The sequence below is a fragment of the Ancylobacter sonchi genome (genome assembly GCF_018390695.1).
In the GTDB taxonomy this organism is placed as follows: Bacteria; Pseudomonadota; Alphaproteobacteria; order Rhizobiales; family Xanthobacteraceae; genus Ancylobacter; species Ancylobacter sonchi.
Genome location: NZ_JAHBGF010000036.1, coordinates 393,491 through 503,490, shown reverse-complemented (window position 1 = coordinate 503,490; position 110,000 = coordinate 393,491). Strand labels below are relative to the sequence as shown.

108 protein-coding genes (2 of these 108 running past the window's edge) are annotated in these 110,000 nt (G+C 68.5%); 42 read left to right on the top strand and 66 right to left on the bottom strand.

Translation table 11 applies throughout. The features are described 5' to 3' along the window. Nucleotides 1-363, top strand: the 3' portion of a protein-coding gene (locus KHC28_RS23135) for a glycosyltransferase (RefSeq protein WP_214010706.1). The gene continues 483 nt to the left of window position 1, outside the view; only the last 363 of its 846 coding nucleotides appear in the window; the start codon falls outside the window, past its left edge; its stop codon occupies nt 361-363. 34 nt (nt 364-397) lie between these two features. On the opposite strand, the gene hemF is transcribed toward KHC28_RS23135, so the two are convergent. Beyond that, nucleotides 398-1,258: an oxygen-dependent coproporphyrinogen oxidase gene (gene hemF, locus KHC28_RS23130; RefSeq protein ID WP_246565156.1), complete on the bottom strand. Its 861-nt coding sequence runs from the start codon at nt 1,256-1,258 to the stop codon at nt 398-400. Nucleotides 1,259-1,607: 349 nt separating this feature from the next. Between hemF and KHC28_RS23125 the strand changes: the two genes are divergently transcribed. Next, nucleotides 1,608-3,482: an ABC transporter ATP-binding protein gene (locus tag KHC28_RS23125; RefSeq protein WP_214010704.1), complete on the top strand. Its 1,875-nt coding sequence runs from the start codon at nt 1,608-1,610 to the stop codon at nt 3,480-3,482. Nucleotides 3,483-3,485: 3 nt separating this feature from the next. Here the strand turns inward: KHC28_RS23125 and KHC28_RS23120 are convergent, their stop codons facing one another. Continuing rightward, nucleotides 3,486-3,968: a tRNA (cytidine(34)-2'-O)-methyltransferase gene (locus KHC28_RS23120; protein WP_214010703.1), complete on the bottom strand. Its 483-nt coding sequence runs from the start codon at nt 3,966-3,968 to the stop codon at nt 3,486-3,488. A gap of 390 nt (nt 3,969-4,358) precedes the next feature. On the opposite strand from KHC28_RS23120, the gene petA reads away from it, so the two are divergent. The 3 genes from petA to KHC28_RS28110 are packed head-to-tail and all read left to right on the top strand — an operon-like array spanning nt 4,359 to nt 7,117. Further along, entirely contained in the window at nt 4,359-4,919 is a 561-nt protein-coding gene (petA, locus tag KHC28_RS23115; protein WP_214010702.1) for a ubiquinol-cytochrome c reductase iron-sulfur subunit, read from the top strand. A gap of 24 nt (nt 4,920-4,943) precedes the next feature. Continuing rightward, nucleotides 4,944-6,215: a cytochrome b gene (locus KHC28_RS28115; RefSeq protein WP_214010701.1), complete on the top strand. Its 1,272-nt coding sequence runs from the start codon at nt 4,944-4,946 to the stop codon at nt 6,213-6,215. Between the two features lie 14 nt (nt 6,216-6,229). Then, entirely contained in the window at nt 6,230-7,117 is an 888-nt protein-coding gene (locus KHC28_RS28110) for a cytochrome c1 (RefSeq protein ID WP_246565114.1), read from the top strand. A gap of 354 nt (nt 7,118-7,471) precedes the next feature. Here the strand turns inward: KHC28_RS28110 and KHC28_RS23100 are convergent, their stop codons facing one another. The 13 genes from KHC28_RS23100 to lgt form a co-directional block, all read right to left on the bottom strand. Then, nucleotides 7,472-8,230, bottom strand: a complete 759-nt coding sequence (locus KHC28_RS23100; RefSeq protein ID WP_214010700.1) for an endonuclease/exonuclease/phosphatase family protein — start codon at nt 8,228-8,230, stop codon at nt 7,472-7,474. After that, complete coding sequence (locus tag KHC28_RS23095) at nt 8,227-8,703, bottom strand: MaoC/PaaZ C-terminal domain-containing protein (RefSeq protein ID WP_214010698.1); 477 nt, start codon at nt 8,701-8,703, stop codon at nt 8,227-8,229. Before KHC28_RS23095 ends, KHC28_RS23100 begins: the two co-directional genes overlap by 4 nt. Before the next feature lie 11 nt (nt 8,704-8,714). After that, the gene (locus KHC28_RS23090; protein WP_214010697.1) at nt 8,715-9,173 is read right to left on the bottom strand and encodes a MaoC family dehydratase; all 459 of its coding nucleotides are present in this window, start codon (nt 9,171-9,173) and stop codon (nt 8,715-8,717) included. Nucleotides 9,174-9,592: 419 nt separating this feature from the next. Next, the gene (ychF, locus tag KHC28_RS23085) at nt 9,593-10,690 is read right to left on the bottom strand and encodes a redox-regulated ATPase YchF (RefSeq protein ID WP_214010696.1); all 1,098 of its coding nucleotides are present in this window, start codon (nt 10,688-10,690) and stop codon (nt 9,593-9,595) included. Between the two features lie 89 nt (nt 10,691-10,779). Next, nucleotides 10,780-11,394, bottom strand: a complete 615-nt coding sequence (gene pth / locus KHC28_RS23080) for an aminoacyl-tRNA hydrolase (protein WP_214010695.1) — start codon at nt 11,392-11,394, stop codon at nt 10,780-10,782. Between the two features lie 136 nt (nt 11,395-11,530). Beyond that, nucleotides 11,531-12,157 carry a 50S ribosomal protein L25/general stress protein Ctc gene (locus KHC28_RS23075; RefSeq protein WP_214010694.1) on the bottom strand — a complete coding sequence of 209 codons (627 nt, stop codon included), beginning with the start codon at nt 12,155-12,157 and terminating at the stop codon, nt 11,531-11,533. 203 nt (nt 12,158-12,360) lie between these two features. Beyond that, nucleotides 12,361-13,218 carry a hypothetical protein gene (locus KHC28_RS23070; protein ID WP_214010693.1) on the bottom strand — a complete coding sequence of 286 codons (858 nt, stop codon included), beginning with the start codon at nt 13,216-13,218 and terminating at the stop codon, nt 12,361-12,363. Between the two features lie 125 nt (nt 13,219-13,343). Further along, on the bottom strand, nt 13,344-14,297 hold the full coding sequence (locus KHC28_RS23065; RefSeq protein WP_214010692.1) for a ribose-phosphate pyrophosphokinase: 954 nt from the start codon (nt 14,295-14,297) through the stop codon (nt 13,344-13,346). Between the two features lie 200 nt (nt 14,298-14,497). Further along, the gene (locus KHC28_RS23060) at nt 14,498-15,223 is read right to left on the bottom strand and encodes a hypothetical protein (RefSeq protein ID WP_214010691.1); all 726 of its coding nucleotides are present in this window, start codon (nt 15,221-15,223) and stop codon (nt 14,498-14,500) included. A 95-nt stretch (nt 15,224-15,318) separates the two neighbouring features. Further along, the gene (locus tag KHC28_RS23055) at nt 15,319-16,491 is read right to left on the bottom strand and encodes a M24 family metallopeptidase (RefSeq protein WP_214010690.1); all 1,173 of its coding nucleotides are present in this window, start codon (nt 16,489-16,491) and stop codon (nt 15,319-15,321) included. 3 nt (nt 16,492-16,494) lie between these two features. Then, on the bottom strand, nt 16,495-17,259 hold the full coding sequence (gene pgeF, locus KHC28_RS23050; protein ID WP_214010689.1) for a peptidoglycan editing factor PgeF: 765 nt from the start codon (nt 17,257-17,259) through the stop codon (nt 16,495-16,497). Next, the gene (locus tag KHC28_RS23045; protein WP_214010688.1) at nt 17,256-18,392 is read right to left on the bottom strand and encodes a class I SAM-dependent methyltransferase; all 1,137 of its coding nucleotides are present in this window, start codon (nt 18,390-18,392) and stop codon (nt 17,256-17,258) included. Before KHC28_RS23045 ends, pgeF begins: the two co-directional genes overlap by 4 nt. Beyond that, nucleotides 18,389-19,243: a prolipoprotein diacylglyceryl transferase gene (gene lgt, locus KHC28_RS23040; protein ID WP_214010687.1), complete on the bottom strand. Its 855-nt coding sequence runs from the start codon at nt 19,241-19,243 to the stop codon at nt 18,389-18,391. Before lgt ends, KHC28_RS23045 begins: the two co-directional genes overlap by 4 nt. 274 nt (nt 19,244-19,517) lie before the next feature. Between lgt and KHC28_RS23035 the strand changes: the two genes are divergently transcribed. The 5 genes from KHC28_RS23035 to KHC28_RS23015 all read left to right on the top strand — a co-directional run bounded on the left by KHC28_RS23035 (nt 19,518) and on the right by KHC28_RS23015 (nt 22,494). Further along, on the top strand, nt 19,518-19,784 hold the full coding sequence (locus KHC28_RS23035) for an accessory factor UbiK family protein (protein WP_214010686.1): 267 nt from the start codon (nt 19,518-19,520) through the stop codon (nt 19,782-19,784). A 232-nt stretch (nt 19,785-20,016) separates the two neighbouring features. Next, entirely contained in the window at nt 20,017-20,514 is a 498-nt protein-coding gene (locus tag KHC28_RS23030; RefSeq protein WP_214010685.1) for a type III secretion system chaperone family protein, read from the top strand. Nucleotides 20,515-20,646: 132 nt separating this feature from the next. Next, on the top strand, nt 20,647-21,471 hold the full coding sequence (proC, locus tag KHC28_RS23025; protein WP_214010684.1) for a pyrroline-5-carboxylate reductase: 825 nt from the start codon (nt 20,647-20,649) through the stop codon (nt 21,469-21,471). A 38-nt stretch (nt 21,472-21,509) separates the two neighbouring features. Continuing rightward, nucleotides 21,510-21,863, top strand: coding sequence for a tRNA-binding protein (locus KHC28_RS23020; RefSeq protein ID WP_214010683.1), 354 nt, complete (start codon nt 21,510-21,512; stop codon nt 21,861-21,863). A 7-nt stretch (nt 21,864-21,870) separates the two neighbouring features. Continuing rightward, a complete protein-coding gene (locus tag KHC28_RS23015) occupies nt 21,871-22,494 on the top strand; it encodes a LysE family translocator (protein WP_214010682.1) in 624 nt (207 codons plus the stop codon). Nucleotides 22,495-22,500: 6 nt separating this feature from the next. Here the strand turns inward: KHC28_RS23015 and KHC28_RS23010 are convergent, their stop codons facing one another. From KHC28_RS23010 to KHC28_RS23000, 3 genes are all read right to left on the bottom strand, one after another. Then, nucleotides 22,501-23,889 carry an ATP-binding protein gene (locus KHC28_RS23010; RefSeq protein ID WP_214010901.1) on the bottom strand — a complete coding sequence of 463 codons (1,389 nt, stop codon included), beginning with the start codon at nt 23,887-23,889 and terminating at the stop codon, nt 22,501-22,503. A gap of 107 nt (nt 23,890-23,996) precedes the next feature. Continuing rightward, nucleotides 23,997-24,737 carry a response regulator gene (locus tag KHC28_RS23005; protein WP_214010681.1) on the bottom strand — a complete coding sequence of 247 codons (741 nt, stop codon included), beginning with the start codon at nt 24,735-24,737 and terminating at the stop codon, nt 23,997-23,999. A gap of 9 nt (nt 24,738-24,746) precedes the next feature. Continuing rightward, nucleotides 24,747-25,334: a MarR family winged helix-turn-helix transcriptional regulator gene (locus KHC28_RS23000; RefSeq protein WP_214010680.1), complete on the bottom strand. Its 588-nt coding sequence runs from the start codon at nt 25,332-25,334 to the stop codon at nt 24,747-24,749. A 269-nt stretch (nt 25,335-25,603) separates the two neighbouring features. Here KHC28_RS23000 and KHC28_RS22995 point away from each other — a divergent pair, with 269 nt between their 5' ends. Further along, nucleotides 25,604-26,494, top strand: coding sequence for a branched-chain amino acid aminotransferase (locus KHC28_RS22995; protein ID WP_214010679.1), 891 nt, complete (start codon nt 25,604-25,606; stop codon nt 26,492-26,494). A 149-nt stretch (nt 26,495-26,643) separates the two neighbouring features. Further along, nucleotides 26,644-27,108, top strand: coding sequence for an NUDIX hydrolase (locus tag KHC28_RS22990; RefSeq protein WP_214010678.1), 465 nt, complete (start codon nt 26,644-26,646; stop codon nt 27,106-27,108). Nucleotides 27,109-27,129: 21 nt separating this feature from the next. On the opposite strand, the gene KHC28_RS22985 is transcribed toward KHC28_RS22990, so the two are convergent. The 4 genes from KHC28_RS22985 to uvrC all read right to left on the bottom strand — a co-directional run bounded on the left by KHC28_RS22985 (nt 27,130) and on the right by uvrC (nt 30,849). Then, nucleotides 27,130-27,630: a molybdenum cofactor biosynthesis protein MoaE gene (locus tag KHC28_RS22985; protein ID WP_214010677.1), complete on the bottom strand. Its 501-nt coding sequence runs from the start codon at nt 27,628-27,630 to the stop codon at nt 27,130-27,132. 4 nt (nt 27,631-27,634) lie between these two features. Beyond that, on the bottom strand, nt 27,635-27,886 hold the full coding sequence (gene moaD / locus KHC28_RS22980) for a molybdopterin converting factor subunit 1 (protein WP_214010676.1): 252 nt from the start codon (nt 27,884-27,886) through the stop codon (nt 27,635-27,637). Continuing rightward, entirely contained in the window at nt 27,883-28,539 is a 657-nt protein-coding gene (gene pgsA, locus KHC28_RS22975) for a CDP-diacylglycerol--glycerol-3-phosphate 3-phosphatidyltransferase (RefSeq protein ID WP_214010675.1), read from the bottom strand. The genes moaD and pgsA overlap by 4 nt, the downstream gene beginning before the upstream one ends. Nucleotides 28,540-28,653: 114 nt before the next feature. Continuing rightward, the gene (gene uvrC, locus KHC28_RS22970; protein WP_214010674.1) at nt 28,654-30,849 is read right to left on the bottom strand and encodes an excinuclease ABC subunit UvrC; all 2,196 of its coding nucleotides are present in this window, start codon (nt 30,847-30,849) and stop codon (nt 28,654-28,656) included. Between the two features lie 201 nt (nt 30,850-31,050). On the opposite strand from uvrC, the gene KHC28_RS22965 reads away from it, so the two are divergent. Further along, complete coding sequence (locus KHC28_RS22965) at nt 31,051-31,983, top strand: DMT family transporter (protein ID WP_214010673.1); 933 nt, start codon at nt 31,051-31,053, stop codon at nt 31,981-31,983. 18 nt (nt 31,984-32,001) lie between these two features. Here the strand turns inward: KHC28_RS22965 and KHC28_RS22960 are convergent, their stop codons facing one another. Next, on the bottom strand, nt 32,002-32,784 hold the full coding sequence (locus KHC28_RS22960; RefSeq protein ID WP_214010672.1) for an SDR family oxidoreductase: 783 nt from the start codon (nt 32,782-32,784) through the stop codon (nt 32,002-32,004). Between the two features lie 294 nt (nt 32,785-33,078). On the opposite strand from KHC28_RS22960, the gene KHC28_RS22955 reads away from it, so the two are divergent. Then, nucleotides 33,079-33,687 (top strand): outer membrane protein, encoded by a 609-nt coding sequence (locus KHC28_RS22955; protein WP_214010671.1) that lies wholly within the window; start codon nt 33,079-33,081, stop codon nt 33,685-33,687. Nucleotides 33,688-34,043: 356 nt separating this feature from the next. Beyond that, the gene (locus KHC28_RS22950) at nt 34,044-34,688 is read left to right on the top strand and encodes an outer membrane protein (RefSeq protein WP_214010670.1); all 645 of its coding nucleotides are present in this window, start codon (nt 34,044-34,046) and stop codon (nt 34,686-34,688) included. Nucleotides 34,689-34,803: 115 nt separating this feature from the next. Here KHC28_RS22950 and KHC28_RS22945 read toward each other — a convergent pair whose 3' ends face one another. The 11 genes from KHC28_RS22945 to KHC28_RS22895 form a co-directional block, all read right to left on the bottom strand. Beyond that, nucleotides 34,804-35,406: a glutathione S-transferase family protein gene (locus KHC28_RS22945; protein WP_214010669.1), complete on the bottom strand. Its 603-nt coding sequence runs from the start codon at nt 35,404-35,406 to the stop codon at nt 34,804-34,806. A gap of 112 nt (nt 35,407-35,518) precedes the next feature. Then, nucleotides 35,519-35,734 (bottom strand): cold-shock protein, encoded by a 216-nt coding sequence (locus KHC28_RS22940; RefSeq protein WP_214010668.1) that lies wholly within the window; start codon nt 35,732-35,734, stop codon nt 35,519-35,521. A 133-nt stretch (nt 35,735-35,867) separates the two neighbouring features. Further along, a complete protein-coding gene (locus tag KHC28_RS22935) occupies nt 35,868-36,731 on the bottom strand; it encodes a 23S rRNA (adenine(2030)-N(6))-methyltransferase RlmJ (protein WP_214010667.1) in 864 nt (287 codons plus the stop codon). Between the two features lie 14 nt (nt 36,732-36,745). After that, nucleotides 36,746-37,441 (bottom strand): ribonuclease T2 family protein, encoded by a 696-nt coding sequence (locus KHC28_RS22930; RefSeq protein WP_214010666.1) that lies wholly within the window; start codon nt 37,439-37,441, stop codon nt 36,746-36,748. After that, nucleotides 37,438-38,007, bottom strand: a complete 570-nt coding sequence (locus KHC28_RS22925; protein WP_214010665.1) for a hypothetical protein — start codon at nt 38,005-38,007, stop codon at nt 37,438-37,440. The genes KHC28_RS22930 and KHC28_RS22925 overlap by 4 nt, the downstream gene beginning before the upstream one ends. A 113-nt stretch (nt 38,008-38,120) precedes the next feature. Further along, nucleotides 38,121-38,426 (bottom strand): hypothetical protein, encoded by a 306-nt coding sequence (locus KHC28_RS22920; RefSeq protein ID WP_214010664.1) that lies wholly within the window; start codon nt 38,424-38,426, stop codon nt 38,121-38,123. Nucleotides 38,427-38,465: 39 nt separating this feature from the next. Next, complete coding sequence (locus tag KHC28_RS22915) at nt 38,466-38,819, bottom strand: cupin domain-containing protein (RefSeq protein WP_214010663.1); 354 nt, start codon at nt 38,817-38,819, stop codon at nt 38,466-38,468. Nucleotides 38,820-38,873: 54 nt separating this feature from the next. Beyond that, the gene (locus KHC28_RS22910) at nt 38,874-39,380 is read right to left on the bottom strand and encodes a peptidoglycan-binding domain-containing protein (protein ID WP_214010662.1); all 507 of its coding nucleotides are present in this window, start codon (nt 39,378-39,380) and stop codon (nt 38,874-38,876) included. A 203-nt stretch (nt 39,381-39,583) separates the two neighbouring features. Beyond that, a complete protein-coding gene (locus KHC28_RS22905) occupies nt 39,584-41,194 on the bottom strand; it encodes a regulator (RefSeq protein ID WP_214010661.1) in 1,611 nt (536 codons plus the stop codon). A gap of 80 nt (nt 41,195-41,274) precedes the next feature. Next, on the bottom strand, nt 41,275-41,976 hold the full coding sequence (locus tag KHC28_RS22900; RefSeq protein WP_214010660.1) for a cysteine hydrolase family protein: 702 nt from the start codon (nt 41,974-41,976) through the stop codon (nt 41,275-41,277). A 553-nt stretch (nt 41,977-42,529) separates the two neighbouring features. Then, nucleotides 42,530-42,784 carry a hypothetical protein gene (locus KHC28_RS22895; protein WP_214010659.1) on the bottom strand — a complete coding sequence of 85 codons (255 nt, stop codon included), beginning with the start codon at nt 42,782-42,784 and terminating at the stop codon, nt 42,530-42,532. Nucleotides 42,785-42,929: 145 nt separating this feature from the next. On the opposite strand from KHC28_RS22895, the gene uvrB reads away from it, so the two are divergent. From uvrB to KHC28_RS22880, 3 genes are all read left to right on the top strand, one after another. Continuing rightward, a complete protein-coding gene (uvrB, locus tag KHC28_RS22890; RefSeq protein WP_214010658.1) occupies nt 42,930-45,527 on the top strand; it encodes an excinuclease ABC subunit UvrB in 2,598 nt (865 codons plus the stop codon). A 75-nt stretch (nt 45,528-45,602) separates the two neighbouring features. Beyond that, nucleotides 45,603-45,995, top strand: a complete 393-nt coding sequence (locus KHC28_RS22885) for a DUF805 domain-containing protein (protein WP_214010657.1) — start codon at nt 45,603-45,605, stop codon at nt 45,993-45,995. A 138-nt stretch (nt 45,996-46,133) separates the two neighbouring features. Then, nucleotides 46,134-46,526, top strand: a complete 393-nt coding sequence (locus tag KHC28_RS22880) for a DUF805 domain-containing protein (protein ID WP_214010656.1) — start codon at nt 46,134-46,136, stop codon at nt 46,524-46,526. A 91-nt stretch (nt 46,527-46,617) separates the two neighbouring features. Here the strand turns inward: KHC28_RS22880 and KHC28_RS22875 are convergent, their stop codons facing one another. Together KHC28_RS22875 and KHC28_RS22870 are read right to left on the bottom strand one after the other, a co-directional pair. After that, the gene (locus tag KHC28_RS22875; RefSeq protein WP_214010655.1) at nt 46,618-47,631 is read right to left on the bottom strand and encodes a Tim44 domain-containing protein; all 1,014 of its coding nucleotides are present in this window, start codon (nt 47,629-47,631) and stop codon (nt 46,618-46,620) included. 117 nt (nt 47,632-47,748) lie between these two features. Further along, nucleotides 47,749-47,925 (bottom strand): hypothetical protein, encoded by a 177-nt coding sequence (locus tag KHC28_RS22870; protein WP_214010654.1) that lies wholly within the window; start codon nt 47,923-47,925, stop codon nt 47,749-47,751. Nucleotides 47,926-48,203: 278 nt separating this feature from the next. Between KHC28_RS22870 and ppc the strand changes: the two genes are divergently transcribed. Next, nucleotides 48,204-50,999, top strand: coding sequence for a phosphoenolpyruvate carboxylase (gene ppc, locus KHC28_RS22865; protein WP_214010653.1), 2,796 nt, complete (start codon nt 48,204-48,206; stop codon nt 50,997-50,999). Between the two features lie 3 nt (nt 51,000-51,002). Here the strand turns inward: ppc and KHC28_RS22860 are convergent, their stop codons facing one another. Further along, nucleotides 51,003-51,761 (bottom strand): 3-keto-5-aminohexanoate cleavage protein, encoded by a 759-nt coding sequence (locus KHC28_RS22860; protein WP_214010652.1) that lies wholly within the window; start codon nt 51,759-51,761, stop codon nt 51,003-51,005. 35 nt (nt 51,762-51,796) lie between these two features. Beyond that, nucleotides 51,797-52,297: a YaiI/YqxD family protein gene (locus KHC28_RS22855; protein ID WP_214010651.1), complete on the bottom strand. Its 501-nt coding sequence runs from the start codon at nt 52,295-52,297 to the stop codon at nt 51,797-51,799. A gap of 381 nt (nt 52,298-52,678) precedes the next feature. Here KHC28_RS22855 and ggt point away from each other — a divergent pair, with 381 nt between their 5' ends. Further along, nucleotides 52,679-54,460: a gamma-glutamyltransferase gene (gene ggt / locus KHC28_RS22850; RefSeq protein ID WP_214010650.1), complete on the top strand. Its 1,782-nt coding sequence runs from the start codon at nt 52,679-52,681 to the stop codon at nt 54,458-54,460. Nucleotides 54,461-54,490: 30 nt separating this feature from the next. Here the strand turns inward: ggt and KHC28_RS22845 are convergent, their stop codons facing one another. From KHC28_RS22845 to urtA, 7 genes are all read right to left on the bottom strand, one after another. Beyond that, on the bottom strand, nt 54,491-54,859 hold the full coding sequence (locus KHC28_RS22845) for an FmdB family zinc ribbon protein (RefSeq protein WP_214010649.1): 369 nt from the start codon (nt 54,857-54,859) through the stop codon (nt 54,491-54,493). 118 nt (nt 54,860-54,977) lie between these two features. Further along, nucleotides 54,978-56,213 (bottom strand): formamidase, encoded by a 1,236-nt coding sequence (fmdA, locus tag KHC28_RS22840; protein WP_214010648.1) that lies wholly within the window; start codon nt 56,211-56,213, stop codon nt 54,978-54,980. Between the two features lie 77 nt (nt 56,214-56,290). Beyond that, nucleotides 56,291-56,980 (bottom strand): urea ABC transporter ATP-binding subunit UrtE, encoded by a 690-nt coding sequence (gene urtE / locus KHC28_RS22835; RefSeq protein WP_214010647.1) that lies wholly within the window; start codon nt 56,978-56,980, stop codon nt 56,291-56,293. A 13-nt stretch (nt 56,981-56,993) separates the two neighbouring features. After that, nucleotides 56,994-57,761: an urea ABC transporter ATP-binding protein UrtD gene (gene urtD / locus KHC28_RS22830; protein WP_214010646.1), complete on the bottom strand. Its 768-nt coding sequence runs from the start codon at nt 57,759-57,761 to the stop codon at nt 56,994-56,996. 11 nt (nt 57,762-57,772) lie between these two features. Then, on the bottom strand, nt 57,773-58,882 hold the full coding sequence (gene urtC, locus KHC28_RS22825; protein WP_214010900.1) for an urea ABC transporter permease subunit UrtC: 1,110 nt from the start codon (nt 58,880-58,882) through the stop codon (nt 57,773-57,775). A gap of 64 nt (nt 58,883-58,946) precedes the next feature. Then, nucleotides 58,947-59,873, bottom strand: coding sequence for an urea ABC transporter permease subunit UrtB (gene urtB / locus KHC28_RS22820; RefSeq protein WP_214010645.1), 927 nt, complete (start codon nt 59,871-59,873; stop codon nt 58,947-58,949). A 95-nt stretch (nt 59,874-59,968) separates the two neighbouring features. Then, nucleotides 59,969-61,249: an urea ABC transporter substrate-binding protein gene (gene urtA / locus KHC28_RS22815; RefSeq protein ID WP_214010644.1), complete on the bottom strand. Its 1,281-nt coding sequence runs from the start codon at nt 61,247-61,249 to the stop codon at nt 59,969-59,971. Between the two features lie 466 nt (nt 61,250-61,715). Between urtA and KHC28_RS22810 the strand changes: the two genes are divergently transcribed. Beyond that, nucleotides 61,716-65,102: a hybrid sensor histidine kinase/response regulator gene (locus KHC28_RS22810; protein WP_214010899.1), complete on the top strand. Its 3,387-nt coding sequence runs from the start codon at nt 61,716-61,718 to the stop codon at nt 65,100-65,102. Beyond that, nucleotides 65,092-66,027, top strand: coding sequence for a response regulator transcription factor (locus KHC28_RS22805; protein WP_214010643.1), 936 nt, complete (start codon nt 65,092-65,094; stop codon nt 66,025-66,027). The genes KHC28_RS22810 and KHC28_RS22805 overlap by 11 nt, the downstream gene beginning before the upstream one ends. A gap of 23 nt (nt 66,028-66,050) precedes the next feature. Here the strand turns inward: KHC28_RS22805 and KHC28_RS22800 are convergent, their stop codons facing one another. From KHC28_RS22800 to adh, 3 genes are all read right to left on the bottom strand, one after another. Next, nucleotides 66,051-66,470, bottom strand: a complete 420-nt coding sequence (locus KHC28_RS22800) for a DUF779 domain-containing protein (protein ID WP_214010642.1) — start codon at nt 66,468-66,470, stop codon at nt 66,051-66,053. Nucleotides 66,471-66,631: 161 nt separating this feature from the next. Beyond that, entirely contained in the window at nt 66,632-67,660 is a 1,029-nt protein-coding gene (gene adhP, locus KHC28_RS22795; protein ID WP_214010641.1) for an alcohol dehydrogenase AdhP, read from the bottom strand. Between the two features lie 129 nt (nt 67,661-67,789). Next, on the bottom strand, nt 67,790-69,307 hold the full coding sequence (gene adh, locus KHC28_RS22790; protein WP_214010640.1) for an aldehyde dehydrogenase: 1,518 nt from the start codon (nt 69,305-69,307) through the stop codon (nt 67,790-67,792). 242 nt (nt 69,308-69,549) lie between these two features. Between adh and KHC28_RS22785 the strand changes: the two genes are divergently transcribed. Continuing rightward, nucleotides 69,550-71,433 (top strand): sigma-54-dependent Fis family transcriptional regulator, encoded by a 1,884-nt coding sequence (locus tag KHC28_RS22785; RefSeq protein WP_214010639.1) that lies wholly within the window; start codon nt 69,550-69,552, stop codon nt 71,431-71,433. 3 nt (nt 71,434-71,436) lie between these two features. Here KHC28_RS22785 and mnhG read toward each other — a convergent pair whose 3' ends face one another. From mnhG to KHC28_RS22755, 6 genes are read right to left on the bottom strand one after another with little or no spacing between them, the layout of a single operon-like run. Further along, on the bottom strand, nt 71,437-71,808 hold the full coding sequence (gene mnhG / locus KHC28_RS22780) for a monovalent cation/H(+) antiporter subunit G (RefSeq protein WP_214010638.1): 372 nt from the start codon (nt 71,806-71,808) through the stop codon (nt 71,437-71,439). Further along, a complete protein-coding gene (locus tag KHC28_RS22775) occupies nt 71,805-72,098 on the bottom strand; it encodes a K+/H+ antiporter subunit F (RefSeq protein WP_214010637.1) in 294 nt (97 codons plus the stop codon). Before KHC28_RS22775 ends, mnhG begins: the two co-directional genes overlap by 4 nt. Further along, complete coding sequence (locus tag KHC28_RS22770) at nt 72,095-72,604, bottom strand: Na+/H+ antiporter subunit E (RefSeq protein WP_246565110.1); 510 nt, start codon at nt 72,602-72,604, stop codon at nt 72,095-72,097. The genes KHC28_RS22775 and KHC28_RS22770 overlap by 4 nt, the downstream gene beginning before the upstream one ends. Then, nucleotides 72,601-74,259 carry a monovalent cation/H+ antiporter subunit D gene (locus KHC28_RS22765; protein WP_214010636.1) on the bottom strand — a complete coding sequence of 553 codons (1,659 nt, stop codon included), beginning with the start codon at nt 74,257-74,259 and terminating at the stop codon, nt 72,601-72,603. Before KHC28_RS22765 ends, KHC28_RS22770 begins: the two co-directional genes overlap by 4 nt. Further along, complete coding sequence (locus KHC28_RS22760; RefSeq protein ID WP_214010635.1) at nt 74,259-74,597, bottom strand: Na+/H+ antiporter subunit C; 339 nt, start codon at nt 74,595-74,597, stop codon at nt 74,259-74,261. The genes KHC28_RS22765 and KHC28_RS22760 overlap by 1 nt, the downstream gene beginning before the upstream one ends. Continuing rightward, entirely contained in the window at nt 74,598-77,504 is a 2,907-nt protein-coding gene (locus KHC28_RS22755) for a monovalent cation/H+ antiporter subunit A (protein ID WP_214010634.1), read from the bottom strand. 96 nt (nt 77,505-77,600) lie between these two features. On the opposite strand from KHC28_RS22755, the gene KHC28_RS22750 reads away from it, so the two are divergent. Together KHC28_RS22750 and KHC28_RS22745 are read left to right on the top strand one after the other, a co-directional pair. Beyond that, complete coding sequence (locus tag KHC28_RS22750) at nt 77,601-77,828, top strand: helix-turn-helix domain-containing protein (RefSeq protein ID WP_214010633.1); 228 nt, start codon at nt 77,601-77,603, stop codon at nt 77,826-77,828. Nucleotides 77,829-77,944: 116 nt separating this feature from the next. Further along, nucleotides 77,945-78,832, top strand: coding sequence for a DMT family transporter (locus KHC28_RS22745; RefSeq protein ID WP_214010632.1), 888 nt, complete (start codon nt 77,945-77,947; stop codon nt 78,830-78,832). A gap of 6 nt (nt 78,833-78,838) precedes the next feature. Here the strand turns inward: KHC28_RS22745 and KHC28_RS22740 are convergent, their stop codons facing one another. Together KHC28_RS22740 and KHC28_RS22735 are read right to left on the bottom strand one after the other, a co-directional pair. Further along, nucleotides 78,839-79,798, bottom strand: coding sequence for a threonine dehydratase (locus tag KHC28_RS22740; RefSeq protein WP_214010631.1), 960 nt, complete (start codon nt 79,796-79,798; stop codon nt 78,839-78,841). A gap of 76 nt (nt 79,799-79,874) precedes the next feature. Continuing rightward, a complete protein-coding gene (locus KHC28_RS22735) occupies nt 79,875-80,999 on the bottom strand; it encodes a mechanosensitive ion channel family protein (protein WP_214010630.1) in 1,125 nt (374 codons plus the stop codon). A gap of 182 nt (nt 81,000-81,181) precedes the next feature. Between KHC28_RS22735 and KHC28_RS22730 the strand changes: the two genes are divergently transcribed. The 4 genes from KHC28_RS22730 to KHC28_RS22715 all read left to right on the top strand — a co-directional run bounded on the left by KHC28_RS22730 (nt 81,182) and on the right by KHC28_RS22715 (nt 85,370). Further along, nucleotides 81,182-82,240 carry a patatin-like phospholipase family protein gene (locus KHC28_RS22730; protein WP_214010629.1) on the top strand — a complete coding sequence of 353 codons (1,059 nt, stop codon included), beginning with the start codon at nt 81,182-81,184 and terminating at the stop codon, nt 82,238-82,240. Nucleotides 82,241-82,243: 3 nt separating this feature from the next. Continuing rightward, complete coding sequence (locus KHC28_RS22725) at nt 82,244-83,698, top strand: GntP family permease (protein WP_214010628.1); 1,455 nt, start codon at nt 82,244-82,246, stop codon at nt 83,696-83,698. Nucleotides 83,699-83,733: 35 nt separating this feature from the next. After that, nucleotides 83,734-84,939, top strand: coding sequence for a sodium/glutamate symporter (gene gltS / locus KHC28_RS22720; RefSeq protein ID WP_214010627.1), 1,206 nt, complete (start codon nt 83,734-83,736; stop codon nt 84,937-84,939). 107 nt (nt 84,940-85,046) lie between these two features. After that, nucleotides 85,047-85,370 (top strand): YXWGXW repeat-containing protein, encoded by a 324-nt coding sequence (locus KHC28_RS22715; RefSeq protein ID WP_214010626.1) that lies wholly within the window; start codon nt 85,047-85,049, stop codon nt 85,368-85,370. A gap of 63 nt (nt 85,371-85,433) precedes the next feature. On the opposite strand, the gene KHC28_RS22710 is transcribed toward KHC28_RS22715, so the two are convergent. From KHC28_RS22710 to KHC28_RS22675, 8 genes are all read right to left on the bottom strand, one after another. Next, nucleotides 85,434-86,675, bottom strand: coding sequence for an alpha/beta hydrolase (locus KHC28_RS22710; RefSeq protein ID WP_214010625.1), 1,242 nt, complete (start codon nt 86,673-86,675; stop codon nt 85,434-85,436). A 132-nt stretch (nt 86,676-86,807) separates the two neighbouring features. Beyond that, nucleotides 86,808-88,484 (bottom strand): complex I subunit 5 family protein, encoded by a 1,677-nt coding sequence (locus KHC28_RS22705; RefSeq protein WP_214010624.1) that lies wholly within the window; start codon nt 88,482-88,484, stop codon nt 86,808-86,810. Further along, on the bottom strand, nt 88,481-89,950 hold the full coding sequence (locus KHC28_RS22700; RefSeq protein ID WP_214010623.1) for a complex I subunit 5 family protein: 1,470 nt from the start codon (nt 89,948-89,950) through the stop codon (nt 88,481-88,483). The genes KHC28_RS22705 and KHC28_RS22700 overlap by 4 nt, the downstream gene beginning before the upstream one ends. Continuing rightward, complete coding sequence (locus KHC28_RS22695; protein WP_214010622.1) at nt 89,947-90,234, bottom strand: NADH-quinone oxidoreductase subunit K; 288 nt, start codon at nt 90,232-90,234, stop codon at nt 89,947-89,949. Before KHC28_RS22695 ends, KHC28_RS22700 begins: the two co-directional genes overlap by 4 nt. After that, nucleotides 90,231-91,166 (bottom strand): hydrogenase subunit MbhD domain-containing protein, encoded by a 936-nt coding sequence (locus KHC28_RS22690; protein WP_214010621.1) that lies wholly within the window; start codon nt 91,164-91,166, stop codon nt 90,231-90,233. Before KHC28_RS22690 ends, KHC28_RS22695 begins: the two co-directional genes overlap by 4 nt. Then, a complete protein-coding gene (locus KHC28_RS22685; protein WP_214010620.1) occupies nt 91,159-91,446 on the bottom strand; it encodes a monovalent cation/H(+) antiporter subunit G in 288 nt (95 codons plus the stop codon). Before KHC28_RS22685 ends, KHC28_RS22690 begins: the two co-directional genes overlap by 8 nt. Continuing rightward, entirely contained in the window at nt 91,443-91,769 is a 327-nt protein-coding gene (locus KHC28_RS22680; protein ID WP_214010619.1) for a monovalent cation/H+ antiporter complex subunit F, read from the bottom strand. The genes KHC28_RS22685 and KHC28_RS22680 overlap by 4 nt, the downstream gene beginning before the upstream one ends. 322 nt (nt 91,770-92,091) lie before the next feature. Next, nucleotides 92,092-92,616: a Na+/H+ antiporter subunit E gene (locus KHC28_RS22675; RefSeq protein WP_214010618.1), complete on the bottom strand. Its 525-nt coding sequence runs from the start codon at nt 92,614-92,616 to the stop codon at nt 92,092-92,094. A gap of 602 nt (nt 92,617-93,218) precedes the next feature. Between KHC28_RS22675 and KHC28_RS22670 the strand changes: the two genes are divergently transcribed. The 3 genes from KHC28_RS22670 to KHC28_RS22660 all read left to right on the top strand — a co-directional run bounded on the left by KHC28_RS22670 (nt 93,219) and on the right by KHC28_RS22660 (nt 97,830). Further along, nucleotides 93,219-94,370 (top strand): efflux RND transporter periplasmic adaptor subunit, encoded by a 1,152-nt coding sequence (locus tag KHC28_RS22670; RefSeq protein ID WP_246565108.1) that lies wholly within the window; start codon nt 93,219-93,221, stop codon nt 94,368-94,370. Beyond that, the gene (locus KHC28_RS22665) at nt 94,370-97,417 is read left to right on the top strand and encodes an efflux RND transporter permease subunit (RefSeq protein WP_214010896.1); all 3,048 of its coding nucleotides are present in this window, start codon (nt 94,370-94,372) and stop codon (nt 97,415-97,417) included. The genes KHC28_RS22670 and KHC28_RS22665 overlap by 1 nt, the downstream gene beginning before the upstream one ends. A 206-nt stretch (nt 97,418-97,623) precedes the next feature. Next, nucleotides 97,624-97,830, top strand: coding sequence for a YMGG-like glycine zipper-containing protein (locus tag KHC28_RS22660; protein WP_214010617.1), 207 nt, complete (start codon nt 97,624-97,626; stop codon nt 97,828-97,830). Between the two features lie 82 nt (nt 97,831-97,912). On the opposite strand, the gene KHC28_RS22655 is transcribed toward KHC28_RS22660, so the two are convergent. Both KHC28_RS22655 and KHC28_RS22650 read right to left on the bottom strand, forming a co-directional pair. Next, a complete protein-coding gene (locus KHC28_RS22655; RefSeq protein ID WP_214010616.1) occupies nt 97,913-99,376 on the bottom strand; it encodes an alpha/beta hydrolase in 1,464 nt (487 codons plus the stop codon). A 53-nt stretch (nt 99,377-99,429) separates the two neighbouring features. Next, nucleotides 99,430-100,455, bottom strand: coding sequence for an AI-2E family transporter (locus KHC28_RS22650; RefSeq protein WP_214010615.1), 1,026 nt, complete (start codon nt 100,453-100,455; stop codon nt 99,430-99,432). Between the two features lie 196 nt (nt 100,456-100,651). Between KHC28_RS22650 and fgd the strand changes: the two genes are divergently transcribed. From fgd to KHC28_RS22600, 10 genes are all read left to right on the top strand, one after another. Further along, the gene (fgd, locus tag KHC28_RS22645; protein ID WP_214010614.1) at nt 100,652-101,656 is read left to right on the top strand and encodes a glucose-6-phosphate dehydrogenase (coenzyme-F420); all 1,005 of its coding nucleotides are present in this window, start codon (nt 100,652-100,654) and stop codon (nt 101,654-101,656) included. A 3-nt stretch (nt 101,657-101,659) separates the two neighbouring features. Next, a complete protein-coding gene (gene cofE, locus KHC28_RS22640; protein ID WP_214010613.1) occupies nt 101,660-102,433 on the top strand; it encodes a coenzyme F420-0:L-glutamate ligase in 774 nt (257 codons plus the stop codon). Beyond that, nucleotides 102,430-103,122: a 2-phospho-L-lactate guanylyltransferase gene (cofC, locus tag KHC28_RS22635; protein ID WP_312893314.1), complete on the top strand. Its 693-nt coding sequence runs from the start codon at nt 102,430-102,432 to the stop codon at nt 103,120-103,122. The genes cofE and cofC overlap by 4 nt, the downstream gene beginning before the upstream one ends. Before the next feature lie 18 nt (nt 103,123-103,140). Beyond that, nucleotides 103,141-103,884 carry an alpha/beta fold hydrolase gene (locus KHC28_RS22630; protein WP_214010611.1) on the top strand — a complete coding sequence of 248 codons (744 nt, stop codon included), beginning with the start codon at nt 103,141-103,143 and terminating at the stop codon, nt 103,882-103,884. Between the two features lie 186 nt (nt 103,885-104,070). Continuing rightward, a complete protein-coding gene (locus tag KHC28_RS22625; RefSeq protein WP_214010610.1) occupies nt 104,071-105,168 on the top strand; it encodes an ABC transporter ATP-binding protein in 1,098 nt (365 codons plus the stop codon). Further along, the gene (locus KHC28_RS22620; protein WP_312893313.1) at nt 105,165-106,334 is read left to right on the top strand and encodes an ABC transporter ATP-binding protein; all 1,170 of its coding nucleotides are present in this window, start codon (nt 105,165-105,167) and stop codon (nt 106,332-106,334) included. The genes KHC28_RS22625 and KHC28_RS22620 overlap by 4 nt, the downstream gene beginning before the upstream one ends. Nucleotides 106,335-106,384: 50 nt before the next feature. Then, nucleotides 106,385-107,806, top strand: coding sequence for an extracellular solute-binding protein (locus KHC28_RS22615; protein WP_214010609.1), 1,422 nt, complete (start codon nt 106,385-106,387; stop codon nt 107,804-107,806). Between the two features lie 150 nt (nt 107,807-107,956). Next, entirely contained in the window at nt 107,957-108,880 is a 924-nt protein-coding gene (locus KHC28_RS22610; protein ID WP_246565106.1) for a carbohydrate ABC transporter permease, read from the top strand. A 13-nt stretch (nt 108,881-108,893) separates the two neighbouring features. Further along, on the top strand, nt 108,894-109,730 hold the full coding sequence (locus tag KHC28_RS22605; protein WP_214010608.1) for a carbohydrate ABC transporter permease: 837 nt from the start codon (nt 108,894-108,896) through the stop codon (nt 109,728-109,730). Between the two features lie 10 nt (nt 109,731-109,740). Continuing rightward, on the top strand, nt 109,741-110,000 hold the start of the coding sequence (locus tag KHC28_RS22600) for an acetamidase/formamidase family protein (protein WP_214010607.1). 694 nt of this gene lie beyond the right edge of the window; 260 of the gene's 954 nt are visible here — the first part of the coding sequence; the start codon lies at nt 109,741-109,743; its stop codon lies off the right edge, out of view.

Genomic DNA, 110,000 nt, shown 5'->3' with positions numbered 1-110,000 from the left:
ACCATCGCGCCGGAACCGGACGAGGTGATCAACCTGCGATCCTGCCGGCACAAATACAACGCGCAGGGAATGGGCGTGGTGAGCGGGCCCGACGACTATCTGACCGCCTTCAGCCTGGGCAGCCATATGCGGGTGAACACGCGCTTCCCGGTCGATCTCGTCACCACCGGCCGGCCGGTCTGGCTGCGCACGCGGCATGCCTCCAACGACAGTCCCGGCCGGCTCGGCGCCCAGCCGGTCTCCCTCGGGCTGCCCGAGGCCCTCGTCCGGCTCAAGGCGGACTTCCCCTTCCTCAACGAGGCGGCGATGCGGGCCCTGTACATGCCGCTCGCGGCGTCCGAGCCCGAGGCGGCAGCCAGCTAGTCCGGCCGGCCTCCGGGCCACATGTCGCGGCCGTTCACGGCCACTTCACCACCGGCGGCATCGAGGACAGGATCGATTCGACATTGCCGCCGGTCTTCAGCCCGAACACCGTTCCACGGTCGTGCAGCAGGTTGAACTCGACATAGCGGCCGCGGCGGACCAGCTGTTCCTCGCGCTCGGCCTCGGTCCACGGGGTGGCGAGGTTGGCGCGCACCAAGCGCGGATAGATGTCGAGGAAGGCGAGCCCGACCTCGCGGGTGAAGGCGAAGTCGGCGTCTCGGTCGCCTGAGTCCAGCCAATCGTAGAAGATGCCGCCGATGCCGCGCGGCTCCTTGCGGTGCGGCAGCCAGAAATACTCGTCGCACCACGCCTTCAGCCGGCCGTGGTCGGCGACCGCATGGGCGTCGCAGGCCGCCTGCATCGCCGCGTGGAAGGCGAGGGCGTCGGAATCCTCCTGCGCGCGGCGGCGGTCGAGCACCGGGGTGAGGTCGGCGCCGCCGCCGAACCAGGCCCGCGAGGTGACGACGAAGCGGGTGTTCATGTGCACCGCCGGCACGTGCGGGTTCGCCAGATGGGCGATCAGAGAAATGCCGGTGGCGTGGAAGCGCGGATCGGCCTCGGCGCCGGGGATCTGCTTGCGGAATTCCGGGGCGAACTCGCCGAACACGGTGGAGCAGTGCACGCCGACCTTCTCGAACAGCCGGCCGCGCATCATCGACATGATCCCGCCGCCGCCGCCGGCGCCGGTGTGATCGGTGCGGGTCCAGGGCGTGCGGACGAAGCGGCCGGGGGCGCCGGGATAGAGCGCAGCGGGCGCCTCGTCCTCCAGTGCCTCGAAGGCGGCGCAGATGCGGTCGCGCAGTCCTTCGAACCAGTCGCGGGCCGCCGTCTTCATCGGCTCGACGCGCGCCGGGTCGAGCGGCGTGCCAGGGGCGTTGCGGGCGGCGTCGGCGATGGTCGAGGCGGACATGAGCGGGCTTCCTCTCTGCGCCGACGCTTCTAGCGCCGCCGACCCCGTGGCGACAAGCGATGCGCGAGGGGCAGGACCGCGACACGCATCGAGGCTCACGATACAGAGGGTTGCGATGCGGAGGCTTCGAGGCGGAGGCTGCGACGCGCGAGGGGTGGGCCGGCGACACGCGATGGTGGCTGGCGCGCGCGGCGCGACTCGTGTCTGTTCACCGTCCGTTCGCGCATCCCCCTCCGACATACTACCGCCGCAACAAGGGCGGAAAAGGCTGCTCATGCTGACGCGCCTGCTCACCTGGTTCGAGAACCGCCTCGATCCCTTCCGTCCCATGCCGCTCGCCCGGCCCCCCGAGGGGCTGTGGGCGTTCTATTGGCATTTCGTGCGGCAGGGCGGGCCGATCTTCATCGCCGCGCTCGGGGCGGCGTTCCTCGTCGCCATCGTCGAGGTGTCGCTGTTCCGCTATGTCGGGCAGATCGTCGACCTGCTGCAGTCCTCCTCGCCGGGCGCCATCTTCACCGACCATGGCGGGCTGCTGCTTTGGATGGGCTTCGTGGTGATGATCGCCCGCCCGGCGACGCAGGCGCTGCACGACTTCCTGGTGCGGCAGTCGATCAACGCCAATTTCTCCAGCCTGATCCGCTGGCAGTCCTATCGCTGGGTGGTGCGCCAGAGCCTCGGCTACTTCCAGAGCGACTTCGCCGGGCGCATCGCCACGCGGGTGCTGCAGGCCGGGCCGTCGCTGCGCGGCTCGGTGGTCGAGGTGATCGACGCGCTCTGGTACGTCTCGGTCTATGCGATCAGCGCGGTGATCCTGTTCGCCGAGGCCGACTGGCGGCTCGCGGTGCCGATCATCGCCTGGATCGCGCTCTACATCCTGTCGCTGTCCTACTTCATCCCGCGGGTGCGGGCGCTCTCCAAGGCGATGTCGGAGACCAACTCCGCGCTGACCGGACGGATCGTCGACAGCTACACCAACATCATGACGGTGAAGCTGTTCGCCCATGCCGACCGCGAGGACGCCTATGTCCGCGAGGCGACCGGCGCGCATAACGACGCCTTCCTGCGCCAGCAGCGGCAGATCACCGCCATGGCGATGAGCGTCAGCTGGCTGAACTCGCTGATGCTCGGCGCCATCGGCGGGCTCGGCGTGTGGCTGTGGTCGACCGGGGCGATCAATCTCGGCGCCATCGCGCTGTCGACCGGCCTCGCCATCCGCATCACCAACATGTCCGGCTGGATCATGTGGGTGGTGACCGGCGTGTTCGAGAATGTCGGCACGGTGCAGGAAGCGATCCTCACCATCGCCCGGCCGCACACGGTGGTCGATCGGGAGAACGCCCCGGCGCTGGCGGTGCCGCGCGGCGAGATCCGCTTCGACAATGTCAGCTTCCACTACGGTAAGGGCTCGGGCGTGATCGAGGGGCTCGACCTCGCGGTGAAGCCGGGCGAGCGCATCGGCCTCGTCGGCCCGTCCGGGGCGGGCAAGTCGACGCTGATGAACCTCCTGCTGCGCTTCTACGACCTCGAGGGCGGGCGCATCGTGATCGACGGCCAGGACATTGCCGGCGTGACGCAGGAGAGCCTGCGCGGCCATGTCGGCGTGGTGACGCAGGACACCTCGCTGATGCACCGCTCGGTGCGCGACAATATCCGCTACGGGCGGCCGGACGCCGACGAGCCGGCGATCTGGCAGGCGGCGCGGCGGGCGCATGCGGCGGAGTTCATCGAGGTGCTGGCCGACCCGCAGGGGCGGCGAGGCCTCGACGCGCAGGTTGGCGAGCGCGGCGTGAAGCTGTCCGGCGGCCAGCGCCAGCGCATCGCCATCGCGCGGGTGCTGTTGAAGGACGCGCCGATCCTGGTGCTGGACGAGGCCACCTCGGCGCTCGATTCGGAGATCGAGGCGGCGATCCAGGCCAATCTCGACGAGCTGATGCAGGGCAAGACGGTGATCGCCATCGCCCACCGGCTCTCCACCATCGCGCGGATGGACCGCTTGGTGGTGATGGACCATGGCCGCATCGTCGAGACCGGCACCCATGCCGAGCTGATCGCCCGCGGCGGGCTCTATGCGCGGCTGTGGCAGCGCCAGTCCGGCGGCTTCATCGACCGCGAGCAGGACGAGGCGCAGAAGGACGTGGCGGCGGAGTGACCCTCAGCCCGCCGCGTCGCCGGGCGTGGGGAAGGCCCCGAGCTGGCGCAGAGCCTCTCCGGCGATCATCGCGCCGGCCACTGCCACATTGAGCGAGCGCGCGCCCGCCGCCAGCGGGATGAGCAGGCGCGCATCCGCTGCGTCGTGCACCACCTCCGGCACGCCGGCGCTCTCGCGGCCGAGCAGCAGCACATCCCCCGCCGCGAATCGGAAATCGACATAGGGCTGCGCCGCGCGGGTGCTGGCGAGGACGAGGCGCGCCCCCTGTTCGGCCCGCCAGACCTCGAAGGCGGCGAAGCTGGCATGGCGGCGGATCGCCGCACGGTCGAGATAGTCCATGCCGGCGCGGCGGAAGCCGGCATCGCCCACCGGGAAGCCGGCGGGCTCGACGATGTGCAGCTCGAGGCCGAGACAGGCGCTTAGCCGGGCCAGGGTGCCGGCATTCTGGGCGATGTCGGGCTGGTAGAGGGCGAGGTGGATCGGCATGGGCGCGGTTCGGGGGCGGTTCGCGGGAGGATCCTGACCAAGCGTCGCCGGTAACGGCGGGATTGTGGCGGCATCATGGCATTCGCGCGGCCTTTTCGCCCGGGGGGCGGGGCGGACTGCCGCACTGCCGTCATCTGGACAAGGCGCCGGTAGGGTGCAATTAGAGGCAGTCGAAGGTAAGCCGACCGCGCGGGCGGCGGCATCGGCGTTGCGTCACGTTGGGGCGGTGACGTTGCGGTCGGTGTCGACGGCGCCGGGTGTCGGCAGCATCAGGTGTCGACGGCATCAGGTGTCGACGCTTGGGATTGCGGCGGCAATCGTCGCGGCGGCGGCAAGCCGTTGGGATGGGCCGTGCATCGTTCGATGGGCGTGAGGGGAAAGGAAACACTCGTGGCATCAACCGAAACGGCGGAAACCACGCGCCGCGACTTCCTCTACATCGCGACCGGCGCCATGGGCGCGGTCGGGGCCGCCGCCATGGTGTGGCCCTTCATCTCGCAATTGCAGCCGGACGCCTCGGTGCTGGCGCTGTCCTCCACCGAGGTCGACCTCGGCCAGATCCAGGAAGGCCAGATCGTCACCGTGAAGTGGCGCGGCAAGCCGGTCTTCGTGTGGAACCGCACGCCCAAGGACATCGAGGAAGCCAAGGCGGTGCAGCTCGGCCAGCTGCTCGACCCGGTCGCCCGCAACGCCAACCTGCCGGCCGACGCCCCCGCCACCGACGCCAACCGCGCCGCCAAGGACCAGGAGAAGTGGCTGGTCGTCATCGGCATCTGCACCCATCTCGGCTGCGTCCCGATCGGCCATATGGGCGAGTATGACGGCTGGTTCTGCCCGTGCCACGGCTCGGAATACGACAGCGCCGGCCGGGTGCGCCGCGGCCCGGCGCCCGAGAACCTCGCCATTCCGCCGTATCATTTCGTGTCCGACACGAAGATCTCCATCGGCTGAGCCGAGCATCCGGGAAAGAGACAGATGAGCGGACACGCAACGTTCGAGCCGAAGAACCCGGCGCTGAAGTGGTTCGAGAGCCGGCTCCCCCTGGTCGGCCTGATCCATTCCTCCTTCGTCGCCTATCCCACGCCGCGCAACCTGAACTACTGGTGGACCTTCGGCGGCATCCTGTCGCTGATGCTGGTCTGCCAGATCGTCTCGGGCGTCGTGCTGGTGATGCACTACACCCCGCATGTGACGCTCGCCTTCGACTCGGTCGAGCACATCATGCGCGACGTCTCCTATGGCTGGCTGATCCGCTACATCCACGCCAACGGCGCCTCGATGTTCTTCATCGCGGTGTACATCCACATGTTCCGCGGCCTGTATTACGGGTCCTACAAGGCGCCGCGCGAGGTGCTGTGGATCCTCGGCTGCATCATCTACCTCCTGATGATGGCCACCGCCTTCATGGGCTACGTGCTGCCGTGGGGCCAGATGAGCTTCTGGGGCGCCACCGTCATCACCAACCTGTTCTCGGCCTTCCCGGTGGTCGGCCCGACCATCGTCGAGTGGCTGTGGGGCGGCTTCGCGGTCGACAACCCGACGCTGAACCGCTTCTTCTCGCTGCACTATCTGCTGCCCTTCATGATCGCCGGCGTCGTCGTGCTGCACGTCTGGGCGCTGCACGTGGTCGGCCAGAACAACCCGACCGGCGTCGAGCCGAAGACCCCGAAGGACACCGTGCCCTTCACGCCCTACGCGACCATCAAGGATTCGCTGGGCATGGTGGTGTTCCTGATCTTCTTCTCGTGGTTCCTGTTCTACATCCCGAACTATCTCGGCCACGCCGACAACTACATCCCGGCCAACCCGCTGGTGACGCCGGCCCACATCGTGCCGGAATGGTACTACCTGCCGTTCTACGCGATGCTGCGCGCCATTCCCTCGAAGCTCGGCGGCGTGCTGACCATGTTCAGCGCCATCATCGTGCTGTTCTTCGTGCCGTGGCTGGATACCTCGAAGGTGCGCTCGGGCGTCTACCGCCCGCTGTTCAAGCAGTTCTTCTGGATCTGGGTGGCGGTGTGCATCGGGCTCGGCTGGCTCGGCGCCAAGCCGGCCGAGGGTGGCTACATCATCGCCGGCCGCATCCTCACCTTCTGGTACTTCGCGCACTTCCTGATCATCCTGCCGCTGCTCGGCCTGTTCGAGAAGCCGAAGGCGGTGCCGGCCTCGATCACCGAGTCGGTGCTGGGCAAGAAGGGCAGCGCGCCTGCTTCCGTCGGCGCCCAGGCGCCGCAGACCAAGGGCTGAGCGGGAACCGAACGATGAACAAGCTGATGTCCTCGCTCTCCTCGATCGCCCCCCTGGCGCTGCGGCGCGGCCTGATCGGCGCCGCCGTCGCCGGTGCCCTCGTGCTCGCGGGCGGCCTCGCCCCGGCGAGCGCCCAGGAGCATGGCGGCACCAAGCCGCACCGCGAAAGCTGGAGCTTCGCCGGCCCGTTCGGCAAGTATGACCGCGCGCAGCTGCAGCGCGGCTTCCAGGTGTTCAAGGAGGTCTGCTCTTCCTGCCACTCGGCGCATCTCCTCGCCTTCCGCAACCTCGCCCAGCCGGGCGGGCCGCAGTTCAGCGAAGAGCAGGCCAAGGTGGTGGCCGAGGGCTACCAGATCCAGGACGGGCCGAACGACGCCGGCGACATGTTCGACCGTCCCGGCCGGCTGTCCGACCACTGGCCCTCGCCGTTCCCGAACGAGCAGGCGGCGCGCGCCTCCAATGGCGGCGCCTACCCGCCGGACTTCTCGACGCTCGCCAAGGCGCGCACCTATGAGGTCGGCTTCCCCGGCTTCCTGATCGACATCTTCACCCAGTATCAGGAGCAGGGGCCGGACTACATCCACGCGCTGCTGAACGGATATGTCGATCCGCCGGAAGGCGTCACCGTGCCGGAAGGCGCGCATTACAACGCCTATTTCCCTGGTCACGCCATCAAGATGCCGCAGCCGATCTCGGCCGACCAGGTGACCTATACCGACGGCACGCCGCAGACGGTCGACCAGTATTCGCGCGACGTCACTGCCTTCATGATGTGGGTGGCCGAGCCGCATCTCGAGGCGCGCAAGCGCATCGGCTTCCAGGTGATGGTCTTCCTGATCATCTTCGCCGGGCTGCTCTACTTCACCAAGAAGAAGGTGTGGAAGGCCGTCCACGACCACTGAGCGTCGGCGCCTGAGGCCATCTCCACCTACCTGTTGAAGGGCCCCTTGCGGGGCCCTTCTGCATTTGGGGCTGGGCGACGGATGGGCCGGATGGCGGCGGGAGGGGAGATCGTGCGGCGGCAGGCGGCGGCGGAAGCATGGCGGGGTGCGCGGAGAGCGGGAACGGCGGAGCTGTCCGGCCGGCCCGGAGAACGTGTCAGGTGACGCTGTGCCCCGGGGGAGCGGAGGTGGATCGGGGAGGGGGGATGGCGCCCATCCTGTCAGGGCCTTTGGCTCCAGAGCCGCGCCGGGCGATCGAGCACCCTCAGGCGGCTGTCATCGTGATGAGCGGCCGATGACGTTGCGGTCGGCCGCTTAGTCGTCGCCGCCCGATGCAGGGCGGGCGAGGCGGATCAGCAGGCCGGTATGGTCGGAGATGCGGCCGCCATCCGCCAGCGCGTTGGGCAGTGCCGCGATGCCGCGCGTTGCAAGATCGGCTGTCGTCGCCAGATGGTCGATGGACGGGCGTTCCAGGCCGGCGATCTCGCCGGCGGTGGCGACCTCGAGCGTCGGCCCCAGTGCTTCCGCGAGGGTCGTGGCGACGTCCCTCGGCGCGCGCCGGCGCGGGATGGCCTGGTTGAAGTCGCCGAGCAACAGCGTGTCGGCCTGTGGCGGCTGCTCGGCCAACCAGTGGCCGAGCGCGCGCAGATAGCGGCGATGATCCTCCCAGGGGGCCCGGTCGCGTCGGCCATTGCCGACATGCGCCATCGACCAGGGAATGCAGACGCCGATGACGGCGAGCCGGCCGAGCGGTGTCGCGGTCACTCCGCGCACGAAGCGGCCGGACGGCAGGTCGGGATGGCCGAGCGCGTCCACCTGTTCCCAGGGATGCCGGCTCCACAGCAGCACCTTGCGGCGACCGGGCTTCATCGGCATGCCGTAGTAGGGATCGGAAGCGATGACGTGGCCGCCGACCGGCAGGTCGAGCGACGTCTCGGTGAGGCAGGCGATATCGGGCGCATGCCGGGCGAGGAGGTCGCGTATCACCGCGCCGGCGGGCGAGGCCGGGCGGCGCCAGGCGACGTTCCACAGCAGCACGCCGAGCTCGCCGTCGTCGCCGGGTAGTGGGCTCACGCCTCGACGCGCTCGACGAAGACGCAGTCGTCGAGCGCGAAGACCTCGCGGCCATGCTGGTCGGTGCCGGTCTCGTGGGTGAAGACCAGCCCCCATTCCGGGCGGCTGGCGCTCGGCTTCTTGGAGGTGATCTCGCTCACGAAGGTGACGGTGTCGCCGGCGAGCACCGGGCGCAGCCATTTCATGTTCTTGAAGCCGGGGGAGGGGCCGATGCGCGGCACCCGCTTGCCCTGGCCGCGCAGCTCGGCGTGATGGCGGGCGATCGCCTGGGCGCGCAGCCGAGCGGCGATGGCGGCGGTGTGCCAGCCGGACGCGGCGAGGCCGCCGAAATGCATGCGCGCGCCCACCACCGCATCGAGATGGAAGGGCTGCGGATCGAAGGTGCGGGCGAAGGAGATGATCTCCTCGGCGAAGAAGCTGTGCGAGCCGAGCGGGGTGGAGGTGCCGACGAGAATGTCCTCGAAGAAATCCATACGCGCCTCCCTCACGCCGGCCGGAAGCCGGGATTGCGCCGGCCGAACATGATCGGACCGGCGAGCTCGAAGACCGGCCGGCCCTCGGCGTCGAGCAACTCCAGCTTGAGCTTGACGATGCCCATGTCCGGCCGGCTCTTGGAGGAGCGGGTCTCCAGAACGTGGCGGCGCAGCTTCAGCACCATGCCGGGACGGACAGGCGCCAGGAAGCGCACCTCGTCTATGCCCGGCGAGCCGAGGCAATCGGCATTGGCGAGCAGGCCGTCCACCAGCAGCCGCATGGCGATGGAGCAGATGTGCCAGCCCGAGGCGCACAGCCCGCCGACCGCGCTCGCCTCGGCGGCGGCATCGTCGAGATGCAGCGGATTGGGATCGTATTTCAGCGCGAAGGCGACGATTTCTTCGCGGCCGACCACATAGCGCCCGCTGACCGCGACGTGTCCCTCGTGGAAGTCTTCCCAGAAGAGCATCGACGCTCCGCTCCGTTACGCGACTCTCGCCTTTATGACAGGCGACGGGCGCGCCGAGGTCAAGCCGGTCCAGCGAAAACAGCCATGCAACGCAACGTCACATCGCGGCCGGCGCCGCTCCGCGTGCCGGTCCGGTCCTCGCGGCGATGGGGAGCGCCTGTGGGGAGGGGGAGAGCCGGCAGGGGGCGAGTGGCAGAGGCCGGGCGGCACGGTCTCGACGTGGCCGGCGCTGGTCGCTAGCCGGTCGGTGTGCCGAGGGACGCGAGCGCGACATTGCCGCAGGGCTTCCCGTCGTGCCGTAACGGCGGATAGGTGCCTCGTAGGGGGAGGGACGGGCGGGGCTGCCGCAGCCCGTCGCTGACCGAAGCGCGGCGGAGTGCAACGCCCTCGCCGCGCCGATGCCGGATGAGGCCGTCGTCTCAGTTGGCGAAGCGGAAATGCAGCACGTCGCCATCGGCGACGACGTATTCCTTGCCTTCCAGCCGCAGCCGACCGGCGTCGCGGGCACCGGCCTCGCCCTTGCCCTTGACGTAGTCGTCATAGGCGATGGTCTCGGCGCGGATGAAGCCCTTCTCGAAATCCGAGTGGATGACGCCCGCCGCCGCCGGCGCCTTGGTGCCGGCGGTGATGGTCCAGGCGCGGGCTTCCTTGGGGCCGACGGTGAAATAGGTCACCAGCTTCAGCAATTCATAGCCGGTGCGGATGATGCGGTTGAGGCCGGGTTCGTCGAGGTCGATGGCCTCGAGATAGTCCTTCTGCTCCTCGGCGGGCAGCACGGCGATCTCGCTCTCGATCTTGGCCGAGACCACCACCGCCTTGGCGCCTTCCTCGGCGGCGCGGCCGAACACTTCCGCCGACAGCGCATTGCCGGCCTTGGCCGAGGCCTCCTCAACGTTGCAGACGTAAAGCACTGGCTTGGACGACAGCAGGCCGAGCATGCGGAAGGCCTTCTCCTCCTCCGGCTTGACGTCGACCAGGCGGGCCGGCTTGCCGTCGCGCAGCAGCACGAGGGCGCGGTTCATCAGCTCAAGCTGTTCCTTGGCATCCTTGTCGCCGCCCTTGGCCTTCTTCTCCAGCGCGCCGGCGCGCTTCTCCAGGCTGTCGAGATCGGCCAGCATCAGCTCGGTCTCGATGGTGTCGATGTCGGAGATGGGCGCGAGCTTGCCCTCGACATGGGTGACGTCGGAATCCTCGAAGCAGCGCACCACATGGGCGATGGCGTCGCATTCGCGGATATTGGCGAGGAACTGGTTGCCGAGGCCTTCACCCTTCGAGGCGCCGCGCACCAGCCCGGCAATGTCGACGAAGGTCAGCCGGGTCGGGATGATCTGCGCCGAGGAGGCGATCCCGGCCAGCGTGTCGAGGCGCGGGTCCGGCACCGCGACGTCGCCGACATTCGGCTCGATGGTGCAGAACGGGTAGTTCGCCGCCTGCGCCGCCGCCGTCTGCGTCAGCGCGTTGAAGAGGGTCGACTTGCCGACGTTCGGCAGGCCGACGATGCCGCATTTGAAGCCCATGGTGCTCTGCTCTTTAAGGATCTGGTCTGGTTGCCGACGTGGTTAGGCAAGGCGGGGCGCCAGCGCAAGCCCGGCAACCGCCCCGGCGGTCATTTCGCCGCCGCTGCGCCCGGCGGCCTGACCGCGCCGAAGCCCTGCGCCTCGAGGAACAGATGCAGCCGGCTCTGGAACTCGTCGAGCCGGTGGGCGAGCAGCAGCTCGGCGCAATCGGCGCAGCCATCGGCCACCGCCTCCACCCAGGAGCGCTCCGACTTGGCGAAATCGCCGAGCACGAAGGGCATGACCAGGTTCTTGTCGCCGGGATGGCCGATGCCGAGCCGCACCCGGCCGTAGTCGTTGCCGCTATGGGCGGTGATCGAGCGCAGGCCGTTATGCCCGGCATTGCCGCCGCCGAACTTGGCGCGCACCTTGGCGGGCGGCAGGTCGAGCTCGTCGTGGAAGACGAAGATGTCCTTCAGCTCGATCTTGTAGAAGCGCTGCGCCTCGGCGACCGCGCGGCCGCTCTCGTTCATATAGGTCTCGGGCAGCAAGGCGAGCACCTTCTGCCCGGCGATCTCGCCCTCGCAGGCCGCGCCCTGGAAGCGGCGGCGCCACGGCGAGAAGCGATGGCGGCGGGCGATGGCGTCCACCACCATGAAGCCGATATTGTGCCGGTTGCCGGCATATTTCGGCCCGGGATTTCCGAGCCCGGCGAAGAGGAACATTCCTGGCCTCGTACCGCTGACGATCAAGCTGCGTGCGCGCGTCCTGAAACGCAAAGGAGCCGGAAGCAGGCTTCCGGCTCCAGATCTGCCTATCGCGCTTTCATCACGCGACGATGCAAGGGGCTGTCCCGGCCGATCAGGCCTTGGGAGCCGCCGCGGCCGCGGCCGCCGCAGCTTCGTCGGCCTCGGCTTCCTTGAGGCCCGACGGCGCCACCACGGTGGCCAGCGTGTCGTCGCCATGGCCGGCCCAGGTGACGCCCGCCGGCAGCTGCACCGACGACAGGTGGATGGACGCGCCCAGGGCGTAGCTGGACACGTCGACCTCGATCGCCTCGGGGATGGCGTCGGCGGGGACGTTCAGCTCCACGGAGTGGCTGACGATGTTCAGCGTCGCGCCCTGCTTGAAGGCCGGGGCGGTGTCGACGTTGAGGAAGTGCACGGGCACGTCGACGGTGAGGCTGGCGCCGACGGCGACGCGCAGGAAGTCGACATGCAGCGGCTGGTCCTTGACCACGTCCAGCTGGTAGTCGCGCGGGATCACGCGGTGCTTCTCGCCATCCACCTCGACGCTGAACAGCGTGGTGAGGAAGTGGCCCGCATAGATGGTGCGGGTGATCTCGGTGTAATCGAGGGTGATGCCGACGGGGGCCTTCCCGTCGCCATAGATCACGGCGGGCACGCGACCGGCGCGACGCTCGGCACGGGCGGCCCCCTTGCCGCTCTTCGTGCGGGCCTGCGCCTTCAGTTCCTTGATGGCGGTCATGGCTTGAATTCCTTGGTTTGCAAAAGGAGAGGGCCGCTCGCGCGGCCCGGTCCCTTCAGGCTGGGTCTGGTGGTGCCGCAGCGCGCCTCCAGGGGTGCGGAATGGCTACGGCGAGCGGGTCAATAGCAGCAAAAGCCTTCTGCGGCAATGCCGCGTGTCGCGTGAGGCGGTCGAAGCGTGGGGCCGGGGAGCCGGCCGGGGGCTCAGAACTTGCCGAGCACGCCGGCCTTCACCACGCCACTGGCGTCCGAATCCATCGGCGCGGAGCGCTGCACCGAGATGAAGCGCTCATAGCTGCCCATCGGCGCGCGCAATTCGACGCCGGTATTGACGGTGGAGGAACTGTCCATCTCCACCGTGGCGCCGAGCTTGTCGCCCTTGCCGAGGCCGAGGCTGTCCAGCGGCACGCTGTAGGTGCTGCCAACCGTGTAGCCGTCATAGACCGACGGGCTGCCGGTGGAGGCCGAGGCGCCGAGCTGGCTGGTGCCATAGACCGACAGATTGTCCATGGAGTAGCCGACGCGGCCCTTTACCTCGCCGCTGCCGCTGCCGGTCTGCCGGTTGGTGAGCGAGGAGACCGGGGCGCTCGCCGACATGCTGGTGGACACGCCGATGCTGACCGGCCCCCGATCGACGAACTGCACGCTGGTCGGCAATTTGGAGCCCTTCGGCGCCGCCACCGACTTGCGCGCCGGCAGAAGCTGGTTCGGCGCGGGCTTCTCGGGTTCGGGCTGCGGCTCGCCACCGAGGCCAAGCTCGATGGATTCGTAGAGCGATGGCGGCCAGTGGCCGGCCGGTGCGTCGGCGATCGCTGGCGCGGCCGGCTCGGGTATGTCGGCCGGGCGTGGCGGCGGAACCGCCGGTGCGTCAGCGGTGTCGGGTTCCGGCGCGGGGGTGACGATGACGGTGACGCCGGCCCAGGGGTTGACCGGATCATAGGGCAGCGGGCCGCCCATGGACTGGGCGAAGGCGGCAGCGGGCAGCAAGGCGGCAAAGACCCCGGCGCCGGCAAGGAATGGCAGGCGAGTCGGCCTATGGCCGCGCAAGAAGGCGCGTAGCATCGGGTCGTCCCGTTCGATTCGACGAGCCCGTTCTATGCAGCCGAAAAGTGGACGCACGATGGCGCAGCGCACGCGAGAGCGTGCGTTGCGGTAAGGGAGGGTCGGAAGGCCCGAAAAAAAGCGCCTCAGTTGAACAGGCTGGAGACGCTTTCCTCGTGCGCGGTGCGCCCGATCGCCTCGGCCAGCAGGCTGGCGATGGAGATGACGCGGATGTTGCGCGCCACCCGGACCGCCTCGGTCGGCTGGATGGAATCGGTGATCACTAGCTCCTTGAGGTTGGAGGCGGTGACGCGCGCCACCGCGCCGCCGGAGAGCACGCCGTGGCTGATATAGGCGTGCACCTCGGTGGCGCCGCGCTCCAAGAGCGCATCGGCGGCGTTCACCAGCGTGCCGCCGGAATCGATGATGTCGTCGACGAGAATGCAGCGCTTGCCCTTCACGTCGCCGATGACGTTCATCACTTCGCTCTCGCCCGGCCGCTCGCGACGCTTGTCGACGATGGCGAGCTGGGCGTCGATGCGCTTGGCCAGCGCGCGGGCGCGCACCACGCCGCCGACGTCCGGCGACACCACGGTGATGTCGTTGAGGTCGAAGCGCGACTTCACGTCCTGCACCATCACCGGCGCGGCGAAGAGGTTGTCAGTCGGGATGTCGAAGAAGCCCTGGATCTGGCCGGCATGCAGGTCGACGGTCAGCACGCGGTCGGCACCGGCATGGGTGATCAGGTTGGCGACCAGCTTGGCGGAGATCGGCGTGCGGCCGGAAGAGCGGCGGTCCTGCCGCGCATAGCCGAAATAGGGCAGCACCGCGGTGATGCGGCGGGCGGAGGAGCGGCGCAGCGCATCGATGATGATGAGCAGCTCCATCAGATGGTCGTTGGTCGGGAACGAGGTCGACTGCAGGACGAACACATCCTTGCCGCGCACATTCTCCTGGATCTCGACGAAGATCTCCATATCGGCGAAACGCCGGACCACCGCCCTGCTGAGCGGGGTGGAGAGATAGGCGCCGATCGCTTCGGCGAGGGGGCGGTTGCTGTTGCCCGCGACCAGTTTGATCGACCCGTTATTGCTGGACATTCCGGCACGCGCTCCAAGCCGTAAATTCACCGCGTAAGATCACTTCGCGGCCGTCGCACGACCGTCGCGAGGCTCTGATAGGCGGGCCGGCCTGCCCTGTAAAGCCTCACCGGCACAGGATTTGAGCAAGGCATGCACCAAAATCGCAGCTCGGCGGCGCGGTCGGCACCCCGTGGGCGGACGCGCTGCCGTACCGGCAATCAGTGGCTCGCGGTGAGGGCGAGGGTCGAGGACGGCTCGGGCGCCGGGGCCTCGCCGCCGGCATCGGCGATCGGCGGGCCGTCATCGGTCCGAACCGGCTCGTAGGGATCCTCCGCCGCCGCCGGCTCGGCGGTCTCGGCCGGCGCGCTTACAGGCTTGCGCGGCGCCGTCGGGTTCTGCGCGAGGCGGGAGGTGATCTCGGAGAGGCTCTGGGAGGCGATGCGATCCAGCATGGCCTGATCGACATTGGCCCAGACGTCGCCGCCGGAGCCGGTCTGCTCGACGCCGGAGACGCGCAGCACCCGCTCGCGGTCCTGGTCGTAGACGTCCCATGCCCAATCGACGCTGCCCTTGCCGTTCTCGACGACGGCGAGCAGGTAGCCGCGTACGCGATAGGGGGCGTTGCTGTCGCGCGAGGCCACCGGGATGCGCTGGGCGCCGGCCTCGGCGGACAGGCTGGAGACCAGCTTGTCGAATACCGGTTCCGGCGGGCCATCGATGGATTCGAAGGCGAGGGCGCGGGGGGCGGCAGAGCGCGAGGCCACTGCGCGGGAAGAGGAGGACGGGGCAGCGGAGGTCTGCACGGACGCGCCGTCCGGGCCCGTGGCGCTCGCGACCGGCTTGTTGGCTCCGCCGGTCTGGCAGGCCGCCAGGCCGAGGGCGACGACGGTGGCCGCCGCTGCCGGTGCGAACTGGCGAAGTCGCCGGCCGAGCTGTTCGATCATCAAGCGCCGTCCCCTTGAGGGCCGGTCGCTGCGCGTGTCCGTGCCGAATCAGACCGGCGCGGCCGCGCCGTCGCCGGCACATCCGGGGCAAATCGTTAACGGTTATTAACGATGAGGTCCAGAGGGGCGCCCGTTAACGGCTCGTTACCGTTAACGGTGACCAGATAGGTCCGGCCGAGGCACATGGCCGTCTCGCTGGCGCTGTCCATCAGGATCATGTGGGCGAACATCACCATGCCCGGCTCCAGCACCCAGGGATTGGCCTCGTAGAACATCGGCGGGTCCATCCAGGAGGGAGTGAACTTGGCGCCCAGCGAATAGCCGCAGGCGGCCAGCCGGTGCTCGGCGAGGCCGTGGCCGTCCATCACCTCGCTATGGGCGGCGAACACCTCGCCGGCGGTGCGGCCGGGGACGATGTGGCGCGCGCAGGCCTCCAGCGCCAGCCTCGCGGCGTTGAACAGGTCGATATGACGGTCATAGGGCTCGCCGACCAGCACGGTCTCCATCATCGCCGCATGGTAGCGGCGGTAGGCGCCGGCCCATTCGAGGGTGATCTGGTCGCGGGCGTCGAGGCGGCGTCGGCCGGACTTGTAGCGGCAGAGCAGGGCGTCGCGGGCGGAGCCGATGATGAATTCGTTGCCGGGATAGTCGCCGCCGCCCTTGAAGACGGCGCCCTGCATGGCGGCGAGTACCTCGCCCTCGTCGACGCCGGGGGCGACCAGCTCGATGGCGGCCTGCCGGGCGTCGAGCGCCAGCTGGCCGGCCTTGCGGACGTAGAAGATCTCCTCTTCCGACTTCACGGCGCGCAGATAGTCGACGAGGCCGGAGGTGTCGGACAGCACGGCGAAGCCGTCGAAGGCAGCGTCGAGCTTGCGGCCATTGGCGGCGGTGAGGCCGTAGCTGTCATATTCGACGCCGATGCGGGGGGAGGGGCGGCCGACCTCTGAGCCCGCGAGGTCGGCGACCATGTCGCGCAATTGCTGCTGCGGGGTCGAATGGGCGGAATCGCGCCAGACGCGGATATCCTCGATCAGCGAGGTATGCTGCGCCTGCCTGAGGTCCGCCGAGCGGGTGAGCAGGGCGATCCGGCCGTCGATGCCGAGCCACAGCGACTGGAAGAAGCAGAAGCCGAACGTGTCGTAGCCGGTGAGCCAGTACATCGATTCCTGCTGGAACATCAGCATTCCGTCGAGCTGGCGCTCGGCCATCTCCGCCAGCAGGCGGTTCTTGCGGCGCGCAAATTCCAGGGCGGTGAAATGCAGGCTCATGGCTCAGGGCACCAGGGTGATGGCGGCGATCAGCCGGCCGTAATCGGGCTCGCCGCGATGGGTGGCGCGACGATAGGAATAGAAGCGGTCGGCGTCGGAATAGGTGTCGAGGCCGAGATCGTCGACGGTGCCGACGCCGAGGCGGGTGAGCCGGGCGGCGATGTAGCCGGGCAGGTCGAACATGGCGTGGCCGTCCCGCTCGGACGGCGCGAGGAAGCGGGCATTGCCGGCGTCGAGGGCGGTGAGGTTGGCGACGAATTCCGGGCCGACCTCGTAGCTCGGCTGGCGGATCAGCGGGCCGATGGCGGCGACGACGCGCTCGCGCCGGGCGCCGAGTTCCTCCATGCGGGCGAGGGTCGCATCCAGCACGCCGCCGACCGCGCCCTTCCAGCCGGCATGGGCGGCGCCGACGACGCCGGCCTGCGCATCCGCAAACAGCACCGGGCCGCAATCGGCGATGGCGACGCCGACGGCGATGCCGGGCGTATCGGTCGCCACGGCGTCGGCCTTGGGGCGCTCCTGCCACGGCACGCGGGCGACGAGGCAATCCGGCGAGTGGATCTGCCAGCAGGTGAGCAGGTGCGTTGCCGGCACGCCGAGCGCTCCGGCCATGCGGGCGCGGTTCTCGACGACGTTCTCCGGCACGTCGTTGGAGCCGGTGCCGCCGTTGAGACCGGCATAGATGCCCTCCGACACGCCGCCCTCGCGGGTGAAGAAGGCGTGGCGGATGCCGGGCAGCGCCTTGAGCGCGGGGGATTCGACCTTCATGCGGAACCTCCGAATTCGTCTTCCGGCGCGAATCCCGCCGGGGCGCCAAGCGCAGGATGCACCAGCGCGAGCGCCTTGAAGAGGGTGCCCATCTCGTTCTCGCCGGTGCCGGCGAGGCGGCGCGCGGCGGCATCGACGGCGGCTGCCGCTTCCGGCGCGGCGTTGCGCTTCAGCCGCTCCGCGCGGGCATGGAGGCCGAGCCGTTCCAGCAGGATGCCCTGACCGATGGGGCCAAAGGCGCGCGCGCCGTGGCGTCGCGCGGCGCTGGCCAGGGCGGCAAAATCGACATGGGCGGTGAGGTCGGCCTCGCCGGGATGGGCGAGCGGCGGATCATAGGCATGGGCGCGCAGCGCCTGCAGCGTGTCGCCAAAGCCGCCGGCGGGCTCATTCGCGCCGGCATGTCCGTAGTCGACGAACAGCGCCGCACCGCCGTCACGGGCAAGGCGGGCGCCGAGATGGGCGGCGATGCTCTGGCCGAGCGGGCAGATTTCCAGCAGGGCACCGGGCGGGGCGGCGAGCAGCCGGCGCTCGTCGGCGGTGTCGAGGCGGGCGCCGGGGCGCAGGCCGAAGGCGAGGGCGTCCTCGGCATCGAGCCCGACCATGCGCTCGGCGATGCCCTCCGGCGTGCGGACGAACTGGCGGATCGGCAGCGCGTCGACGAGTTCATTGGCGACGAGGACGAGCGGCCCGGCCGGCAGGTCCTCGACGCGGTCGGCCCATTCGACCGCGTGGCCGGGGAGCGCCGCTTTCTGGATCTCGCGCAGGCGGGGCGAGGCCTCGACCAGCACGAGGCGGGCGGCGTCGAGGAAGCCGGGGACGATGCGGGTGGCGCGCAGGGCATCGGCCATCAGCGTGCCGCGGCCGGGACCGAGCTCGGCGAACACGAAGGAGGAGGGCGCGCCGAAGCGCATCCATGTGTCGGCGGCCCACAGCCCGATCAGTTCGCCGAACATCTGGCTGATCTCCGGCGCGGTGACGAAGTCGCCTTGGCTGCCGAAGGGCTCGCGGGTGGAGTAGTAGCCATGGTGCGGATGGAACAGGCATTCGGCCATGTAATCGGCGACGGTCAGCGGGCCGTCGGCGGCGATGCGGGCGGCGAGCTTCGGGACGAGCGGGGTCGGCGCCTCGCTCATGCGCGGGCGCGCTGGTTCAGCGGCGGGCGGCGCGCCGAATGCCAGGCGAGCCAGGCGCCGAACAGCACCATGGGCAGCGACAGCAGCATGCCCATGGTCAGCCAGCCACCATAGAGATAGCCGAGCTGGGCATCGGGCTCGCGGACGAACTCCACGATGATGCGCGAGACGCCGTAGAGCATGACGAACAGGCCACCGACGATGCCCGGCCGGGCCAGCGCCTTATAGGCATGGATGGCGATCTGCAGGACGACGAAGATGATGACGCCTTCCAGCGCCGCCTCGTAGAGCTGGCTGGGATGGCGCGGCTCCGGGCCGCCGGTCGGGAACACCATGGCCCAGGGCACGTCGGTGACCCGGCCCCACAGCTCGCCATTGATGAAATTGGCGAGGCGGCCAAGAAACAGGCCGATCGGCACTACCGCGGCGGCGATGTCCAGCATCGACATCAGCGGCAGGCCGCGGCGGCGGCAGAACAGCGCCATGGCGAGGATGGAGCCTAGGAAGCCGCCATGAAACGACATGCCGCCGTGCCAGACGGTGAGCGCCTCCATGGGGTGGGACGCGTAATAGGGCAGGTTGTAGAACAGCACATAGCCGATGCGCCCGCCGAGGATGACGCCGAACGCCACCCACACCACGGCATCGTCGAACTCCTCCGGCGCGATGGCCGCCTTGCCGCCCCACAAGGCCGGCGTGGCGCAGAGCTTCTTGGCCAGCCACCAGCCCAGCAGCAGGCCGGCGACATAGGCGAGCGCGTACCAGCGGATCGCGAAGGGACCGAGCTGGACCAGCACCGGATCGATGGCCGGGAAGGGAAGGGCGAGGAGCGGCGGCGTCGCGATCAGCATGAAGTGTCCGGACTCGGGGACCCGTGGCGGCGCGACCGGCCGCGACACGACTCGCACGGCTCCGGCACCGTCACGGTCTTGCCCCCCTCGCGTGACAGGATCAAGGCCGGCGATGCGACGTCGAGACCGGCGAACGGTGCGGACGCCGCCAAGGCTTGCCGGACAATGGCCTCCCGACATGTGGAACACGGGCGAGACGGCGGCCGCGCCCTTGCGGTGTGGGGCCTTGCGCCCCATTGTTCATTGAGAGGCGTCAAGCCGGGAGAGAAGTGACATGACCCAGACCACGAGCCGCATCTTTGATGACTTCGCGAAGCTGATGAACGATGCCGCCGGCGTCGCCACCGGCGTGCGGCGCGAGGCCGAGACGGTGATGCGCGCCCAGGCCGAGCGCATCCTGCGCGAGCTCGACGTGGTGACGCGCGAGGAGTTCGACACGGTGAAGGACCTCGCCGCCGCCGCCCGCGAGGAGAACGAGGCGCTTGAAGCGCGCATCGCCGCGCTGGAAGCCCGGCTCGCCAAGCTCGAAACCCCCGAGTGAGGGCGCTGTGGACGCCGGGCCACCATGCTTGCGGCGCCCGGCGAATCCCTGACACCTTACTAGCTATTGGCCGTCGAGAGGCGGTCACCCACGAACGGTCGTAGCGAGGTACGGATTCAGCGCGATATAGTCGGATCACGGCGATTCGTTCTCAGGACGAGAGAGCCGCCGCCTGATAGTCGCGTTGCGTGCGTTCGACCCCCTCCCGCGTCCCAGCCTCGCGAGGTCGAGCATGACCTATACCGATTTCGAAGCCGACACCCGGGCCAACCCGCTCGATCTCGTCGAGCGGATGGCCGCGCTGAACGAATGGTCGTTCGAGCGTTCCGCCGAGGACGAGATCACCATCTCGGTGGAGGGGCGGTGGACCGATTGCCACGTCTCCTTCCAGTGGATGGACGAGGTGGAGGCGCTGCACATCGCCTGCGCCTTCGACCTCAAGGTCCCGGAGAAGCGCAAGAACGAGGTGCTGCGCCTGCTCTCGCTGATCAACGAGCAGATGTGGGTCGGTCATTTCGATCTGTGGTCGAAGGAGGGCGTGATCATGTTCCGCCACGCGCTGCTGCTCGCCGGCGCCGAGGCGACCGACCGCCAGTGCGAAGTGCTGATGGAAGTCGCGGTGGAGGCGGTGGAGCGCTATTTCCCGGCGTTCCAGTTCGTGGTCTGGGCCGGCAAGTCGGCGCGCGAGGCGATGGACGCCACGCTGTTCGAGACCATCGGCGAGGCGTAGCCTAGCGGCATCCCGCCGTCGGCGCGTAACGGCGGCGGGGCGGGCCGCGAGGACGGGGCAGCATCCCGCGCGCGAATCCGCTAAACCGTCGCGCGATACCGCTCGGGCGGTGCAGAGGTGCGAGGCGAAGCGATGGCAGTTCTTTCCGATATTCCCGGCCGGGTCCTGCTGGTGGGCGCCGGCAAGATGGGCGGCGCCATGCTCGAAGGCTGGGTCGGCCTCGGGCTGGAGCCGGCGCGCATCGCGGTGCTCGATCCCGGCCCGCCACCGGAAGTGGCCGCCATGCTGGAAGCGCGCGGCGTGGCGCTGAACCCGCTCAATGGCGGCGTGCCGGCGGTGATGCTGCTCGCCGTGAAGCCGCAGGTGGCTCCGGACGTGCTCGCCAAGGTGCAGCCGCTCGCCGGGCCGGACACGCTGGTGGTCTCGGTGATGGCGGGGCGCACGCTGGCCTTCCTCGAAAGCCATTTCGCGCCGGGCACGGCGGTGGTGCGCTCGATCCCCAATACCCCGGCGGCGATCGGGCGCGGCGTGACGGTGGCGGTGCCGAACGGCTCCGTCTCGCCCGAGCAGATGCGCATCGCCGATGCGCTGCTCAAGGCCACCGGCGGCTGCGAATGGGTGGAGCGCGAGGAACTGATCGACGTCGCCACCGCGGTGTCGGGCTCCGGGCCGGCCTATGTGTTCCTGCTCGCCGAGGCGCTGGCGGAGGCGGGTGCCCGGGCCGGGCTGCCGGCCGACATGGCCGATCGGCTGGCGCGCGCCACCGTCGCCGGTGCCGGCGAGCTGATCGCCCGCACCGGCATCGACCCGGCGCAACTGCGCAAGAACGTCACCTCGCCGAACGGCACCACGGCGGCGGCGCTGGCGGTGCTGATGGACGAAGCGAAGGGGTTCGGCCCGTTGCTCACCGAGGCGGTCGCCGCCGCTGCCCGCCGCTCGCGCGAGCTGGCGGGCTGAACCCGCCGCCGCCACGATCGATCCCGAGGGAGGACGTCATGAGCCTTGCACCCGCCGCGACCATCGACATCGGCGATTTCCTGAAGGTCGACGTCCGGGTCGGCACCATCATCCAGGCCGAGGCCTTCCCGGAGGCGCGCAAGCCGGCGCTGAAGCTGATCATCGACTTCGGCCCGCATGTCGGGGTGAGGAAGTCCACGGCGCAGATCACCGTGCACTATGCGCCGGAGGATCTCGTCGGCCGGCAGGTGGCGGCGGTGGTGAACTTCCCGCCGCGCCAGATCGGGCCGGTCATGTCGGAGGTGCTGACCCTCGGCTTCCCGGACGAGAACGGCGCGGTGGTGCTATTCGCCCCCGATCGCGAGGTGCCGAACGGCGCCCGGCTGTTCTGAGGCCGGCATGCCCCCGGCGGAGGTGCTGCTCGCCTTCCTCGCCGCCGCGGCGATCTACGCCTATGTGCCCGGCCCGGCCATGCTCTACGCCTCGGCGCAGACATTGGCGCGCGGCCGGCGTGCCGGGCTGATGGCGGCGCTGGGCATCCATCTCGGCGGCTATGCGCATGTGATCGCCGCATCGCTCGGGCTTTCCGTGCTGTTCGAGGCGGTGCCGCCGCTCTATCTGGCGGTGAAGCTCGCCGGCGCCGCCTATCTCGTCTGGCTCGGCCTGCGGATGATGTTCCGGCGCGAGACGGCAGACGGGGTGGTCCCGGAAGCCTCGGGGCGGCGGGCCTTCCTGCAGAGCGTGACCGTCGAGGTGCTCAACCCCAAGACGGCGATCTTCTTTCTCGCCTTTCTGCCGCAGTTCACCGATGCGGCCGCCGCCTTTCCGTTGTGGCTGCAATTGCTGGTGCTCGGCACGGCGGTCAACCTCATGTTCACCTCGGCCGACCTCGTCTGCGTGGGACTGGCGGGCGCGATCACGCGGCGGTTGAGCCGGTCCGGCCGGCTGCGGGCCTGGGCGGGGCGGATCGGCGGCACACTGCTGATCGGGCTCGGCGCCCGCCTCGCCTTGCAGCGCGGCTGAGAGGCTTCACACCGGAATGCGGATGGTCGCCCGCAGCCCGCCGAGCGGGCTGTCGCCGAGCGTGACGTCGCCGCCATGCGCGCGCGCCGCGTCGCGCGCGATGGTGAGGCCGAGGCCGGACCCGCCGGCATCCTGGTTGCGCGCCTCGTCCAGCCGGAAGAACGGCCGGAACACTTCCTCGCGCCGCTCCGGCGGGATGCCCGGCCCGTCATCGTCCACCGCGACGATCAGCCAGCGCTCGGCGCGGGTGCCGTTGATGTCGATGCGGCCGGCATAGCGCCAGCCATTGGCGACGAGATTGGCGAGGCAGCGGCGGAAGGCATCCGGCCGCAGTGTCACCATCGGGTCGCCGGCGAAGGAGCTGGCGACGGCGGCGCCATGGCGCTCGCCATTGACGCGGGCTTCCTCGATGAGGCGGGCGATGTCGGTGAGCACCGGCGGTTCGCCCATGTCGTCGCGCGCGAAGGCGAGATAGGCCTCGAGCATGCTCTGCAGCTCGTCGACATCCTTGCGCAGCGCCTCGGTCTCCCGCTCGTCCATGAAGGCGAGTTCCAGCTTGAAGCGGGTGAGGATGGTGCGCATGTCGTGGCTGACGCCGGCCAGCATGGTGGTGCGCTGCTCGATCTGCCGCTCGATGCGCCGCCGCATCTCCAGGAAGGCCAGCGCCGCGCCGCGCACCTCGCGGGCGCCGCGTGGCCGGAAGCCGGTGACGTCGCGGCCCTTGCCAAAGGCGATGGCGGCGTCGGCCAACGCCTCGATCGGCTTGATCTGGTTGCGCAGGAACAGGATGGCGACCGCCAGCAGCACCAGCGAGGTGCCGACCATCCACACCAGGAAGATGTGCGAGTTCGACAGATAGGCCTGGCTGCGGCGGGCGAAGATCCGCATTACCATGTCGTCGAACTGGATGCGCACCTCGATGAGGCTGGAATTGCCGACCGTGTCGGTCCAGAACGGCCGGCGCAGCCGCTTGCTCAACTCGCCGGTGAAGTTGGAATCGAGGATCGAGAAGAACGGCTTCGGCCCCGGCGGCGGCAGGTGCTCGTCCGGCAGGAAGTCGACCGACAGGCCCATGGTCGACTGGGCGATCTGCCGCACGCGCTCGCGGCCCTCCGCGGTGGGGAAGGCGACGGCGAGGTCGGCGACGGCGGAGATGTCCTGCGACACCGCGGCGGAGAGCCGCCGGGTGACGGTGTTGTAGTGGCGCTCCATGAACACGAAGGCCAGAACCGATTGCAGGATCACCATCGGCGTGACGATGATGATCAGCGAGCGGGCATAGAGCCCCTTCGGCATGACCCGGTTGAACCACGAGCCGAAGCGGGCGTTGCTCTCGCGCATGCGGGCATTGGCGCCGCACAGGGCACCCCAGGCGGAATGGGCGCTGCCGGGCATGACCCGGCTGATGCCGGCGGCGAGGCGCGCATTGTTCGCCCGCAGGCGCGCGCCGAGATCGCGCAGGAAGTGCCGGGCGGCGCCGAGCCGCTGATCGTCGAGCAGGCTCAAGGCGCCACGACCAGCCGGTAGCCGAGGCCGCGCACCGTCTGCAGATAGGCGGGATTGGCCGGGTCGCGCTCGATCTTGCGGCGCAGCCGGTTGACCTGCACGTCGACGGCACGGTCGCCGGCGGAGATGCCCGGCGCCACCAGCGCCTGCCGCGGCACCGTCTCGCCGGGGCGCTCGCCGAGCACGCGCAGCATGTCGCGCTCGCGGTCGGTGAGGCGGACGAGCTCACCGTCGCGGGTCAGCTCGCCGCGCTCCAGATGGAACACGAACGGCCCGAAGCGCAGAGATTCGATGGCCTGCGCCGGCGGGACCGAGGCGCGCTTCAGGATGTTGTTGATGCGCAGCAGCAGCTCGCGCGGCTCGAACGGCTTGGCGAGATAGTCGTCGGCGCCGATCTCCAGCCCCTTGATGCGGTCCTCGGTCTCCGAACGGGCGGTGAGCATGAGGATCGGCACGCCGGATTCGGTGCGCACCAGCCGGGCGAGGTCGAGCCCGCTCATGCCGGGCATCATCACGTCGAGGATCAGCAGGTCGAAGGTGAGGCCGGCGAGGCGGCCGCGGGCGTCGTCCGCCGATTCGGCCGTCGTCACCCGGTAGCCATGCTCGGACAGGAAGCGCGAGAGCAGGTCGCGGATGCGGCGGTCGTCGTCGACGATGAGCAGGTGGACGGCGTCGTCGGCCGGCGTCGCCATGCGCGGACGGGCGGCGGCGGGGGCAGGATTGGCGGCGTCGAGCATCGAGGTCTCCTAGCGGGGCCGGGCGGGCGCCTTGCCGGGCCGCTGCCCGCCGGACAGGGCGGCCTGGTCGGCGCGGGCGATGAGCTTCTCGGCCGCCGCCTGATCTTCGGGATCGATCATGGCGACAAGAAAGCGGCGGACATCCTCGCGCGCGCCCGGCGAGCAGGCGGCGAGCGCCCGCTCGATGCGCTGCGACTGGATGGCGACGAAATCGCGCGCCAGCGTCGCGCCCTTGGGCGTGAGGTAGAGCAGCCGCTGGCGCCGGTCGGAGGAGCCGGCGCGGCTGTCGACGAAGCCGCCGTCGACCAGCTCGCGCAGCACGCGGCCGAGGCTCTGCTTGGTGATGCGCAATATGTCGAGCAGGTCCGTCACCCGCATGCCGGGATGACGGTTGACGAAGTGCAGCACCCGGTGATGCGCCCGTCCGAAGCCGAAGCCCTGCAGCACCTTGTCGGGATCGCTGACGAAGTTGCGATAGGCGAAGAACAGCAGCTCGATCAGGTCGGTCTGGGGGCGCGGCACAGCGGCGCCCGCTGCCGCGGGATCGGGATCCGCCGCATTGGCGTGGGGCGGTTGAGAGACATTTATGTCAGCCATGTTGACTTTTTTCGTTATGATCGTTACCAAGATGCCCTGTCTGACGAAAGGATCGTTCGGGAAGCCCCCGGATCAACCCTGCGTCAGCCAGCGCGTCGGGGTGCCGGATGGCTGTTCCCTCGACGGCGTTCACGATAGATGTACTTGGCCTGCGAAGCAAAATATGCGCTGAAAACACGCACGCGACCGGGTAGGACAGGCTTTAAGGACAAGATGGGCAACGCCGCCGGATCATGGCGGGCGGCGGGCCCCGTTCGGGAGACAATACCATGGCAAGCGAACCCTTCGACAAACGCAGTGGCTGGATCTGGTATGACGGCGCCTTCGTGCCGTGGTCGGATGCCAAGGTCCATGTTCTGACGCACGGCCTGCACTATGGCAGCTGTGTATTCGAGGGCGAGCGCGCCTATGGCGGCGAGATTTTCAAGCTGGACGAGCACACCGTCCGCCTGAAGGAGAGCGCGCGTCTGCTCGACTTCGAGATTCCCTACAGCGAGGCGGAGATCAACGCCGCCTGCCGCGAGATCCTGGTGAAGCAGAACTTGGCCGACGCCTATCTGCGTCCCGTCGCCTGGCGCGGCTCCGACATGATGGGCGTCTCGGCGCAGAACAACCAGATCCACCTCGCCATCGCGGCGTGGGAATGGCCGAGCTATTTCGACCCGGCGGAACGGCTGAAGGGCATCCGCATCGGCATGGCGAAGTATCGCCGTCCCGATCCGCTGACCGCGCCCTCGACCTCGAAGGCGGCCGGCCTCTACATGATCTGCACCATCTCCAAGCACGCCGCCGAGCGCGAGGGCTATGCCGACGCGCTGATGCTCGACTGGCGCGGCCGTGTCGCCGAGTGCACCGGCGCCAACGTCTTCTTCGTGAAGGATGGCGTGATCCACACGCCGGAGGCGGATGCGTTCCTCAACGGCATCACCCGCCAGACGGTGATCGCGCTGGCCAAGAGCCGCGGCATCGAGGTGCAGGAGCGGGCGATCATGCCGGAGGAGCTGTCGAGCTTCGACGAGTGCTTCATCACCGGCACCGCCGCCGAGGTGACGCCGGTGTCGGAGATCGCCGGCACCCACTTCCAGCCCGGCCCGGTGACCAAGACGCTGTTCGACGACTACACCGCCGAGGTGCAGCCGAAGAAGAAGGCCGCCGCGTAAGCAGCGGCCGCAGCTTCCGATCTTCGGACATGAATGAAATGCCGGCCTCGGGGCCGGCATTTTCGTTTTTGTGCGTGGATCCCCAGGCGGCTACAGGCCGGCCGCGTCTCGGACTTGCCGCGCGCGCCGGATTGGCCTAGCCGGGCGGCATGACCATCTGGCGCCCGGTTTCCCATATTCGCGTTCTCGCCATCGGCCTGCACTGGCGGGGCGGACGGCTGCTCGCCGCCGAGGTGCGGGACGATCTCGGCCAGCTGAAGGGCGTGCGCCCGCTCGGCGGCGGGGTCGAGTTCGGCGAGCGCTGCGAGGCCGCCCTCATGCGCGAGTTCCGCGAGGAACTCGGCGTCGCGATCGAGGTGATCGACGGTCCGGCGGTGCTGGAGAACATCTACACCCATCACGGCGCGACCGGGCATGAGGTCGTGTTCGCCTATGAGGTGGACTTCGCCGCCGACGCCTTCGCCGGGCAGGACACCATCGTCTTCCACGAGGACGATGGCAGCCCGGTGGTGGCGCACTGGTACGATCTGGCCGAACTCGACGTCGCCGGCGGGCCGGCACTCTATCCCGAGGGGTTGAAGCGGCAACTGCTCGCCCGCAGGACCGGGCGCTAGGCGTTTACGCGGCGATGCGGGTCAGCGCCAACGCTCCGCCGCGGCGTCGTCCGCCTCCTTGGCGGCGACCCAATTCTTCACCGTCTCGCGCTCTTCCAGCTTCCAGAACGGGGCGCTGGTCTTCAGCCAGTCCATGAGGAACGCGGCGGCTTCGAAGGCGGCGCCGCGATGCGGCGAGGCGGTGACCACCAGCACGATGTTCTCGCCCGGGACCAGGCGGCCGTGGCGGTGGATCACCGTGGCGCCGAGGAGTGGCCAGCGCGCGCGGGCCTCCTCGACGAGGCGGCCGATCTCCTCTTCCGCCATGCCGGGATAATGTTCGAGGGTCAGCGCGACGAGGCGACCTTCGTCCGTCGTGTCGTCGGCGCGGCACAGGCCGGAGAAGGTGACGACCGCGCCGACATCGCGCCGACCGCCCGACAGGGCGGCGATCTCGGCGGCGGTGTCGAAATCCTCGCGCTGGATGCGGACTGAAAAGCGCCCGTCCGCGGGATGATCATCCGGGGAATGCCCGTCCGGCATGGCGTCAGCCTCCGGTCATCGGCGGGAAGAAGGCGATCTCGCGGGCGCCGGCGATGAGCGCGTCCGGCCGGGCATGCCGGCGGTCGATGGCGGCGCGCACCACCTTCGGGTCGCGGAATGCCTCGGCGTAGCCCTCGCCGCGCGCGGCGAGAAAAGCGGCCAGTTCGGCGACGGTGCGCACGCCGCCGGGGGCCTCGACTTCCTCGGCCTCGCGCCCGATGCGCTCGCGCACCCAGGCGAAATAGAGGATCTTCACGCGTCGTCCTCGATCAGGTGGCGGGCGCCGGCCCGGAAATAGTCCCACCCGGTATAAAGTGTGAGCAGCGCCGCGATCCACAAGAGCACGATGCCGGCGAGCGTGGTGCCGGGCAGCAGCGCATCCGCGGCCGGTCCCGCCAGCAGCACGCCGACCGCGACCAGCTGCGTCGCCGTCTTCCACTTGGCGAGGCGGGTGACGGGCACGCTGACCCGCAGCTCGGCGAGGAATTCGCGCAGGCCGGAAACCAGAATCTCGCGGCACAGGATCACCGCCGCCGCCCACAGCGACCAGCCGCGGATGGTGCCGTCCGACGCCATCATCAAGAGCGAGGCGGCGACCAGCAGCTTGTCGGCGATGGGATCGAGCATGCGGCCGATCGCCGATTGCTGCGACCAGATGCGGGCGAGGTAGCCGTCGAAGAAATCGGTGATGGCGGCAGTGACGTAGATGCCGAGCGCGACCCAGCGCAGCCACAGGCCACCGGCGAGGATATCGGCCCAGAACAGGCAGCCGACCAGCAGCGGCACCGCCACGCAGCGTGCATAGGTGAGCAGGTTGGGCAGCGCATAGGTGTGGGCGCGCCTGCGCCGTCCTGTTCCGGCCTGCGCAGGTTCGGTCACCGTATTCCGGGTGGGCGCGACGTCGACCATGGCTTTGTCCGGTTCCTCGCAAGGGACGTAACCACCCCTCGGGCGCACGTCAATCTACTGCAGGCACTTCACGGCAAAGTAACGACCGGCCGTGACGGCTTCGCTGCGGCCGCATCAGTGCGGCCCGGCGTGGAAGAAGTCGTAGACCGCTCGCGCGGTGGCGGCATTGACCCCCGGCACCGCTTCCAGATCGGCGAGCGAGGCGCGCTCGATGGCTTTCAGCGTGCCGAAATGATGCAGCAGCGCGCGCTTGCGGGTCGGGCCGATGCCGGGAATCTCCTGCAGGCCGCCCTGGGCGATGTCCTTCGAGCGACGGGCGCGGTGCGAGCCGATGGCGAAGCGGTGCGCCTCGTCGCGCAGACGCTGCACGAAGTATAGCACGGGATCGCGCGGCTCCAGCCGGAACGGCTCGCGGCCGGCGATGAAGAAGGTCTCGCGGCCGGCGTCGCGGTCCGGCCCCTTGGCGACGCCGACGAGCGGCACGTCGGTGACGCCGAGTTCGGCCAGCGTCTCCGCCGCCGCCTTCAGCTGTCCGGCGCCGCCGTCGATCAGCACGAGGTCCGGCCAGCCCTCCGGGGTCTGGCGCAGGGCCTCGGGGGCTTCGTCGTCGACGAGAGCGACCTCTTTCCCCTCTTCGGTGGGTAGGGGCAGCCCACGCAGCGCGCCGGCGAGGGGGGAGGGCGGCTGGCCGACCGGCGCGGCGTCCCCCTCTCCCTGACCCTCTGCCTCAGGGAGAGGGATGACCGGTTCCGTTCCTCCCACTCCGTCGGGATGGGGGGGCTTGTCGCCGGCCCGCGGCGATTCGCGCAGCAGGCGGGAGAACCGCCGGCTCAGCACCTCGCGCATCATGCCGTAGTCGTCGCCCGGCGTGAGGTCGGTGCTCTTGATGTTGAACTTGCGGTACTGGCTCTTGGCGAAGCCTTCCGGCCCGGCGACGATCATGCCGCCGACCGCGTTCGATCCCATGATGTGGCTGTTGTCGTAGACCTCGATACGCCGGGGCGAGGTCGGCAGGGCGAAGGCGCGGGCGAGTTCGTCGAGCAGCCGCTGCTGGCTGGCGCTCTCGGCGAGCTTGCGGCCCAGCGCCTCGCGGGCGTTCTGCATGGCGTGCTCGACCAGTTCGCGCTTCTCGCCACGCTGCGGCACCGCGATCTCCACCTTATGGCCGCTGCGCTCGGACAGCGCCTCGGCGAGCAGGTCGCTGTCTTCGGCCGCATGGCTGAGCAGGATGAGGCGTGGCGAGGGCTTGTCCTCGTAGAACTGCGCCAGGAAGGCGCCGAGCACCTCGCCCGGTTCCAGCGTGCGGTCGGCGCGCGGATAGAGCGCGTGGTTGCCCCAGTTCTGCCCGGTGCGGAAGAAAAATACCTGCACGCAGGTGGCGCCGCCCTCCTGGTGGATGGCGAACACGTCGGCCTCTTCCACCGAGCGGGGGTTGATGCCCTGCGAGCCCTGCACCGCGGAGAGCGCGGCGATGCGGTCGCGCAGCGCGGCGGCGCGCTCGAACTCCAGTGCCTCGGACGCGGCCTGCATCTCATGGGCGAGCTGGTCCTTCACCGTGCGGCTCTTGCCGGATAGGAAATCACGCGCCTCGCGGACATATTCGGCATAGTCGCCGTGGCTGACCTCGCCGGTGCAGGGGCCGGAACAGCGCTTGATCTGGAACAAGAGGCAGGGGCGAGTGCGCGCCTCGTAATAGCTGTCGGTGCAGGAGCGGACCAGGAACGCCTTTTGCAGCGCGTTGATGGTGCGGTTCACCGCCCAGACCGAGGCGAAGGGGCCGTAATAGTCGCCCGGCTTCGAGCGCGCGCCACGATGCTTGGTGATCTGCGGCGAGACGTGATCGCGGGTGATCAGGATGTAGGGGAACGACTTGTCGTCGCGCAGCAGCACGTTGAAGCGCGGGCGCAGCTGCTTGATGAGGTTCGCCTCGAGCAGCAGCGCCTCGGTCTCGGTGCCGGTCGAGATGAATTCCATCTCGGCGGTGGCGGCGACCATGCGGAAGATGCGGTTGGTCAGCCCGGTCGGGCGGGTATAGGCGACGATGCGCTTCCGGATGCTCTTCGCCTTGCCGACATAGAGCACCGCGCCTTCCGTATCGAGCATGCGGTAGACGCCGGCGCCGGTCGGCGCGTGCTTCACCGCCCGCAGGATCGCCGCACGGCCGGAGGCGAGCGAGCCGGCGCCGGGCGCGGCCTCGTCGGCCTCGTCGAGCAGCAGCAGGGTCTCGTCCTCGACCTCCGCCATCTCGGCATCGTCGATGTCCGGTTCGGGCGTGTCCTTGGCGGTGTCATGGGGAGTGCGGGCGATCATGGGGGCCTAAAATATGGATTCGGATCGGCCACGAACAGGGGGCGAGCTCGGGAAGCTGGCGCCGGGCCGCCACGACAGCACTCTTCCCGGTGGACAGGCGAGAGGCGCGACCCTCGCCGCGCAAGAAAGCGGCTGTGGCGGGGCTGCCATGCGCAATTTCTTGGCTGTGCCGCTCGCGCAATCGGAGTAAGGGGAGCCATCATGTCCTCCGTCTCCGAAGTCTCCGCGAAACCCGTCGTTCCGCTCGCCGGCTATGCCTATGGCGCGGCGGGAGCCATCCTGTTCGCCTCCAAGGGCATCATCATCAAGCTCGCCTATGGCGAGGGCGTGGACCCGGAGACGCTGCTGGCGCTGCGCATGGCGTTTTCGCTGCCGTTCTACCTGGTGATCGGCGCCATCGCGCTGAAGGCCATGCAGCGGCGCGGCGAAGCGATGCCGAGCCTGCGGATCCTCGCGCAGTCGGCCGGCGTCGGCGCGCTCGGCTACTGGTTCTCCAGCTATGTCGACTTCCTCGGGCTGCAATATATCTCGGCTTCGTTCGAGCGGCTGATCCTGTTCACCTACCCGCTGTTCGTCGTGCTGTTCGGCGCGCTGCTGTTCGGCCAGCCGATCCGGCTCAAGGCGCTGTGGACGTTCCTCATCGCCTATGGCGGCCTGGCGCTGATCTTCATGGAAGGGCTGGCGACGGTCGGCACCGACGTGGCGCGCGGCGCGATGTTCGTCGGCATGGCGGCGGTCAGCTTCGCGCTCTACCAGCTGCTGGCCCGCAAGCTCCTGAACAGCATCGGCTCGGCCCTGTTCACCTGCGTGGCGATGATCTCGGCCTCGGTAATGGCGCTCGGCCAGTTCGCGCTGGTCCGCCCGCTGGCGGGGCTGATGGTGTCGCCGCGCGTGCTGATGCTGTCGGTGCTGATCGCCATCGGCGCCACGGTGGTGCCGACTTTCCTGATGAACGCGGCGCTGAAGCGCATCTCGGCGCAGGCCAATTCGATGATCTCCACCGTTAGCCCGGTGGCGACCATGGTGCTCGCCTTCTTCGTGCTCGGCGAAACCGCCAGCCCGCTGGAATTCGCCGGCGCGGTGCTGGTGATGGCGAGCGTCGGCTGGTTCACTCTCAGCGACCGGCGAGGCTAGGCGGTCCGGGGCGGCCCGCTAGTCGGGCACCTCGGTATCCGGCGTCCGCCAGGCGAGATGCTGGCCGCCATCGACGGTGAGCATCTGGCCGGTGACGCTTTCCGTCCGCGCCAGGAACAGCACCGTCTCGGCGATCTCCTCCGGGCGGGGGCCGCGGCCGAGCGGCACCGCCGCGCCCTGTCGGGCGAAGTCCTCGGCGCTCTGGCGGCTATTGGCGAGGGTCGGCCCCGGCGCCACCGCATTGACCCGCACGCGCGGGGCAAGGCTTTGGGCGAGCAGGCGCGTCGCCGCCCATAGCCCCTGCTTGGTCAGGCTGTAGGACAGATAATGCGGAGTCGGCTTTAGCACCCGCTGGTCGATGAGGTTGACCACCGCGCCGCCCGTGTCCGCCGGCAATTGTGCCGCGAGCGCCTCGGCGAGGAAGACCGGGGCGCGCAGATTGACGGCGAAATGCCGGTCCCACAGCGCCGGGGCCAGCGAGCCGACCTCGTCAGGGTGAAACTCCGAGGCGTTGTTCACCAATAGGCGAACCGTGCCGAAGCGGGCGCAGGCGGGCAGCAGCCCGGCGACCGCTTCGGCATCGGCGAGTTCGGCATGCAGCAGATGGGCGCGGGCGCCGCGCGCCTCAATCTCGGTTCGGACTGTGTCGGCTTCCGGCCCGGGGCGGCGGGTGTGGACGACGAGATCGTAACCCGTCGCGGCGAGGGCGAGGGAAATGGCGCGGCCGATACGGACCGCGCCGCCGGTAACGAGGGCGAGCGGTCGCTCGGCAGCAGATGAAAGCGGTGCGGGAGAGGTCATGTCTCTTCATGAACTGGAGGAAGGTCTGTGTCCAACCCGGCGAACACCGCGGGTCACCGTTCGAAAGGCCCAGTGTCAACGGATCGTTAACCATGATCGACGTGGCGGGAAAGGAAATGCGCTAGCGTTTCCATGGATATTCGCCACATTTACATCATTATCACTTGTATACGCATTGTTAATGATAATATCAGGTTACGAAATGCCATAAGACTTTGCTCATAATCTTATGGGACCGTCGACCCTATCGAATTGAACCCGGGTGCCCTGTGCCCGGATGACTGGGAGACGATCATGAAAGCAGTTCTCGCGGGCCTGGCCCTTGCAGCGGCGATCGCCGTGCCGGCCTCCGCCGCCGACCTCGCCTATCGCGCGCCGGCGGCCTATGCCCCGCCGGTGCCGGTGTTCACCTGGACCGGCTTCTATATCGGCGCCAATGCCGGCTATGGCTGGGGCTCGGCGGATTTCTCCGACGACACCGACGGTTTCCTCGGCGGCATCCAGGCCGGCTATAACTGGCAGTTTGCCGGCAGCCCGCTGGTCGTCGGCATCGAGACCGACATCCAGGCCACCAATATCGAGAGCCCGACCTTCTCTCTCGACTATTTCGGCACGGTGCGCGCCCGCCTCGGCTTCGCGGTCGACCAGTTCCTGATCTACGGCACCGGCGGCTTTGCCTATGGCCGTGGCGATTACGAGCTGGCCGGCCTCACCAACAAGCAGACCAACACCGGCTGGACGATCGGCGCGGGCGGCGAATACGCCTTCTCGCCGAACTGGAGCGTGAAGGCCGAATATCTCTATGTCGACCTCGGCACCGAGACCTACGCCACCGTCGTCGGCCCGCTCGATGTCGGCACCACCGCCAACATCCTGCGCCTGGGCGTGAACTACAAGTTCTGATCCGGCGCACCGGGCTTCCGGTGTCCGATCCTATGCGCGGCGGTCCCATCCCGGGGCCGCCGTTTGCGTTCGCCGCCCGCAGCGGTCGTTTTTGTTGCATTTTTGCTACGCCGCAGATCAATCGCTGCGCAATCGTGGCGGAAATGTAGCTGGGCTTGCCCACGCGCTGGGCCAGCCGCCGCCTCCCGAAATTCAATATTCGTATGGGTTCGAGAGGCATTCACCCTCATCGCCGCAGCAACCGGGTACCGTGCTGTTTCGGTTTTCGCCGCATTCTGGCCCTCGACCTGACAAGCTGCGCTTCTATCTCACCATCAACTGCGTTGTGTTCAGCAGTTTTGCTCGGAGAGTACATTATGAAGAAGATCCTAACCTCGGGCGTTGCCCTCGCCGCCCTCCTGGTCGCGGCCCCGGCCTTCGCTGCCGACATGGCGCAGCCCTACCCGACGAAGGCTCCGGTCGTCGCTCCCGTCCCGGTGTTCTCGTGGACCGGCTTCTATCTCGGCGGCAACACCGGCTACGCCTGGGGCGGCAGCAATGGCGACATCGACAACCTCGGCATCGATCCGTCGGGTTGGTTCGGTGGCGGCCAGATCGGCTTCAACTACCAGCTCGGCAACAACGTCGTGATCGGTATCGAGACCGACCTGCAGGGCGGTAGCATCAAGGACAGCGCTTACGGCTACGAGTCCAAGATGGACTACTTCGGCACCGTGCGCGCTCGCGTCGGCTATGCCTTCGACACCGTGCTGCCCTACGTGACCGGCGGTTTCGCCTATGGCAAGACCAAGATCACCGACCAGGTGCTGAACTGGAGCGAGAGCTCGACCCAGACCGGCTGGACCATCGGCGCCGGCGTGGAATACGCCTTCCTGCCGAACTGGACCGTCAAGGCCGAATATCTCTATGTCGACCTCGGCGACGACTACTACGACAACATCGGCGCGACCGCGGGTACCAACCTGAACATCGCCCGCGTCGGTCTGAACTACAAGTTCTGATCGCGGCCGGCGCCTACGGGCGCCAGCCACGCATGATCAAGGCCCCGGAAGCGATTCCGGGGCCTTTTTCATGCACATTCGCTGCTGGGCACTGCCGGTGGCGGCGCCGCCTGTCTCAGGCGCGGGTTGCCTCGAAAGCGGGCACGCGCGCGGCGAAGGCGTCGAGCCAGTCGACCAGGGCGGGATGATCGGCCCGCCAGGACCCGTGGAAGCGCAGGTCGAGATAGCCGAGCGCGCAGGCGGTGGCGATCTCGGCGACGTCGGTGCCCGAAGCGGTGGCCGCCGGGGCCGGCGGGCTCGCCTCAAGCACCTTCAGGGCGCGCGCCACCTTGCCGGCCTGGTTGTCGATCCAGGCTGGGCTGCGCAGCTCCTCGGCGCGGAAGCGCGCCTCGTAGACCTGCAGCAATGCCGCATCCATCAGGCCGTCCGCCAGCGCCTGGCCGACCAGCGCGGCGATGCGGGCCGCTCCGGGGGCAGGGAGGATGACGCCGCCGCCGGCCTGTCCGTCGAGATATTCCAGGATCACCGGCGAATCGTAGATCGGCGCGCCGCCCTCCGGCAGCAGCACCGGGATCTTGCCGAGCGGGTTCTGCTGGCGCACGGAATCGGCCGGATTGGTGGTGTCGGCCCATTCGATGTCGAGATGGACCCCGCACAGAACGGCGCCGATCTTGACCTTGCGGCCGAAGGGGGAGGGTTTGGACGAGCGGAGGATCATCGCGGGCAACGGGCCTTCGGGGCATGCGACAACCCTCGCCGGCCCTTGCGGGGCCGGACGAGCGTCGCGGCATCCGGCGACGGCGCCATGCCGCCGCTTCGGCGAAGACCTATCAGTCGAGGGCCTGCAGGTCGATGGCCTTGGGGCCCTTGCCGCGCTTGTCGGGCTCGACCTCGAAGCTGACGCGCTGGCCCTCGGCGAGCGCTCCCAGGCCCGAACGGGTGACCGCCGAGACATGCACGAACACATCGCGCCCGCCGTCGTCCGGGCGAATGAAGCCGTAGCCCTTTTCCGTGTTGAAGAATTTGACGGTTCCCGTCATCGCCATCGTGCCTGCTCCTTGCCTCCGCCGGCATTGCTCACCTGCCGCCGGGTCTTACGCATGAACAGGCTAAAGCAAGACCGATGCCGCGATCCGGCGGGGCGGGAAAGCCGGTGTGGACCACGCCGGACGGAGCGGCTCAGCGCTCGGGAATGAGCCAGCCGACGCGGGCGCGGCCGACGCCGTCGCTCGCCATCACCGGCGCCAGCGCGGCGAGCACGGCGCGGATTTCATCGGCGAGGGTGAAGGGTGGATTGACCACGATCAGCCCGCAGCCGGACAGCACGCCGGCCTGACGCACGGCGCGGGTGTCGAATTCGATGCGCAGCGTCTTGGGGATGCCGGCGCGGGCGATTTCGCGCTGGAAGGCGTCGACCGCCCGCACATCCTTGATCGGGTACCACAGTGCGTAGATGCCGGTCGCCCAGCGCTTGTGCGCCTCCGCGAGGGTGGCGGCGAGGCGCTGGAACTCGCCGGCCTCCTCGAAGGGCGGATCGACGAGCACCAGGCCGCGCCGCTCCTTCGGCGGCAGATAGGCGGCGAGCGCCTGCCAGCCGTCGGTCGGCAGCACCTTCGCGCGATGGTCGCGCACCACGTCGTCGAGCGCGGCGCGCACGCCCGGCTCGGTCTCGCAGAACAGCAGACGGTCCTGCGGGCGGGAGAGGGCGAGCGCGACCAGCGGCGAACCGGGATAGTGGCGCAGCGCCGCCGGATCCGCGTCGAGGCCGGGATTGAGGTCGGCGATGATCTGCCGCCAGGGGGCGAGCAGCGCCTCCACCTCCGGCCGGAACCGCGCGCGCAGCACCGCGCCGACGCCGTTCTGCCACTCGCCGGTGCGCTGCGCCTCGTCGCCGGCGAGGTCGTAGAGCCCGGCGCCGGCATGGGTGTCGAGCACGCGGAAGGCGGCATCCTTCTGGCCGAGATAGGCGAGGATGCGCGCCAGCACGACATGCTTGACGACATCGGCGAAATTGCCGGCGTGGAAGGCGTGACGATAGTTCATCGGGGTGGTCCGGTTCAGCCGCCGCGCATCGGCGGCATCACCACCCGCGGTGTGCGGCAGGCGCGTTTGTCGACCTCGGCGCAGGAAGTAAAGCCGAGCGACTTGTTAAGGCAGATGCGCACCTCGCGCAGCCTGCGGGAATCGCAGGTGACGGCGATCATGCCGGTGTCGAGGCCGGGATTGGCGGCGAGAAACGCCGCCTCGACCTCATCCGGCGACACCATCTTGTAGTCGTCGAGTTGCCGGTAGTCCGGCGGAATGGTCACGGCCGCATAGGCCTTGCGCACCGTGTCGAAATAGGCGGTCGCGTCGAGGCCGGCGCAGGTACCGTGCTTGCGCCATTCATGGATCACCAGCCGGCGGCTCGGCATCAGGTCGAGCATGGAACGCACCACGGGCTCGGGCACGAAGGGCGCCGGCTTCTGGCAGTCCTCCGGCCAGCCGGACACGTTCTGCGGCCACAGGCCATGCACCACGAAGGCGAAGGGGCGGCCTATCCGGCACTGGGCGGGGTCGGCCTTGCTGCCGGCGCTTTCGCAATAGGTCGGCGACCAGGAGAGCGACAGCACGTAGTGGTCGAACTGTCCGGGCGTGGCGGCGCGCTGCGCGGCCGCCGGCGTCGTGGCGCCGGTCAGCAGAAGCGCAGAGAGCGCCGTCGCGGACAAGACCAGGGCGGCACGGGCAAGCCGCGCCGCCGCGCGCAGGCTCACGGCAGCGCCATCCGGCAGTTCGGCGCGTAGGTCCAGGAGCGGTCGAAGCCCTGCACGCACCACTCGACGCCCCAGGAGAAGCCGATAAAGCCGCCATCCTCGATGATCGAGTAATAGACCGTGTGGCGGGTGGCGCCGGCCGGCACGGCCTTCACCGCACCCACCTTGCCGCCGGCATACTGGCCACCGGCATAGACATGGCCGGCGGTCGCCGGGGCGCCGGAGACGAAGGCTTCCGCCGCGCAGTAGCGGCGCGGCTGGTATTCCGGCCCCCAGGGTCGGAAGGCGACTTCGTGGATCTTCTCGAAGCTGTCGATGGTGGCCTTCGAGTCCCAGTAGGTGCTCTGGGTTTCCGCGAAATGCTTCTGGATGCGCGACAGCGCCTCCGGCGTGTCGCAGGCCGGCACATTGCCGCTGTAGTTCGGGCCGGAAAGCCAGAAGTTCTTCTCGAGGAAGCTGGCGGCCTGGCCGGCGCCGGCAGAGGCGACGCACAGGGCTGCTCCCGCCAGCAACCCTATTGCGCGGCGCGCCACGACGCCCACCTTCCGGCTACGATCCTTGACCATGTCAACTCTCTCCAATGCGTTGACGCGACGATGCATCCCGTCCCGATACCGGTCAAGGACGGGCATGCAACACATCGGGCAAAATCCACTCGCGGATACCGTGACCCGACCGTTCACCGAAGCGGTGGCAGATGGGTGGCGACGCGCAGGGCCGATGGGCGGGTGGAGACGGCACAGGGCTCGTCGAGGAAGATCCAGCTCGCCACGTTCTGGTCCATGCCGCACACGGCGGTGCGCGGGCCGGTGGAGCCGGAAAGGCAGACGCGCGCGCCGTGCTGGTAGTCGCGCCCGCCGGCGCGGCATTTGCAGTCGGCCACCGCGCTGCCGCCAGCGGCCAGCAGCAGGGCGAACGTCGCGGTGCCGTTCCGGACGGCGCGGGCGGTGAGCTTGGAGGCAGCAGGGATGCGGGCATGCAACATGTGGGCACCCTCCCTTTTCGGCGCGAGGCGCGCCACCGCTCAGATGAGGCGGATCACATAGAGCTTACGCGTTGTCTCCACGACTTCCCACACGCCCTTGAAGCCGGGGCGCAGCACGAAGCTGTCGCCGGCGACGAGGCGGACCGGCTCCTTGCCGTCCTCGTGCAGGATCGAGATGCCTTCGAGCAGGGAGCAGAATTCCCACTCCTCATAATCGACACGCCAGGAGCCCGGCGTCGATTCCCAGACGCCAGCGAACAGCGCGCCATCGGGCAGGGTCTCGAGGTTCCAGGTGCGGTGGCGCGGGTCGCCGTCGACGAGGCGCTCGGGCAGCGGCGCGGTCTCTTCCGGCACGCCGAGATCGGCAAGGTTGAAGGGCAGAAGGAACGACATCGGCAATCCGTGATGGGTAAGCCGCGCGCCACCATCGGCGCGCGGCTTCCGATCCTAGCTGAAGAAGCCCTTGATCGTCGCCCAGATGCTTTTGGCCGGAGCCTCGGCGGCGGCGGACGCCTCCACCGGCGCGGCGTCCTGCGGCGCGATCTGCGACTTGGAGACCACGTCGGGGGTGATCTGGGCGAACAGGCCGAGCTTGGCCAGCGTGGCCGGCCCGGCGAAGCCGTCGGAATCGAGGCCGTTCTTGGCCTGATATTCCTCGACCGCCTTCTTGGTGCCGGCGCCGAACTTGCCGTCGGCCCCGACGCCGAGCGCCGCCTGCAGCTTCTTGACGGTGTCGCCGGAGGTGCCGACCTTCAAGAGGATGAGCTCATAGAGGCCGAGCGTCGCGAAGGTGTCCGGGCCGGCGATGCCGTCGGCGGCCAGGCCGTGTTCCTTCTGGTAGGCCTTCAGAGCTTCCTCCGTCTTGGGTCCGAACTGTCCGTCCGCAGGTAGTCCCAGCTTCTCCTGCAGGATTTTGACCGGCGTACCGGCAAGGCCCTTTTTCAAGATCGACATGGCTCGGTCCTCCTTCTCCGGACGTCCGGCATTCCGCCCATGCATCGGCGTCCACACGGCCCCCGGGCGGGACTTTACGGTATGATTCATGACGGCCAATGCAAAAACGTCGGGCGCGCGACCGAAATCGCACGCCCGACGCTTCCCGTCTCCGATACCGTCGGCGATCCGCCCCCCGCCTCCGGTGCGGGACGGAAGCCGGTCTATTCGGCCGGCGCCGGCTCGGCCTCGATCGCGGCCGGCGGCAGGGCTTCCACCTCGGCATAGCGGGCGCAGACCATGAGGAAGCCCGCCACCACCACATAGGCCAGCGACACGCCGGGGGTGACGGCGATGCCGACCGTCTCGCCATGCATGAAGCCGAAGAAGGTCAGCACCGCGCCGGCAAGGGCGAAGGCGGCGGCTTGGGTGAACTTGCGGTCGATGACGAAGACGCCGATGGCGCCGAGCACCAGGCCGACCAGGATGGCGCCGCCGCCCATGACCTCCAGGCCGTGATAGAGCACGCCGATGCTGGCCATCTTGTCGACGCCGATGGCGTGGGCGGAGCTGCCGGCGAGAACCAGCGAGTTGTCGATCAGCAGCTTTGCCCAGGCGGCGAGATGCGGCGTCAGCGCCAGGATCACCGCCGGCGCGTGGCGGGCCGGCGTGGTCTGGAACGCCTGCGCGCCGATCAGCATGCCGATGTAGAGCAGGATCGGCGAGATGGCGACGACCGGGATCAGCGCCAGCAGCAGGGCGATGATGCCGAACCAGGACAGCACGATCACCATCAGCCCGGTGGCGGCGGAATAGCCGATGCGTCCGCCCATCGACTTCCAGCCGGGATGGCCGATGTAGACGGCGTTGATGAAGGGGTTGCCCATCAGGCAGCCGATGAGGCTGATCACGCCGTCGGCGGTGAGCACGCGGGTGGTGGGGTAGTGGTCGCCGGCCGCCTCGGCGCTCTCCACATTGTCCATCGCCTCGACGAGGTCGTAGATGCCGAAGGGGATGGCGGTGACGAGGATGACGCCGAGATAGTTGAAGCCGTGGAACACGTGGTCGAAGGCTGGCAGCGGGATCGAGAAGCCGAAATTGGCGAAGGCGTCGCCGACCTTGGCGACGCTCATGCCTCCATAGTTGAGGCCGAACAGGTTCGACCCCCAGGCGATGATCATGCCCACCGCGATCGCGACGAGGCCGGCGGGAATGCCCTTGGGGTACTTCACGCCGCCGAACCAGCTGACCATGATGATGGCGAAGCAGGTCAGCCCGATCACCGGGGTCATGAAGATCTCGAAGGCCGGGCGCATCGAGATGAATGCCACCGAGACGCCGGCCAGCGTGCCGAGCAGCGCCGCGCGCGGGGTGATCTTGCGGATATAGGGCGCGACGAAGCCGCCGATCATCAGGATGAAGCTCTGGAAGAACACCCAGACCAGGCCGGCTTCCCAGCCCTGCACCGGGTCGCCCGAGGCGGCGCCGATCGGCAGCATGATGACGAAGACGACGACGAACATGTGCGGCACCGAGATGCCCGAGGGCAGGGCGCAGACATCGTCGCGGCCGGTCTTCTTGGCGAGCTGGTAGCCGAGATAGGCATAGTAGGCGGTGGACAGGAACATCATCAGCCCGACCGCGGGCAGGATGCGGCCGAACACGATCTCGGACGGCATCTTCAGCACGAACTGCAACAGGCCGGTCAGCACCAGCATGTTGACCAGGATGTTGGTGCCGAAGCCGAACAGGGCGTTCCAGTCGCCCTTGGTCCAAAGGGTCGGCCGCATGCCGGTGCGCATGGGCGAAAGTGGGGACATCGACGTCGCAGACATGCTCGGGGCTCCTCGAAGGGGCGTGGCGGAGAGGCGCATGCGCAGGCTGGGGCCGGCCGGGCCGGCGGAAGGCACGGGGATCAGGCGGCCGCGGCGGAGCTTCCGGCGGCTTCGGTGCCGAGCGCGGCGATGAAGGCGGTTGAGTCCGACACCCAGCCGAAAATGCCGCCCTGGGCCTTGATCATCTCGAGGCCGACACGGTGGAACTCGGGGAAGTAGGAGGCGCAGCAATCCGCCAGCGCGACGCAGCGATAGCCACGGTCATTGCCCTCGCGGATGGTGGTGTGGACGCAGACCTCGGTGGTGACGCCGCAGACCAGCAGCGTGTCGATGCCGCGGTTCTTGAGCATGAGCTCGAGGTCGGTCTGGTAGAAGGCGCCCTTGCCGGGCTTGTCGAGCACGGGCTCACCTTCCGCAGGGTACAGCTCGGCGATAATGTCGTGGCCGGCCTCGCCGCGGATCAGGATGCGGCCCATCGGGCCGGCGCAGCCGATGCGGGCGGTGGGCTCGCCACGCTCCACCTTGGCGGGCGGAGCGTCGGCCATGTCCGGGCGGTGCCCCTCGCGGGTGTGGATCACCAGCATGCCGGCGGCGCGGGCGGCGGCGAGGGCGTTCTTGCAGGGGCCGACAGCGGCCTGCAGGAGCGAAACGTCGTTGCCCAGCGTCTCGCCGAAGCCGCCGGGTTCGAGAAAGTCACGCTGCATGTCGATGATGACCAGCGCGGTGCGGGCGGGATTGAAGGGTAGCGGCGTCGGTTCGGCAGCGAGCGTCGGGATGGGCATGGGCGGCTCCGGATGAAACTGGCCATCGTGCATACAAGCTTGTATGCATATGGCGTGCCAATGCCTATTATTTATGCGAAAATAATGTATGGCGTTGATTTCCCTTATTGCGCGGCGTCGAGGTGGTCGCGAGCGATTGCCGCCCATGCACGCAAGCCGGGCGTTTTCGGGCGTTTCTGTTCAGACGTTGATCACTGAAGTGAGCCGTTTCGGGCTTTCCGCCGGCGTCGTCGCCGTGTGGTACGGGCCACGCCCATGGCTGCGTTGGCGCCGCTACTTGGTGGCGGGGTCGCTGCCGGAAGATCGGGGTGTGCGAACCTGCCGGGCCGGCTTTGCGTCGGCGTGGAATGGGCGTGGGCATTGAAGCCGTGACGTACCGGTGGGGCGATCTGCGCGAGTTGGCCAGGGTAGGTCGCTGCGGCGTGAGGACGAATGAGTGCTGTGCGCCGGAGAGAGAGCGCCGGCGCACAGCCTTGCAGGCGATTTTATCGGCAGGCTGGCGGCGCGTGGAAAGTCTTCGCCTCGTGGGTGAAGGATGGGCGCCGGGGATGGATCAGGGGCAGAGCTGTGCGGAAACCTGGTCGCCGACCTTGATCAGGCCGGTGAGCACTCCGGCCGCGATCGGCCCGCCCCCCGGGATGAAGGTGATCAGTCCGGCGATGAATTCCAGGATCGGCTTGGCCTTCGGCCAGATCTTGCAGAACTCGGTCGCCGGGTTGGCACCGCCCAAAGGCTGCGCGTCACCCGGCGATTTCTCCGCGACACCGGCGAAGATGTCCGCGGCAATGCTGTTGGCGTCGATCGTCATGGGACCCCCCAAGGTTGCGATAACGATCGATATGCAACCTTAAGTTAGATGGGCGTGCAAGTGCAATCTTGACGCGGTGTTGCCATGTGACCTTCTCGTATCGACCCCCGTTGGAAGTTGTCCTGAACCGCCCCATATTGGCGCCATGGCCAAAGCTTCTCGTCCCGGCGGATTCGGTGAGCGCTCCCAGCGTGCTTTCGAGCCCGCGCAATCCGCCACGCTTGATCCCGCGCTCGCCGAGAAACTCGGCGTGGCGCCGACCTCGGGCGCCTCCGCCACCGTCGCCGCGTTGTCGGCACTGATCGAGACCGGGCGCCCGGAAGTCGACGGACAGTTGTGGGTGCCCCACCGGCCGCCGCGGCCGGAAAAGTCGGAAGGCGGCGTAAAGTTCGTCATCAAGTCCGACTACACGCCCAATGGCGACCAGCCGCAGGCGATCGCCGAGCTGGTGGATGCCGCCAATCAGGGCGAGCGCGACCAGGTGCTGCTCGGCGTCACCGGCTCGGGCAAGACCTTCACCATGGCCAACGTGATCGAGCGTGTGCAGCGGCCGGCGCTGGTGCTCGCCCCGAACAAGACGCTGGCGGCGCAGCTCTATGGCGAGTTCAAGAGCTTCTTCCCCGACAATGCGGTGGAGTATTTCGTCTCCTATTACGACTACTACCAGCCGGAAGCCTATGTGCCGCGCACCGACACCTTCATCGAGAAGGAATCGTCGATCAACGAGCAGATCGACCGCATGCGCCACTCGGCCACCCGGTCGCTGCTGGAGCGCGACGACGTCATCATCGTCGCCTCGGTGTCCTGCATCTACGGCATCGGCTCGGTCGAGACCTATGCCTCGATGACCTTCAAGATCGCGGTCGGTGACCGCATCGACCAGCGCGGTATCCTCGCCGACCTGGTGGCGCTTCAGTACAAGCGCATCCAGAGCGATTTCGCCCGCGGCACCTTCCGGGTGCGCGGCGACGTCATCGAGATCTTCCCGGCGCATTACGAGGACCGCGCGTGGCGGGTGTCGCTGTTCGGCGACGAGGTGGAGAGCATCCAGGAGTTCGACCCGCTCACCGGCAACAAGTCGCAGGACCTGAAATTCGTGAAGGTCTATGCGAACTCGCACTATGTGACGCCGCGCCCGACGCTGATCCAGGCGATACAGGGCATCAAGGCCGAGCTGAAGATGCGGCTCGACGAGCTCAACGCCATGGGCCGCTATCTGGAAGCGCAGCGGCTGGAGCAGCGCTGCACCTTCGACCTTGAAATGATGGAGGCGACCGGCTCCTGCGCCGGCATCGAGAACTATTCCCGCTGGCTCACCGGCCGCCGCCCCGGCGAGCCGCCGCCGACGCTGTTCGAATATGTGCCCGACAACGCGCTGATCTTCTGCGATGAAAGCCATGTGACCATTCCGCAGATCGGCGCCATGTATCGCGGCGACTTCCGCCGCAAGGCGACGCTGGCGGAATATGGCTTCCGCCTGCCGAGCTGCATGGACAACAGGCCGCTGCGCTTCGAGGAATGGGAGGCGATGCGGCCGCAGACCGTGCATGTCTCCGCCACCCCCGGCCCGTGGGAGATGGAGCGCACGGGCGGCGTGTTCGTCGAGCAGGTGATCCGTCCGACCGGCCTTGTCGATCCGCCGGTCGAGGTGCGCCCGGCCCGTACGCAGGTCGACGACCTGCTCGGCGAGGTGCGGCAGGTGAGTGCCAAGGGCTACCGCACGCTGGTGACCACGCTCACCAAGCGTATGGCCGAGGATCTCACCGAATATCTGCACGAGAACGGCATCCGCGTGCGCTACATGCATTCGGACATCGACACCATCGAACGCATCGAGATCCTGCGCGACCTCCGGCTCGGCGCCTTCGACGTGCTGATCGGCATCAACCTGCTGCGTGAGGGCCTCGACATCCCGGAATGCGGGCTGGTCGCCATTCTCGACGCCGACAAGGAAGGCTTCCTGCGCTCGGAGACCTCGCTGATCCAGACCATCGGCCGCGCCGCGCGAAACGTCGACGGCCGGGTGGTGCTCTATGCCGACAACATCACCGGCTCGATGGAACGGGCGATGGCGGAGACCGAGCGCCGCCGCACCAAGCAGGTGGCGTGGAATGTCGAGCACGGTATCACGCCGGAAAGCGTGAAGAAGGCGATCGGCGACATCCTAAACAGCGTCTATGAGCGAGACCACGTCACGGTGGATTCCGGTCTCGCCGAGGCGCCGGCGGCCTATGGCAACAACCTCGCCGCGGTGATCGCCGATCTCGAGAAGCGCATGCGCGCGGCGGCCGCCGATCTCGATTTCGAGCAGGCGGCGCGGCTGCGCGACGAGATCAAGCGGCTGCAGGCCACCGAGCTGGCGATATCCGACGATCCGCTGGCGCGGCAGGACGCCATCGACGACCGCACCGGCGGCTATCGCGGCGAGCGCAAATATGGCCGCGCCGCCAATCTGCCGGAGACGAAGGGCAAGGGCGGGAAAGCGGGCGGCAAGGGCGGTTCTCGCTCCTCGCCGGGGCACGTCTCCTCCGGCCATCAGGCGCGGGCGGACGAGGCACAGGCGGGCTATGATGCCGGCAATCCTCCGCCGAGTTCGCGAGTGGTCCGGCCCTCGCTCGACGATATGGGGCCGGGCACCGACCGCACCGAGCCGCTAAGCGCCAGCGACTGGACCCGCCCGGAGCGTCCGGACCCGATGACCAAGGGCTATCGCAAGGGCGGACGACGCGCGCCGAAGCGTTGACGGTGGCGGGGTATTGACAGCCATGCTGAGCTCGCCTTCCTTAAGGGGAGGGGAGCTCTTCAAAGGGCTGGTGGCATGACGTTTTTTCAGGCGGTGTCGAGCGTGCTCGGCAAATACGCGACCTTTCAGGGGCGCGCGCCGCGCTCGGAGCTCTGGTGGTTCACGCTGTTCGGGGTGCTGGCGCCGTGGATCGCCGGACTTCTCGACCTGATGTTGTTCCATGGGGTCTATTTCATCCAGCAAGGCGAGACGCAGGCGTTTTCGCCGCTCTATAGCCTTGCTCAGCTGGCGCTGCTGATCCCGTCCTTCGCCGTGGGCGCGCGGCGGTTCCATGACATGGACCGCACCGGCTGGTGGCAATTGCTCATCTTCACCGGCATCTGTGCGGTCGTCGTCCTGATCTGGTTCATGTTCAAGGGAACCGAGGGTCCGAACCGCTTCGGGCCGGATCCGCTCGGCCAATCCTGAAGCAGCACCTGCGGGGTGAGTATGGGGCTGGAGCGCCGCGCCCGCTCCTCGCGATGGTGGCGGATTGCGATCCATCAAGGACTTGACGATGCGACGGGTCTCCCGTCCGTCTACAGACCTGACGGCAGGGAGGATTCCATGGGTTTCACGCAGGCGATCTCCAGCGTGCTGGGCAAATACGCCACCTTCGAGGGGCGGGCGCCGCGTTCGGAATATTGGTGGTGGGTGCTGTTCACCATCCTGCTGAACTGGGCGCTGGGCTTCGTCGATCTCGCTCTGTTCGGCGCGTTCTCGTTCATCGCCACCGGCGACTTCCACGTGTTCACACCGCTCACCACGATTGTCGGCATCGCGTTGATCCTGCCGTCGATCGCGCTGAGCGTGCGCCGCTTCCACGACATGGACCGGACCGGATGGTGGCTGCTGCTCGGACTGACCGGCATCGGCGCGGTGATCGTGACGATCTGGTTCATCTTCAAGGGGACCGACGGGCCGAATCGCTTCGGGCCGGATCCGCTGTCCCGCTTCTGAGGCGCGCAAGAAAAAGCCTCCATGACGGGGCTGTCCGTCATGGAGGCCATCGATGTTTTCCGCTGGCTCCGGCACGTGCCGGAGGGGCGGGCTAGCCGCCCTGCTGGATGGCGCTCACGGTCCACTCGCCGCCATTGGCGGGACGGGTGAAGGTCCAGAACTCCACCACGGATTCGAGTCGGTCCGGGTCGCCCTGCACCAGGCGGCCGGTGGCGCGCTCGAACACCGTGTCCTTGAGCTGGTAGCGCATGGCGACGGTGGCGAAGTCGCGGCCATCCTCGCTCCAGGCCTCGGAGAGGTCGCCCTGAAGCAGCTTCACGTCGCTGAGGCGGTTCTGCAGGCCGTCCCGCGCATAGCCATCGAGTTCCTCGCCGACATAGCCGAGCATTTCCGGCGTCATCAGCTGCGACAGGGCGGCGCGGTCGTCCCGGCTATAGGCTTCCTGCACCTCGCCGAGCTTGCGCTCGAAGGCGTCGAAGTCGGCACCCTGAAGCTGGAGCGGGCGACCACGCGGCCGGCTGGCGAAGCCGGAGCGGCCGGTGGCCGCGCCGCTCGACGCCGGAGCGGAGCCGCCGCCGAGCATGTCGCGCGCCAGCGGGGCGTCGGGCTGCGGGCCCTGCGCGGCGGCCGGAGCGTTGCGCGAGGCGAACCAGCGCATTGCCAGCCGGACGACGATGAAGATCAGCGCGACCTGCAGGATCAGGCCGAGAATGCCGGCAAGGCTGCCGAGACCGGAGAAGAACCCGCCGCCCATCAAGAGGCCGAACAGGCCGGCGCCGAGCAGGCCGCCCATCAACCCGCCCATGAAACCGGGACGGTTGAAGAAGCCACCCTGACGCCCAGGAGCCGCCATGCCGGGATTGGTCGCGGTCGCGCCCGGCTGGGCGGCGGAGCGCTGCATGGTCTGGGCCGAGGGGGAGGTTGGTGTCGGCGCCGGAGCCGACCAGGTGCGCGCGCCGCGGCTGCCCATGCTCTTGCCGCCGCCTACGCGGGCATCGGCATCGGGGACGACGGCGATCAGGCTGCCGGCCACTATCAGGGCCGCCGCACTGACGCGCGCGGCGGTGGCCAGGGTAGGCAGTCGAAACAGGGACGTTATGCGCATGGCCTCTCTCGGAGCTGACACGGGGGTCACGACGTGACGCTACGTCAGCATATGGGGAGGCCATGGCCGTTTGTCACCTCCCCGGTCGATCAAGCCTGCGGGAGGAGAGGCCGAAGCTCAGAATCCGAGCTGGGTCTCGATGGCGGCGATGGAGCCGACCGGCGCGGGGGGTACGTGCTGGGCCTGCTTCTCGGCGGGGGACTCGGTAGCGCGCGAGACCGTCTTGAGGGCGGCGGCGGGCTGGCGGAGCGCGGCGGGAACTCGTTCCTCGGCGCGATTCCTGACGGCGGACATAACTCGTTCCTTTTTGATACGCGATACGCGGTTAGGCGATGCGACATCGAACAACGGTAGGCACGGCACCTTTATAGACCCGCATTCCTGAATGAGGACTGACCGGTCCGTTCATGACAGCCGGTGTTTCGTTCAGAATCACGGCAGGTTCTTGGCAATTAGCGGGTAACTCAACGGCAGCAGCCTAACCGCTGTGGATTTGGGAATGCTGAGGCCAAATGGCCACACCCCGGCATGCTAATTGCTATGTTGTGTCGATCACGGGAGCGAAAAAAGCGATGTCCTTTGCCCTCACCCTCGCCCAGCCGGATTCCGAACCCGAGGTCGACGCCGGCATCGATCAGTCCCTGCGCGACGACATCCGCATGCTGGGCCGCGTGCTCGGCGACACGTTGCGCGACCAGGAGGGCGAGCCGACCTTCGATCTGGTGGAAACCATCCGCCGGGTCTCGACCCGCTTCCATCGCGAGGACGACCAGGGCGCGCGCCGCGAGCTGGAGGACATCCTGCTCGGCCTCGACCCGGACGAGACCATCTCCATCGTCCGCGCCTTCAGCTACTTCTCTCACCTCGCCAATATCGCCGAGGACCAGCACGTGATCCGCCGGGGCCGCGCGCAGGCGGCCGCCGGCCAGGGGCCACGCCCCGGGACATTGGCGAATGCCATCGAGCGGGCGATGGAGGAGGGCGTCTCGACCGAAGGACTGCGCAAGTTCTTCGACACCGCGCTGGCCAGCCCGGTGCTGACCGCGCATCCGACCGAGGTGCGCCGGCGCAGTACCATGACGCATGAAATGCGCATCGCCGAGCTGCTCGCCGAGCGAGAGCGCACCATCGAGCCGACGCCGGAAGAGTTCGCGCTGATCGACGACGAACTGCGTCGGCGGGTGCTGACGCTGTGGCAGACCAACCTGCTGCGCAAGACCAAGCTGACCGTGCTCGACGAGGTGGCCAACGGCCTCGCCTATTACGACTACACGTTCCTGAGGCAATTGCCGCGGCTTTATGCGTCGCTGGAGGATCGGCTCGCCGGCATCGAGGGCGCCGGGACCGACGCCCCGGAGGTCGGCTCGTTCCTGCGCATGGGCAGCTGGATCGGCGGCGACCGCGACGGCAACCCCTTCGTGACCGCCGATGTCACCCGCGAGACCATGCGGATGCAGGGCGCGCTGGCGGTGCGCTTTTATCTTCAGGAACTCGACGAGCTCGGTGCCGAGCTGTCGATCAGCACCATCCGCGTCGCGGTGTCCGAGGAATTGCTGGCGCTGGTGGATTCCTCCCCCGATTTGTCGCCGCACCGGCGCAACGAGCCGTATCGCCTCGCCGTTACCGCCATTATCGGGCGGCTCAAGGCCACGGCGTTCCGCCTCGAGGTCGCCGACCTCGCTGGCGTCAGCGACAAGCCGAATGTGCGGCCCTACGCGTCGGCGGCGGAGCTGCGCACCGATCTCGACGTAATCGACCGCTCGCTCAAGACCCACAAGTCCGGCGCCATCGCCCGCGGCAAGCTGCGCGAGCTGCGCCGCGCGGTGGATTGCTTCGGCTTCCATCTCGCCATCCTGGATTCCCGGCAGAATTCCGACGTGCACGAGCGCTGCGTCGCCGAGCTGTTCGAGGTGGCGGCGCCGGGCACCGGGTATAAGAGTCTGCCGGAAGGCACGCGCGTCGCGCTGCTGCTGCGCGAGCTGGCGACGGCGCGACCGCTGACCTCGCCCTTCGCCAGCTATGCCGACGAGACCGTCGGCGAGATGGAGATGCTGCGCACCTGTGCCCGCATCCACAAGGTCTATGGGCCCGAGGCGATCCAGACCTGCATCATCTCCAAGGCCGAGGGCGTCTCGGACATGCTGGAGCTGGCGCTGCTGCTGAAGGAGGTCGGGCTCGTCGACCCGGCGGGTTCGGCGGCGGTGAACATCGTGCCGCTGTTCGAGACCATCGAGGACCTGCGCAACTCCGCCCGGGTGATGGAGCAGATGTTCCGCCTGCCGGAATACCGCAAGCTGGTCGACAGCCGCGGCGGCATGCAGGAAGTGATGCTCGGCTATTCCGACAGCAACAAGGATGGCGGCTTCGTCACCTCGGGCTGGGAGCTCTACAAGGCCGAGATCGAGCTAATCGAGGTGTTCAAGCGCCATGGCGTGCGGCTGCGGCTGTTCCATGGCCGCGGCGGCTCGGTCGGTCGCGGCGGCGGTCCGAGCTACGACGCCATCCTCGCCCAGCCGGGCGGGGCGGTACAGGGCTTGATCCGCATCACCGAGCAGGGCGAGATCATCTCGTCCAAGTACTCGCACCCGCAGGTCGGGCGCGGCAATCTGGAGATCCTCGCCGCCGCGACGCTGGAGGCGACGCTGCTCTCGGGCGATGCCAAGGCGCCGCGCGAGGAATATCTCACGGTGATGGAGGCGCTGTCGGATTCCGCCTTCAAGGCCTATCGCGGCCTCGTCTACGAGACCCCGCGCTTCGAGGATTATTTCTGGGAATCCACCGTCATCAACGAGATCGCGACGCTGAACATCGGCTCGCGTCCCGCCTCGCGTAAGAAGACGCGGCGGATCGAGGACCTGCGCGCCATTCCGTGGGTGTTCTCCTGGGCGCAGTGCCGCCTGATGTTGCCGGGCTGGTACGGCTTCGGCACCGCCATCCGCGAATGGCTGGCCAAGAACCCCGACGGCCTGCCGCTGCTGCAGGAGATGTACCGCGAATGGCCGTTCTTCCGCACCCAATTGTCCAACATGGACATGGTGCTGTCGAAGAGCTCGATCGCCATCGCCTCGCGCTACGCCAAGCTGGTGGAGGACGCGGAGCTGCGCGAGAGCATCTTCGGGCGCATCCGCGCCGAGCACCAGGCGGCGATCGACGCGCTGCTGGCGATCTCCGAGCAGTCCAAGCTGCTGGGTTCCAACCCGGCGCTGGACCGCTCGATCCGCGCCCGCTTCCCCTATATCGACCCGCTCAACCATGTGCAGGTCGAGCTGCTCCGGAAGTATCGCGCCAACGATACCGACGAGAAGGTACTCCAGGGCATTCAGCTGACGATCAACGGCATCTCGGCCGGGTTGCGAAACTCGGGCTGAGCGTCAGCCGGGCGGTGCCGGCGTCGCCTCGGGCGCGAGGTTCGGCGGCACCCGCGCCATCAGGAACGCCGCCTTGATGAGGTCGGCATTGCCGGCGGCGATCTCGCCGTCCGGCAGGTGCCTGCCGTCTTCCAGCCCGATGCGGCCATCGAGGCCGCGCATCAGCGCGTCGCGATAGAGCGGCCAGACGCTGGCGTCGTAGCCGTGCTGCAGGACCGGCACGTCGAGGCTGGCGCGGGCGAGCACCGTGCGGATGCCGGCGGCCACCGCGAGGCCCTCCGTCTCGTCCTGCTCGTTGATCTCGATGAGGATGCGCAGGCATTTCGGCGCGGTGTCGAGCTTGACGAAGCGCTCGGCGTCCTCGACCGACCATAGGCCGGCCTCGACGCCGATGCCACGCTCGAGGACGAGCGCGATCATCTCGGGCGCGTCCGCCTCGACGAGGTTCACCGACACATAGTCCGGTCGCTCGGTCCAGGCGGCAACAGCGTCGAGTCGTCCCGCACCGCCGGGAGCGATGCCGGCATGGGTGGACAGGCCGACCGGCACGCCCGGCACCCGCTTGCGGATGGCGAGCAAGGCCTCGGCGACATAGGCGGGATCGAGCGTTTCCGCGCCGCTGTCGTCGCGCGGATGCAGGTGCAGTTCGCCGGCGCCGGCCGCGACCACCGTTTCCGCCTGAAAGGCGAGCTCGGTGGGGGTGAAGGGAGTGTCCCGATGGAAGGCCTTGTCGCGTGAACCGTTGAGGCAGGCCTGAAGCATGAGCCGCGTCCCTTTCGACGAGTGATGTCTGCTCCTTAACCCGCTTGGAAGCCCATTCGTTTCAAGCGGGTGACGGTTCTCTCCAGCGCCTGGAGAAATTCCGAGCGGTCGCGGGGCGAAAACGGGCGCGGGCCGCCGGTGACCGCGCCGGCCTCGCGCAGGTCCTGCATCAGGTTGCGGGTGGCGAGTTGCAGGCCGATGGACGAGGCGGTGAAGGCCTTGCCGCCCGGCGCCAGGGCCTCTGCTCCCTTGGCCACCACCCGTGCGGCCAGAGGTACATCGGCGGTGATCACCACGTCGCCGGGCTCCACCCGCTCGACGATCCAGTCGTCGGCGACGTCGGCGCCGGCCGGCACGATCACCCGCTCGATCCAGTCGGTACGCGGCACGTTGACGAAGCTGTTGGCGACCACGAACACCTTGAGCCGGTGGCGCTCGGCGACGCGGTAAGTCTCGTCCTTCACCGGGCAGGCGTCGGCATCGACATAGATGATGATGGATCTGGCCAAGGTATTATGTGCGGATGAAAAGGTCATTGAAAGAAAGAAGGGCTGCCCTTAGGGCAGCCCTTCCCATGTCAGACCGCGGTCCGGTCCGGTAACCGTCCGAAGGACGGTGCGATGTGTCGCATCACGCGGCACGGACCTCGCAAGAGGCAAGCGTCCAGGTCACGGATACCGACGACCGCGGATCAAGACGATCAGACACTGGATCACCTCCTTTCGATTGTTGACGACGATGTGAGCTTAACGTGATTCGCGGCGACGTCATCCTCCCTTGCGGCACGACTGTTCACATCGGGTTGCGGTGTGACATGTTCGGTGAGCGCGGCGGAGCCGATCCGCCGGATGGCCACGATTTGAAGTTCGGGTGCCGCTCCGGTCGAACGGGCAGGGCAGCCGATGCGGGAGGTGACGATGCGCAGTGCCTTTGGCAACGCCCTGAACAGGCCGCTTGGATGGATCCTGGCGCTCGCGCTGACGGCGACGCCCGTCCTCGCGCAGCAGGCGTCGGACGCGCAGGCGCCGGAAGCGCCCAGCGCCATCGCGGCGGAGGCGAAGTCGGCGACCGCCAAGCACTGGATGGTGGCGACGGCCAATCCGCTCGCCACCCGCGCCGGTGCGGCGGCGTTGCGCAATGGCGGCAATGCCATCGACGCGCTGGTGGCGGCGCAGGCGGTGCTCGGGCTGGTCGAGCCGCAATCCTCCGGCCTCGGCGGGGGCGCTTTCCTGGTCTATTGGGACGCGGCGGTCGGTAAACTGACCACCTTCGACGGCCGCGAGACCGCTCCCCGCGCGGCGACGCCGACGCTGTTCCAGGATGCCAAGGGCGAGCCGCTGAAATTCATGTCGGCGGTGGTGGGAGGACGCTCGGTCGGTACGCCCGGCCTGCCGCGCCTGCTCGACTTCGTGCACCGGCGCTACGGCCATATCGCCTGGTCGCATCTGTTCAGTCCGGCGGTCAGGCTCGCCGAGGACGGCTTCCCGGTGTCGCCACGCCTGTCCAAGCTGATCGCCGAGGATGCCGAGACTCTGAAGGCCAACCCGGTCACCGCCGCCTATTTCTTCGATGACAAGGGTGCTCCGCTCGCAGCCGGGACGACGCTGAAGAACCCAGCCTATGGCGACACGCTGCGCCAGATGGCGCGCTACGGCTCGGCCGCCTTCTATCGCGGCCCCATCGCCCGCGACATCGTGCGCACCGTGCGCGGGGCGCAGGGCAATCCCGGCGCGCTGACGCTGGAGGATCTGCGCGCCTACCGGGTGAAGGAACGCGCGCCGGTGTGCGGCGACTATCGCGGGCTCGACGTCTGCGGCATGGGGCCGCCCAGTTCGGGGGCGCTCACGGTCGGCCAGATCCTCGGCATGCTGAACTCCTACGACCTCAAGGCGCTGGGGCCGGATTCGCCGGAATCCTGGCGGCTGATCGCCGATGCCTCGCGGCTCGCCTTCGCCGACCGCGACCGCTACATGGCGGACAAGGACTACGTGCCGATGCCGACCAAGGGGCTGCTGGCGCCGGACTATCTCAAGAGCCGGGCCGAGCTGCTGCGCGGCGACGACGCGCTGCCGGAAGTGGCGCCGGGCACGCCGGGCTGGGACCATGCCATGCTGGCGCCGACGCGCGCCGATGACGAATCCATCGAGCTGCCCTCGACGACGCAGATCACCATCGTCGATGCGAACGGCAACGTCGCCTCGATGACCTCCAGCATCGAGGCCGGCTTCGGTTCGCGGCTGATGGTGCGCGGCTTCCTGCTCAACAATGAGCTGACTGACTTTTCCTTCCGCTCGCAGCGCGACGGGGTGCCGATCGCCAACCGCGTCGAACCCGGCAAGCGTCCGCGCTCCTCCATGGCGCCGACCATCGTGATGAAGGACGGCAAGCCGCTGCTGGCACTGGGTTCGCCGGGCGGCAGCCAGATCATCGGCTATGTAGCGAAGACGCTGATCGCCCATTTCGACTGGGGCATGGACCTGCCCGCCGCCATCGCCGCGCCGAACGTGCTGGCGCGCTTCGACACGGTTGAGGTCGAGCAGGGCACCCCGGCCGAGGCGCTGGAGCCGAAGCTCACGGCGCTGGGCTACAAGGTGAAGAAGGCGCCGATGACCTCGGGCGTCCAGGCGGTGCTGATCGGGCCGGACGGACTGACCGGCGCCGCCGATCCGCGCCGCGAGGGGGCGGTGATCGGCGAGTGAGCGCGCCGCCGGAAGAGGGCGTGCGCGATCCTAGTGGCTGATCATCCACGGGCGCGCCGAGGGGAAGCTCTTGGCGCCGCTGGCCGAGGTGGCGGTGCGGTTCTTCTTCGTGCGGCTCTTCATCCCGCTTGAGCAGCAGGAACAGCCGGCGGCGTGTTTCGCGCGCTCCTGCTTCTCCCGGTAGCCGTCGACGCTCATCGGCGCGTGGCGGGCCTGCTCGTTGCCCGCGTGGGCGGTCAGGTTCGCCCGCGACATCGAGGTGAAGTGCGGAGCGGTGAGCAGCACGCGCGGGGCCATCGTGCCGCAATCGGGGCAGGGTTGCGGGGACTGGTATTCGCTCATGGGGCGCAGGGCGGTGAAGTCGCCGCAGTCGTCGCAGAGATATTCATAGACGGGCATGTGCCGGTTCCTTGAGCGATTCCCTTGGGAGGCTTCCCCGGGATGTTTTCCTTGGGCGTTCCCTCGATGATTGAGCGGGACGATGTCGCCACCGTCCCGCCACCGGACCAAAAGGGGGTCAGAGGTCCGGCGAGATCGGCATGTCGACCGAACCGTCGATGAACTTGGTCGGGCCGGCCGCCGAAGGCTTGATGTCGAAGTCGAAGATCTCGGTCGGCAGCCACAGCGTGGCGCAGGAATTGGGAATGTCGACCACGCCGGAGAAGTGGCCCTGCACCGGCGCGACGCCAAGGATCGAGTGCGCCTGCGCGCCCGAGTAGCCGAACTTCTTCAGGTACTCGATGGCGTTCAGGCAGGCCTGGCGATAGGCGACATTGGCGTCGAGATAGTGCTGGGTGCCGCTCTCGTCGACCGAGATGCCCTCGAAGATCAGGTAGTCCTTGTAGTTCGGCGTGATCGGCGACGGCTTGAAGATCGGGTTCTTGATCCCGTACATCTCCATGCCGTTCTTGATCAGGTCGACCTTGATGTGCAGCCAGGCGCCGAACATCTCGATGGCGCCGCAGAAGGTGATCTCGCCGTCGCCCTGGGAGAAGTGCATGTCGCCCATCGAGAGGCCGGCGCCGTCGACATAGACCGGGAAGTAGATCTTCGAGCCGCGCGACAGGTCCTTGATGTCGCAATTGCCGCCATGCTCGCGCGGCGGCACGGTACGGGCGCCTTCTGCCGCGACCTTGTCCCAGGCGTCGCCCTTGCCGAGCTTGCCGAGATGCGCCGTCTTGGCGAAGGGCGGGTTGGCGAGCGGCGGCACGCGGGTCGGGTTGGTGTCGATCAGCGCCTGCTCGCGAGCGTTCCAGGTGTCGAGCAGCTTCTGCGAGGGCAGGGTGCCGATGAGGCCGGGATGGATCAGCCCGGCGAAGCCGACGCCCGGCACGTGGCGCGAGCGGGTGAACATCCCCTCATAGTGCCAGATCGACTTCTGGGCGAGTGGGAAGTGGTCGGTGAGAAAGCCGCCGCCGTTCTTCTTGGAGAAGAAGCCGTTGAAGCCCCATTCGTGGCCCTTCAGCGTGCCGGCGTCGAGAATGTCGACGACGAGCAGGTCGCCCGGCTTGGCGCCCTTCACCCCGATCGGGCCGGAGAGATAGTGCACGGTGGAGAGGTCGACGTCGCGAATGTCGTCGGCGGAATCGTTGTTGGCGATGGCGCCGCCGGTCCAGTCCACCGTCTCGACGAGGAAGTCGGCGCCGGGCTCCACCCAGGTGGCGATCGGAATGTCCGGGTGCCAGCGATTGTGCAGATATTCGTTCTCCGTGGCCGGCTTCGACAGATCGACCGAGATCAGTGTTTCAGGCATGGCGAACTCCGTTCCCCTTGGGCTGCATGCGGATGGTTTGGAAATTGGGACGCCGGCCACGAGGCCGGGGCCCGGCCTCAGACGGAGAGGAAGCGCGCGACCTTCGCCTCGTCGACGTCGGCGCGCTTGTCCTCGTGGACGATCTCGCCATTCTCGATGACGAGCACCCTGTCGGCGATGTCGAGGGCGAAGGACAGCACCTGCTCCGACACCACGATGGACAGGCCGCGCTCGTCGCGGATGCGCTTCAGCGTGCGGGCCATCTCGCGGATGATGGAGGGCTGGATGCCTTCGGTCGGCTCGTCGAGTAGCAGTACCTTGGGCTTGGTGGCCAGCGCGCGGGCGATGGCGAGCTGCTGCTGCTGGCCGCCGGAGAGGTTGCCGCCACGCCGGCCCTTCATCTCCAAGAGCACCGGGAACAGCTCGTAGAGGTCCGGCGGCACCTTGATTTCGCCGCGCGGGATGAGGCCGGTCTCGATGTTCTCCTGCACCGTCATGGTGGAGAAGATCATGCGGCCCTGCGGCACATAGGCGATGCCGTTGGCGACGCGCTCATAGCTCTTGAGCTTGGTGATGTCGGTCGAGCCGAGCGTGACCGAGCCGGACTTGGTCGGCACGATGCCCATGAGCGACTTCATGAGCGTGGTCTTGCCCATGCCGTTGCGGCCCATGATGGCGACGATCTCGTTCGGCGCGACCTTGACGTCGATGCCGTGCAGCACCTCGCTCTGGCCGTAGGAGACGTGGAGGTCGGCGATGTCGAGCATGGTCCCCGCTCCCTCAATGGCCGAGATAGACTTCGACGACCTTGGGGTCCGCCTGGACCTTGGCCATCGAGCCCTCGGACAGGATCTTGCCCTGGTGCAGCACCGTGACCTTGTGGGCGATGTCCTCGACGAACTTCATGTCGTGCTCGATGACGATCACCGAGCGGTCCTTGATGATGCGGTTGAGCAACTCGGCGGTCTTCTTGCGCTCGGAGACGCTCATGCCGGCCACCGGCTCGTCGAGCATCAAGAGTTCCGGGTCCTGGATCAGCAGCATGCCGATCTCCAGCCACTGCTTCTGGCCGTGCGAGAGATATTCGGCGCGCTGGTCGAGCTGGTCGGCGAGGAAGATGGTCTCGGCCACTTCCTGTACCCGCTCCTTCACGGCCGCATCGCGGCGGAAGGTGAGGGCGCCCAAGACGGTGCGGCCCTTCGGATAGGAGATTTCCAGATTCTCGAAGACGGTCAGGTCCTCGTAGATCGACGGATTCTGGAACTTGCGGCCGACGCCGGCGCGGACGATTTCGTGCTCCTTCATCTTGGTCAGCTCGCGATCCTTGAAGCGGATCGAGCCGGCGGTCGCGCGGGTGCGGCCGCAGATGAGGTCGAGCACCGTGGTCTTGCCGGCACCGTTGGGGCCGATGATCACGCGGATCTCGTTCTCGTCGACATAGAAGGACAGGTCGTTGACCGCCTTGAAGCCGTCGAAGGAGACGGTGAGACCCTCCACCGCGAGCACGAAGTCCTTGTTCATGGAGTCGGTGATGACGTTGGCGTTCATGGCTCCGGCTCCTATTCGGCGACGGCGGGGGCGACCGGCTCGCTCGCCGGCGGAGGGGCGGCGCGCCGGGCTTGCCCGCCGAACAGCGGGCCGAGGCGCGGGGCGACATAGGTCTGCCAGAGGCCGGCGAGGCCGTTCGGGAAGATCAGCACCACGGCGATGAACAGGCCGCCGAGGCCGAACAGCCAGAGCTCCGGGAAGCTCTCCGAGAAGGACGTCTTGGCCCAGTTGACCACCAGCGTGCCGTAGACCGCACCGAGGATGGACAGGCGTCCGCCGACCGCGGTGTAGATCACCATCTCGATCGACGGCACGATGCCGACGAAGGACGGCGACATGAACCCGACCTGCAGGGTGAACATGGCGCCACCGATCGCCGAGAGCGATGCGGCGAGGCAGAACACGAAGATCTTGAAGCTGGAGACGTCGTAGCCGGAGAAGCGGACACGGTCCTCCTTGTCGCGCATCGCGACGAGGAGGCGGCCGAGCTTGGACGACTTCACGTAGTAGGCGAGCAGAATGCAGGCGATGAGCAGCCCAACGCAGACGAAATAGAGGATGGTCTTCGCGCTGTCGGTGCGGATGTCCCATCCGTGCAGGGTGCGCAGGTCGGTGATGCCGTTGATGCCGCCGGTATAGCCCTGCTGGCCGATGATCAGGATGGTCATGATCGCGGCGAGCGCCTGGGTGATGATGGCGAAATAGACGCCGCCCACCCGGCGCTTGAACAGCGCGAAGCCGATGATCAGCGCGAACAGCGCGGGCACTGCGACCACGGCGAGCGTGGTGAAGCCGAAGCTGCGGAACGGCTCCCAGAACCACGGCAGGGCGGTGATCTGGTTCCAGTCCATGAAGTCGGGGATGCCGGGCGTGGTCTGGATCTTGGTGTTCTCGACGCTGGAGGCCTCCAGCTTCAGGAACATCGCCATGCAGTAGCCGCCGAGGCCGAAGAACACGCCCTGGCCGAGCGACAGGATGCCGGCATAGCCCCAGCACAGCGCCAGGCCGAGCGCGACGAAGGCGTAGGTGAGGTACTTGCCGACGAATTGCAGGCGGAAGTTGTCCAGCGTCAGCGGCAGGACCACCATGAGGAGGACCGCGAGGATCGCGATCCCGATCATGTCCTGCCGGCGCAGGAAGAAGGTGCGGCCGGATGTCGGAGCGGGTGTGGTCACGGGCGTCTCCTCAACGACGGACCTTGATGACAAACAGGCCCTGCGGCCGCAGCATCAGGATGACGACCACGCCGATCAGCGTGAGAACCTTGGCCATCGAGCCGGACAGGAAGAATTCAAGCGTCGACTGGGCCTGGGAGATGGTGAAGGCGGAGGCGATGGTGCCGAGCAGGCTCTGCGCGCCGCCGAACACCACGACGAGGAAGGTGTCGACGATGTAGAGCTGGCCCGAGGTCGGGCCGGTCGAGCCGATCATGGTGAAGGCCGAGCCGGCGACGCCGGCGATGCCGCAGCCGAGGCCGAAGGTGTAGCGGTCGACCTTCTCGGTGTTGATGCCCACCGCGCCGGCCATGACGCGGTTCTGCACCACCGCACGCACCTGCTTGCCCCAGCTCGACTTGTACATCAGCAGGGCGACCGCGACGGTGATGGCGATGGTCAGGCCCATGACGAACAGGCCGTTGATCTGCACCTCGACGACGTCGGTGACGGGAAGCGAGCCCATCATCCAGCTCGGAAGCTCGACGCCGACCTCGCGCGGGCCGAACACCGAGCGGTAGACCTGCTGCAGGATCAGGCTGAGGCCCCAGGTGGCGAGCAGCGTGTCGAGCGGTCGCTTGTAGAGATGGCGGATCATCAGCCATTCCGTCGCCATGCCGAGCGCTCCGGAGGCGAGGAAGGCGAGGATCATCGCGATGAAGAAGTAGATGCCGAACAGTGACGGCAGGTAGTTCAGGAAGAACTGTGATGTGAAATAGGTGACATAGGCGCCAAGAATCATGAACTCGCCATGCGCCATGTTGATGACGCCCATCTGGCCGAAGATGATGGCGAGGCCGAGAGCCATGAGCACGAAGACCGAGAACAGGATGAGCCCGGCGAAACCCTGCATCATGAAGATGGAGCTGAGCTCGGCCAGCGAATAGTCGGAAAACATCAGGAATCCCCCGGCGTGCGCCCGATGGCGCGGTCCTCGACAACCGAAAGAGCCCCGGAGAGGGCGAACCCTCTCCGGGCGGAAGCATCAGCCGATCACTGGTAGCCCTTGGGGAACGGATCCGGCTCGATGAGGTCGGGCGTCTCGAACACCACCTTGAACTGGCCGTCGAGTTGCGCCTGGCCGACGCGGGTCTTCGACCACAGATGGTGGTTCGGGTGGATCTTGACGTAGCCTTCCGGCGCCTTGGTGAACTCGATGCCGGGCGAGGCCTCGGCGATCTTGTCGACGTCGAAGGAGCCGGCCTTCTCGACGGTCATTTTCCACAGCCACGGGCCGAGATAGGCGGCCTGCGTCACGTCGCCGATCACGGTCTTCTCGCCCCACATCTTCTTGAAGGCGGCGACGAAGTCCTTGTTGTTCGGATTGTCGAGCGACTGGAAGTACTTCATGCAGCTATACGCGCCGGCGATGTTGTCGCCGCCGATGCCGTCGATCTCGTCCTCGGTGACCGAGATGGTGAGCAGCGTCTGCTTGTTGAGGTCGATGCCGGCGGCCTTGAGCTGCTTGTAGAAGGCGACGTTGGAGCCACCGACCACCGCGCAGTAGATCACGTCCGGCTTGGTCAGCTTGATCTTGTTGATCACCGAGTTGAACTGGGTGTGGCCGAGCGGGAAATATTCCTCGCCCGCCACCTTGCCGCCGAGATGCGCCTCGATGTGCTTGCGGGCGATCTTCATCGAGGTGCGCGGCCAGATATAGTCCGAGCCGATGAGGTAGAAGCTCTTGGCACCCTTGGTCTTGTTGACCCAGTCGAGGCCGGCGAGGATCTGCTGGGTGGCTTCCTGGCCGGTGTAGATGACGTTCTTCGACTGCTCCAGGCCTTCATAGAAGGTCGGGTAGTAGAGCATGCCGTTATACTGCTCGAACACCGGCAGCACCGCCTTGCGCGAGGCCGAGGTCCAGCAGCCCATGACGGCGGCGACCTTGTCGTTGACCAGCAGCTTCTTGGCCTTCTCGGCGAAGGTCGGCCAGTCGGACGCGCCGTCCTCCTGGATGAACTTGATCTTGCGGCCGAGCACGCCGCCCATGGCGTTGATCTGCTCGATGGCGAGCTTCTCGGCCTGCACCGAGCCGGTCTCCGAGATCGCCATGGTACCGGTGACGGAGTGCAGGATGCCGACGGTAACTTCCGTGTCGGTCACGGCAAGGCCAGTGGTGTTGACGGCCGAGGTTGCCGGCGCCTGGGCGAAGGCTTGGGAAGAAAACAGCGCCGTCGATGAAAGCAGAGGCGCGGCGGGAAGGGCCGCGAGACCTTTCAGAAGTCTACGGCGCGTCGAAGAAAAATTATCCGATCCGTCATTATGCGAAGACATGCGATCCCCTCCACGGGTTTGACGTGGCCTTAACAAGCTTCCCGATGTGCTTGTGTTGGCCTGATCGTGGGGAGTGATCAGCTGCGGCAGCAATACGTCGATTGACGTATAGGGGTTTGCGGGCACCAGCCTCACCATGTCTGCGAGCTTGGTGGAACAGGTTCCGACGAACCGGACGTTCTTTTTTACGCGCGCGCGCAGGAGTGCGCGCGGGAGGTGTGGAGGTTCTACTTTTCGGATGGTGGGAAAAGGCAGATGTCGGCATGGCCTGCCGGCGTTTTCATTTTCCATTTCGGCACGAGTTCATGGATCGCGTTCACGGAGTGCGTGAGTGCGCGATGCAATCCATGCGTGCGTGGTGCGTTTCTTGCTGGCGTGCGACCGGCCCGGACGAGGCCGGCGGCAGAACGTGGCGTGGGAGGAAGCAGGAGGCATGTCGGGCGTCGAGGCGGCGAGGCGGGAAACCATGGCGGCCGAGCAGAAGATCGTGCGCGTGCGACGCCGCTACAACCAGTGGGTCGTCAACGAGACGCTGGAAGACTACGCGCTGCGCTTCACCGCCAAGAGCGCGCGGCGCTGGTCGGCGCTGCGCGTCGCCAACACCGCGCTCGGGGCGGTGTCGTTCCTGGCGCTGGAGGCGATCGGCGGTGCGGTGACGCTCACCTATGGCTTCCACAATGCCGTGGCGGCCATCCTGGTCGTCTGCGCGCTGATCTTCGCCACCGGCCTGCCGATCAGCTACTACGCGGCGAAATACGGCGTTGACATCGACCTGCTCACCCGCGGAGCCGGCTTCGGCTATATCGGCTCGACGCTGACCTCGCTGATCTACGCCTCCTTCACCTATCTGTTCTTCGCCATCGAGGCGGCGATCATGGCGCTGGCGCTGGAGATGTGCTTCGGCGTGCCACTGATGGTCGGCTATTTCGTCAGCGCGCTGGCGGTGATTCCGTTGGTGACGCACGGCATCACCTTCATCAGCCGCTTCCAGCTCTGGACCCAGCCGGCCTGGGTCCTGCTCAACATCGTGCCGCTTGCCTTCGTGATCTATGCCGGCGGGGATTCGCTGGATGCATGGACGCGCTATGCCGGCCGGCTCGGCGCGGCGGACGGTTCCTTCGATCCGCTGCTGTTCGGTGGGGCGGCGACGGTGATCTTCGCGCTGGTGGCGCAGATCGGCGAGCAGGTGGATTTCCTGCGCTTCCTGCCCCGGCGGGCGCCCGGGCGTAGCGCGGCGGCCCGTAACATGGTGTGGTGGCTCGCGCTGTTGTCGGCCGGTCCGGGCTGGATCGTCGTCGGCGGGCTGAAGATGCTGGCGGGCTCCTTCCTCGCCTATTTCGCGCTGACCCATGGCGTGCCCTTCGTCCACGCGGCCGAGCCGACGCAGATGTATCTCGTCGCCTTCGAGATCGGGCTGTCGCCGCAGGCGGCGCTGGTGGCCACCGGGTTGTTCGTCATCCTCGCCCAGCTGAAGATCAACGTGACGAATTCCTATGCGGGCTCGATCGCCTGGTCGAACTTCTTCTCGCGGCTGACCCACAGCCATCCCGGCCGGGTGGTGTGGCTGGTGTTCAACGTCACCATCGCGCTGATGCTGATGGCGCTTGGCATCTACAAGGTGCTGGAGCAGATCCTCGGCCTCTACGCCATCGTGGCGGTGGCGTGGGTGGCGGCGCTGGTAGCCGACCTGGTCGTCAACAAGCCGATGGGCTGGAGCCCGCCCGGCATCGAGTTCAAGCGGGCGCATCTCTACGACATCAACCCGGTGGGCGTCGCGGCGGTGATGGCCGGCACCGGCATCGCGGTGCTCGCCTTTGCCGGCCTGTTCGGCGCGGCGCTGCAGGCCTTCGCCCCCTTCGTCGCGCTGGTGGTCTCCTTCGTCACCGCCTGCGGCGTCGCCTGGGGCACCGGCGGGCGCTACTACCTCGCCCGCCAGGCGTCCAAGAAGTGGGAGGGGCGCAGCACGCTGAAGTGCTGCATCTGCGAGCACAAGTTCGAGCCGGAGGACATGGCGCACTGCCCGGTCTATGCCGGGCCGATCTGCTCGCTGTGCTGCTCGCTCGATGCGCGCTGTCACGACCGCTGCAAGGAAGAGGCGCGCTTCCCCGACCAGATCCTCGCCATGCTGCGGGCAACGCTGCCGGTCTGGGCGGTGGCGCGCATCAATTCGCGGCTCGGCCACTATATCGGCGTGCTGTCGCTGCTGGCGGTGGTGATCGGCGCCATTCTCGGGGTGATCTATTTCCAGGCCGCGCTGTCGCCGCCCGCCGAGCGCGAGGCGATCGGCGGCATGCTGTTCACCCTCTATTTCATCCTCCTGATCATCGCCGGCGTCGCCGCCTGGCTGTTCGTGCTGGCGCAGGAGAGCCGGCGCGTCGCGCAGGAGGAAAGCAACCGGCAGACCGCTCTGCTGATGCGCGAGATCGAGGCGCACAAGCGCACCGATGCCAAGTTGCAGAAGGCCAAGGAGGTGGCGGAGGCGGCAAACCTCGCCAAGAGCCGTTATGTCGTCGGCATCAGCCATGAACTGCGCACGCCGCTCAACGCCATTCTCGGCTATGCGCAGCTACTGGAGCGCGACGCGGCCATTCCCTCGCACCGGCGCGACTCGATCCGGGTGATGCGGCGTTCGGCCGAGCATCTCTCCGGGCTCATCGACGGGCTGCTCGACATTTCCAAGATCGAGGCCGGGCGGCTGCACCTCACCCGCGACGAGGTGCGCATCGGCGATTTCCTCGACCAACTGGTCGACATGTTCCGCCTGCAGGCGACCGCCAAGGGCATCGATTTCGTCTATGTCCGGCCGGAGCGGCTGCCGATGGTGGTCTACACCGACGAGAAGCGGCTGCGGCAGATCCTCATCAACCTGTTGTCCAACGCCATCAAGTTCACCCATTCCGGCCGGGTGGCGCTGCGCATCACCTATCGCAACCAGGTGGCCGAATTCGAGGTCGAGGACACCGGCATCGGCATTCCCGAGGCCGACCACAAGCGCATCTTCGAACCTTTCGAGCGCGGCGAGCGGGCCGGCACCTATTCCACCGCCGGCATCGGCCTTGGCCTGACCATCACCAAGCTGCTCACCGAGATCATGGGCGGCGAGATCTCGCTGACCTCCGTGCCGGGGGCCGGCAGCGTCTTCCGGGTGAAGCTCATGCTGTCGGAGGTGCCGCGGCCGAGCCGGAACACCGCCATCCCGCATCGGCGGATCGCCGGCTATGCCGGGCGGCGGCGCACCGTGCTGGTGGCCGACGATGACAGCGCGCATCGCGACCTGATGCACGAGGTGCTGGTGCCGCTCGGCTTCACCGTGCTCGCCGCCGCCGACGGCGTGGCGGCGCTGCAGATGGTGCGGCAGTGGGAGCCGGACCTCGTGCTGCTGGACATTTCCATGCCGGGCCTGAACGGCTGGGAGGTGGTGCGTCAGCTGCGCGACGAAGGCTTCGTGCGGCTGCGCGTGCTGATGATTTCCGCCAATGCCGGCGAGATCATCGGCGAGGGGCTCGACGCGCGGCGCCATGACGACCAGATGGCCAAGCCCGTGCAACTCGCCGCGTTGCTGGAGAAACTGGAGAGGCTGCTGGAGCTCACATGGATCGTCGAAGGCCAGGTCGTGCCGCCGGCGCCGGTGGCCCCGGCCTCGCTGCGCCCGCCGGCGGGCGGACATATCGAGGACCTGATGAAGCTCGGCGAGATCGGCTACGTGCGCGGCATCCAGGCCAAGCTGGCCGAGATCGAGGCCGCCTCGCCGGAAAACGGCGCCTTCGTCTCGCATATGCGGGACCTCATGGACACGTTCGACCTCAAGCAATACATGGCCGTACTGGAGGCGTTGCGCAGCGATGATGCATAGCGTGGAGCGCCGCGACATCGTCCTTGTGGTGGACGATTCGCCCGAAACCCTGAGCCTGTTGACCGATGCGCTGGAAGCCGCCGGCGCCACCGTGCTGGTCGCGGTGGAGGGAGCCAACGCGCTCGCCCTCGTCGAGCGCATCACCCCCGACGTCATCCTGATGGACGCGATGATGCCGGGCATGGACGGTTTCGAGACCTGTCGCCGGTTGAAGGCCAACAAGGCGATCGCCCATGTGCCGGTGATCTTCATGACCGGCCTGTCGGAAACCGAGCAGATCGTGAAGGGGCTGGAGGCCGGCGGCGTCGACTACGTCACCAAGCCGATCTCACCCTTCGAGCTGATCGCCCGCATCCGCGTGCACCTCGCCAATGCGCGGCAGACGCACAGCGCGCGGGCGGCGCTCGACGCGTCCGGCCGCTTCCTCATGTCGTCCACCGCGCAGGGGCGGGTGCTGTGGAGCACGCCGCAGGCGACCGCTCTGCTCACCGCCATCACCGTCTCGCCGCCCGGCGACGCCTTTCTGCTGCCGGAAGCGGTGCGCCGCTGGCTGGCCAACCGGCGCAGCGACGGCGCGCCGGGGGCTGGCCGCGAGGCGATCGACCTGCCGGTGGAGGGCTCGGCCCGGCGACTGCGCCTGTCCTATGTCGGGCAGATCGGGCCGGACGAATTGCTGCTGCGCATCGTCGAGGATGAAGGACTGGCGCCCGAACAGGTGCTCAAGGCCAGGCTCAACCTCACGCTGCGCGAGGCGGAGGTGCTGATGTGGCTGGCGCGCGGCAAGGCGAATCGCGATATCGGCGAGATCCTCGGCCTGTCGCCGCGCACGGTGAACAAGCATCTGGAGCAGATCTATTCGAAGATCGGCGTCGAGAACCGCGCGGCGGCGACGGCGCTGGCGGTCACCGCGCTGACGCCGCGCTGAGGGATCGGCGGTGCCTGCGCCGGCTACGCCGCGGCGCCGCGACCGAGGGGCGCGAGGTGGTCGAGGTCGGCGTCGGTGAACAGGCGGGAGCGGGTGAGGAAGCGCACGCCGCGTCCATTCTCCAGGCTGAACATGCCGCCGCGCCCGGGCACGACGTCGATGATCAGCTGGGTGTGCTGCCAATAGTCGAATTGCGACGGGCTCATGTAGAAGGGCGCGCCGCCAATCTCGCCGAGCCGCACATCCTCGTCGCCGACGATGTAGTCGCCTTGTGGGTAACACATCGGCGAGGAGCCGTCGCAGCAGCCGCCGGACTGATGGAACAGCACCGGCCCGTATTCGCCGCGCAGTTCTGCGATGAGCGCCAGAGCCGCATCGGTGGCGAGGACGCGCGGGATCATGTCGGCGGCAACCGGCGGATCGGCGGTGAGGGCGTCGGTCATGGTCTCCTCCCGTTCATCGCCGCGGGCGTCTTGTTAGTGTGGCGCGGCGGCTGGTCCTGCGAAGATGGGCCTCGAACGCTCCGCCGGCAAGCGCGAGGCCGGGTGCGGGCCGTCGCTGCGAGAAGCCGGGCAGCGGGATGCCGCCCGGCATCCCGGTCTGCTCAGGCGGCGATGTCGAGCACGATGCGGCCGTCGATCTTGCCAGCATGCATGCGGGCGAAGATGTCGTTGATGTCCTCGAGCTTGCCCCGCTCCACCGTCGCCTTCACCTTGCCCTCGGCAGCGAATTCGAGCGATTCCTGAAGGTCGAGCCGGGTGCCGACGATGGAGCCGCGCACCGTGGTGCCGTTCAGCACCATGTCGAAGATCGGCAGGTCGAAGGCGCCGGGCGGCAGCCCGTTCGCCACCAGCGTGCCGCCGCGACGCATCATGCCGAGCGCCTGGCTGAACGCCTTGGGCGAGACGGCGGTGACGAGCACGCCATGAGCGCCGCCGATCTCCTTCTTCAGCACCGCGACCGGATCCTGCTCCCGCACGTTGACGGTTACGGCGGCGCCGAGCTTGCGGGCGAGGTCGAGCTTGTCGTCGGCGATGTCGACCGCCGCGACGTTGAGGCCCATGGCCCGGGCATATTGCACGGCCATGTGGCCGAGGCCGCCGACGCCGGAGATCACCACCCAGTCGCCCGGCTTGGTGTCGGTCATCTTCAGGCCCTTATAGACCGTGACGCCGGCGCACAGCACCGGGGCGATGTCGACGAAGCCGACATTGGCCGGCAGATGGCCAACATAATTGGGATCGGCGATCACATAGTCGGCGAAGCCGCCATTCACCGAATAGCCGGTGTTCTGCTGCTCCTCGCACAGCGTCTCCCAGCCACCGAGGCAGTGGGGGCAATGACCGCAGGCGGTGTAGAGCCAGGGCACGCCGACACGGTCGCCTTCCTTCACATGCTTGACGCCGGCGCCCACGCCGGAGACGTAGCCCACGCCCTCATGGCCGGGGATGAAGGGCGGGTTCGGCTTCACCGGCCAGTCGCCTTCGGCGGCATGAAGATCGGTGTGGCACACGCCCGACGCCTGGATTCGGACCTGGATCTGGCCCGGGCCGGGCTCGGGAACCGGCACCTCCTCGATGACGAGGGGCTTGCCGAATGCGCGGACTACCGCCGCTTTCATCGTCTTTGCCATGAACGCTCTCATCTCCGTTTGCGCCGGCACCGGATGCGCCGGCCACCATGGTTCCGGCGGGATGGAAGCGCATTCCATCCCGCCGATCCTTGATCTGACCCCGCGTGACGGGCGGTCAGAAAATCAGGCTCAGAAGAAGCCGAGCTTCTTCGGCGAGTAGCTGACCAGCAGGTTCTTGGTCTGCTGGTAGTGGTCGAGCATCATCTTGTGGGTCTCGCGCCCGATGCCGGACTGCTTGTAGCCGCCGAAGGCCGCATGGGCCGGATAGGCGTGGTAGCAGTTGGTCCACACGCGCCCGGCCTGGATGGCGCGGCCGAAGCGATAGGCGCGGTTACCGTCGCGGCTCCACACGCCGGCGCCGAGGCCGTAGAGCGTGTCGTTGGCGATGGAGAGCGCCTCGTCCTCGTCCTTGAAGGTGGTCACGGACACGACCGGCCCGAAGATCTCCTCCTGGAAGATGCGCATCTTGTTGTGACCCTTGAACACGGTCGGCTTCACATAGTAGCCGCCGGCCAGGTCGCCGCCGAGCTCGTTGCGCCCGCCGCCGGTGAGCACCTGCGCGCCCTCCTGCTTGCCGATGTCGATATAGGAGAGGATCTTCTCCAGCTGCTCGGAGGAGGCCTGCGCCCCGATCATCGTCGCCGGATCGAGCGGCGAGCCCTGCACGATGGCCTCGACACGCTTCAGCGCCCGCTCCATGAAGCGGTCATAGATGCTCTCGTGGATGAGCGCGCGCGAGGGACAGGTGCAGACTTCGCCCTGGTTCAGCGCGAACATCACGAAGCCTTCGATCGCCTTGTCGAAGAAGTCGTCGTCCTCGGCGGTGACGTCCTTGTGGAAGATGTTCGGCGACTTGCCGCCGAGCTCCAGCGTCACCGGGATCAGGTTCTGGCTGGCATACTGCATGATCAGCCGGCCCGTCGTGGTCTCGCCGGTGAAGGCGATCTTGGCGATGCGCGGGTTGGAGGCGAGCGGCTTGCCGGCCTCGAGGCCGAAGCCGTTGACGACATTGAGGACGCCGGGCGGGAGGAGGTCGCCGACCAGTTCCAGCAGCAGCAGGATGCTGGCGGGGGTCTGCTCGGCGGGCTTCAGCACCACGCAATTGCCGGCCGCGAGAGCGGGGGCGAGCTTCCACACCGCCATCAGGATCGGGAAGTTCCACGGGATGATCTGGCCGACCACGCCGAGCGGCTCATGATAGTGATAGGCGACGGTGTCGTGATCGATCTCGGACAGCGCGCCTTCCTGCGCACGCACGCAGGCGGCGAAGTAGCGGAAATGATCGATGGCGAGCGGGATGTCGGCCGCGGTGGTCTCGCGGATCGGCTTGCCGTTATCCCAGGTCTCGGCGAGCGCGATGGTGTCGAGGTTCTCCTCCATGCGGTCGGCGATCAGGTTGAGGATACGGGCGCGCTCGGCGGCCGAGGTCTTGCCCCAGGCGTCCTTGGCCTTGTGGGCGGCGTCGAGGGCGAGCTCGATGTCGTCCTTGTCGGAGCGGGCGATCTCGCAGATCTTGCCGCCGGTGATCGGCGAGGTGTTGTCGAAATAGCGGCCGTTCACCGGTTCGACGAACCGGCCATCGATATAGTTGCCGTAGCGGGCCTTGAAGGGCGACTGGCGGGTGATGGCGATTTCTGGCTTGTTCATTTGGATTCCTCCCGGGTTGGGTGGACCCTTGATTGCACCGCCTGTGCCAGAGCTTTGTCGCGGCGCACAAAATCGTTGACGCGACACGGCAAAATATTGAAACCATTGGCCTAAGAATTCAGTTCACATTGGTTTCAAAACAATGGGTGTGGACCGCGCGCCGGAACTTTGCCACAACTGTCGGAGAGAACGACAATAACTAAGAACATGTGTTGCACAATGCGACACTCCGGGAGGAGCCTATGCGAGCCGACACGGTTTCGAGAGCGGTTTCCACCGCCCGCCGGCAGTTCTTCAATGAGGGGCGGCCGCCGCAATCGCTGGTCGCCGAACCGATCCTGCGCTCGTGGCGGCGATGCGCCGATCTCGGCCTCGACAACCAGGTGCTGCCCTCGCTGGTTCCGCTGACGGCGGGCGAACTGCGCCAGGCGGGCGAGCGCAATGAGCGACTGCGGCAGCTGAGCCGGCCGGAGATCGAGAGCCTCTACGCCGAGGCGATGCAGACCGGCTGCGTCGTCATCCTTACCGACGCGTCCGGGCTGATCCTGGAATCGCGAGGCCATACCGCCTTCGCCTCGCGCGCGGCGCAGGTGGCGCTCCGGCCCGGGGTGGACTGGAGCGAGACGGCGACTGGCACCAATGCGGTGGGCACGGCGCTGCTGGAGGGGCGGCCGATCGCCGTGCATGGCGGCGAGCACTATTTCGACCCGCACGGCATATTGAGCTGCTCGGCCGCGCCGATCATGGACCCGTTCGGTCGCGCGGTGGGCGTGCTCGATCTTTCCGGGCCGGCGGCGGTGGATCATCGCCACGCGCTTGGGCTGGTCCGCCTCGCCGCCGAGCAGATCGAGCACCGTTTCTTCGACGAAGGGTTTTCCGGCCTCAGGGTGCTGCGCCTCGGCGTCGACCGGGCGTTGCTCGGCACCGCACGCGAGGGCGTGCTGGTGTTCGACGGCGAGCGGCTGGTGGCGGCGAACCGCCATGGTCTCGGCCTGTTCGACATCGACTGGTCGGCGCTTGGCCATCGCAGCCTCGACGAACTGGTCGAGAGGCTGCCGCAGGAGGCGGGCATCGCCGAGATCGAGGCGGCGGGCGGACGGGTGCTGTTCGGCCGGCTGGATGGCGAGGCGGCGGTTCCGTCGCGCGGCCCGGTACGTACCAGTGTCGCGCCGCGCGGCTTGCCGCAATTCGGCGAATTGCTGCTGCGCGCGGAAGACGAGCGTGCTCTGCTGCGCGCCGTGAAGATGACCGATGCCGGGGTCCCCGTGCTGATCCAGGGCGAGACCGGCACTGGCAAGGAGATGGCGGCGCGGGAGGTGCATCGCAGGGGCCCCCGCGCGGCCGGGCCCTTCGTGGCGGTGAACTGCGCGGCGATCCCGGAGACGCTGATCGAGGCCGAGCTGTTCGGCTATGAGGAGGGGGCCTTTACCGGCGCCCGCCGCCATGGCCGCAAGGGCCTGCTGCGCGAGGCGGAGGGCGGCGTGCTGTTCCTCGACGAGATCGGCGACATGCCGCTTGCGTTGCAGTCCCGCCTGCTGCGGGTCCTGCAGGATCATCAGGTGCTGCCGCTGGGCGGGGGACGGCCGGTGGGGGTGGATTTCGCACTGGTCTGCGCCACCCATCGCAACCTGAAGAGCCTCGTCGACAGCGGGGCGTTCCGCTCGGACCTGTATTTCCGCATCGCGCACTACACGATCGAGCTGCCGGCGGTGCGGGACCTGCCGGAGCGGCTGGCCACGGTGCGCGCGCTGTGGCGGCGGGCGGCCCGGGACGAGCGGCTGGTCCTTGCCGCCGAATGCGAGCAGCGGCTGGCCGCCTATGATTGGCCGGGCAATTTCCGCCAGCTTGTCGGCGCGCTCCGGATGCTCGCTGCTCTGGCCGAGCCCGGTCAGCTGGTCGGTTCCGATCTGCTGCCGGAGGAAGTCGCAGCCCCAGTGCGCGTGGGGCAGGAGCGCGGGCCTGCGGCGGCGTCTCCCGTCGCAGCCGAGCCGGTCGATCTCGACGCCATCGAACTCGCGGCGATGCGGCGCGCGCTCGATGTCCATGGCGGCAATGTCTCGAAGGCGGCGCGGGCGCTCGGCATCAACCGCTCGACGCTGTATCGCCGGCTGCTCAGCACGCACTGAGCCTCAGCCGTCGCGGCGCTCCAGCGAGGCAAGGTCGCTTTGCGGCACCTCGGGGTTGCCCTCGACGCGGTCGCGGTGAAGGGAGGCGCGGGCGAGCAGCATCAGCGTCACCGGGGTGGTGATGGTGACGAAGAGCGCGATCAGCACCTCATGGATCAGCGGCCGGCTCTGCAGGACGCTGAAGCAAACCATCGAGCCGATCAATATGCCGCCGACGCCGAGGGTGGCGCCGAGGGTGGGGGCGTGGACACGGGCATAGAAGCTGTTCAGCCGCAGCAGGCCGATGGAGCCGATCAGCGCGATCGCGGCGCCGAGAACCACGAGGGTGCCGACGAGGATCGCGGCCCAGAGCGGCAGGAGCGGAGCGTTGCTCATTCGATCACCTCGCCGCGCATGAGGAACTTGGCGAGCGCCACCGTGCCGGAGAAGCCAAGCAGTCCGATCGCCAGTGCCGCCTCGAAATAGAGCGTGGTGCCGGAGCGGATGCCGATGGTGAGCAGCAGCAGCATCGCGTTCACATAGAAGGTGTCGAGCCCGAGGATGCGATCTTGCGCCCGCGGGCCGATGAGAATGCGATAGGCGGCGCAGCTCATGGCGAGGCCGATCAACAGCTGTGCGAGCGTGAGCGACCAGCCGAGGATGAGGATTTCGAGCGGCGGGGTCATTCGAATATCTCCATCAGCAGGCGCTCGTAGCGATGCTTGATGAGGTCGATCCAGCTCTGCTCGTCGACGAGGTCGAGCACATGCAGCAGCAGCGTGCCGCGCGTCGGGTCGTGATTGACCCACAGCGTACCCGGAGTGCAGGTGAGGATGATGGCCAGCACGGCAAGGCCGTACTCGTTGCGCAGGTCGAGCTGCACCGTCATGAAGCCGGCATGGTCGCTGTGCCGGTTGCCGCGCAGGATAATGGTGCCGACGGCGAGATTGGAGCGGAACACGTCGACCAGGACCCGCAGGGCGAGGCGCAGCATCGCCGTCGGCCGCTTCAGCCGGGCAGGCTGGGGATCCAGCGCAGTCATCACCCAGGTGGCGCCGAGGGCGACCAGCGAGCCGAGCACGATGTGCCCGGGCGCCAGTGACTGCTGCAGCAGCAGCCACATGGCGAGCAGCGCCAGGAACAGCAGCGGGAAGGGAACGACCCGGCGCAACAGGCCCGAGGGGCGGTTCATGGCTTGCCTCCCGTCCCGGTGGTGGGTCGCAGCGGTACCGTGCCGGCCGGCGCGATGCCGAGGATGTCGCGGGCATATTCCTGCGGCCAGTAGAGCATCTGCGCGGTGGCATCCATGTAGCGCATCGCCGGGCCGCCGAACACGGTAAGCAGCATGCAGAGCGCCAGCAGCGCGCCGACCGGCGCCGCCTCCACCGCCCGCACGCGCGGGATGGCGCCTTCACCCGGCATCCACAGCGTGCGGATGCCGGTACGGGTCATGGCGATCAGCGTCGCGAAGCCGGTGAACATCAGGAGGGTGATCAGCACCCAGTTGGCGATGGAGATCGATCCCGCCTCGTTGATCAGCGCCGAGAGCATCGCGACCTTGCCGACGAAGCCCGACAGGGGCGGCAGGCCGGCGAGCAGAGCGGTACAGGCGACGAAGGCGCCGCCCAGCAACGCGATGGTGGCCGGGATCGCCACGCCGACCTCGCCCTCGTCGTCGTCCTCCTCCTCGTCGCTCTCGCCGTCGCCATAGGCCTCCATGGTGACCGCCAGCACGTCGGCGCCGGCGTCGCGGCCGCGCTCGATCAGTTCGATCAGCAGGAAGAAGGCGGAGATCGAGAGGGTCGAGGTGATGAGATAGAACAGGGCGCCGGAGATCACCGCGCTGTTGGTGGTGCCGATGGCGGCCAGGATGGTGCCCGACGACACCAGCACGCTGTAGCCCGCGAGGCGGAGCATCGATTGCGACGCCAGCACGCCGATGCCGCCAAAGGCAATGGTCGCCATGCCGCCGAAGAACAGCCAGTCGGCGCCGAAACCGGCCGAGTTGCCCGCCTCGCCGCCGAAGCAGAGCAGGAACAGCCGCAGGATCACATAGATGCCCACCTTCGTCATGATGGCGAACATGGCGGCGATCGGCGCGCAGGCGGCGGCATAGGTGGTCGGCAGCCAGAAGCACAGCGGCCACATGCCGGCCTTGATCAGGAAGGCAATGCCGAGGATGGCCGCGCCGGTCTCGAACAGCGCCCGCTCGTCGATGTTCAGCGAGGGGACCAGCCGGGCGAGGTCGGCCATGTTCAGCGTGCCGGTGACGCCGTAGATGATCGCCACGCCGATGAGGAACAGCGAGGAGGCGACGAGGTTGACCGGGATGTAGTGCAGCCCGGCCTTCACCCGCGCCGTGCCCGAGCCGTGCAGCACCAGCCCGTAGGAGGCGGCGAGCAGCACCTCGAAGAACACGAACAGATTGAACAGGTCACCGGTCAGAAAGGCGCCGTTGAGCCCGGTGAGCAGCAACAGGAACAGCGTGTGGAAGCGCGGCCCGGCCTTGTGCCAGCGGGCGAGCGCGTAGAGCAGGCTGCTCAGGCCGAGCACCGACGTCAGCACCAGCATCAGCGCCGACAGCCGGTCCACCACCAGCACGATGCCGAACGGGGCCGGCCAGTTGCCGAGCGGGTACACGATGACTGTCGCGTCGCCATCGGTGTCGATGGTGGCCGCGCGGATCAGCAGCGTCACCGCGATCACCAGCAGGGCGGTGACGGTGGCGAGGCTCAGCGTCATCTTCAGCCGGCGACGCCGCTCGTCGAACAGCAGCATCGCCGCGCCCACCACCAGCGGCAGCAGGATCGGCACGATCACCAGATGGTCGGCGAGCGAACGGACCATCAATCCTCCCGCCCGTTGACGTGGTCGGTGCCGGTGAGGCCGCGCGCCGCCAGCAGCAGCACGAGGAACAGCGCGGTCATGGCGAAGCCGATGACGATGGCGGTGAGCACCAGCGCCTGCGGGGTGGGATCGGCCATGGTGGCGGGATCGCCGACGCCCGGGCCCGGCAGGATCGGCGGCGCGCCGACCTTCAGCCGGCCCATGCTGAAGATGAACAGGTTCACCGCGTAGGATATCAGCGAAAGGCCGATGATGACCTGATAGGTGCGCGGGCGCAGCAGGAGCCACACGCCCGAGCCGGCGAAGACGCCGATGCCGATGGCGAGCACGATTTCCATCTAGTCTCCCTCCGCCGTGCGGCTCGACCGCGTGCGGCGCAGCGATTGGTGCGCCAGCGCCACCAGCATGAGCACCGTGGCGCCGACCACCACCGCGAAGATGCCGAGATCGAACATCAGCGCGCTCGCCACCGGGAACTTGCCGACGATCGGCCAGTCGAGATAGCGCGCATGGGTGGTGAGGAAGGGATAGCCGAACCACCAGGAGCCGGCGCCGGTCGCGCCGGCGATCAGCAGGCCGAAGCCCATCCAGCGCAGCGGCAGCACGCGCAGATGGTCCTCCACCCAGCGGGTGCCGGCGGCCATGTACTGCACGATGAAGGCGATCGACAGCGTGATGCCGGCGGCAAACCCGCCGCCCGGCAAATCGTGGCCGCGCATGAACAGGTAGACCGCGAAGGTGGCGATCACCGGGAACAGCCACTGCATGACCAGGCGCGGGATCCACAGATAGTCCGCCACCGTGTCGCCCGGCGTGCGGTCGGGCGCGGCCTCGTCATACTCGTCCTGAAGGCGCTGCTGCTCGGGCGCCTCGATGCTTTCCAGCGCTGGGCGGAAGCGGCGCAGCAGCGCATAGACGGTGAGGCCGACCAGGCAGAGCACCACCACTTCGCCCAGCGTGTCGAAGCCGCGGAAATCGACCAGTATGACGTTGACGACATTGGTGCCGCCGCCGCCGATATAGGCGCGCTCGACGAAGTAGCGCGAGACGCTCTCGCCGAGCGGGCGCGTCATCATGGCATAGGAGATGATGGCGATGCCGATGCCGACGAAGGTGGCGATGGCGAGGTCGGCGTAGCGGCGCACCAGCACGGAGGGCGGCGGGCTGGTGGGATAGGTCTCCTCAATGCGCTTGGGCAGCCAGCGCAGGCCGAGCAGCAGCAGCACGGTGGTGACCATCTCGACCAGCAGCTGGGTGAGCGCGAGGTCGGGCGCCGACAGCCAGGCGAAGGTGATGGAGCTCACCAGCCCGGCGCCGCCGAGCAGCACCAGGGCGGCGAAGCGGTGGAATTTCGCCTGCCAGGCAGCGGCGATGGCGCAGCCGGCGCCGACGGCCCAGAGCAGCGCGAAGGCCGGATCGAAGGCGGTGAGCGGCAGCGTGCCGTCCGCGACCATGCCACGCAGCCAGAGAGGCGAGACGGCGGCGAGGAGTGCCACCACCACCACGATGCGCAATTGCGGTTGCAGGCGCCGGCTGCCGAGCGCGCGCTCCAGCGTCCGGGCGAGCTGCCAGGAAATCACGACCAGCATGCGCTCGAAGATGCGCTGGCCCTTCAGTTCGCGCACCAGAGGCGGGCCTTCGACGCCGCTGTCGAGATAGGTCCGCAGCCCGAGGAACAGCGCCACGCCGCCGATCATGGCGATGATGCTCATCACCAGCGCCCAGGTGAGGCCGTGCCAGATGGCGAGGCTGTAATAGGGCAGGTCCGGCCCGATGACGGCGCGCGCGGCATTGGCCAGAAGCGGACCGACCGTGTAGCTCGGCACGATGCCGATCAGCAGGCAGATCAGCACCAGGAACTCGATCGGAAAGCGCATCCAGTGCGGCGGCTCGTGCGGCATGCGCGGCAGGTCGGTAGGCGGCGGGCCGAAGAACACGCCGGTGATGAAGCGCAGCGAATAGGTGACGCTGAAGATGCCGGCCAGCGTCGCCCAATAGGGCAGGCTGTCGTCGAGCAGCGAGCCGGTGTGGTTCTCCACCGCCTCGGCGAAGAACATTTCCTTGGACAGGAAGCCGTTGAGCAGCGGCGTGCCGGCCATTGCCGCCGCCGCGACCATGGCGAGCGTCGCGGTGAACGGCATGTAGCGGAACAGGCCGGACAGCTTGCGCAGGTCGCGGGTGCCGGTCTCGTGGTCGATGATGCCGGCGGCCATGAACAGCGACGCCTTGAAGATAGCGTGGTTCACGGTGTGGAAGATCGCCGCCACCGCCGAGAGCGGGCTGCCGAGGCCGAGCAGCAGGGTGATGAGCCCGAGATGGCTGATGGTGGAATAGGCGAGCAGCCCCTTGAGGTCCTGCTGGAAGATCGCCGAATAGGCGCCGACCAGCAACGTGATCAGGCCGGCGGGGACGACGAGGTAGAACCAGGTGTCGGTTCCGGCCAGCACCGGCCATAGCCGGGTCATCAGGAAGATGCCGGCCTTCACCATGGTCGCCGAATGCAGATAGGCGGAGACCGGGGTCGGCGCCGCCATGGCGTGCGGCAGCCAGAAATGGAACGGGAACTGGGCGCTCTTGGTGAAGGCGCCGAGCAGCACCAGCACCACCACCGGCACGTAGAGCGGGCTGGAGCGGATGAGGCCGCCGGCGTTCAGCACCTCGTCGAGCTCGTAGCTGCCGACGATCCGGCCGATCAGCAGCACGCCCACGAGCAGGCAGAGCCCGCCGGCGCCGGTGACGGTGAGTGCCATGCGCGCGCCGTCGCGGGCCGCTGCCGTATGGTGCCAGTAGCCGATCAGCAGGAAGGAGAAGAGGCTGGTCAGCTCCCAGAAGAACACGATCTGCACGAGGTTGCCCGACAGCACCACGCCCAGCATCGCGCCCATGAAGGCGAGCAGGAAGGAAAAGAAGCGCGGGACCGGGTCCTCGGCCGACATGTAGTAGCGGGCGTAGAGCACCACCAGCGCGCCGATGCCGAAGATGAGCAGCGCGAACAGCCAGGCGAGGCCGTCGAGCCGGAGACTGACATTGATGCCGAGCATCGGCAGCCATTCGAGCACCAGCCGCACCGGCTCGCCGTGCGCAACCGATCCGTACATCAGGACGATGAGGCCGCAGCCGGCGACGGCGATGGCGCCGGCCATGAAACCTGCGGCGTTGCGGGCATGGGTGGGAAGAAAGGCGGCGAGCGCACTCCCCGCGAATGGCAGCAGCAGCGCGAGGAGGAGAAGCTGGCCGTTGGACATGGTTTTGCCGCCTCCTCGCCCGGCCGGGAAACCCTCGATCTTGCGCGATTTCGCCCATTATGGTTGATTTGCTCGGTCCTAGGCAAGGCGGAAACGATGGATCTGTCGCCTGAACAATGCCGCGCCGCACGCGGGCTGCTCGACTGGACGCAGGAGTGTCTTGCGAGCCGCGCCGGAGTTTCACGCTCGACCGTGCGCGATTTCGAGCGGCATCGCCATATGCTGCATCGCGGCACCGAGACCCTGCTGATCCGCACCCTGCAGGAGGCGGGGGTGGTGCTGCTGCCGCCCGGCGAGCACGGGCACGGCGTGCGGATGCGCTGACGTAGCGGCAGACTGACAGCGCGCGGGTTGACAGCGCGAGTGCTTGGCCCTAGCGCCATGGCGCCGACCCGTCCGGACCGGCACCGTTCCCGCGCCTGCCAGCAGCGAGCCTCTCCATGAAGCCGAAGGATCTGACCGCCTACATCGCCCTCGCGGTGATCTGGGGCCTCTCCTTCGTCGTGGTGCTCAGGGTGGTGCAGGCCTTCGGCTGGGTCGGGGCGGTGACGCTGCGCGCCTTCGTCGCTGCCGGCACGCTGCTGATCATTGCCGCGCTGACCCGCCGGCGGCTGGATTTCTCGGTCGGCTGGTCGCGCCTGGCGGTGGTCGGCGCGACCACCGTCGCGCTGCAGCTCGCCGGGCTGAACTATGCGATGCCGATGATCGGCACCGCGATGTCGGCGATCCTGGTCGCCACCATCCCGCTGTTCTCCATGCTGATCGCGCAGGTCGCCGGCGTCGAGCGGCTGAGCACGCCGCGCAAGGCGGGGCTGGCGCTCGGCTTCGCCGGAGTGGTGCTGCTGGTCGGCTTTCCCGCCGTGCCGCCGACAGCCTCGTTCATCCTCGGCTGCCTCTGCTCGCTGGCCTCCGCCTTTTTCGCGGCTCTGGGATCGAACTATGTCGGCCACCAGCTTCGGCATGTCGGCGCCTGGGAGGTGACCATCGGTTCCTTCCTCACCGGCGGCGCCATGCTGCTGCCGCTGCTGGCCCTGGTGCCGGTCCCCGGCTCGCCGCTGCCGCTCGACTACCTCCTGCTGTTCATCGCCGGCGCGCTGATGAGCGGGCTGACCTATCTGCTGTATTTCTGGCTGGTGGGTCGGATCGGTGCCACGCGGGCGGTCAGCGTCGAATTTGCGGTGACGCTGGTCGCGGTCGCGATCGGCGCCGGGCTGCTGGGCGAGCCGCTTTCCCTGCCGCAGATGATCGGCGCGGCGACGGTGGTGTGCGGCTGCATGCTCGTGCTCGGGCTGTTCGGCCGCGGCGGGCCGAAGCTGGCGGCTTCCTGATGCCGATCACCCGCCGGCCAGCACGCGGTTGCGGAACAGCGCGAGGTCGATATTGCCGCCGCTGAGCGGCATCCCCACCCGCCGGCCGGCCATGGCGTCGTTCTCCTTGAGCAGCGCGGCCAGCGGGGCGGCGCCGGCGCCTTCGGCCAGCTGGTGCGTGTCGGTCCAGTAGGCGCGGATGGCGGCGGCGATCTCGTCGTCGCTCACGGTGACGATGCGGGCGGCGCCCTTTTCGATGATGGCGAACGCGGCCGGATCGGGAATGCGCACGGCGAGGCCGTCGGCGAAGGTGTCGGCGCGTTCCGTTTCCACCGGCCGGCCGGCGGCGAGCGAGAGCGCATAGGCCGGCGCGCCGGCGCTTTGCACGCCGACGATCTCCGTATCGAGGCCGAGCAGGTCGCGCACCAGGATCGCCCCGCAGATCGAGGAACCGAGGCCGATCGGCACATAGAGCGTGTCGAGCGGCCCGGCGTGGCGGAACAGTTCGAGCGCCCAGGTCGCGACCCCGCGCACGAGGTCGGCGTGGAAGGACGGCGCGAAATAAAGCCCGTCCTGCCGCGCCAGCCGCATCGCCTCAATGCGCGCCGCGTCGAAATCGGTGCCGTGCTCGATCAGCTTCGCCCCGAGCGCGCGCATGGCGGCGTTCTTCTCGGTGCTGTTGCCCTCTGGCACTACGATGGTGACCGGTAAGCCGTAGCGACGCCCGGCGAAGGCGAGCGACTGCCCGTGATTGCCGCGCGTCGCCGAGATGAGGCCATTCGGCGCGAGGTTTTCCCGCGCCAGCCGCTCGACATGGATGAGACCGCCGCGCACCTTGAAGGCGCCGGTGGGCGTGAGGTTCTCATGCTTGACCCAAAGCTGCGCACCGGTGCGCGCCGCGAGCAGCGGCCAGGCATAGGCCGGTGTCGGCGCGAACACCGCATGGAGCTGTGCGGCGGCGGCTTCCAGTTCGTCGAGGCTGAACATTCCGATCTCCTGTCTCTGCCGGAGGGCATAGACGGGGCGGGGAGGAAGGGAAATCCGATTCTGCCCGAGGCCGCCGTCAGGACGCCAGATGGGCGACGGGCGGGCGATCCGCGGCGAGGGGCGGCGGCCCGGCGATCTCGGCGCGCAGGCGTGGCAGCGCGGCCGGGTAGCTTTCCTGCAGGAAGGCGATCAGCTTCTCGCGCACCTCGCAGCGTATGTCGAAGGTGCGGCCGGAGGTGCTGGCGCTGACCAGGATGCGCACCTCCATCACGCTCTCTTTGAAGTCGGTGACCTGGACGTTCACCACCTTGCGGTCCCAGAGCGGCGAAGCGCGGACGATCTCCTCCACCTTCGCGCGCACCGCATCGACCGGTACGCTGTAGTCGAGATAGATCATCACCGTGCCGATCAGCGCCGAGCCCTCGCGCGTCCAGTTCTGGAACGGCTGCTCGATGAAGTAGCTGAGCGGCAGGATCAGGCGGCGCCAGTCCCAGATGCGGATCACCACGTAAGTCGAGGTGATCTCTTCCACATTTCCCCATTCCCCCTCGACCAGCAGTGCGTCGTCAATGCGGATGGGCTGGGTAACGGCGAGCTGGATGCCGGCGATGAGGTTCTTCAGGAAAGGCTGCAGCGCGAGGCCGACCACCAGGCCGGCGGCGCCGGCGGAGGCGAGCAGCGACACGCCATATTGCTGTACGCTCTCGAAGGTCATCAGCGAGGCGGAGAGCGCGATGGTGAAGATCACCGTCGCCGCCACCCGGCGCAGGATGCGGGTCTGGGTGACGTGCTTGCGCGCCAGCAGGTTGTCCTCGGCATCGAGCTTGAAGCGCCGCAGATAGACCGTCACCCAGATGTGCAGCGCCGTGTGGGCGAGCCAGGCGACGAGGGTGATGAAGCACAGCACCAGTATGTGGCGGACATAGAAGGTCTGCGGCAGGCTGAGCGGCGCCACCGGGGCGGCGATGCCGAGAAAGATCACGATGGCGGCGAGCCGCGTCGGACCCTCGGTGCGCGAGACCAGCGAGCGCCAGAACAGGTCCATGTCGCGCACCAGCCGGGTGATAAGCCGGAAGGCGATGCGGTGGACGATGACGCCGACGCACAGGGCGATGGCGAAGAAGAGCAGGCTGATCAGCCAGTCCGGGGCCCAATAGAGCGTGCTCTCGATCTCGTTCGCCAGACGCCGCACTGTCAGCATGCATCCCCTCCGCGTTCGCCGGGGCTAACGCCCGCTCGCCGGAAGGCGTTCCCCCGCGGTGCGATATTTTTGCTGCGGTGCGGTGGAAAGTTGCGACGGATCATGTTGCGGTCGTCGACGGTAGAATATGGTCGGTCGCGATGGAGGCCGCTCAGGGCTCCGGCACGTCGGGGAGACGGGACATGACCGAGGCGGAACCGACAGACGAAGCTACCGGCGGCACAGCGCGCGTACCGCTGCTCGTCGATCTCGCCTTGCAGGGCGGTGGCTCGCACGGCGCCTTCACCTGGGGGGTGCTCGACCGGCTGCTCGAGGAGCGCTGGCTTACCATAGACGGCATTTCCGGCACCTCCGCCGGCGCGATGAACGCCGCCGTACTGGCCTATGGTTATGCCAAGGGCGGGGCCGAGGGGGCCCGCGAGGCGCTGGCGCATTTCTGGGGCGAGGTCTCGAACGCGGCGCGGTTCAGCCCGTTCCAGCGCGGTCCGCTCGACCGCCTGCTCGGCCGCTGGACGCTGGACAGCTCGCCGGTGTTCATCGCCATGGACCTGATGTCGCGGCTGGTCTCGCCCTACGACCTCAATCCCGGCGGCAGCAACCCGCTGCGCGGCATTCTCGAGCAATTGATCGATTTCGAGCTGCTGAAGACCTCGCCGATCAAGCTGTTCATCACCGCCACCAGCGTGCGCACCGGGCGCGGCCGGGTGTTCCGCAATGGCGAGATCACCCCGGAAGTGCTGCTGGCCTCCGCCTGCCTGCCGACCATGTTCCAGGCAGTGGAGATCGACGGCGAGGCCTATTGGGACGGCGGCTATTCCGGCAACCCGACCATGACGCCGCTGGTGCGCGAACTCGATTCCGACGACACCATTCTGGTGCCTATCAACCCGGTCGAGCGCGAAGGCACGCCGGACAATGCCCGCGACATCCTCAGCCGGCTGAACGAGGTGTCGTTCAACGCCGTGCTGCTGAAGGAGCTGCGCATGATGGCGCTGATGCGCAAGGTCGCCGATCCCGGTAATTCCGAGGGCGCGCAATGGGCGAAGATGCGCATCCACATGGTGCCCAATCCGGTGATGGCGACGCTCGGCTACTCCTCCAAGCTCAACGCCGAGCGGGAATTCCTCGACCTGTTGCGGGAGGAAGGGCGCCAGGCGGCCCAGACCTTCCTCGATACCCATGGCGATGACATCGGCAAGCGTTCCACGCTGGACATCGACCAACTAATCGAAGGGGTGTGAGCGATGGGGCTCCTCGGAATTCTCGTCGGCCTCGGCCTCCTCATCGCGCTGGCCTTCCGCGGCTGGTCGGTGCTGCTGCTGGCGCCGATCGCCGCGCTGGTCGCCGCCGCCTTCGCCGGCGAGCCGCTGCTCGCGCATTGGACGCAGACCTTCATGGGCAGCGCGGCGCGCTTCGTGGCGCAGTTCTTCCCGCTGTTCCTGCTCGGCGCGCTGTTCGGCAAGATCATGGACGACAGCGGTTCCGTCACCGCCATCGCCAATTTCATGACCGAGAAGCTCGGCGCCGAGCGGGCAGTGCTCGCCGTCGTGCTGGCCGGCGCCTTCGTCACCTATGGCGGCGTCAGCCTGTTCGTCGCCTTCTTCGTGCTGGCGCCGATGGGCCTCGCGCTGTTCCGCGCCGCCGGGGTGCCGCGCCGGCTGATGCCGGCGGCCATCGCGCTCGGCACCTCCACCTTCACCATGTCGGCGCTGCCCGGCACCCCCTCGATCCAGAACGCCATTCCGATGCCGTTCTTCGGCACCACGCCCTTCGCGGCGCCGGGGCTCGGCATTCTCGCGTCGGTGATCATGCTCGGCTTCGGCCTGTGGTGGCTGCGGCGCGCCGAGGCCAGGGCGCGCCTTGCCGGCGAGGGCTTCGGCGTCGACGAGCCGGCGCCGGTCGATGCCGCCGCGGAGGATCCGCTGGTGCGCGAACGCGCCACCACCGCGCGCGAGTTCGATCCCGCCGAGATCCATAACGGCGTGCATGCCTATGCCAACCCGCCGATCGCGCTGGCGGCGCTGCCGCTGATCGTCGTGGTGGTGGTCAACCTCATCATGTCGATGGCGGTGCTGCCCAATCTCGACACCGCCTATCTCGCCGAGCCGCGCTGGGGCGAGACCTCGCTGGCGGCGGTCGGCGGCGTTTGGTCGGTGGCGGTGGCGCTCACCGCCGCCATCCTCACCGCGCTCGCCATCAACTGGCGACGGCTGCCGGGGCTGCGCGCCACCATCGATGCCGGCGCCAACGCCTCGGTGCTGCCGGTGTTCAGCGTCGCCAGCCTGGTCGGCTTCGGCGCCGTGGTCGCGGCGCTGCCGGCCTTCGAGCTGGTGCGCGAATGGGTGCTCGGCATCGAGGGCGGCCCGCTGGTGTCGCTGGCGGTGGCCACCAACATCCTCGCCGCGCTGACCGGCTCGGCCTCCGGCGGCCTGACCATCGCGCTCGATGCGCTCGGCCCGACCTTCATGCAGATCGCCGGCCAGACCGGGCTCGACCCGGCGCTGATGCACCGCGTGGCGGTGATCGGCTCCGGCACGCTGGACAGCTTGCCGCATAATGGTGCGGTGGTAACGTTGCTGGCGGTCTGCGGCACGACTCATCGCGAGAGCTATCTCGACATCGTCATGGTTGGTATCGTCGGTGCCGTCGTGGCACTGGTCGCGGTGATCGTGCTGGGCTCGGCGGTCGGATCGTTCTGATCGGGCGGCGATGCCGCCAGCATGCGTGAGGACTGATGTCGACGATTCAGATTTCCGGCCTGCTTACCTTCACCATCTCCATCCTGGTGTTCTTCGCCGGCTCCGGCATCAACAAGGCGTTCGAGCCGCTACGCCGTTTCAACATTCCCGAGGCGGTGACCGGTGGCCTGCTGGCCGCGCTGGCGACGCTGATCGCCTATAGCTTCTTCGACACCGAGATCGTGTTCTCGCTGGCGGCGCGCGACATGCTGCTGCTGTATTTCTTCACCGGCATCGGCCTCAATGCGCGGCTCAGCGACCTGATCTCGGGCGGGCGGCCGCTGCTGATCCTGCTGGCGCTCACGGTGAGTTATCTCGTCATCCAGAACCTGATCGCCGCCGGCAGCGTCGCCCTGCTGGGCCTGCCCGAAGGCGTCACCGTGTTCCTCGGCTCGGCCTCGCTGATCGGCGGCCACGGCACCACCATCGCCTGGGCACCGCTGATCGCCCAGCGCTTCGGCCTCGCCAATGCGATGGAGGTCGGCATCGCCGTGGCGACGCTCGGGCTGGTGGTGGCGAGCCTCGCCGGCGGTCCGATCGCCAAGTACCTGATCGGCCGCTACAAGCTGCACGGTCCGCCGACGGACGAGCTGTTGATCGGTGTGCCGCAGAAGGAAGAGGGGACGCCGCGTGACGAGGTGACCCATGTCAGCCTGCTGCGCACCATACTGGTGATGAACATTGCCATCCTCATCGGCTTCGGCGTCGAGGAACTGATGGAAGAGGTGGCGCTCAAACTGCCCCTATTCGTCATCTGCCTGCTGGTCGGCATCCTGCTCACCAATATCGTGCCGCGCGTGGTGCCGCATGTCGCCTGGCCCACGCGCACCCGTGCGCTGGCGCTGATCTCCGACCTGTCGCTCAACATCTTCCTGGCAATGTCGCTGATGAGCATGCAGCTGTGGACGCTGGACGGGCTCGGCCTCAGCCTCGTCATCGTACTTGCGGTGCAGACGGTGGCGGCGGTCGCCTACATCATCTTCGTCGTCTTCCCGGCGATGGGGAAGAATTACGAGGCGGCGGTGATCTCCTCCGGCTTCACCGGCATCAGCCTCGGCGCGACCCCGACCGCCATCGCCAACATGACGGCGGTGACCAAGGCGCATGGACCGGCAACGCGTGCCTTCATCGTGCTGCCGCTCGTTTCCGCCTTCTTCATCGATATCATCAATGCTGTGGTCATCGGCTTCATGGCCCGCTGAGCGCGGGCGATGGGCTTTCTCTCCATGACCCGCCCTTGGCGGGCGATGGGCTTTAGCCTCCGGGCCCGCCAAGGGCGAGCCGGGGGCCTCGATGCAGGGATGACATGATGATCAATCGACGTTCGCTTCTTGCCGGCCTGTTCTCGGCCGCCGCACTGGCGCCGCTGGCGCTGGGCACCGCGAGCGAGGCCGAGGCGCAGGCCCGCCCGATGGCGCCGCCGCCCCCGCCGCGCCGCGAGCGGCGGCCGCCTCCGCGTCGCGGCTATACCTGGGTGCCGGGCCACTGGAACTGGCGTCGCGGCCCGGGCTGGGTGTGGCAGCCGGGCTATTGGGAGCCGAACCGGCGCGGCTTCACCTATGTCGGCCCGCGCTGGGTGCTGCGGCGCGGTGCCTGGGTCTACGAGCCGGGCCGTTGGGTACGCAGCTGGTGAGCCGACGGCTCCGTTGAGACTGTCCGGCCGGGCGCTTGTGGGCGCCCGGCCGTTCCGCACGGCCTATTGTCGGGCGGGGTTGCCGCCGGTGTTCTTGATTACCTGGCCGAACTGGTCGACCTGTGCCTCGTAGGTACGACGGGTTTCCGGATCGAAGATGGCGATCGGCGCGCTGATGGCGACACTGGCAGCGCTGCCCACCGTCTGGCCGACGCCCATGGCGGCGGCGCCGATGCGGTCGCCCAAGCTTATGTTGGAATCCGTCACGGTCTGGCCGGCGACGAGGCGGGTGCCGATCAGCCGCACCACTTCCGGCGACTCGGCGAAGCGGCCATGGTTGAGCACGTCGCCGGAGCGCATAGCCGTCAGGTCCACCACGGTGATGCCGGCCTTTTCCAGCTCGGCGTAATAGTCGCTCGGATTGATCTGGCCGAGCCGGTCGACGCTGCCGGCGATGCGCCGAGAGACCTGCAGCGCGCGGTCGTCCTGCGAGGTGAACACGGTGAAGCGCGCCGTCGGGTGATGCAGCGCGCGCCATTGCGAGGCGAACACGTCGACATCGACATCCGGCGAGGCGAGGATCACGTCGGTGATCTTCGGCGGCAGCTTGCCGCGGCGGATCGACATCTGCCGCAGGCCCTCCATGGCGAGCCAGGCTCCCATGGAATGCGCCATGATGGTGACGTCCTTCACCTCCGGGTCGTTGGCGATCTCCCAGACAGTCTCCTCGAAGGCGTCGCGCGAATAGATGGTGCTCTCGCGGTCGAACAGATAGTCGAACACCCGGGCGCGCGAGGGCCAGGTGAACAGCACCGGCGTCGCGTCGGCCTTGGAATCGTGGGAGATCTGCGCGAAGCGGTAGACTGCGTCCTCGAAGCGGTTGTTGAAGCCGTGCACGAAGATCAACACCCGCCGGCTGGGCGACAGGTGCTGATGCAGCCAACTGCGCGACGCCTTGAGGCCGTCGAGCGGCTTCGCCTCGAGCGTGGCGAAGTCGGTCTGCGGGTTGGGCGGCAGCCGGCGCGGCCACTGCACTTCGCCGACCCGGCGGTTCTGGTCGGGCGGGATCGACACCACGAAGGAGGTCAGCGCCACCTGCCGGCCGCGCTCGCCGGTGAACAATATGGCCGGATCGTCGGAGGGCGCGCGGGTGGTGGCGACCAGCATGTCGACCTTGGTCGCGTCCGGTGCGGTCTCGACGACCGGCGAAAGCACGCCGACCGGCCGGCTGGAGCAGCCGGCGAGCAGCAGACCGGCGACGGCGACGGCGAGCAGCCGGGCGGTGATCCCTGCCGCCTGCCGCATGGTTCTGGCTCGTCCGATCTGCATACTCGTAACGCTGCCCCGTTCGCCGGCGGGACGATCCGCCAACGCGTCGATCCAGGAGGGCCATCGATATCGAAGCCGGGGACGGTGCTCAAGCACGGGCGGTATCCGTCAACCGCCGGGGATGTGGAATCCCGCCGATAGTTGCATCGCGGCACCAAGGCCGAGCAGCAGCAGGAGCAGCAGCGCGCCGGCGACCGGCCAGCGGCGCAGCGTTTCGTCGGCGCGCTCCAGCCGGTCGGCCAGGCGGAGCACCGCCGGCCATCCGCGCTCGGCGAGCACGATGAGGTCGCCCGGCGGGATCGCCGGCAGGCAGGGCGCGAAGCGGTGCAGCAGCACGGCCAGCGCGCCGCCGAGCAGCACCGGCCAGCAGGCCTTCCACAACGCCTGCGGGGCGAGGGCTGCCGCATAGCTGGCGCCGGTCGCGGGCAGCAGCAGCCCGACGACGAGGAAGGAGGCGGCGGCCATGGCGAGGAAGGGCAGCAGCAGCCCGGCCGGCGGCCGCTTTCCGGCATCGGCGGCGACAAGTCCGGCGAGGCGGCGCAGGAAATGCAGCATCAGCAGGGTGCTGCCGGTTGCCGAGAGGGTGACGGCGAGCGCGGCGGCGCCATCGCCGAACAGATCCTTCACCACATATTTGGCCAGCGCGCCGGAGGTGAAGGGCAGGCCCGCCAGTGACAGCGCCATCACCGCCATCACGGCGAAGACCGGCCCGGCACTGCGTCCGCCGGCCTTGCCGGTCACCCCGACACCGAGGAACAGAGCGCCCTTCACCAGCATGTGGTGCAGGGCATAGAAGGCGGCGAGCACCGGCGTCGCCCGGCTGCCGGAAGCGAGGCCGGCACCGGCGACGGCCGCAACCACGCCCATCTGGCTCACCGTCGAATAGGCGAGCACCACCTTGGGGTGCGGCTGGGTCAGGCCGATGGCGACGGCATAGAAGGCGGTGAACAGGCCGAGGCCGATCAGCGCCTCGCCCCAGCCTCCGAGGCCGCCGCCTTCGAGCCCTCCGCCGAAGGGAAGGAAGCGGATGAGGCCGATGACGCCGGCCTTGACGATGATGCCCGACAGCACGGCGGAGGCCGGCATCGGCGCCACCGGATGGGCGAGCGGCATCCAGACATGCAGCGGCACCAGCCCCATCTTCAGCCCGAAGCCGAGCACCAGCAGCACGAGGATGGCGTCGCGGAACGGCGACGCGGCGAGGTGGGCTACCGCCTCGGCGATGGCCGGGTTGCCGATGCCCGGCGCGCCGATGGCCAGCATGACGAAAGCCAGCAGCAGGAAGGCTTCCCCCAACAGCGCCAGCGCCATGTAGACGAGGCTGGCGCGTCCGGCCGCCGGTGTCGCTTCATGGGCGACGAGGCCGTAGGCGGCGAGGCTGGCGACGGTGAAGAACAGGTAGAAGCTGGTCATATCCGCCACCAGGCAGAGCCCGAGGCTGCCGGCCATGGTGAGCAGCCACCACACCGCGAAGGTGGTGCGTCGCGGCGAGGCGGCGAGATAATGCGCCGCATAGGCGCCGGCGGCGCACCACAGCAGGGCGCTGCCGCCGAGCAGCATGGCGCCGGGCTCGTCGAGCGCCAGCGTCAGGCGCAGGGGATCGGGCGCCAGCATCAGCGAGCCGCCGGGTGCCAGAAGGGCCGCCGCCAGCGCCGGCAGCGGGGCGGCGGGCAGCGCGGCGAGCAGGTGTCGGCGCATCGGCGGCCACAACGCCGCGACGGCGAGGAGGAGCGGCAGGGCGAAGCTCGCCGCCAGAAGGAGACCGTTCATGCTCGCGCCGTTCATGGCAGCGCCTCCAGCGCCTCGAGCGGCCGGCCGATCGCCAGCAGCGCGAAGGGGCGCAGCGGCACGAAACCGATCGCCAGCGCGCACAGTGCCAGCGCCAGCACGGCGCCCTGCCGGTAGAGCGCGACCGGCGCCACCGGCGGGTCGCCATCGGCCAGGGCATGGCCGAGCGCGCGGAACACATAGAAGGCGGCGAGGATACCGCCGGCGAGGATGACCGCCGCGATCCACCAGGCGCCGGCCTCGACGGCGGCGGTGAGCAGCAGCAGCTTGGCGATGAAGCCGCCGCTCGGCGGCAGGCCCATCAGCGACAGGCCGGCAATGGCGAAGGCGGCGAGCGTCACGGGCTGCCGGCGGGCGAGGCCACCCAGCTCCGCGACCCGGTCATGGCCGAGCGCCTCGTAGATCAGCCCGGCGGCAAGGAACATCGCCGCCTTGGCGAAGCCGTGCGAGGCGAGCTGGAGCAGGCCGCCGGTCCAGCCGATGTCCTGCCAGGGGGCCGGGCCGGGCATCAGCGGGAACATCAGGAACAGATAGCCGACCTGCGCCAGCGTCGAATAGGCGATCATCAGCTTAAGCCGTTGCTGGCGCAGCGCTATCACGCTGCATACCAGGATGGCGGCGGCGCCGAGCCCGGCCATGATCTGCTGCGGTGCGGCGGCCGGGAGCGGCAGCAGGTCCACCCAGAGCCTGAGGATGATGAGAAATGGCGCCTTCACCACCAGCGCCGACAGCATGGCGCTGGCCGGCGCCGGGGCGCCGGCATGGGCGGGGGGCAGCCAGAGATGCAGCGGGAACAACGCCGTCTTGGCCATCAGCCCCACCGTCATCAGCGCCAGGGCGGCGAGGGTGACGGTATCCGGCTGGGCGATCTCGCGCAGGCCGGCGAGGTCGAGCACCGCGTAGCGGCCATAGATCAGGCCGACGCCGAGCAGATAGAGGATCGAGCCGGCGAGGGCGAACAGCAGGTAGCGCAGCGCCGCGACGAGCGCGCCGCGCGTGCCGTCGAGGGCGACGAGCGCCACGGCGGCGAAGCTAAGCATCTCCAGCGCCACGAAAAAATTGAACAGGTCCTGCGCGGTGAAGGCGAGGTTGAGTGCCGACCACAGCGCCAGCAGCAGCGCCCAGAAGCTGAAGCGGCCGCGCGAGCTGGCGCCCTCCGACGGTGTCCAGGCGCAGACGGCCACGCCGGTCATGACGAGGGCGGTCAGCGTCATGAGGAAGACACCGACGCCGTCGGCGCGCAGGGTCAGCCCCAGTGGCGGCAGCCAGCCGCCAAGGGCGTAGACGAGCGGCGCCTGGCTCGTCATGACCTGGTAAGTCATTGACAATGAAAGATATAATGAGAGGCCGACAAAGGGGGCGGCCACCCGTTCCGGTCGTATCCACCGCTCGCAGAGGAGGAGGGCGCACAGGCCGAGGACCGGCGTCAGCACCGCCCAGACCGGCAGGAGGCTGACCATCATGGCTCCTCCTCCGGCCCGGACAGCCGCGCCAGCAGCGTGGCGGCCAGCGCCGTGGCGGCGAAGGCGACGACAATGCCAGTGATCACAATGGCTTGCGGGACGGGATCGCCTGCCAGCCCGGCCGCCGCTGCCCGTCGCGCCACCACGCCGAAGACCAGGAACACGCCGGCACCGACAAGGTTGAAGGCCAGCAGCTTGCGCAGGGCAGTGGGGTGGACGATCAGGCCGAAAAGACCGATTCCGACCAGCGCGGCGCCGGCGAGGCCGAACAGGGTGGCGCTCATCGGCCGGTCTCCCTCTCCGGCGGCCCGGCGACCAGCAGGACCAGCGCGACGACGATCGAGACGGCGAGCGCCAGCTCGACGGCGATGATCATCGGCTTGGCCACCGGTTCGGGCCAGGCGAGGAAGCTGCCGGCGGCGGCGATGCCGATGGCGCCGGCGGCGATGAAGGCGAGCGGGCCGATGGCGAGGGCGCGGCCGGTCCACCGCCCGCCGCTGCTCGGTGCCGGCGCCAGCCCGGCCATGATGGCGAGCAGCCACAGGGCGGCGAGGAGGGTGCTCGCCTGGAACTTGCCGCCCGGCGCATCGGCGCCGACCCAGAACAGGTAGGCGGCGAAGACGAGCCCGGCCGGGATGAGCAGGCGGGCGAGGAAGACGAGGGCGGGCGAGGGCCCGCCTTCCGGCCACGGCACCGGCCGGCCGCCCCAGCCCCGATCCGTGCCCAGCGCGCGCAGGCCGACCACGGCGATCAGCAGCACGACGATTTCCAGCAGCGTGTCGAGGGCGCGATAGGCGATGAGCACGGCGGCGACCGGGTTGCCGATGCCGAGCGTCGGCAGCGGCTCGACGGTCGCGGCGGCGAGGCTCGGCGCCGGCTCCGGCAGGGCGAGCAGCAGGGCGCCGAGCGCCAGGGTGACGAGGGCGGCGAGGAGGCCGGCGGCGATCTTCAGGCGCGGGCCCGCCGGTTCGCCGAGCGACACCGGATGGCGCATGCGCCCGTTCAGCCGCAGCAGCAACAGCCCGGTGGCGCCGCCGCCGATGGCCGCCTCGGTGAGGGCGACGTCGACGGCATCGAGCGCCACCCAGGCGAGGGCGAGAAACAGGCCGAAGGCGAAGAAGCCGAACAGCGCGGCGCGGGTCGACGCCGTGGCGACGATGAACAGCGCGCCGGCGAGCAGCGGCAGGGCGAGCGTGAGCGCCAGCAGCTCAGTCATCGGCGGCCTCCGCGCGGTGGAGGCGGGCCAGCATCTGGCCGGCGGCGGTGCTGCCGGCGAGCACCAGCAGCCAGACCAGCAGCAGCTTCAGCGCCATCCAGATGCTGCCGGCCTGCGGGACCAGACCGAGCGCGATCAGCCCGAGGCCAAGCGAATCCGCCTTGGTGAGCGCGTGCAGGCGCGACAGCGGATCGGGAAAGCGCAGCAGCCCCACCGTGCCGGCAAGGAAGAACACCGCGCCGGTGCTTACCAGCACGATGGTGAGGAGATCGGCGATCATCGCTTGCCCCCCGGCGCGGGCGGGGCGGCCGGGCGGCCGGGCGTTGCGCTCGCCGGGATGTCTCCCCGGCCGTTCCGGCGGCCTTTCCGGCTCATGGCGGCGGTGCCGAGCGCCGCCAGCACGGCGAGGGTGAGGGCGACATCGACCAGCGCCGGGCTGGCCTCGCTTGTTGCCAGCAGCAGGCAGACGGCGGCGCCGGCGGTGCCGGCGAGCTGCACCGCCATCATGCGGTCGACGGCGGCCGGCCCGCGCAGCAGCCGGAGCAGGCCGAGCCCGGCAGTGGCGACGACGAAGGCGGCGGCAGCGATGAGGAAAGCGCTCATGCTGCCGCTCCGAGGGCCGGGAAGATGGTTGTCCGGCGCCGGCCCGGCGCGCCCGTGCATCGCGCCGGCGGTGTCCGGAGCCCGGGCGTACCCGAAAGCGGGAGGCGCCGACATTCTGCAGCGGCCGGTCCGCGCAGCAACCGGAGCAGGCCGAGCCCGGCGGTGGCGGTGACGAAGGCGGCAGCGATGCTGAGAAGCGCGATCCTGCCGATCCCCCGGCGGGATCGAATGTCGGCGCGGCGCTCCCGGCTGTCATGGTCGTGCGCTGGTTGGCCAAGCGGGGGGCGTTGGGGGCGGCGGTCGCGGGCCGAGGGCGCACCGTTCAAGATGTCGCCTCCGACCGCAGTGCGCGACACCAGCGCGTCTCGTCCTCGGCAAGGGTGGCGGCGATGGGAGCCTCGGTGTCGAGGCAATGCACCAGCCAGCCGTCGCCATCCTCGGCCTCGAAGGGTAGGGCGCCGGGTTGCAGCCCCATCGCGGCGCGGAAGCCGTCGCGCGCCGGGCCGGGCGGCAGAGCGGGGCGGTAGCGGACCAGGCCGGGCGCCAGCGGCAGCGACGGCGAAAAGGCGCGGCGGGCCACGTCGACGCCGCCGGCCACGGTGGTGGCGGCCAGCCGGAGACCGAGGCGCAGGAGGAGCACCAGATCCGGCCACCTGTCGCCGGGCGGCAGCAGGCGCAGGCTGACCCCTGCGGCGCCGCCGGCGGCGAGCAGGCCGACCGGCAGCTTCGCGACATCGGCGTCGGTCAGTATCAGCCAGAGCAGCAGGAAGCCGGCCGTCCGCACCGCGAAGGGAAGGGCGCCCCCATATCGGTGGCGGCTCCGGTCGGGAGAAGGATGACGCGTCACCGGCCGACGCTCCACGCCTTGCCGGGCACGTATGGCGTGCCGCGGGTGAGAGGGGCGGAGCTGGAGCGCCGTGTGCCACACGCCGGACGGGATTCAGGACTCGCGATGAGGCTGCGCGATCGGCTCTGCATGGTGCGCACGCGTCGCCGGGTGCCGGGCACGTCCCACGTTCCGCCGCCGGGGCGGCCGAAGCCCGAACGTTCTGCCTCGTCGGCGGGGCGGGAGGTCCGCGTCGTGACCAGACGGCACGGGACGCCGGGCCTGATGCTTGCGGCGTGCCGTTCGCCGCACACGCGCCACACCCACCCGAAAAAGCTCCCACATCCGGGATGCCGCGTGCCGCCGGCCGGACGGGAAGTCGCTTCCGCGACGGGGCGGCGCAGGCGGCTGTGCATGTTGCCTCCCCCAGAAGCGTATGGCCGTCACATCATCATGATGCACTTGATGGTGCAACTGCGAACGGCTTATGGCTTATGGTGCTGATCTACCATAGGGTTTTTCCCGGTATAGGCCCGCGCTGCAAAAGCGTGCACCATCCCGCCGCGCCGGCCCCAGCGGTCCGCGCTTCGAATCAGCCGTGCGTCCAAGAGGAACCGAGCATCATGTCGAACCGCACTTCCGGCCGGATATCCTGCCGCGTGCCCTCCCGCATTTCCTGGCCCGGCATGAGCCTCGCACTTGCCCTGGCGCTGGCGACGGCGGCCTGCTCGCAGGAGGAGGCGGCGGCGCCGCCGCAGGTGCGCCCGGTGCGGGTGGTGACGGTCACGGAAGCGCCGGCGAGCCAGTCGGTGTCGATCTCCGGCACCGTCCAGGCGCAGGACGAGGCCTCGCTGGCGTTCCGCATCGGCGGGCGGATGATCGAGCGGCTGGTCAATGTCGGCGACCAGGTGAAGGCCGGGCAGACGGTCGCGCGGCTCGACCCGCAGAACGCGCTCAACACGCTGCGCTCGGCGCAGGCCGGGCTGACGGCGGCGGAAGGCCGGCTGGTGCAGGCCTCCAACCATTTCGACCGGCAGGAACGGCTGCTGCAGAACGGCTTCACCACCCGCGCCATCTATGACGAGGCGCGGCAGGGCCGCCTCGCCGCGCAGGCGCAGGTCGACGACGCGCAGGCGCAGCTGAAGATCGCCGAGGACAATGTCGGCTACACCGAACTGAAGGCGGACGCCTCCGGCGTGGTGACCGCGCGCGGCGCCGAGCCGGGCGAGGTGGTGCAGGCCGGGCAGATGATCGTCCAGCTGGCCCGGCAGGGCGGGCGCGACGCGGTGTTCGACGTCTCCGCGCAGATCCTGCGGCAGGTGCCGGCCGAGCCGGTGATCGCCGTCGCGCTCTCCGACAATCCGGCGGTGACGGCGACCGGCCGGGTGCGCGAGGTGGCGCCGCAGGCCGATCCGGTGACGCGCACCTTCCGGGTGCGGGTCGGGCTCGACAATCCGCCTGAGGCGATGCGCCTCGGCTCCAGCGTGACCGGCCGCGTCGAGATCGAGAGCGGCGCGGGCATGGAGGTGCCGGCCTCGGCGCTGACCGCCGCCAACAACCAGCCGGCGGTATGGGTGGTCGATCCCTCCACCGCCACGGTGGCGCTGCGCAATGTCGAGGTGGCGCGGTTCAACCCGGCGACGGTGACCATTGGCTCCGGCCTCGCGGTCGGCGACGTCGTGGTCACCGCCGGCGTGCAGGCGCTGTATCCGGGCCAGAAGGTCCGGCTGCTCGGCGCCGCGTCGGCGTCCGCCTCGGGGGCTTCGGGTTCGTGATGCGGTTCAATCTGTCGGAATGGGCGATCCGCGAGCGCTCGCTGGTCGTGTTCTTCATGCTGGTGGTGATCGTCGCCGGCATCGGCTCCTATTTCCGCCTCGGGCGGGCGGAGGATCCCACCTTCGTCATCAAGACCATGGTGGTGCAGGCGGGCTGGCCGGGCGCCTCCACCGAGGACATGCTGAAGCAGGTGACCGAGCGGCTGGAGCGCACGCTGCAGGAGACGCCGCATCTCGACCGGCTGCGCTCCTATACGCGGCCCGGAGTCACCACCATCTTCGTCGACCTCGAGGGGGCGACGACGGCGGCGCAGGTGCCGGACGTCTGGTACCATGTGCGCAAGAGCGTCGCCGACATGCGCGGCTCGCTGCCGCAGGGCGTGATCGGGCCGGGCTTCAATGACGAGTTCGGCGACACGTTCGGGCTGATCTACGGCTTCACCGCCGACGGCTTCACCCATCGCGAGCTGCGCGACTATGTCGAGGAGGTGCGCTCCAAGCTCCTGCAGGTGCCGGACGTCTCCAAGATCGACATCCTCGGCGCGCAGGACGAGCGCATCTTCGTCGAGTTCTCGATGGAGGAACTCGCCAATCTCGGCATCAACCGGCAGGCGCTGGTGGCGGCGCTGCGCGCCCAGAACGTCGTGCAGCCCTCCGGCACCATCCAGACCGGCGACGAGACGCTGGCCCTGCAGGTGTCCGGCGCCTTCGACAGCGAGCGCGACATCGCCAACATCAACTTCGCCGTCGACGGCCGCATGCTGCGGCTCTCCGACATCGCCACGGTGCGGCGCGGCTATGCCGAGCCGCCGCAGCCGATGTTCCGCGTCAATGGCGAGCCGGCCATCGGCCTCGCCATCGCCATGCGCGACGGCGGCGACATCCTGCGGCTCGGCGCCAACATCAAGACCGCGATCACCGACATCACCGGCGACCTGCCGGTCGGCGTCAATGTCAGCCTGGTCGCCGACCAGGCGGTGACGGTGCAGCACGCCATCGCCGAGTTCATGGAATCGCTGTGGCAGGCGATCGCCATCATCTTGGTGGTGAGCTTCATCGCGCTCGGCGTGCGGCCGGGACTCGTGGTGGCGCTGTCGATCCCGCTGACGCTGGCGGCGGTGTTCTCCGTCATGGAGCTCACCGGCATCGACATGCAGCGCATCTCGCTCGGCGCGCTGATCATCGCCCTCGCCCTGATGGTCGACGACGCGATGACCACGACGGATGCCACCATCAACCGGCTCGCCATCGGCGAGAAGCCGGCGGTGGCGGCGACCTATGCCTTCAAGACCTACGCCTTCGCCATGCTGGCCGGCACGCTGGTGACCATCGCCGGCTTCGTGCCGATCGGCTTCGCCGCCTCCTCGGCCGGCGAGTACACCTTCTCGCTGTTCGCGGTGGTGTCGATCGCGCTCATCGTGTCGTGGCTGGTGGCGGTGCTGTTCGCGCCGCTGATCGGCATGGCGCTGCTGAAGCCGCCGAAGAACGCCGCCGGAGGCGAGCCGGGGCGGGTGATGAAGCTCTATCGCGGCTTCCTCTCGGCGGCGCTGGCGGCGCGCTGGGTGACGCTCGGCGTGACGGTGGCGCTGTTCGTGGTGGCGGTGCTGCTGCTGCCGCTGATCCCCAGCCAGTTCTTCCCGTCCTCCGACCGGCCGGAACTGCTGGTCGACATGACCCTGCAGCAGAACGCCTCCATCCACGCCACCGAGACCGCCATGGAGCGGCTCGACGCGGCGCTGAAGACCGATCCCGACGTGGAGCGCTGGAGCGGCTATGTCGGGCAGGGCGCCATCCGGTTCTACCTGCCGCTCAACGCCCAGCTGCCCAACGACTTCTTCGGCCAGGCGGTGGTGGTGGCCAAGGACACGCCGGCGCGCATCCGCCTGCAGGCGAAGCTGGAGAAGCTGCTGGCCGAGCAGTTCCCCGGCGTGGTGGCCCGCGTCTCGCCGCTGGAGCTCGGCCCGCCGGTCGGCTGGCCGGTGCAGTACCGCGTGCTCGGACCCGACCTCGCGCAGGTGCGCGACATCGCCTTCAAGCTGGCGCAGGTGGTGGCTTCCAACCCGCAGGCGGTGCAGGTCAACTACGACTGGATCGAGCCGTCCCGCGAGGTGCGGATCACCGTCGACCAGGACGAGGCGCGCCGGCTCGGGCTTTCCACCGAGACCATCGCCAGCGTGCTGAACACGGTGATCTCCGGCGCGCCGGTGACGCAGCTGCGCGACGATATCTACCTCGTCAACGTGGTGCTGCGCGCCACCGACGAGCAGCGGCTGTCGCTCGACAGTCTGCGCACGCTGCAGATGCCGATCCCCGGCGGGCGCACCGTGCCGCTGTCGCAGTTCGCCACCTTCGACTACGCCCAGTCCTACCCGCTGGTGTGGCGGCGCGACCGGGTGCCGAGCCTGACCGTGCAGGCCGACGTGGCGCCGGGCACGCTGCCCGACGAGGTGGTGGGCGCGCTCGCCCCCAAGATCGCGTCGCTGAACGCCGAGCTGCCGCGCGGCTACCGCATCGAGACCGGCGGCACCGTGGAGGAGAGCGCCAAGTCGCAGGCCTCGGTGGTGGCGGTGGTGCCGCTGATGCTGTTCATCATGCTCACCGTGCTGATGTTCCAGCTGCGGCGCTTCTCGCTGATGTTCATCGTGCTGTCGGTGGCGCCGCTGGGGCTGATCGGCGTGGTGGCGGCGCTGCTGCTGTCCAACCGGCCGCTCGGCTTCGTCGCCATTCTCGGCGTGCTCGCCCTGCTCGGCATGATCATCAAGAACGCGGTGATCCTGATCGGCCAGATCGAGGCCGAGCGGGCGGCCGGCAAGAAGGTGCGCGAGGCGGTGCTGGATGCCTCCAGCGCCCGCTTCCGGCCGATCATGCTCACCGCGGTGTCGACGGTGCTCGGCATGATCCCGATCGCGCCGACGGTGTTCTGGGGACCGATGGCGTTCGCCATCATGGGCGGCCTCTTGGTCGCCACCGTGCTGACGCTGATCTTCCTGCCGGCGCTCTATGTGGCGGTGATGCGGGACAAGCCGGCGGACGCCGCCGCTTCCTAGCGCCTGTCGAAACTCGGGCGTTTCCTTATCGATCAGGTGTCCTGCCTGATCGATAAGGGCTCTAGGGGAAGCCGCCGGGCGGAACGCGCCGTCGCGACGGGGGATGCCGCGTCGCGACGGCGCCGGATTCTTCGGGAATGCGCCTATTGTTGGCTGAATCGGCCAGAGGTATGAAGGTGTTGTCGATTCACCCTGGGGGACCCTTCATGATCCGCGTTGCCGCCATTTCTCTCGTCGCTCTTTCGCTCGCCGCCTGCACCACCACCGAGAAGCGGGCCGGTACCGGCGCCCTGATCGGCGGCGGCGCCGGCGCTGTCATCGGCGGCATCGCCGGCGGCGGCACGGGCGCGGCGGTGGGCGCGGCCATCGGCGCCGGCACCGGCGCGGTGATCGGCGCGGCGACCGCGAACTGACCGATCCTTCCGGATTCACATGCAAACGGCCGCGCCTCATGAGAGGCGCGGCCGTTTTGTTTCCGCCGTCTGCCGTCGAGGCTCAGCGGCGCGGCTGGGCGATCAGGCCTTCGACGCGCTCGGCGATATAGGGAAAGAACGGGTTCGACGACATGCGGGTCAGCGCGTCGACGCTGACGATCAGCGCTCCACGCTCGCCGCGCACCGCCATCGCCCCGAGATGCAGGCCGAAATCCTCGGTGCCGTCCGGCTGTGCGCCATAGAGATTGTCGCTGTCCGGGAAGGGCAGGGCGACATGGGAGAGCGAGAACACGTCCAGCGGATAGAACAGGCCGAGCGGGCGCTCGGTGCTCGTGGTGGCGCCGGCCGGGGTGGTGCGCTCCAGCACTTCGCCGGTGTCCGGGCTGACATTGGTGATCATCGACAGCGCGAAACGGCGCGGCGGCGGCGGCACCTGCCGGCCGAGCGCGGCCGCCGAGGTCCAGCCGCGCAGCAGCGGGCCGAGCTTGGTGTTGCGGTTGAGATCGAACAGCACCAGCTCGCTGCCATTGTCCGGCAGCAGGCCGTAGAAGGCGGTGACCACCGCGCGGGTGGAGACGGTGAAGTCCAGCGCCGACTGGAAGGTGAGTGCCGGCGGCAGGTCCTTCAGCCCGCCCGCCCGCGCCCGGCGGGCGATGGAATCCTGCAGCGCCGCGGTGAGCAGGTAGGACTGGCGGGCGCCGTTCACCGGGAAGGAGTTGTACTTGAACGGGTTGAACTCCGGCAGGATGGAGAGCCACGCCGCCTTGGCGAAGCGCGGCAGGAAGGCCGGCAGCCCGGCGAGGCCGGCGAAACGGGCGAAGCGGGTGATGCCGATCATCGGCGACAGCAGCACCAGCCGGTCCGGCCGGGCCTGCGCCGGGTCGTCCAGCGCATCGAGCGCATATTTCAGCGCCAGCGCGCCGCCATTGGAGAAGCCGACCAGATGCAGCGGCTGGGTGGGTGCGAGGCGGTGGGCCTCGCGCACCGCGAGGCGGGTGGCGGCGAGCCAGTCCTCCCAGCTCGCCTCGGCGAGGCCGGCCGGCACGGTGCCGTGGCCGGGCATGCGGATGGCGACCACCGCCCAGCCGGCCTCGGCATAGAGCCGGGCGACGTGGCGCAGGCTGTAGGGCGAATCGGTGAGGCCGTGCAGCAGCACCACCGCGCCCTTGGCCTCGCCCTGGGGCACGATCTCGTAGGAGCGGTTGAAGTCGCGGGTGAGGCGCGGCGGGTAGACGACGCTGCCGGAGAAATAGCGGTTGGAGGGGATGCGCTGCTCCTCGGGCAGCGTCTGCACGACGTTCTCCCACACCTCGTCGAAGGCGCTGTTCTCGGCGGCGAGGAAGCCGCCCCAGTCGGTGCGGTCCATCTCCGCGACCGAGAGCTCGCGCGGCGCATAGGTGTGCCAGGGCTCCAGCGGCGCGCCCGACTGGGAGAACCAGATGCGGGTGGCGAGGAAGGTCGCCAGCATCAGCACCAGCGTGACGCAGAGCCAAAGGGTGAGGCGCTTGAGGCGGCGAATGGCCATGCGAGGCCCTTTCCTTCGATGTCGGACGGCGTCGGGGTATCAGGCTTCGGGCGTCACGCCTCCGGCGCGCGGCCGGAGAGCAGCCGGGCGACCCAGCGGGCGGAGGTGGTGTGGGCGCAGAAGGTGAGGGCGGCGATGGTCAGCGGCACGCCGATGAAGGCGCCGGCGAGGCCCCAGAGGAAGGCGAAGAAGAACACCGCCAGCAGCACCAGGAAGGGCGACATGGCGAGCGCCTTGCCGGCGATGCGCGGCTCGACATAGGAGCCGAGGATGAACTGGATGACGTTCATGCCGGCGAACACCGCCACCGCCATCTGCCAGCTCTCGAACTGCGCGACGGCGAACAGGGTGGGCAGCAGCGTCGCCACCAGCGGGCCGATGAACGGAATGTAGTTGAGCGCGAAGGCGATCACGCCCCAGGCGAAGGCGAGGTCGAGCCCGGCGAAGGCGGCGAAGGCCCAGACCGCGAAGCCGGTGGCGACGCTCATCGCCGTGCGCACCGCCATGTAGCGGCGGAACTTCTCGGCGATGTCGGCGGCAGCGGCGAGCAGGATACGGCCGGGCTCGCCCGCCTCGCCGGCGGCGAGCTTGCGCCGGACGACATCCACCTCCAGGAGGCCGAGCAGCACGAAGATGAAGGTGACGACGGCGAAGCCGACCATGCCGTTGAGCCGCGCCGCCACGCCCTGGAAGAAGCGGATCAGCCAGGAGACGTTGAAGGTCTCCATGAAGGTGCCGGCGGCGTAGAGGCCGTGGCCGTCCAGCCATTCGGCGCCGGAGAGGTAGAGGGTCTGGAAGCGGTTGGCGTTGGCGATCAGCCACTGCGCCGCCCGGCCGAAGCCCCACACCGTCATCGAGGTCAAAGCCAGGATGACGACGAGGCTCACCGCCAGGCTGATGAACAGCGCCGCGAGCTGCGGCAGCCGCGTGGCAAGCGCCTTCTGCAGCGGCCAGACCAGCGCGATGAAGAACAGCGCGAAGGCGACCGGCGCGACGATGGAGGCGGCGAGATAGGCCGCGGCGCATAGAAGGATCCCGGCAATGATGCCGAGAAGGATGAGAATACCGCGCCCGTTCATGTCCCACTCGCCAAAAGCTGCCCCATGCCGGATAAAGCCTCGCCCGGCCGGCGACAAGGGCGTTGCGATTCCGGCGTCACGGCCCTTCCGCTGCGTCGAATTGCGGAAAAATCAGCCTATTGTGATTGCATGATTATTTGTAATAATGTGCTGGACAATAGGAACATTCGAATTGCCGGCCAGAGGGAGTGGTAAGGTGCTGAAGTTCGGCTACAAGGCCTCCGCGGAGCAGTTCGACGCGCGCCAGCTCGTCGATTTCTCGGTGCTCGCGGAACGGAAGGGATTCGATTCCGTCTTCATCAGCGACCATTTCCAGCCCTGGCGCCATACCGGCGGCCATGCGCCGGCCGCCATCGCCTTTCTCGGCGCGCTCGGCTCGGCGACCTCGCGGATCACCATGGGCACCAGCGTGCTCACCCCGACCTTCCGGCATCACCCCTCTATGGTGGCGCAGGCCTTCGGCACGCTCGGCCAGCTGTTCCCCGGCCGGGTGGTCCTCGGCGTCGGCTCCGGCGAGGGGCTGAACGAGGTGCCGGCTACCGGCGCGCCCTGGCCGGAGCTGAAGGAGCGTTTCGCCCGGCTGCGCGAGGCGGTGCGTCTCATCCGCACGCTGTGGACCGAGGACCGGGTGAGCTTCGAGGGCGAGTTCTACCGCACCGAGAACGCGACGATCTACGACAGGCCGGCCGAGCCGGTGCCGATCTACATCGCCGGCGCCGGGCCGCAGGTGGCGAAGTTCGCCGGCCGGGCGGGCGACGGCTTCATCTGCACCTCCGGCAAGAAGTGGGAACTCTACACCGAGACGCTGCTGCCCAACGTCGCGGCCGGGCTGGAAGCTTCCGACGCGCCGGCCCGGCCCTATGAGCGGCTGATCGAGATGAAGGTCTCGTTCGACACCGACCGGGCGCGGGCCATGGCCGATACGAGGCACTGGGCGGCGCTGGCGCTCTCCCCGGAGGAGAAGCACTCGGTGGAGGATCCGCTGGAGATGGAGAAGCTCGCCGACGCGCTGCCGATCGAGCGGGCGGCGTCGCGCTGGATCGTCTCCACCGATCCGGACGAGCATGTCGAGAAGATCGCCGGCTATGTCGCGCTCGGCTTCGACCATCTGGTGTTCCATGCGCCGGGCGAGGACCAGCCGCGCTTCCTCGAACTTTATGCCGAGCAGGTGCTGCCGCGCCTGCGCGCCCGCTTCGGCTGAGCCATGACCTCGACCGCTCCGCGCCTCGATATTCGCGCGCTGCCGGACTTCCCGATGGTGGAGGCCGGCGACGACCTCGCCGGTCTGGTGCTCGACGGGGTGGCGCGGCTGGGGCTGGCGCTGGCGCCGCACGACGTGGTGGTGCTGGCGCAGAAGGTGGTCTCCAAGGCCGAGGGGCGGCTGGTCCGCCTCGCCGACGTGACGCCATCCGAGCGGGCGTTGGCGCTGGCCGGCGAGGTGCGCAAGGACCCGCGCCTCGTCGAGCTGATCCTCACTGAATCCGTGCGGGTGGTGCGGGCCCGGCCGGACGTGCTGATCGTCGAGCACCGGCTGGGGCTGACCATGGCCAATGCCGGCATCGACCAGTCCAATGTGCGCCACGCCGATGGCGAGGTGGCGCTGCTGCTGCCGCTCGACCCCGACGCCAGCGCGGCGCGGCTGCGCGAGGAGATCGCGCGGCGCAGCGGCGTGGCGCCGGGTATCGTGATCAATGACAGCTTCGGCCGGCCGTGGCGGCGCGGCACAACCGGCATCGCCATCGGTGCCGCCGGCCTGCCTTCCATGATCGACCGGCGCGGCGAGACGGACCTTTACGGCCGCACGCTGCGCGCCACCATGATCGCCTATGCCGACGAGATCGCGGCATCCGCCTCGCTGGTGATGGGGCAATCGACCGAGGCGACGCCGGTGGTGCTCATGCGCGGTCTGGCATGGACCGCCGCCGACAACCCGGCCGCAACGCTGATCCGCGCGCCGGAGGAGGATCTGTTCCGGTGAGCGCCGGGCGGGGAGCCGGCGGTATCTGGGCGGTGGTGCCGGTGAAGCCGTTCGGCCTCGCCAAGCAGCGCCTCGCCCCGGCGCTGGGCGCCGAGGCGCGGGCGCGGCTGGCGCGGGCGATGCTGGAGGACGTGCTGGCGGCGCTGCGACAGGCACGGGAACATGCCGACGCACTGGCGGGGACGCTGATCGTCTCGGCCGAGCCGGCGACCGAAGAACTCGCCCGCGTGTTCGGCGCCGAACGGCTCGCCGAGACCGAGGCCACCGGGCTGAACGCGGCGCTGGAGCGGGCGGCACAATACCTCGTGCGGCGCGGCGCCGCCGGCCTTTTGGTGCTGCCCGGCGACCTGCCCGGCCTGTCCGGGGCGGAAGTGGCGCGGCTGATCGGCGCCCATCCCGCCGGCCGCGCGGTGAGCCTCGTCGCCGCCCATGACGGGCAGGGCACCAATGCGCTGCTGGCGACGCCGCCGGATGCCGTTCGCTTCCATTTCGGGCCGGGGAGCCTCGCCGCGCATCGGGCGGCGGCGCGGGAGGCCGGCGTGGCCGCGTTCGTGCATGAGGCCGGCGCGCTGCCGGGGATCGGCTTCGATGTCGACGCGCCGGACGATCTCGCCCGGCTCGGCGGCCTGCCGGCGTCAGGGCGGACGCGGGCGGTTCTGGCCGGTGCCGCGCCGCCCGGCGGGGAATAGGCAGCCTCGGGAGGCGTCATGGCGAACATCGTTCTCGTGCACGGATCGTTTCATGGCGCCTGGTGCTGGCAGAAGCTGCTGCCGCTGCTGGAAGTGCGCGGCCACGCCGTGCTGGCGCCCGACCTGCCGGCGAGCGGCGGCGACGACGCGCCGCCGGAGACCGCCGATCTCGACAGCTACGCGACGCGCATCTGCTGGGCGATCGACCAGATGCCGGACGATGTGCTGCTGGTCGGCCATTCCATGGGCGGCATCGTCAGCGCGCAGGCGAGCGAACGCCGCGCCCACCGGCTAGCGGGCTGCGTCTATGTGAACGGCCTGCTGCTGACCGACGGGGCGAGCCGCTTCAGCTTTCTCGACGCGCATGCCCATCTCGGCATCGCGAGTTCCGTGCAGGCCAGCATGCAGGTCTCGGAAGACGGACTGGCCGCCACCTTCCCGGCCGCGGCAGCCCGCGAGGTGTTCTACAATTGCTGCGCGCCGGAAGACGCCGAATGGGCGGCCGGGCGGCTGACCCCGCAGCGGACGAAGGTGTTCTCCGATCGGCTCGCCCTCAGCTCCGCCGGCTTCGGCCGGGTGCGGCGCTTCTATGTCGAGGGGCTGCAGGACCATGCCATCCCGCTCGCCTATCAGCGCGCCATGACCGCCGAGACGCCCTGCGAAGCGGTGTTCACCCTCGAGGGCGACCACTCGCCCTTCCTCTCGGCGCCGGAAGCGCTCGCCGGGATCATCGACGGGGTGGCGGCGCGGACCGGTGCCTAAGCACGGCGTATCCGGCCTCGACCGGGCGCACATTCTGGCGGCAAGGGCTGCCTCTTGGCTGCTTTTTTAAGCAGATGTTCAACGGCGAAACCGGGTTTCGCGGCCCTGTCGGCTAGAGTGTCTATACACCAGCACACTTTGGCACAGAACTTGGATTGTTCATCGGCATAGCCATTGGAGTGCCGGATGTCGTCCATCGCCTTTGAGTCGGTCTTCAAGCGTTACGGGGAGGTTGATGCCGTAAAGGAACTCAACCTCGCCTGTGGCGCCGGGGAGATGCTCGCTTTGCTGGGGCCTTCGGGCTGCGGCAAGTCGACGACGCTGAAGATGGCGGCGGGCATCGAGAGCGTGTCCTCCGGCGAAATCTGGTTCGGCGACAAGCCGGTGTCGCGCCTCGCGCCCGGCGAGCGCAACATCGCCATGGTGTTCGAGGATTACGCGCTCTACCCGAACATGACGGTGTGGGAGAATGTCGGCTTCCCGCTGAAGGTGCGCGGCATTTCCGGCCAGCCGGCTTCCGAGCGCATCGGCGAGGTGCTGCAGCTGCTCGGGCTGCGGCAGATGGCGGACCAGCCCGTGCGCGGCCTCTCCGGCGGGGCGATGCAGCGCGTCTCCATCGGCCGGGCGCTGGTGCGCGACCCGGAAGTGATCCTGTTCGACGAGCCGCTGTCGCATCTCGACGCCGACCAGAAGGTACAGCTGCGCGCCGAGATCAAGCGGCTGCAGAAGCTGCGGCAGGTGACCTCCATCCTCGTCACCCACGACCAGACCGAGGCCATCGCCATGGCCGACCGGGTGGCGGTGATGAATCACGGCGTGCTGCAGCAGGTGGGGGCGCCGCAGGACCTCTATGAGCGCCCGGCAAACCTGTTCGTCGCCAATTTCATCGGCGAGCCGCCGATGAACCTGATGAAGGCCGCCTATGCCGGCAACCGCATCGTCGGCGAGGGCTGGGAAGTGACGCTGAGCACGGCGCGGCGGGTCAAGCTGCCCGACGGCGCCATCGTCGCCGGCATCCGCCCCGAGCATGTGACGCTGCTGCCGCCGGACGCGGCGGGGAGCGCGGCGGCGCGCGGCACCATCACCTATCGCGAGCCGCGCGGCGATGCCGACGTGCTGACCGTCATGCTCGACGCCGGCACCGGCACCGGCGGCAAGCTGGTGGCGGAGATCGCCGGTCCGTCGGACTGGCGGGCGGGCGACAAGGTGGCGGTCGCGCTCGATGTCAGCCGGCTGCTCGTCTTCGATGCCGCGAGCCAGAAGAACCTGGAGGTGGCCCCGTGAACGCTCCCGTGAACGCCCCCTTGCGCATGTCCACCCATAACGGGCTGATCGCCCGCGGCATTTCCAAGAGCTTCCCGTCCAAGGGGCAGCCGCACAAGGTGCTGGCCGAGATCGGCATCGAGGTGAAGCCGGGCGAACTCCTGGCGCTGACCGGCCCTTCCGGTGCCGGCAAGACCACCTTCTGCCGCATCCTCGCCGGGCTGGAGCGCCCGGATGCCGGAGCGGTCGAGCTCGGCGGGCGGGCCATGGCCGAAGTGCCGGCCGGCCAGCGCGGGGTGGCGCTGATGTTCGAGAGCTACGCGCTCTATCCCCACCTCACCGTGCGCGGCAACGCGCTGTCGCCCTTGCAGGCGCCGGGCGGCCGGCTCTCGCCCGCCGATGCCGAGAAGCGCGTCGACGAGGTGCTGGAGCTCCTGGAGATCCGCCACCTGCACGAGCGGCTCCCCGGCGCGCTGTCCGGCGGGCAGAAGCAGCGCGTGGCGCTGGCCCGCCTGCTGGTGCAGTCGCCCTCGCTCTACCTGCTCGACGAGCCGATCTCGCATCTCGACGCCAAGCTGCGCCACAAGCTGCGCGGCGAGATTCGCCGCCGGCTCTCCGGGCTGCCGGTGCCGACCATCTGGTCGACGCCGGACGGCATGGAGGCGCTGTCGGTCGGCGACCGGGTGGCGGTGATCGACCATGGCCGCCTCGAACAGCTCGGCACGCCGGAGGAGATCTGGCTGAAGCCTGCCAGCACGCGGGTGGCCAAGCTGCTCGGCGATCCGCCGATGAACCTGATCGACGGCGAGCTGAGCCGCGAGAACGGCGCCGTCGTCTTCGCCCGCCGCGCGCTCAAGGTGACGCTGACCGGCGCGCTGGCGCGGGCGGCGGAGCGGGCCAGCGGGGCAGGGGTGACGCTCGGCGTGCGCCCCGACGCCATCGGCTTCGCCGCGCCGGACGCGTCGGATGCGGTGCCGGCCGAGGTCTATTCCAACGAGCCGTTCGGCAAGCACGCGATCGTCACCATCGATCTCGGCAGCCTGCTCGCCAAGGTGAAGACCTCGATGGCGCAATCGCAGGCGCTGGGCGCGGATGGCGGCATCGGCCGGAGCGTCGGCCTCACATTTCCCGTCGAAGGGATGGTGCTCTTCGACGGGGCGACGGGCCGGGCGCTTTCCGGCGACTGACGACGAACCTGCATAAGCCGCTAACGGCAAAACAGAGGGAAAGAGCGACAATGCGTAAAATCTGGTGCTTCGCCGCCGCCTTGGCGGCAACCACGGCACTCACCGTGCCGATGGTGGTCTCCTCCGCCCAGCCCGCCATGGCGCAGGATGCCGGCTTCTATGCGAAGGCGGGCGCGCCCTACAAGGGCACCACCATCCGCGTGCTGGACGAGATCACGCCGCTGCAGGAGACGCTGTCCAAGATCGTGCCGGACTTCGAGAAGGAGACCGGGATCAAGGTCGAGTGGGAGCTGCTCAACCATTTCGAGGTGATCAACAAGGGCCAGGCCGACATGCTGTCCGGCCGTGGCCATTACGACGCCATCATGCTGCACGGCGCCCAGCTCGGCCCGATGCTGTCGGCCGACGTGATCATGCCGCTCGACAAGTTCGTCGCCGATCCCAAGCTGTCGGACCCCGGCCTCAACGCCGCCGACTTCATCCAGGCGCCGTACAAGACCACCGCCTTCAGCGCCGGCAAGCAGTACGGCTTCATCAACTGGAACTACAACCACGTCTACTGGGCGCGCGCCGACCTGCTGAACAACCCGGAGGAGAAGGCGGCGTTCAAGGCCAAGTACGGCTATGAGCTCGCCCCGGCCAAGACCATCGAGCAGATGCGCGACATCGCCGAGTTCTTCACCCGCAAGAAGGGCGAGAAGCTGGCCGGCGTGCCGCTGACCAGCGATTTCTACGGCATCGTTCTCGAAGGCATCAAGGGCGGCTCGACCTTCTCGAACCTCTGGGTGAATTTCATCGAGAACTATGGCGGCGACCTGCTCGACAAGGACGGCAAGCCGGCCTTCGACAGCCCGCAGACCGTCGCCGCGCTGAAGATGTGGCGCGAGCTGTGGACCTTCGCCCCGCCCGGCATCGCCGAATATTCGCTGGTCGACGTGCCGACCGTGATGGGCAACGGCATCGCCGCCCAGTCGCTGGCCTGGTCGGACTTCGTGCTCGGCATCGACAAGCCCGGCGTGTCGCCCTACGCGGGCAAGTTCGTCTACGCCCCGATCCCGGCCAAGGCCGGCAACGAGGCGCACCGCCATGCCGACGCCGAGCCGTCGGTCACCGTGATCAGCGCCGCCTCGAAGAACCCCGAGGCGACCTTCCTGTTCCTGCAGTGGCTTGCCGACAAGAGGCAGCAGGACAAGCTGATCGAGATCGGCCAGGGCGGCGTGCCGATCCGCGAGAGCTCGTGGGCGGCGCCGGCGATCAAGGACAGCACCAACCCGACGCTGTTCGCGGCGATGAAGTCCTCGCTCGACGTCGCCACCGCGCGGCCGAAGATGGAGAAGTACCCGGAGATCATCGACGCCATGAGCGGCATCGCCCAGGAAGTCGGCCTCGGCAAGATGACCCCCGAGCAGGGCGCCAAGCAGGGCCAGGCGGCCCTGGAGAAGCTGTGCGGCGGCAAATCCTGCACGCTCTGATCGCCTGAGCGCCGGGAGCCCTGCGCTTCCGGCGCCCCGTTACGGCCGGCGCCCCCAACCGATCAGCCGGCCGCCTGCCGGGACGCGTGCCCCCGCGTCCCGGCCCTTCTTCCCGACAGGCATGACCACGCAGAAAGACGGACAGGCAGGATGGCGAGCGCAAGCGAGACGATGACGGCGGCCGCGCCGCAGGGTGCGGGGATGCGCGAGCGCGCCTGGTACCCCTACCTGCTGATCGCTCCCTCGATGATCACCCTGGTGGTGGTGTCGCTGGCGCCGTTCATCTACGCCATCTATCTCAGCTTCCACGAGGCGAAGTTCGGCCGGGTGCGCGACTTCGTCGGCTTCGACAACTACATGACGCTGCTCACCGACGAGCGGTTCTGGAACTCCATCGGCGTCGCCACGACCTTCGTGTTCATCGCGGTGCCGATCGAGTTCATGCTCGGCCTGATCGGCGCGCTGGTGCTGAACCAGAATGTGCGCGGGCGCTCGATCCTCATCCCGCTCTTGTTCATGCCGACCATGATGGCGCCGATCGTCGTCGGCCTGCTGTGGAAAATCATGCTCGCCGGCTCGTGGGGGTTCTTCTCCTACAACGTGCTGGAGCGCTTCAACATTCTCGGCGAGACCTCGATCTTCGCCTCGCCGGACCTGGCGCTCTACGCGCTGATCTTCGTCGATATCTGGCAGTGGACGCCGTTCATGATGCTGGCCTTCTTCGCCGGCCTGCAGGCGCTGCCGCTCGGGCCCTACCGCGCCGCGGCGGTGGACGGGGCCAACCCGGTGCAGATGTTCTTCCACATCACGCTGCCGATGATGACGCCGCTGCTCGCGGTGATCGGCCTCCTGCGCTTCATCGACGCCTTCAAGGTGTTCGACACCATCTACATCCTGACCAATGGCGGGCCGGGCATCACCACCGAGACCCCCTCCATCCTCGCCAACAAGATGACCTTCGAGTTCTGGAATATCGGCGAGGCCTCGGCGCTGGCGGTGCTGGTGTGGATCGCCTTCTTCGCCTTCTGCTCGATTTTCTACCAGGTCGCCAAGAAGCGCCTGAACGCGTTCTGAGGGGAGTTTCACCATGGCCGAAGCCGCAAGCCGCCCCGAAGGATCGCGCGGTCTGTTCTGGACCACGCTGGTCATCGTCTACGCCGCCATCATGCTGTTCCCGATCTTCTGGATGGCGTCGATGATGGTGAAGCCGAACGACGCCATGTTCGCGCGCCCGACACAGTGGCTGTTCGTGCCGACGCTCGACCATTTCTCCTATGTGATCGAGCAGGGCTTCCACTGGAGCCTTCTGACCTCCTTCCTGCTGTGCACGGTGTCGACGGCGCTCGTCGTGATCATCGGCACGCCGGCCGCCTACGCGTTCGCGCGCTTCGAGATGAAGGGCAAGGACGATCTGTTCCTGTTCATCCTCGGCTCGCGCATGGCGCCGCCGGTGTGCCTCGTCATCCCGTTCTACCTGATCTACGCCAAGGTCGGGCTGCTCGACAGCTTCCTCGGGCTGACGCTCGCCTACATGACCTTCAACCTGTCCTTCTACGTCTGGGTGCTGCGCTCCTTCTGCCGCGACCTGCCGGTGGAGCTGGAGGAGGCGGCGGCGCTGGAGGGCTGGTCGAAGGTGCAGATCTTCCGCCGGGTGGTGTTCCCGCTGCTGCGCAACGGCATCGTCGCCACCAGCGTGCTGTGCTTCATCTTCGCCTGGAACGAATTCCTGTTCGCCTTCATGCTCGGCGGCAAGTCGGTGACGACGCTGCCGGTCTCCATTCCCAAACTCATCACCAGCCAGGGCGTGCGCTGGGGCGAGATGGCGGTCGTCGGAATGACCGCGCTCATCCCCGTCCTCGCCGTGGTGTTCGTGCTGCAACGTCACATCGTGCGCGGGCTGACGCTCGGCGCCGTCAAGGGCTGAGGAAAACACGATGGCGGAGCATTACCTGCCGGCGCAGCCGGGAACCGTGAACTGGGGCAAGTGGGACGCCACCCTGCCGCCGGCGCTGACCATCAAGTCCGGCGACCGGGTGGTGATCGACACCCTGTCCGGCGAGCCGGAGGACCTGCCCGACTTCGCCGCCACCGGCTTCACCCCGGTGCCGGGGCACGAGGAGGTGATGGCGAGCATCCATCGCGGGCCGGGGCCGCATCTGCTCACCGGGCCGATCTTCGTCGAGGGCGCCGAGCC

What these genes read in the sequence shown, in the direction of transcription:
- KHC28_RS22605 (WP_214010608.1), top strand. Translation starts at nt 108,894, where the DNA reads ATGGCCGAAGCCGCAAGCCGCCCCGAAGGATCGCGCGGTCTGTTCTGG.
- KHC28_RS22985 (WP_214010677.1), bottom strand. Translation starts at nt 27,630, where the DNA reads ATGCCGGACGGGCATTCCCCGGATGATCATCCCGCGGACGGGCGCTTT.
- KHC28_RS22610 (WP_246565106.1), top strand. Translation starts at nt 107,957, where the DNA reads ATGGCGAGCGCAAGCGAGACGATGACGGCGGCCGCGCCGCAGGGTGCG.
- KHC28_RS22885 (WP_214010657.1), top strand. Translation starts at nt 45,603, where the DNA reads ATGACGTTTTTTCAGGCGGTGTCGAGCGTGCTCGGCAAATACGCGACC.
- KHC28_RS22805 (WP_214010643.1), top strand. Translation starts at nt 65,092, where the DNA reads ATGATGCATAGCGTGGAGCGCCGCGACATCGTCCTTGTGGTGGACGAT.
- KHC28_RS23020 (WP_214010683.1), top strand. Translation starts at nt 21,510, where the DNA reads ATGAGCCTTGCACCCGCCGCGACCATCGACATCGGCGATTTCCTGAAG.
- KHC28_RS23075 (WP_214010694.1), bottom strand. Translation starts at nt 12,157, where the DNA reads ATGACCGCCATCAAGGAACTGAAGGCGCAGGCCCGCACGAAGAGCGGC.
- KHC28_RS22730 (WP_214010629.1), top strand. Translation starts at nt 81,182, where the DNA reads ATGACCGAGGCGGAACCGACAGACGAAGCTACCGGCGGCACAGCGCGC.
- pth (WP_214010695.1), bottom strand. Translation starts at nt 11,394, where the DNA reads ATGTTCCTCTTCGCCGGGCTCGGAAATCCCGGGCCGAAATATGCCGGC.
- cofE (WP_214010613.1), top strand. Translation starts at nt 101,660, where the DNA reads ATGACCTCGACCGCTCCGCGCCTCGATATTCGCGCGCTGCCGGACTTC.
- KHC28_RS23010 (WP_214010901.1), bottom strand. Translation starts at nt 23,889, where the DNA reads ATGCCCGGCAGCGCCCATTCCGCCTGGGGTGCCCTGTGCGGCGCCAAT.
- KHC28_RS22965 (WP_214010673.1), top strand. Translation starts at nt 31,051, where the DNA reads ATGTCCTCCGTCTCCGAAGTCTCCGCGAAACCCGTCGTTCCGCTCGCC.
- KHC28_RS22870 (WP_214010654.1), bottom strand. Translation starts at nt 47,925, where the DNA reads ATGTCCGCCGTCAGGAATCGCGCCGAGGAACGAGTTCCCGCCGCGCTC.
- mnhG (WP_214010638.1), bottom strand. Translation starts at nt 71,808, where the DNA reads ATGAGCAACGCTCCGCTCCTGCCGCTCTGGGCCGCGATCCTCGTCGGC.
- KHC28_RS28115 (WP_214010701.1), top strand. Translation starts at nt 4,944, where the DNA reads ATGAGCGGACACGCAACGTTCGAGCCGAAGAACCCGGCGCTGAAGTGG.
- KHC28_RS22710 (WP_214010625.1), bottom strand. Translation starts at nt 86,675, where the DNA reads ATGCGGCAGGCGGCAGGGATCACCGCCCGGCTGCTCGCCGTCGCCGTC.
- KHC28_RS22995 (WP_214010679.1), top strand. Translation starts at nt 25,604, where the DNA reads ATGGCAAGCGAACCCTTCGACAAACGCAGTGGCTGGATCTGGTATGAC.
- KHC28_RS23120 (WP_214010703.1), bottom strand. Translation starts at nt 3,968, where the DNA reads ATGCCGATCCACCTCGCCCTCTACCAGCCCGACATCGCCCAGAATGCC.
- KHC28_RS22695 (WP_214010622.1), bottom strand. Translation starts at nt 90,234, where the DNA reads ATGAGCGCCACCCTGTTCGGCCTCGCCGGCGCCGCGCTGGTCGGAATC.
- pgsA (WP_214010675.1), bottom strand. Translation starts at nt 28,539, where the DNA reads ATGGTCGACGTCGCGCCCACCCGGAATACGGTGACCGAACCTGCGCAG.
- KHC28_RS22880 (WP_214010656.1), top strand. Translation starts at nt 46,134, where the DNA reads ATGGGTTTCACGCAGGCGATCTCCAGCGTGCTGGGCAAATACGCCACC.
- KHC28_RS22875 (WP_214010655.1), bottom strand. Translation starts at nt 47,631, where the DNA reads ATGCGCATAACGTCCCTGTTTCGACTGCCTACCCTGGCCACCGCCGCG.
- KHC28_RS22660 (WP_214010617.1), top strand. Translation starts at nt 97,624, where the DNA reads ATGATCCGCGTTGCCGCCATTTCTCTCGTCGCTCTTTCGCTCGCCGCC.
- KHC28_RS22945 (WP_214010669.1), bottom strand. Translation starts at nt 35,406, where the DNA reads ATGATCCTCCGCTCGTCCAAACCCTCCCCCTTCGGCCGCAAGGTCAAG.
- KHC28_RS22665 (WP_214010896.1), top strand. Translation starts at nt 94,370, where the DNA reads ATGCGGTTCAATCTGTCGGAATGGGCGATCCGCGAGCGCTCGCTGGTC.
- KHC28_RS23125 (WP_214010704.1), top strand. Translation starts at nt 1,608, where the DNA reads ATGCTGACGCGCCTGCTCACCTGGTTCGAGAACCGCCTCGATCCCTTC.
- KHC28_RS22715 (WP_214010626.1), top strand. Translation starts at nt 85,047, where the DNA reads ATGATCAATCGACGTTCGCTTCTTGCCGGCCTGTTCTCGGCCGCCGCA.
- KHC28_RS22915 (WP_214010663.1), bottom strand. Translation starts at nt 38,819, where the DNA reads ATGTCGTTCCTTCTGCCCTTCAACCTTGCCGATCTCGGCGTGCCGGAA.
- KHC28_RS22925 (WP_214010665.1), bottom strand. Translation starts at nt 38,007, where the DNA reads ATGGTCAAGGATCGTAGCCGGAAGGTGGGCGTCGTGGCGCGCCGCGCA.
- KHC28_RS23045 (WP_214010688.1), bottom strand. Translation starts at nt 18,392, where the DNA reads ATGAGCGAGGCGCCGACCCCGCTCGTCCCGAAGCTCGCCGCCCGCATC.
- KHC28_RS22735 (WP_214010630.1), bottom strand. Translation starts at nt 80,999, where the DNA reads ATGCTGACAGTGCGGCGTCTGGCGAACGAGATCGAGAGCACGCTCTAT.
- KHC28_RS22855 (WP_214010651.1), bottom strand. Translation starts at nt 52,297, where the DNA reads ATGACCTTTTCATCCGCACATAATACCTTGGCCAGATCCATCATCATC.
- pgeF (WP_214010689.1), bottom strand. Translation starts at nt 17,259, where the DNA reads ATGAAGGTCGAATCCCCCGCGCTCAAGGCGCTGCCCGGCATCCGCCAC.
- KHC28_RS22785 (WP_214010639.1), top strand. Translation starts at nt 69,550, where the DNA reads ATGCGAGCCGACACGGTTTCGAGAGCGGTTTCCACCGCCCGCCGGCAG.
- fmdA (WP_214010648.1), bottom strand. Translation starts at nt 56,213, where the DNA reads ATGCCTGAAACACTGATCTCGGTCGATCTGTCGAAGCCGGCCACGGAG.
- ggt (WP_214010650.1), top strand. Translation starts at nt 52,679, where the DNA reads ATGCGCAGTGCCTTTGGCAACGCCCTGAACAGGCCGCTTGGATGGATC.
- KHC28_RS22950 (WP_214010670.1), top strand. Translation starts at nt 34,044, where the DNA reads ATGAAGAAGATCCTAACCTCGGGCGTTGCCCTCGCCGCCCTCCTGGTC.
- KHC28_RS23090 (WP_214010697.1), bottom strand. Translation starts at nt 9,173, where the DNA reads ATGCTCTTCTGGGAAGACTTCCACGAGGGACACGTCGCGGTCAGCGGG.
- KHC28_RS22845 (WP_214010649.1), bottom strand. Translation starts at nt 54,859, where the DNA reads ATGCCCGTCTATGAATATCTCTGCGACGACTGCGGCGACTTCACCGCC.
- KHC28_RS22725 (WP_214010628.1), top strand. Translation starts at nt 82,244, where the DNA reads ATGGGGCTCCTCGGAATTCTCGTCGGCCTCGGCCTCCTCATCGCGCTG.
- KHC28_RS22705 (WP_214010624.1), bottom strand. Translation starts at nt 88,484, where the DNA reads ATGAACGGCGCGAGCATGAACGGTCTCCTTCTGGCGGCGAGCTTCGCC.
- KHC28_RS22900 (WP_214010660.1), bottom strand. Translation starts at nt 41,976, where the DNA reads ATGCCCATCCCGACGCTCGCTGCCGAACCGACGCCGCTACCCTTCAAT.
- KHC28_RS22740 (WP_214010631.1), bottom strand. Translation starts at nt 79,798, where the DNA reads ATGTTCAGCCTCGACGAACTGGAAGCCGCCGCCGCACAGCTCCATGCG.
- KHC28_RS22955 (WP_214010671.1), top strand. Translation starts at nt 33,079, where the DNA reads ATGAAAGCAGTTCTCGCGGGCCTGGCCCTTGCAGCGGCGATCGCCGTG.
- adh (WP_214010640.1), bottom strand. Translation starts at nt 69,307, where the DNA reads ATGAACAAGCCAGAAATCGCCATCACCCGCCAGTCGCCCTTCAAGGCC.
- KHC28_RS22750 (WP_214010633.1), top strand. Translation starts at nt 77,601, where the DNA reads ATGGATCTGTCGCCTGAACAATGCCGCGCCGCACGCGGGCTGCTCGAC.
- KHC28_RS22905 (WP_214010661.1), bottom strand. Translation starts at nt 41,194, where the DNA reads ATGTCTGCGACGTCGATGTCCCCACTTTCGCCCATGCGCACCGGCATG.
- KHC28_RS23000 (WP_214010680.1), bottom strand. Translation starts at nt 25,334, where the DNA reads ATGGCTGACATAAATGTCTCTCAACCGCCCCACGCCAATGCGGCGGAT.
- KHC28_RS22770 (WP_246565110.1), bottom strand. Translation starts at nt 72,604, where the DNA reads ATGAACCGCCCCTCGGGCCTGTTGCGCCGGGTCGTTCCCTTCCCGCTG.
- uvrC (WP_214010674.1), bottom strand. Translation starts at nt 30,849, where the DNA reads ATGATCGCCCGCACTCCCCATGACACCGCCAAGGACACGCCCGAACCG.
- KHC28_RS22775 (WP_214010637.1), bottom strand. Translation starts at nt 72,098, where the DNA reads ATGACCCCGCCGCTCGAAATCCTCATCCTCGGCTGGTCGCTCACGCTC.
- KHC28_RS23005 (WP_214010681.1), bottom strand. Translation starts at nt 24,737, where the DNA reads ATGCTCGACGCCGCCAATCCTGCCCCCGCCGCCGCCCGTCCGCGCATG.
- ppc (WP_214010653.1), top strand. Translation starts at nt 48,204, where the DNA reads ATGTCCTTTGCCCTCACCCTCGCCCAGCCGGATTCCGAACCCGAGGTC.
- KHC28_RS23055 (WP_214010690.1), bottom strand. Translation starts at nt 16,491, where the DNA reads ATGAGCCTGCATTTCACCGCCCTGGAATTTGCGCGCCGCAAGAACCGC.
- urtE (WP_214010647.1), bottom strand. Translation starts at nt 56,980, where the DNA reads ATGCTCGACATCGCCGACCTCCACGTCTCCTACGGCCAGAGCGAGGTG.
- urtB (WP_214010645.1), bottom strand. Translation starts at nt 59,873, where the DNA reads ATGTTTTCCGACTATTCGCTGGCCGAGCTCAGCTCCATCTTCATGATG.
- KHC28_RS22685 (WP_214010620.1), bottom strand. Translation starts at nt 91,446, where the DNA reads ATGATCGCCGATCTCCTCACCATCGTGCTGGTAAGCACCGGCGCGGTG.
- gltS (WP_214010627.1), top strand. Translation starts at nt 83,734, where the DNA reads ATGTCGACGATTCAGATTTCCGGCCTGCTTACCTTCACCATCTCCATC.
- KHC28_RS23070 (WP_214010693.1), bottom strand. Translation starts at nt 13,218, where the DNA reads ATGCTACGCGCCTTCTTGCGCGGCCATAGGCCGACTCGCCTGCCATTC.
- proC (WP_214010684.1), top strand. Translation starts at nt 20,647, where the DNA reads ATGGCAGTTCTTTCCGATATTCCCGGCCGGGTCCTGCTGGTGGGCGCC.
- KHC28_RS22810 (WP_214010899.1), top strand. Translation starts at nt 61,716, where the DNA reads ATGGCGGCCGAGCAGAAGATCGTGCGCGTGCGACGCCGCTACAACCAG.
- adhP (WP_214010641.1), bottom strand. Translation starts at nt 67,660, where the DNA reads ATGGCAAAGACGATGAAAGCGGCGGTAGTCCGCGCATTCGGCAAGCCC.
- KHC28_RS23060 (WP_214010691.1), bottom strand. Translation starts at nt 15,223, where the DNA reads ATGATCGAACAGCTCGGCCGGCGACTTCGCCAGTTCGCACCGGCAGCG.
- lgt (WP_214010687.1), bottom strand. Translation starts at nt 19,243, where the DNA reads ATGCTGATCGCGACGCCGCCGCTCCTCGCCCTTCCCTTCCCGGCCATC.
- KHC28_RS22940 (WP_214010668.1), bottom strand. Translation starts at nt 35,734, where the DNA reads ATGGCGATGACGGGAACCGTCAAATTCTTCAACACGGAAAAGGGCTAC.
- KHC28_RS22755 (WP_214010634.1), bottom strand. Translation starts at nt 77,504, where the DNA reads ATGTCCAACGGCCAGCTTCTCCTCCTCGCGCTGCTGCTGCCATTCGCG.
- KHC28_RS22650 (WP_214010615.1), bottom strand. Translation starts at nt 100,455, where the DNA reads ATGAACGGGCGCGGTATTCTCATCCTTCTCGGCATCATTGCCGGGATC.
- KHC28_RS22700 (WP_214010623.1), bottom strand. Translation starts at nt 89,950, where the DNA reads ATGATGGTCAGCCTCCTGCCGGTCTGGGCGGTGCTGACGCCGGTCCTC.
- KHC28_RS22960 (WP_214010672.1), bottom strand. Translation starts at nt 32,784, where the DNA reads ATGACCTCTCCCGCACCGCTTTCATCTGCTGCCGAGCGACCGCTCGCC.
- KHC28_RS22800 (WP_214010642.1), bottom strand. Translation starts at nt 66,470, where the DNA reads ATGACCGACGCCCTCACCGCCGATCCGCCGGTTGCCGCCGACATGATC.
- urtD (WP_214010646.1), bottom strand. Translation starts at nt 57,761, where the DNA reads ATGAACGCCAACGTCATCACCGACTCCATGAACAAGGACTTCGTGCTC.
- KHC28_RS22920 (WP_214010664.1), bottom strand. Translation starts at nt 38,426, where the DNA reads ATGTTGCATGCCCGCATCCCTGCTGCCTCCAAGCTCACCGCCCGCGCC.
- KHC28_RS23030 (WP_214010685.1), top strand. Translation starts at nt 20,017, where the DNA reads ATGACCTATACCGATTTCGAAGCCGACACCCGGGCCAACCCGCTCGAT.
- uvrB (WP_214010658.1), top strand. Translation starts at nt 42,930, where the DNA reads ATGGCCAAAGCTTCTCGTCCCGGCGGATTCGGTGAGCGCTCCCAGCGT.
- KHC28_RS22655 (WP_214010616.1), bottom strand. Translation starts at nt 99,376, where the DNA reads ATGGCCATTCGCCGCCTCAAGCGCCTCACCCTTTGGCTCTGCGTCACG.
- KHC28_RS23095 (WP_214010698.1), bottom strand. Translation starts at nt 8,703, where the DNA reads ATGGATTTCTTCGAGGACATTCTCGTCGGCACCTCCACCCCGCTCGGC.
- KHC28_RS28110 (WP_246565114.1), top strand. Translation starts at nt 6,230, where the DNA reads ATGAACAAGCTGATGTCCTCGCTCTCCTCGATCGCCCCCCTGGCGCTG.
- KHC28_RS22895 (WP_214010659.1), bottom strand. Translation starts at nt 42,784, where the DNA reads ATGACGATCGACGCCAACAGCATTGCCGCGGACATCTTCGCCGGTGTC.
- KHC28_RS23015 (WP_214010682.1), top strand. Translation starts at nt 21,871, where the DNA reads ATGCCCCCGGCGGAGGTGCTGCTCGCCTTCCTCGCCGCCGCGGCGATC.
- KHC28_RS22910 (WP_214010662.1), bottom strand. Translation starts at nt 39,380, where the DNA reads ATGTCGATCTTGAAAAAGGGCCTTGCCGGTACGCCGGTCAAAATCCTG.
- urtA (WP_214010644.1), bottom strand. Translation starts at nt 61,249, where the DNA reads ATGTCTTCGCATAATGACGGATCGGATAATTTTTCTTCGACGCGCCGT.
- KHC28_RS22670 (WP_246565108.1), top strand. Translation starts at nt 93,219, where the DNA reads ATGTCGAACCGCACTTCCGGCCGGATATCCTGCCGCGTGCCCTCCCGC.
- urtC (WP_214010900.1), bottom strand. Translation starts at nt 58,882, where the DNA reads ATGATCGGGATCGCGATCCTCGCGGTCCTCCTCATGGTGGTCCTGCCG.
- KHC28_RS22615 (WP_214010609.1), top strand. Translation starts at nt 106,385, where the DNA reads ATGCGTAAAATCTGGTGCTTCGCCGCCGCCTTGGCGGCAACCACGGCA.
- KHC28_RS23065 (WP_214010692.1), bottom strand. Translation starts at nt 14,297, where the DNA reads ATGTCCAGCAATAACGGGTCGATCAAACTGGTCGCGGGCAACAGCAAC.
- KHC28_RS22745 (WP_214010632.1), top strand. Translation starts at nt 77,945, where the DNA reads ATGAAGCCGAAGGATCTGACCGCCTACATCGCCCTCGCGGTGATCTGG.
- KHC28_RS22630 (WP_214010611.1), top strand. Translation starts at nt 103,141, where the DNA reads ATGGCGAACATCGTTCTCGTGCACGGATCGTTTCATGGCGCCTGGTGC.
- KHC28_RS22625 (WP_214010610.1), top strand. Translation starts at nt 104,071, where the DNA reads ATGTCGTCCATCGCCTTTGAGTCGGTCTTCAAGCGTTACGGGGAGGTT.
- KHC28_RS22860 (WP_214010652.1), bottom strand. Translation starts at nt 51,761, where the DNA reads ATGCTTCAGGCCTGCCTCAACGGTTCACGCGACAAGGCCTTCCATCGG.
- KHC28_RS23035 (WP_214010686.1), top strand. Translation starts at nt 19,518, where the DNA reads ATGACCCAGACCACGAGCCGCATCTTTGATGACTTCGCGAAGCTGATG.
- KHC28_RS22935 (WP_214010667.1), bottom strand. Translation starts at nt 36,731, where the DNA reads ATGAACTATCGTCACGCCTTCCACGCCGGCAATTTCGCCGATGTCGTC.
- hemF (WP_246565156.1), bottom strand. Translation starts at nt 1,258, where the DNA reads ATGAAGACGGCGGCCCGCGACTGGTTCGAAGGACTGCGCGACCGCATC.
- KHC28_RS22680 (WP_214010619.1), bottom strand. Translation starts at nt 91,769, where the DNA reads ATGAGCGCTTTCCTCATCGCTGCCGCCGCCTTCGTCGTCGCCACTGCC.
- KHC28_RS22690 (WP_214010621.1), bottom strand. Translation starts at nt 91,166, where the DNA reads ATGACTGAGCTGCTGGCGCTCACGCTCGCCCTGCCGCTGCTCGCCGGC.
- ychF (WP_214010696.1), bottom strand. Translation starts at nt 10,690, where the DNA reads ATGGGCTTCAAATGCGGCATCGTCGGCCTGCCGAACGTCGGCAAGTCG.
- KHC28_RS22990 (WP_214010678.1), top strand. Translation starts at nt 26,644, where the DNA reads ATGACCATCTGGCGCCCGGTTTCCCATATTCGCGTTCTCGCCATCGGC.
- KHC28_RS22760 (WP_214010635.1), bottom strand. Translation starts at nt 74,597, where the DNA reads ATGGAAATCGTGCTCGCCATCGGCATCGGCGTCTTCGCCGGCTCGGGC.
- KHC28_RS22765 (WP_214010636.1), bottom strand. Translation starts at nt 74,259, where the DNA reads ATGGTCCGTTCGCTCGCCGACCATCTGGTGATCGTGCCGATCCTGCTG.